This is a genomic window from Microvirga calopogonii (assembly GCF_003347665.1).
In the GTDB taxonomy this organism is placed as follows: domain Bacteria; phylum Pseudomonadota; class Alphaproteobacteria; order Rhizobiales; family Beijerinckiaceae; genus Microvirga; species Microvirga calopogonii.
Window position 1 is genome coordinate 228,140 of record NZ_QDGA01000001.1, and the last position, 110,743, is coordinate 338,882.

116 protein-coding genes, 2 tRNA genes and 1 other RNA gene (2 of these 119 cut by a window edge) are annotated in these 110,743 nt (G+C 64.3%); 63 read left to right on the top strand and 56 right to left on the bottom strand.

Annotation, left to right across the window (positions count from 1 at the left end):
• The 6 genes from DDF70_RS00995 to DDF70_RS01020 form a co-directional block, all read right to left on the bottom strand.
• Positions 1-284, bottom strand: partial view of a peptidoglycan D,D-transpeptidase FtsI family protein gene (locus DDF70_RS00995; RefSeq protein ID WP_425374042.1) — the start only. The gene continues 1,504 nt to the left of window position 1, outside the view; only the first 284 of its 1,788 coding nucleotides appear in the window; its start codon is at positions 282-284; the stop codon falls past the left edge of the window.
• 95 nt (positions 285-379) lie between these two features.
• Positions 380-775, bottom strand: a complete 396-nt coding sequence (ftsL, locus tag DDF70_RS01000; RefSeq protein ID WP_114943000.1) for a cell division protein FtsL — start codon at positions 773-775, stop codon at positions 380-382.
• On the bottom strand, positions 772-1,821 hold the full coding sequence (gene rsmH / locus DDF70_RS01005; RefSeq protein ID WP_114943001.1) for a 16S rRNA (cytosine(1402)-N(4))-methyltransferase RsmH: 1,050 nt from the start codon (positions 1,819-1,821) through the stop codon (positions 772-774). The genes ftsL and rsmH overlap by 4 nt, the downstream gene beginning before the upstream one ends.
• A complete protein-coding gene (gene mraZ / locus DDF70_RS01010; protein ID WP_114943002.1) occupies positions 1,818-2,315 on the bottom strand; it encodes a division/cell wall cluster transcriptional repressor MraZ in 498 nt (165 codons plus the stop codon). Before mraZ ends, rsmH begins: the two co-directional genes overlap by 4 nt.
• A 311-nt stretch (positions 2,316-2,626) precedes the next feature.
• Positions 2,627-3,021: RNase P RNA component class A (gene rnpB, locus DDF70_RS01015), an RNA gene on the bottom strand.
• Positions 3,022-3,067: 46 nt separating this feature from the next.
• Positions 3,068-3,862 (bottom strand): lytic transglycosylase domain-containing protein, encoded by a 795-nt coding sequence (locus DDF70_RS01020; RefSeq protein ID WP_114943003.1) that lies wholly within the window; start codon positions 3,860-3,862, stop codon positions 3,068-3,070.
• A 291-nt stretch (positions 3,863-4,153) separates the two neighbouring features.
• Here DDF70_RS01020 and DDF70_RS37790 point away from each other — a divergent pair, with 291 nt between their 5' ends.
• The 7 genes from DDF70_RS37790 (at position 4,154) to DDF70_RS01055 (ending at position 9,980) form a co-directional block, all read left to right on the top strand.
• Complete coding sequence (locus DDF70_RS37790; protein ID WP_245435315.1) at positions 4,154-4,537, top strand: hypothetical protein; 384 nt, start codon at positions 4,154-4,156, stop codon at positions 4,535-4,537.
• A gap of 102 nt (positions 4,538-4,639) precedes the next feature.
• Entirely contained in the window at positions 4,640-4,915 is a 276-nt protein-coding gene (locus DDF70_RS01030; RefSeq protein WP_114943004.1) for a glycine zipper domain-containing protein, read from the top strand.
• A gap of 87 nt (positions 4,916-5,002) precedes the next feature.
• Positions 5,003-5,728 carry a TerB family tellurite resistance protein gene (locus DDF70_RS01035; RefSeq protein ID WP_114943005.1) on the top strand — a complete coding sequence of 242 codons (726 nt, stop codon included), beginning with the start codon at positions 5,003-5,005 and terminating at the stop codon, positions 5,726-5,728.
• Between the two features lie 4 nt (positions 5,729-5,732).
• The gene (locus tag DDF70_RS01040; RefSeq protein WP_114943006.1) at positions 5,733-6,500 is read left to right on the top strand and encodes an N-acetylmuramoyl-L-alanine amidase; all 768 of its coding nucleotides are present in this window, start codon (positions 5,733-5,735) and stop codon (positions 6,498-6,500) included.
• 80 nt (positions 6,501-6,580) lie between these two features.
• A complete protein-coding gene (locus tag DDF70_RS01045; protein WP_162820171.1) occupies positions 6,581-8,017 on the top strand; it encodes an efflux RND transporter periplasmic adaptor subunit in 1,437 nt (478 codons plus the stop codon).
• An 11-nt stretch (positions 8,018-8,028) separates the two neighbouring features.
• On the top strand, positions 8,029-8,751 hold the full coding sequence (locus DDF70_RS01050) for an ABC transporter ATP-binding protein (RefSeq protein WP_114943008.1): 723 nt from the start codon (positions 8,029-8,031) through the stop codon (positions 8,749-8,751).
• Positions 8,748-9,980 carry an ABC transporter permease gene (locus tag DDF70_RS01055; RefSeq protein WP_114943009.1) on the top strand — a complete coding sequence of 411 codons (1,233 nt, stop codon included), beginning with the start codon at positions 8,748-8,750 and terminating at the stop codon, positions 9,978-9,980. The genes DDF70_RS01050 and DDF70_RS01055 overlap by 4 nt, the downstream gene beginning before the upstream one ends.
• 123 nt (positions 9,981-10,103) lie before the next feature.
• Here DDF70_RS01055 and metH read toward each other — a convergent pair whose 3' ends face one another.
• The 6 genes from metH to ettA form a co-directional block, all read right to left on the bottom strand.
• A complete protein-coding gene (metH, locus tag DDF70_RS01060; RefSeq protein ID WP_114943010.1) occupies positions 10,104-13,859 on the bottom strand; it encodes a methionine synthase in 3,756 nt (1,251 codons plus the stop codon).
• Between the two features lie 101 nt (positions 13,860-13,960).
• Entirely contained in the window at positions 13,961-14,866 is a 906-nt protein-coding gene (metF, locus tag DDF70_RS01065) for a methylenetetrahydrofolate reductase [NAD(P)H] (protein WP_114943011.1), read from the bottom strand.
• The gene (locus tag DDF70_RS01070; protein WP_114943276.1) at positions 14,866-15,879 is read right to left on the bottom strand and encodes an ArsR/SmtB family transcription factor; all 1,014 of its coding nucleotides are present in this window, start codon (positions 15,877-15,879) and stop codon (positions 14,866-14,868) included. Before DDF70_RS01070 ends, metF begins: the two co-directional genes overlap by 1 nt.
• 188 nt (positions 15,880-16,067) lie before the next feature.
• Positions 16,068-17,546 carry an AMP nucleosidase gene (locus tag DDF70_RS01075; RefSeq protein WP_114943012.1) on the bottom strand — a complete coding sequence of 493 codons (1,479 nt, stop codon included), beginning with the start codon at positions 17,544-17,546 and terminating at the stop codon, positions 16,068-16,070.
• A gap of 165 nt (positions 17,547-17,711) precedes the next feature.
• Positions 17,712-18,122, bottom strand: coding sequence for a hypothetical protein (locus DDF70_RS01080; RefSeq protein WP_114943013.1), 411 nt, complete (start codon positions 18,120-18,122; stop codon positions 17,712-17,714).
• Positions 18,123-18,339: 217 nt separating this feature from the next.
• A complete protein-coding gene (gene ettA / locus DDF70_RS01085) occupies positions 18,340-19,992 on the bottom strand; it encodes an energy-dependent translational throttle protein EttA (protein WP_114943014.1) in 1,653 nt (550 codons plus the stop codon).
• Between the two features lie 742 nt (positions 19,993-20,734).
• Here ettA and DDF70_RS01090 point away from each other — a divergent pair.
• From DDF70_RS01090 to DDF70_RS01125, 8 genes are all read left to right on the top strand, one after another.
• A complete protein-coding gene (locus DDF70_RS01090) occupies positions 20,735-21,274 on the top strand; it encodes a hypothetical protein (RefSeq protein ID WP_114943015.1) in 540 nt (179 codons plus the stop codon).
• A gap of 65 nt (positions 21,275-21,339) precedes the next feature.
• Positions 21,340-21,579 (top strand): phosphoribosylformylglycinamidine synthase subunit PurS, encoded by a 240-nt coding sequence (gene purS, locus DDF70_RS01095; RefSeq protein WP_114943016.1) that lies wholly within the window; start codon positions 21,340-21,342, stop codon positions 21,577-21,579.
• 7 nt (positions 21,580-21,586) lie between these two features.
• Entirely contained in the window at positions 21,587-22,285 is a 699-nt protein-coding gene (gene purQ, locus DDF70_RS01100) for a phosphoribosylformylglycinamidine synthase subunit PurQ (RefSeq protein ID WP_114943017.1), read from the top strand.
• Between the two features lie 199 nt (positions 22,286-22,484).
• Complete coding sequence (gene purL / locus DDF70_RS01105; protein WP_114943018.1) at positions 22,485-24,695, top strand: phosphoribosylformylglycinamidine synthase subunit PurL; 2,211 nt, start codon at positions 22,485-22,487, stop codon at positions 24,693-24,695.
• 12 nt (positions 24,696-24,707) lie between these two features.
• Positions 24,708-24,944: a BolA family protein gene (locus DDF70_RS01110; RefSeq protein WP_009763310.1), complete on the top strand. Its 237-nt coding sequence runs from the start codon at positions 24,708-24,710 to the stop codon at positions 24,942-24,944.
• Positions 24,945-24,988: 44 nt separating this feature from the next.
• Positions 24,989-25,324, top strand: coding sequence for a Grx4 family monothiol glutaredoxin (grxD, locus tag DDF70_RS01115; protein ID WP_114943019.1), 336 nt, complete (start codon positions 24,989-24,991; stop codon positions 25,322-25,324).
• 191 nt (positions 25,325-25,515) lie between these two features.
• Positions 25,516-25,833: a hypothetical protein gene (locus DDF70_RS01120; protein WP_245435317.1), complete on the top strand. Its 318-nt coding sequence runs from the start codon at positions 25,516-25,518 to the stop codon at positions 25,831-25,833.
• Between the two features lie 120 nt (positions 25,834-25,953).
• The gene (locus DDF70_RS01125) at positions 25,954-26,691 is read left to right on the top strand and encodes an adenylate/guanylate cyclase domain-containing protein (protein WP_114943020.1); all 738 of its coding nucleotides are present in this window, start codon (positions 25,954-25,956) and stop codon (positions 26,689-26,691) included.
• Between the two features lie 14 nt (positions 26,692-26,705).
• On the opposite strand, the gene tlpA is transcribed toward DDF70_RS01125, so the two are convergent.
• A complete protein-coding gene (gene tlpA, locus DDF70_RS01130) occupies positions 26,706-27,356 on the bottom strand; it encodes a thiol:disulfide interchange protein TlpA (RefSeq protein WP_245435318.1) in 651 nt (216 codons plus the stop codon).
• Positions 27,357-27,570: 214 nt separating this feature from the next.
• Between tlpA and lptM the strand changes: the two genes are divergently transcribed.
• The 10 genes from lptM to DDF70_RS01180 all read left to right on the top strand — a co-directional run bounded on the left by lptM (position 27,571) and on the right by DDF70_RS01180 (position 37,312).
• Positions 27,571-27,819 carry an LPS translocon maturation chaperone LptM gene (gene lptM, locus DDF70_RS01135; protein WP_114943022.1) on the top strand — a complete coding sequence of 83 codons (249 nt, stop codon included), beginning with the start codon at positions 27,571-27,573 and terminating at the stop codon, positions 27,817-27,819.
• An 8-nt stretch (positions 27,820-27,827) separates the two neighbouring features.
• Positions 27,828-29,096, top strand: coding sequence for a diaminopimelate decarboxylase (lysA, locus tag DDF70_RS01140; RefSeq protein WP_114943023.1), 1,269 nt, complete (start codon positions 27,828-27,830; stop codon positions 29,094-29,096).
• 390 nt (positions 29,097-29,486) lie between these two features.
• Positions 29,487-32,090: a TIGR02302 family protein gene (locus DDF70_RS01145; RefSeq protein WP_114943024.1), complete on the top strand. Its 2,604-nt coding sequence runs from the start codon at positions 29,487-29,489 to the stop codon at positions 32,088-32,090.
• A 75-nt stretch (positions 32,091-32,165) separates the two neighbouring features.
• On the top strand, positions 32,166-32,357 hold the full coding sequence (locus DDF70_RS01150; protein ID WP_009763302.1) for a twin transmembrane helix small protein: 192 nt from the start codon (positions 32,166-32,168) through the stop codon (positions 32,355-32,357).
• Positions 32,358-32,511: 154 nt separating this feature from the next.
• Positions 32,512-33,102 carry an acyloxyacyl hydrolase gene (locus tag DDF70_RS01155; RefSeq protein ID WP_114943025.1) on the top strand — a complete coding sequence of 197 codons (591 nt, stop codon included), beginning with the start codon at positions 32,512-32,514 and terminating at the stop codon, positions 33,100-33,102.
• A 25-nt stretch (positions 33,103-33,127) separates the two neighbouring features.
• Positions 33,128-33,703 (top strand): cob(I)yrinic acid a,c-diamide adenosyltransferase, encoded by a 576-nt coding sequence (locus DDF70_RS01160; RefSeq protein WP_114943026.1) that lies wholly within the window; start codon positions 33,128-33,130, stop codon positions 33,701-33,703.
• A gap of 10 nt (positions 33,704-33,713) precedes the next feature.
• Complete coding sequence (locus DDF70_RS01165) at positions 33,714-34,421, top strand: rhomboid family intramembrane serine protease (RefSeq protein WP_114943027.1); 708 nt, start codon at positions 33,714-33,716, stop codon at positions 34,419-34,421.
• A 225-nt stretch (positions 34,422-34,646) separates the two neighbouring features.
• Positions 34,647-35,396 (top strand): electron transfer flavoprotein subunit beta/FixA family protein, encoded by a 750-nt coding sequence (locus DDF70_RS01170; protein WP_114943028.1) that lies wholly within the window; start codon positions 34,647-34,649, stop codon positions 35,394-35,396.
• 15 nt (positions 35,397-35,411) lie between these two features.
• Entirely contained in the window at positions 35,412-36,356 is a 945-nt protein-coding gene (locus DDF70_RS01175; protein WP_114943029.1) for an electron transfer flavoprotein subunit alpha/FixB family protein, read from the top strand.
• Between the two features lie 74 nt (positions 36,357-36,430).
• The gene (locus DDF70_RS01180) at positions 36,431-37,312 is read left to right on the top strand and encodes a 3-hydroxybutyryl-CoA dehydrogenase (protein ID WP_114943278.1); all 882 of its coding nucleotides are present in this window, start codon (positions 36,431-36,433) and stop codon (positions 37,310-37,312) included.
• 97 nt (positions 37,313-37,409) lie between these two features.
• Here the strand turns inward: DDF70_RS01180 and trhA are convergent, their stop codons facing one another.
• The 13 genes from trhA to DDF70_RS01245 all read right to left on the bottom strand — a co-directional run bounded on the left by trhA (position 37,410) and on the right by DDF70_RS01245 (position 47,157).
• Entirely contained in the window at positions 37,410-38,057 is a 648-nt protein-coding gene (trhA, locus tag DDF70_RS01185) for a PAQR family membrane homeostasis protein TrhA (protein ID WP_114943030.1), read from the bottom strand.
• A 166-nt stretch (positions 38,058-38,223) separates the two neighbouring features.
• Entirely contained in the window at positions 38,224-38,406 is a 183-nt protein-coding gene (locus DDF70_RS01190) for a hypothetical protein (protein WP_114943031.1), read from the bottom strand.
• 122 nt (positions 38,407-38,528) lie between these two features.
• On the bottom strand, positions 38,529-38,978 hold the full coding sequence (locus DDF70_RS01195) for a 4-aminobutyrate aminotransferase (RefSeq protein WP_114943032.1): 450 nt from the start codon (positions 38,976-38,978) through the stop codon (positions 38,529-38,531).
• Between the two features lie 71 nt (positions 38,979-39,049).
• Positions 39,050-39,808, bottom strand: a complete 759-nt coding sequence (locus DDF70_RS01200) for a TerC family protein (protein ID WP_114943033.1) — start codon at positions 39,806-39,808, stop codon at positions 39,050-39,052.
• Between the two features lie 226 nt (positions 39,809-40,034).
• On the bottom strand, positions 40,035-41,327 hold the full coding sequence (locus DDF70_RS01205; protein WP_114943034.1) for a hemolysin family protein: 1,293 nt from the start codon (positions 41,325-41,327) through the stop codon (positions 40,035-40,037).
• 72 nt (positions 41,328-41,399) lie between these two features.
• Positions 41,400-42,068, bottom strand: a complete 669-nt coding sequence (locus tag DDF70_RS01210; protein WP_114943035.1) for an exopolysaccharide biosynthesis protein — start codon at positions 42,066-42,068, stop codon at positions 41,400-41,402.
• 288 nt (positions 42,069-42,356) lie between these two features.
• Complete coding sequence (locus DDF70_RS01215; RefSeq protein ID WP_114943036.1) at positions 42,357-42,680, bottom strand: DUF1476 domain-containing protein; 324 nt, start codon at positions 42,678-42,680, stop codon at positions 42,357-42,359.
• A gap of 138 nt (positions 42,681-42,818) precedes the next feature.
• Positions 42,819-43,382 carry a DUF2076 domain-containing protein gene (locus tag DDF70_RS01220; protein WP_114943037.1) on the bottom strand — a complete coding sequence of 188 codons (564 nt, stop codon included), beginning with the start codon at positions 43,380-43,382 and terminating at the stop codon, positions 42,819-42,821.
• 32 nt (positions 43,383-43,414) lie between these two features.
• On the bottom strand, positions 43,415-44,131 hold the full coding sequence (locus tag DDF70_RS01225; RefSeq protein ID WP_114943038.1) for a Bax inhibitor-1/YccA family protein: 717 nt from the start codon (positions 44,129-44,131) through the stop codon (positions 43,415-43,417).
• A gap of 19 nt (positions 44,132-44,150) precedes the next feature.
• Positions 44,151-44,912, bottom strand: a complete 762-nt coding sequence (locus tag DDF70_RS01230; protein WP_114943039.1) for an anti-sigma factor family protein — start codon at positions 44,910-44,912, stop codon at positions 44,151-44,153.
• A complete protein-coding gene (locus DDF70_RS01235; RefSeq protein WP_114943040.1) occupies positions 44,905-45,453 on the bottom strand; it encodes a sigma-70 family RNA polymerase sigma factor in 549 nt (182 codons plus the stop codon). The genes DDF70_RS01230 and DDF70_RS01235 overlap by 8 nt, the downstream gene beginning before the upstream one ends.
• Positions 45,454-45,520: 67 nt before the next feature.
• Complete coding sequence (locus tag DDF70_RS01240; protein ID WP_114943041.1) at positions 45,521-45,922, bottom strand: response regulator; 402 nt, start codon at positions 45,920-45,922, stop codon at positions 45,521-45,523.
• A 197-nt stretch (positions 45,923-46,119) separates the two neighbouring features.
• Positions 46,120-47,157, bottom strand: a complete 1,038-nt coding sequence (locus DDF70_RS01245) for a TIM44-like domain-containing protein (protein ID WP_114943042.1) — start codon at positions 47,155-47,157, stop codon at positions 46,120-46,122.
• A gap of 428 nt (positions 47,158-47,585) precedes the next feature.
• Between DDF70_RS01245 and DDF70_RS01250 the strand changes: the two genes are divergently transcribed.
• Positions 47,586-48,587, top strand: a complete 1,002-nt coding sequence (locus tag DDF70_RS01250; RefSeq protein WP_114943043.1) for a hypothetical protein — start codon at positions 47,586-47,588, stop codon at positions 48,585-48,587.
• Positions 48,588-48,782: 195 nt separating this feature from the next.
• Complete coding sequence (locus tag DDF70_RS36315; RefSeq protein ID WP_162820172.1) at positions 48,783-48,956, top strand: hypothetical protein; 174 nt, start codon at positions 48,783-48,785, stop codon at positions 48,954-48,956.
• Positions 48,957-49,150: 194 nt separating this feature from the next.
• Here DDF70_RS36315 and DDF70_RS36320 read toward each other — a convergent pair whose 3' ends face one another.
• Together DDF70_RS36320 and DDF70_RS01260 are read right to left on the bottom strand one after the other, a co-directional pair.
• The gene (locus DDF70_RS36320; protein WP_162820173.1) at positions 49,151-49,315 is read right to left on the bottom strand and encodes a hypothetical protein; all 165 of its coding nucleotides are present in this window, start codon (positions 49,313-49,315) and stop codon (positions 49,151-49,153) included.
• 581 nt (positions 49,316-49,896) lie between these two features.
• A tRNA-Ser gene (locus tag DDF70_RS01260) sits at positions 49,897-49,986 on the bottom strand.
• Between the two features lie 261 nt (positions 49,987-50,247).
• Between DDF70_RS01260 and rplU the strand changes: the two genes are divergently transcribed.
• The 5 genes from rplU (at position 50,248) to proB (ending at position 54,066) form a co-directional block, all read left to right on the top strand.
• Positions 50,248-50,640, top strand: a complete 393-nt coding sequence (gene rplU, locus DDF70_RS01265) for a 50S ribosomal protein L21 (protein ID WP_009763278.1) — start codon at positions 50,248-50,250, stop codon at positions 50,638-50,640.
• Between the two features lie 34 nt (positions 50,641-50,674).
• Positions 50,675-50,941 carry a 50S ribosomal protein L27 gene (gene rpmA, locus DDF70_RS01270; protein ID WP_009763277.1) on the top strand — a complete coding sequence of 89 codons (267 nt, stop codon included), beginning with the start codon at positions 50,675-50,677 and terminating at the stop codon, positions 50,939-50,941.
• A gap of 178 nt (positions 50,942-51,119) precedes the next feature.
• On the top strand, positions 51,120-51,770 hold the full coding sequence (locus tag DDF70_RS01275; RefSeq protein ID WP_114943045.1) for a GNAT family N-acetyltransferase: 651 nt from the start codon (positions 51,120-51,122) through the stop codon (positions 51,768-51,770).
• Between the two features lie 149 nt (positions 51,771-51,919).
• Entirely contained in the window at positions 51,920-52,954 is a 1,035-nt protein-coding gene (gene obgE / locus DDF70_RS01280; protein WP_114943046.1) for a GTPase ObgE, read from the top strand.
• The gene (gene proB, locus DDF70_RS01285; RefSeq protein WP_114943279.1) at positions 52,951-54,066 is read left to right on the top strand and encodes a glutamate 5-kinase; all 1,116 of its coding nucleotides are present in this window, start codon (positions 52,951-52,953) and stop codon (positions 54,064-54,066) included. The genes obgE and proB overlap by 4 nt, the downstream gene beginning before the upstream one ends.
• Here the strand turns inward: proB and DDF70_RS01290 are convergent.
• Positions 54,036-54,908, bottom strand: coding sequence for a DUF72 domain-containing protein (locus DDF70_RS01290; protein WP_245435319.1), 873 nt, complete (start codon positions 54,906-54,908; stop codon positions 54,036-54,038). The genes proB and DDF70_RS01290 overlap by 31 nt on opposite strands.
• Before the next feature lie 94 nt (positions 54,909-55,002).
• Here DDF70_RS01290 and DDF70_RS01295 point away from each other — a divergent pair, with 94 nt between their 5' ends.
• The 8 genes from DDF70_RS01295 to DDF70_RS36325 all read left to right on the top strand — a co-directional run bounded on the left by DDF70_RS01295 (position 55,003) and on the right by DDF70_RS36325 (position 62,368).
• Positions 55,003-56,244, top strand: a complete 1,242-nt coding sequence (locus DDF70_RS01295; protein ID WP_114943048.1) for a glutamate-5-semialdehyde dehydrogenase — start codon at positions 55,003-55,005, stop codon at positions 56,242-56,244.
• A complete protein-coding gene (locus DDF70_RS01300; RefSeq protein ID WP_114943049.1) occupies positions 56,241-56,897 on the top strand; it encodes a nicotinate-nucleotide adenylyltransferase in 657 nt (218 codons plus the stop codon). Before DDF70_RS01295 ends, DDF70_RS01300 begins: the two co-directional genes overlap by 4 nt.
• A 44-nt stretch (positions 56,898-56,941) precedes the next feature.
• Positions 56,942-57,376: a ribosome silencing factor gene (rsfS, locus tag DDF70_RS01305; RefSeq protein WP_425374038.1), complete on the top strand. Its 435-nt coding sequence runs from the start codon at positions 56,942-56,944 to the stop codon at positions 57,374-57,376.
• A gap of 15 nt (positions 57,377-57,391) precedes the next feature.
• Positions 57,392-57,886 (top strand): 23S rRNA (pseudouridine(1915)-N(3))-methyltransferase RlmH, encoded by a 495-nt coding sequence (gene rlmH, locus DDF70_RS01310; protein WP_114943050.1) that lies wholly within the window; start codon positions 57,392-57,394, stop codon positions 57,884-57,886.
• 3 nt (positions 57,887-57,889) lie between these two features.
• Positions 57,890-59,242, top strand: coding sequence for a murein hydrolase activator EnvC family protein (locus DDF70_RS01315; RefSeq protein WP_114943051.1), 1,353 nt, complete (start codon positions 57,890-57,892; stop codon positions 59,240-59,242).
• Positions 59,242-60,558, top strand: coding sequence for a S41 family peptidase (locus DDF70_RS01320; protein ID WP_114943052.1), 1,317 nt, complete (start codon positions 59,242-59,244; stop codon positions 60,556-60,558). The genes DDF70_RS01315 and DDF70_RS01320 overlap by 1 nt, the downstream gene beginning before the upstream one ends.
• 349 nt (positions 60,559-60,907) lie before the next feature.
• Positions 60,908-61,456: an RNA pyrophosphohydrolase gene (locus tag DDF70_RS01325; protein WP_114943053.1), complete on the top strand. Its 549-nt coding sequence runs from the start codon at positions 60,908-60,910 to the stop codon at positions 61,454-61,456.
• 222 nt (positions 61,457-61,678) lie between these two features.
• A complete protein-coding gene (locus DDF70_RS36325; RefSeq protein ID WP_162820174.1) occupies positions 61,679-62,368 on the top strand; it encodes a DUF1236 domain-containing protein in 690 nt (229 codons plus the stop codon).
• Between the two features lie 144 nt (positions 62,369-62,512).
• Here DDF70_RS36325 and DDF70_RS36330 read toward each other — a convergent pair whose 3' ends face one another.
• Positions 62,513-62,905, bottom strand: coding sequence for a hypothetical protein (locus DDF70_RS36330; protein ID WP_162820175.1), 393 nt, complete (start codon positions 62,903-62,905; stop codon positions 62,513-62,515).
• Positions 62,906-63,018: 113 nt separating this feature from the next.
• Here DDF70_RS36330 and DDF70_RS01345 point away from each other — a divergent pair, with 113 nt between their 5' ends.
• Entirely contained in the window at positions 63,019-63,252 is a 234-nt protein-coding gene (locus DDF70_RS01345; RefSeq protein WP_162820176.1) for a hypothetical protein, read from the top strand.
• A gap of 337 nt (positions 63,253-63,589) precedes the next feature.
• On the opposite strand, the gene DDF70_RS01350 is transcribed toward DDF70_RS01345, so the two are convergent.
• Together DDF70_RS01350 and DDF70_RS01360 are read right to left on the bottom strand one after the other, a co-directional pair.
• Positions 63,590-63,868, bottom strand: a complete 279-nt coding sequence (locus tag DDF70_RS01350; RefSeq protein WP_114943058.1) for a hypothetical protein — start codon at positions 63,866-63,868, stop codon at positions 63,590-63,592.
• Between the two features lie 693 nt (positions 63,869-64,561).
• Positions 64,562-64,646: transfer RNA gene (locus DDF70_RS01360), tRNA-Leu, on the bottom strand.
• Positions 64,647-64,801: 155 nt separating this feature from the next.
• On the opposite strand from DDF70_RS01360, the gene DDF70_RS01365 reads away from it, so the two are divergent.
• Genes DDF70_RS01365 through DDF70_RS01375 form a run of 3 tightly spaced genes read left to right on the top strand, consistent with a single transcriptional unit; the run spans position 64,802 to position 67,008 of the window.
• Positions 64,802-65,383: a YqaA family protein gene (locus tag DDF70_RS01365; protein ID WP_114943060.1), complete on the top strand. Its 582-nt coding sequence runs from the start codon at positions 64,802-64,804 to the stop codon at positions 65,381-65,383.
• 12 nt (positions 65,384-65,395) lie between these two features.
• Positions 65,396-65,896, top strand: a complete 501-nt coding sequence (locus DDF70_RS01370) for a disulfide bond formation protein B (RefSeq protein WP_114943061.1) — start codon at positions 65,396-65,398, stop codon at positions 65,894-65,896.
• A 29-nt stretch (positions 65,897-65,925) separates the two neighbouring features.
• A complete protein-coding gene (locus DDF70_RS01375; RefSeq protein ID WP_114943062.1) occupies positions 65,926-67,008 on the top strand; it encodes a D-TA family PLP-dependent enzyme in 1,083 nt (360 codons plus the stop codon).
• A 15-nt stretch (positions 67,009-67,023) separates the two neighbouring features.
• Here the strand turns inward: DDF70_RS01375 and DDF70_RS01380 are convergent, their stop codons facing one another.
• Positions 67,024-67,593 carry an HNH endonuclease gene (locus tag DDF70_RS01380; RefSeq protein ID WP_162003246.1) on the bottom strand — a complete coding sequence of 190 codons (570 nt, stop codon included), beginning with the start codon at positions 67,591-67,593 and terminating at the stop codon, positions 67,024-67,026.
• Between the two features lie 183 nt (positions 67,594-67,776).
• On the opposite strand from DDF70_RS01380, the gene DDF70_RS01385 reads away from it, so the two are divergent.
• Positions 67,777-68,274 (top strand): DedA family protein, encoded by a 498-nt coding sequence (locus DDF70_RS01385; protein WP_114943281.1) that lies wholly within the window; start codon positions 67,777-67,779, stop codon positions 68,272-68,274.
• A gap of 9 nt (positions 68,275-68,283) precedes the next feature.
• Here DDF70_RS01385 and DDF70_RS36335 read toward each other — a convergent pair whose 3' ends face one another.
• The 5 genes from DDF70_RS36335 to DDF70_RS01405 all read right to left on the bottom strand — a co-directional run bounded on the left by DDF70_RS36335 (position 68,284) and on the right by DDF70_RS01405 (position 74,343).
• Positions 68,284-68,883: a M15 family metallopeptidase gene (locus tag DDF70_RS36335; protein ID WP_162820177.1), complete on the bottom strand. Its 600-nt coding sequence runs from the start codon at positions 68,881-68,883 to the stop codon at positions 68,284-68,286.
• A gap of 128 nt (positions 68,884-69,011) precedes the next feature.
• Complete coding sequence (locus DDF70_RS36340; RefSeq protein WP_162820178.1) at positions 69,012-69,326, bottom strand: hypothetical protein; 315 nt, start codon at positions 69,324-69,326, stop codon at positions 69,012-69,014.
• A 471-nt stretch (positions 69,327-69,797) separates the two neighbouring features.
• Complete coding sequence (locus tag DDF70_RS01395) at positions 69,798-70,697, bottom strand: DMT family transporter (RefSeq protein WP_114943064.1); 900 nt, start codon at positions 70,695-70,697, stop codon at positions 69,798-69,800.
• Between the two features lie 3 nt (positions 70,698-70,700).
• The gene (locus tag DDF70_RS01400) at positions 70,701-73,100 is read right to left on the bottom strand and encodes a PIG-L family deacetylase (protein ID WP_114943065.1); all 2,400 of its coding nucleotides are present in this window, start codon (positions 73,098-73,100) and stop codon (positions 70,701-70,703) included.
• On the bottom strand, positions 73,090-74,343 hold the full coding sequence (locus DDF70_RS01405) for an ROK family transcriptional regulator (RefSeq protein ID WP_114943066.1): 1,254 nt from the start codon (positions 74,341-74,343) through the stop codon (positions 73,090-73,092). Before DDF70_RS01405 ends, DDF70_RS01400 begins: the two co-directional genes overlap by 11 nt.
• Positions 74,344-74,514: 171 nt before the next feature.
• On the opposite strand from DDF70_RS01405, the gene DDF70_RS01410 reads away from it, so the two are divergent.
• The 8 genes from DDF70_RS01410 (at position 74,515) to DDF70_RS01445 (ending at position 82,560) form a co-directional block, all read left to right on the top strand.
• The gene (locus DDF70_RS01410) at positions 74,515-75,768 is read left to right on the top strand and encodes a sugar ABC transporter substrate-binding protein (RefSeq protein WP_114943067.1); all 1,254 of its coding nucleotides are present in this window, start codon (positions 74,515-74,517) and stop codon (positions 75,766-75,768) included.
• Positions 75,769-75,794: 26 nt separating this feature from the next.
• A complete protein-coding gene (locus DDF70_RS01415; RefSeq protein WP_114943068.1) occupies positions 75,795-76,721 on the top strand; it encodes a carbohydrate ABC transporter permease in 927 nt (308 codons plus the stop codon).
• Positions 76,721-77,575 (top strand): carbohydrate ABC transporter permease, encoded by an 855-nt coding sequence (locus DDF70_RS01420; protein ID WP_114943069.1) that lies wholly within the window; start codon positions 76,721-76,723, stop codon positions 77,573-77,575. The genes DDF70_RS01415 and DDF70_RS01420 overlap by 1 nt, the downstream gene beginning before the upstream one ends.
• A gap of 5 nt (positions 77,576-77,580) precedes the next feature.
• A complete protein-coding gene (gene argH, locus DDF70_RS01425) occupies positions 77,581-79,089 on the top strand; it encodes an argininosuccinate lyase (RefSeq protein WP_114943070.1) in 1,509 nt (502 codons plus the stop codon).
• On the top strand, positions 79,089-80,159 hold the full coding sequence (locus tag DDF70_RS01430) for an ABC transporter ATP-binding protein (RefSeq protein ID WP_114943071.1): 1,071 nt from the start codon (positions 79,089-79,091) through the stop codon (positions 80,157-80,159). Before argH ends, DDF70_RS01430 begins: the two co-directional genes overlap by 1 nt.
• Positions 80,156-81,049: a carbohydrate kinase family protein gene (locus DDF70_RS01435; protein ID WP_114943072.1), complete on the top strand. Its 894-nt coding sequence runs from the start codon at positions 80,156-80,158 to the stop codon at positions 81,047-81,049. The genes DDF70_RS01430 and DDF70_RS01435 overlap by 4 nt, the downstream gene beginning before the upstream one ends.
• A gap of 84 nt (positions 81,050-81,133) precedes the next feature.
• Complete coding sequence (locus DDF70_RS01440; RefSeq protein WP_245435321.1) at positions 81,134-81,541, top strand: translation initiation factor 2; 408 nt, start codon at positions 81,134-81,136, stop codon at positions 81,539-81,541.
• A 161-nt stretch (positions 81,542-81,702) separates the two neighbouring features.
• Complete coding sequence (locus tag DDF70_RS01445) at positions 81,703-82,560, top strand: c-type cytochrome (protein ID WP_114943073.1); 858 nt, start codon at positions 81,703-81,705, stop codon at positions 82,558-82,560.
• Positions 82,561-82,581: 21 nt separating this feature from the next.
• Here the strand turns inward: DDF70_RS01445 and DDF70_RS01450 are convergent, their stop codons facing one another.
• From DDF70_RS01450 to DDF70_RS36345, 8 genes are all read right to left on the bottom strand, one after another.
• Complete coding sequence (locus DDF70_RS01450; RefSeq protein WP_245435322.1) at positions 82,582-83,160, bottom strand: c-type cytochrome; 579 nt, start codon at positions 83,158-83,160, stop codon at positions 82,582-82,584.
• A gap of 54 nt (positions 83,161-83,214) precedes the next feature.
• On the bottom strand, positions 83,215-83,565 hold the full coding sequence (locus DDF70_RS01455; RefSeq protein WP_114943074.1) for a hypothetical protein: 351 nt from the start codon (positions 83,563-83,565) through the stop codon (positions 83,215-83,217).
• 4 nt (positions 83,566-83,569) lie between these two features.
• On the bottom strand, positions 83,570-84,205 hold the full coding sequence (locus tag DDF70_RS01460; protein WP_114943075.1) for a cytochrome c oxidase subunit 3: 636 nt from the start codon (positions 84,203-84,205) through the stop codon (positions 83,570-83,572).
• Positions 84,202-86,103: a cytochrome c oxidase subunit I gene (gene ctaD, locus DDF70_RS01465; RefSeq protein ID WP_114943284.1), complete on the bottom strand. Its 1,902-nt coding sequence runs from the start codon at positions 86,101-86,103 to the stop codon at positions 84,202-84,204. The genes DDF70_RS01460 and ctaD overlap by 4 nt, the downstream gene beginning before the upstream one ends.
• A gap of 107 nt (positions 86,104-86,210) precedes the next feature.
• Positions 86,211-87,215, bottom strand: coding sequence for a cytochrome c oxidase subunit II (gene coxB / locus DDF70_RS01470; RefSeq protein WP_114943076.1), 1,005 nt, complete (start codon positions 87,213-87,215; stop codon positions 86,211-86,213).
• Between the two features lie 7 nt (positions 87,216-87,222).
• Positions 87,223-87,801, bottom strand: a complete 579-nt coding sequence (locus DDF70_RS01475; RefSeq protein ID WP_114943077.1) for a c-type cytochrome — start codon at positions 87,799-87,801, stop codon at positions 87,223-87,225.
• Positions 87,782-89,590, bottom strand: coding sequence for a methanol/ethanol family PQQ-dependent dehydrogenase (locus DDF70_RS01480; protein WP_114943078.1), 1,809 nt, complete (start codon positions 89,588-89,590; stop codon positions 87,782-87,784). Before DDF70_RS01480 ends, DDF70_RS01475 begins: the two co-directional genes overlap by 20 nt.
• Positions 89,591-89,694: 104 nt before the next feature.
• Positions 89,695-89,862 (bottom strand): hypothetical protein, encoded by a 168-nt coding sequence (locus tag DDF70_RS36345; RefSeq protein ID WP_162820179.1) that lies wholly within the window; start codon positions 89,860-89,862, stop codon positions 89,695-89,697.
• Between the two features lie 93 nt (positions 89,863-89,955).
• Here DDF70_RS36345 and rocF point away from each other — a divergent pair, with 93 nt between their 5' ends.
• A complete protein-coding gene (gene rocF, locus DDF70_RS01485; RefSeq protein WP_114943079.1) occupies positions 89,956-90,906 on the top strand; it encodes an arginase in 951 nt (316 codons plus the stop codon).
• A 165-nt stretch (positions 90,907-91,071) separates the two neighbouring features.
• Positions 91,072-92,439 carry an NAD(P)/FAD-dependent oxidoreductase gene (locus tag DDF70_RS01490; protein ID WP_114943080.1) on the top strand — a complete coding sequence of 456 codons (1,368 nt, stop codon included), beginning with the start codon at positions 91,072-91,074 and terminating at the stop codon, positions 92,437-92,439.
• A gap of 20 nt (positions 92,440-92,459) precedes the next feature.
• Here the strand turns inward: DDF70_RS01490 and DDF70_RS01495 are convergent, their stop codons facing one another.
• From DDF70_RS01495 to DDF70_RS01505, 3 genes are all read right to left on the bottom strand, one after another.
• Positions 92,460-92,705 (bottom strand): hypothetical protein, encoded by a 246-nt coding sequence (locus DDF70_RS01495; RefSeq protein WP_114943081.1) that lies wholly within the window; start codon positions 92,703-92,705, stop codon positions 92,460-92,462.
• 42 nt (positions 92,706-92,747) lie between these two features.
• On the bottom strand, positions 92,748-93,860 hold the full coding sequence (locus DDF70_RS01500; protein WP_114943082.1) for an NADH:flavin oxidoreductase/NADH oxidase: 1,113 nt from the start codon (positions 93,858-93,860) through the stop codon (positions 92,748-92,750).
• A gap of 71 nt (positions 93,861-93,931) precedes the next feature.
• Entirely contained in the window at positions 93,932-94,657 is a 726-nt protein-coding gene (locus tag DDF70_RS01505) for a Crp/Fnr family transcriptional regulator (RefSeq protein ID WP_245435323.1), read from the bottom strand.
• Positions 94,658-94,898: 241 nt separating this feature from the next.
• Here DDF70_RS01505 and DDF70_RS01515 point away from each other — a divergent pair, with 241 nt between their 5' ends.
• The 4 genes from DDF70_RS01515 to DDF70_RS01530 all read left to right on the top strand — a co-directional run bounded on the left by DDF70_RS01515 (position 94,899) and on the right by DDF70_RS01530 (position 100,977).
• Positions 94,899-95,927, top strand: coding sequence for a chemotaxis protein CheB (locus DDF70_RS01515; RefSeq protein ID WP_114943085.1), 1,029 nt, complete (start codon positions 94,899-94,901; stop codon positions 95,925-95,927).
• 77 nt (positions 95,928-96,004) lie between these two features.
• A complete protein-coding gene (locus DDF70_RS01520; RefSeq protein WP_114943086.1) occupies positions 96,005-99,649 on the top strand; it encodes a CheR family methyltransferase in 3,645 nt (1,214 codons plus the stop codon).
• Positions 99,650-99,738: 89 nt separating this feature from the next.
• Positions 99,739-100,629: a LysR family transcriptional regulator gene (locus DDF70_RS01525; protein ID WP_114943087.1), complete on the top strand. Its 891-nt coding sequence runs from the start codon at positions 99,739-99,741 to the stop codon at positions 100,627-100,629.
• Positions 100,630-100,776: 147 nt separating this feature from the next.
• On the top strand, positions 100,777-100,977 hold the full coding sequence (locus DDF70_RS01530; protein ID WP_114943088.1) for a hypothetical protein: 201 nt from the start codon (positions 100,777-100,779) through the stop codon (positions 100,975-100,977).
• A 108-nt stretch (positions 100,978-101,085) separates the two neighbouring features.
• On the opposite strand, the gene DDF70_RS01535 is transcribed toward DDF70_RS01530, so the two are convergent.
• From DDF70_RS01535 to DDF70_RS01550, 4 genes are all read right to left on the bottom strand, one after another.
• Positions 101,086-101,301, bottom strand: coding sequence for a hypothetical protein (locus tag DDF70_RS01535; protein WP_114943089.1), 216 nt, complete (start codon positions 101,299-101,301; stop codon positions 101,086-101,088).
• A 337-nt stretch (positions 101,302-101,638) separates the two neighbouring features.
• Positions 101,639-102,403 (bottom strand): LuxR C-terminal-related transcriptional regulator, encoded by a 765-nt coding sequence (locus DDF70_RS01540; RefSeq protein ID WP_162820180.1) that lies wholly within the window; start codon positions 102,401-102,403, stop codon positions 101,639-101,641.
• Positions 102,404-102,878: 475 nt separating this feature from the next.
• Positions 102,879-103,169, bottom strand: a complete 291-nt coding sequence (locus DDF70_RS01545) for a hypothetical protein (RefSeq protein WP_114943091.1) — start codon at positions 103,167-103,169, stop codon at positions 102,879-102,881.
• A gap of 357 nt (positions 103,170-103,526) precedes the next feature.
• On the bottom strand, positions 103,527-103,946 hold the full coding sequence (locus DDF70_RS01550; RefSeq protein ID WP_114943092.1) for a DoxX family protein: 420 nt from the start codon (positions 103,944-103,946) through the stop codon (positions 103,527-103,529).
• 396 nt (positions 103,947-104,342) lie between these two features.
• Here DDF70_RS01550 and DDF70_RS01555 point away from each other — a divergent pair, with 396 nt between their 5' ends.
• Complete coding sequence (locus tag DDF70_RS01555) at positions 104,343-105,140, top strand: DUF1194 domain-containing protein (protein WP_170316010.1); 798 nt, start codon at positions 104,343-104,345, stop codon at positions 105,138-105,140.
• A 190-nt stretch (positions 105,141-105,330) separates the two neighbouring features.
• Here the strand turns inward: DDF70_RS01555 and DDF70_RS01560 are convergent, their stop codons facing one another.
• On the bottom strand, positions 105,331-106,317 hold the full coding sequence (locus DDF70_RS01560) for a Bug family tripartite tricarboxylate transporter substrate binding protein (RefSeq protein WP_114943093.1): 987 nt from the start codon (positions 106,315-106,317) through the stop codon (positions 105,331-105,333).
• Positions 106,318-106,519: 202 nt separating this feature from the next.
• Here DDF70_RS01560 and DDF70_RS01565 point away from each other — a divergent pair, with 202 nt between their 5' ends.
• Together DDF70_RS01565 and DDF70_RS01570 are read left to right on the top strand one after the other, a co-directional pair.
• Complete coding sequence (locus tag DDF70_RS01565; protein WP_114943094.1) at positions 106,520-106,777, top strand: hypothetical protein; 258 nt, start codon at positions 106,520-106,522, stop codon at positions 106,775-106,777.
• Positions 106,778-106,999: 222 nt separating this feature from the next.
• The gene (locus tag DDF70_RS01570; RefSeq protein ID WP_114943095.1) at positions 107,000-108,631 is read left to right on the top strand and encodes an alpha-D-glucose phosphate-specific phosphoglucomutase; all 1,632 of its coding nucleotides are present in this window, start codon (positions 107,000-107,002) and stop codon (positions 108,629-108,631) included.
• A 6-nt stretch (positions 108,632-108,637) separates the two neighbouring features.
• Here DDF70_RS01570 and DDF70_RS01575 read toward each other — a convergent pair whose 3' ends face one another.
• The gene (locus DDF70_RS01575; RefSeq protein ID WP_114943096.1) at positions 108,638-109,051 is read right to left on the bottom strand and encodes a VOC family protein; all 414 of its coding nucleotides are present in this window, start codon (positions 109,049-109,051) and stop codon (positions 108,638-108,640) included.
• Between the two features lie 404 nt (positions 109,052-109,455).
• On the opposite strand from DDF70_RS01575, the gene DDF70_RS01580 reads away from it, so the two are divergent.
• Positions 109,456-109,773, top strand: coding sequence for a hypothetical protein (locus tag DDF70_RS01580; RefSeq protein ID WP_425374043.1), 318 nt, complete (start codon positions 109,456-109,458; stop codon positions 109,771-109,773).
• A gap of 70 nt (positions 109,774-109,843) precedes the next feature.
• On the opposite strand, the gene DDF70_RS01585 is transcribed toward DDF70_RS01580, so the two are convergent.
• Positions 109,844-110,743: the 3' portion of a LacI family DNA-binding transcriptional regulator gene (locus tag DDF70_RS01585; RefSeq protein ID WP_114943098.1), read on the bottom strand. The gene runs 159 nt beyond the window's last position; the window shows 900 of its 1,059 coding nt (coding positions 160-1,059); its start codon lies off the right edge, out of view; it ends in the stop codon at positions 109,844-109,846.

A 110,743-nucleotide genomic window follows, 5' to 3' on the forward strand; every position in this document is an offset into this window, starting at 1 on the left:
CGATCGACGATGTCGGGACGCGCTGCGGAGATTTCTGACGAGGCCGCGCGGCGCACTTCGCTGGTATTCTCGCTCGTGACGGCCAGAAAGACGAGGCGTCCGCCGATGAGGCTGAACAGGCCGACGAAGCAGGCGGCCGCGAGGCCGACGCGCGACGTGCTCTTGTCGTGACGCAGACGGAACAGCTCGCGGGCGTGGCCGAGAATGCCGCGCTTCGCGCGCCGCGTCGAAGCGTGAGCGTGGTACTCCGCGTGCGACGGTGCGCCATTTGGAGAATCGAGCATCGGGTCGGTCCCGTAGGTGGCGCCCACTTCCGGGTGCGTCTCGTCGGGAAGGTTCTTACCCTGCCATTCGGTTTGGGGCTCTTGCAACACGAGGCTCACCGTCTAGGGGTTTGGGTCGTCGGGGTGCGGGCGTCCGAATTCTTGTCCTTCGGCGTCGATGTCGGCCCGAGAAGGCCGAGCGCCTCGAGCTTGCGGCCGATCTCATCCTCGCGGGAAGGACGGTTCGGCAGCTCGGATAGGCGCGCGAGCTGCTGGATCTTCAGGGGCTGCAGATCGAGATGCTTGTCGGCCGCTTCCTGAAGGCGGTCGGGGCGATCGAGATATTGCCACTCGGCCTGCAGCACCGCGATGGCCTCGCGTTCGCGCTGGACCTTGGTCTTCAGCTTCGCCACCTGCTCCGCGTAGTAGAGCGTGTCGTACTTGATCGAATAGGCATAACCTGCCGATGCGATGAGAGCGGAAATCGCGATGATATGGAGCAGCCGGATCATCGGCGCCCTCCCCGTTTTTCAGCCGTCTGCGGCAACTCGGCCAGCATGGCGATGGCGCTCAAAGGCTCCTGCGGCGGCGTGTTCGTGCGCGCGCCGGCCCGCAGTTTCGCCGAGCGCGCGCGTGGGTTGCGTGCCATTTCCTGCTCGCTCGGACCGACGGGACCTCTGGTGATGGCATCGAAAGTGGGCTCCGGTGCGGCAGCCGTCGGCAGGTGACGCGAGCCGGTGGCCGCGCGACCGGTGCGGGCCGCGAAGAACTGCTTCACGATGCGGTCTTCCAGCGAATGGAACGTGACCACCACCAGGCGTCCGCCGGGCTTCAGAATGCGCTCGGCCGCATGCAGGGCGCGCACCAGTTCGCCGAGTTCGTCGTTGACGGCGATGCGCAGGCCCTGGAACACGCGCGTGGCCGGATGGATGCCGCCGGGCTCCTGCCGGATCAGCGAGGCCACGAGATCGGCCAGCTGGCGCGTGGTCTCGAACGGCTCACGGCGGCGCATCTCGATGATGGCACGCGCCACCGCGCGGGCACGCCGCTCCTCACCGTAATGGTAGAAGATGTCCGCGAGTTCGGCCTCGGAGGATTCGTTGACGAGATCGGCCGCGCTCGGGCCGCTCTGCTCCATGCGCATGTCGAGCGGGCCCTCGTTGCGGAACGAGAAACCACGCTCGGCTTGGTCGAGCTGCATGGACGACACGCCGATGTCGAGAACGACGCCGTCGACGCTCTCGAAGCCCTGCGCACGCGCGAGATCGTCGAGATCGCCGAAGCGTCCGGGGACGAGCATCAGGCGCTTCTTGAATTTGGCCGCAAGGGAAGCGCCGCCCGCGATCGCATCGGGATCGCGGTCGATGGCAACGACCTTGTTCTGGGGATGTCCGTCGAGGATGGCGCGCGTATAGCCGCCTGCGCCGAATGTGCCGTCGATGAAAGTGCCGCCGCGCTTGACATCGAGAGCCGTGCACACCTCCTCCAGGAGAACGGGAACGTGACGGGACGGTCCGCCAGCGGCTCCGGCTCCTGGGCCGTCGCCGCGTCCCATCATCGCTCCCGTACTCCTGGTGAGGTGTTCTGCACTAACCTTGGCTCCATAACTCGGCTTCCCAATGCTTTCTTCAGGTCTCGGACCTTCGTGCGCGCCTCCTCCAAGTGCGCACGGAAGCGCTCGGGCTCCCAAATCTGGAACTTGTGACCAAGTCCGACGAACGTCACCGTATCGCCGATCCCGGCATGCACTTTTACCGTGTCCGTCAGGATGACACGCCCCTCCGGATCGACCTTCAGAATCTCGCTTGTCCCGAACAAAGCCGTCGACAGCTGATCCCGCTCGTCCGAATAGGGCGACAGCGTCGACAAGAACGCATCGATCTCGTTCAGAAGCGTGTTGCCGCCCGCGTCCAATGCCTGCGCGTCGAGCGCCGGATGAACGTAGAGCCCCTCGAATCCGTCCCTGGCCAGCACGGCCCGGAAGGATGCCGGGATCGAGACGCGACCCTTCGAATCCAACTTGTTGGTGAAATTGGACACGAAGCGGTTCATTGGCCGCAGCTCGCACGCTCCTGATTGTCAGCCCCCAGGCAGATCTCGAGGATCCACCACCCGCAGCCGGTGATGACGCTACTTTCCGAAGCAGAACGTCAGCAATTCTTGAGTGCTTGACGCCCCCTTCGGAAGACACCGTCGACGGGATGGTTTGGGATAACATGGGACAATATGGGCGTCAACGGAACGGGGATGGTGGACACGCCTCGCGGCATGCGTTCCCCATGAGACGCATTTACGGTTAATGAATCGTAAGCGACGCAACGGTTTGCGCCGCTTTGATGCAAATTTCCGGCCTGTGGATAGATGGGGTCAGCCGGCCTGTAAGCCGGGTTCTGTAGGGCCCAAAGTCTAAGACCTTGGACGTGGCGACCATTCCTCTGGGACGATCATTGCTGACCGCCTCAAGCAACCAACCCGGACGACGAGCCTGGAAGCAGGCCTGGCGCGAACGCCTGTCGTCCCTATTCGGTTTTGCTCCTGGTGGGGTTTACCTTGCCGTGCGCATTGCTGCGTCCGCGGTGCGCTCTTACCGCACCCTTTCACCCTTACCCCGGGGTCCGAGAACCTTTGCGGGGCGGTCTGCTCTCTGTGGCACTTTCCCTGGGGTTTCCCCCGCCGGACGTTATCCGGCACCTTGCTTCCATGGAGCCCGGACTTTCCTCCCCGAGCGTGAGCTCGAAGCGGCCGCCCGGCCAGCTGACGATAGGGATGTGGTGCAAAAGACGGCCCCGCGTCAAGGCCGAAGGTTATTCGGCCGCGGCCGTCAACACCTTCACCTTCGCGCAATAGGCGCGCGAGGCGCTTGTCATCGTCGTCGTCCGGTGCCCGAACTGATAGCGCAGGATCGTGCCGCAGGTATCGCCGCCGGCGAGCTTGTAAGCTTTCGCGAGGTACTTCAATCCATAGCGCAGATTGGTTTCCGCATCGAGAAGACCCGCGGCCGGGCCCTGATAGCCGAGGGATTGCGCGGTACGGACATTGATCTGGGTCAGGCCGAGATGCGCGCCGTTGCGTGCGCCCGCATTGTAGCGGCTCTCGAGCCGGACAACGGCATCGGCCAGCTCATAAGGCAAGCCGTTCTCGGATGCATAGCGTGTGATCAAGGGCTTGAGAGCGCTGGCTTTGGCAGCATCGGCACGTCCGGAACGGGAGAGGCCCGACAGGTCGACGGGAAGAGCAGACGTCTCTTCGACGCCGGACTCATCCTCGTCCGCAGGAGCCTTGGCCGCGGCTGCGGCGGGCTCCACGGCGGCCTTCGCGACTTTGGCAGCTTCCTTGGTCTTCCTGTTCTCGCCCTTGGCCGCCTTGCCTGATTTCGCAGCCTTGGCGGCCTCGACCGCCTCCTCTGCGTCGATGGCAGCCTGTTCTTCCTTGAGAGCGGCCTCGGCAGCCTTCTGCTCCTCGATCTGCGCGCGGACGAACTCCTCGGCGTCCTGCGGAGAAACCAGGGTGCTTTCCGCCCGCGCTTGCGACGCAAGGTCAAGCGTAGCCAAGCTTAGGATGACGGCCGCCACCGTTCTCAAATCACGCTGCCAAGTCATATGCAAACTCCAGATGGCATAGGCCGTAGAGCGGCGGTGGGTGGTGGCGAAATAAGGCAAAGTTGTGGCTTGGCAAGTCGCAATCATGTCCGAACAATGCTTAAGATAGACGCTTGAGAGAGCTAAAACCGAGGCTGAATAAGGCAGAAATAGCCTGAGCACAGGGCCGAAAAATTATTCACTTCTCTCGGAGGAATAAAAGGCAATTCGTCCGCCATATGGCAGCTTCACGAATCATCGGTATGAAATTACGTATCGTTATTCTCCGCCCGTAATCCGAAGGGAAATTTGATGAAGTCCATTATCGTCGCGGCTGCCGCAGGTGCGCTCGTGCTTTCATTGACAGCCTGCAACACGCCAGGAGAGCGCGCCCTCGGCGGCGGAGCCATCGGCGGTCTCGCCGGAGCGGCCGTCGGCGGCTTGGCGACCGGCCATGCGAGCGGCGCCCTCGCGGGCGCGGCCATCGGCGCCGCCGGCGGTGCCGTGGTCAGAGCTGCGACGACACCTGAGCCCGAGCCCATATATGTCGAAGAGCCGATGCCTGCCGCTCCCATCCGCAGAGCGGGAAATCCCGGAGGCCAAGGCCGAGTCGATCAGGGCAGCCAGGGTTGGTCGCCCAAGGACTGCAAATACGGAACCATGATGCATCATGGCTCCCTCGTTTGTTCCCCTTGACATCCCATGGAACCGATCGGCTAGGAAACAGTTGGCAGTATAGCTAAGCTGAAGTGCTCAAGCTTTCTCCAATTGTCTGTCGCTGACCAAGAGGACACGTCCATGAAGAAAATCATCACCGCTGTCGCCGCGGGTGCTCTCACCCTCTCGATCGCCGCGTGCAACACCCCGGGCGAGCGCGCAGTCGGCGGTGCCGCAGTGGGCGGCCTTGCCGGTGCGGCCATCGGCGGTGCTGCTACGGGTCGTGGCAGCGGTGCTCTGGCAGGCGCGGCCATCGGCGCTGCCGGTGGTGCCATCGTCGGCGCGGCAACAACTCCTCGTCCGGCTTGTCCTTACGGCACCTATCAGGACGTCTACGGCAACGTTTACTGCCGCTGATCGCGCATCAGAGACCGATTTTAAGGGGCTGGGGCATTCCCGGCCCCTTTCCTTTTGCCCGCACTTGAGATTACGACTGATCACAAGATGATTCAGTCGATTTGGGGTAAGCTGGGTGGCGCCGGCATAGGCCTCGCGTTGGGCGGGCCGATCGGCGCCCTTCTTGGTGGTGTCGCCGGCCACGTTCTCATTGACCGCGAAGGTGCTCCTTTCGGGAAGCCGCCGCGCGACGTGCTCTTCACCATGGGTCTCGTGGCCCTCGCGGCCAAGATGGCGAAGGCCGACGGGGTGGTGGTCGACGTGGAGGTCAGGGCCTTCGAGCAGATCGTCGACGTTCCGGAGAGCGAGCACGACAAGGTGGAGCGCCTGTTCAACCTCGCCATCCAGACTACGGACGGCTTCGAGGCTTATGCCCGCCAGATCGGCGATGCCTTCAAGGATGAGCCTGCCCTGCTCGAGGACGTGCTCGACGGCCTGTTCCACATCGCCAAGGCGGATGAAGCCATCCATGAGGCGGAATATGCCTACCTCAAGGAGGTGGCGACGGTCTTCGCCTTCTCGGATCAGGATTTCGCGCGCATTGCCGCGCGGCACGTGCAGCGTGCCGACGATCCCTACCTCGTCCTTCAGGCGGACCGGAGCATGACCGACGAGGAGTTGAAGCGGCAGTATCGCCGGCTCGTGGCCGAGAACCATCCCGACCGGGAGATCGCCCGTGGCCTGCCGCCCGAGGCCGTGAAGATCGCGACCGAGCGCGTGGCCGCCATCAACGCCGCCTGGGAAATCATTGCGTCCGAGCGGAATCTCAGGTGACGGCATGAGCGCTCTTTCGCCGGAAAGCCCGGTCGCCAGCAAGGTCTTTCCGTCGCCCAACCACGGGGAGCGCAAGGACGCTCAGCGCCCCAGCATGGTCATTCTCCACTACACGGGCATGCCGGATGAAGGCGAGGCCCTGCAGTGGCTGTGCAATCCCGTGTCCCAGGTCTCGGCCCACTATTTCGTGTTCGGCGACGGTCGCGTCCTTCAGCTCGTCCCGGAGATGCGCCGGGCCTGGCACGCGGGCCTCTCCTCTTGGGACGGCGAGATCGACATCAATTCCTGCTCCATCGGCATCGAGATCGCCAATCCAGGCCACCCGGGCGGCCTGCCACCCTTCCCCGATGCGCAGATCGAAAGCGTCGCGGCCCTGGCCAAGGACATCGTGACTCGCTGGCGCATTCCCCAAACCCGGGTGCTCGGCCATTCCGACGTCGCCCCCGGCCGCAAGGTCGATCCGGGCGAGCTTTTCCCCTGGCAACGCCTGCACGAGGCGGGCGTCGGGCATTGGGTTGTTCCGTCCGCGACGAGCGACGGCCGCTTCTTCTCGCGTGGCGACCAGGGCATGCCCATCGAAGCCCTGCAGGCGATGCTCGCCATGTACGGCTACGGGGTGAAGATCAACAGCGTCTTCGACGAGGACACGGAAAAGGTGGTCGCGGCCTTCCAGCGCCACTTCCGGCCCGAGCGCGTCGATGGCGTGGCGGACGCTTCGACCATCATGACCCTGCGCAACCTGATCGCCACGCGGCCGCAGCCCGCCGCATGACAAAGAGTTAACTCGTAACGATCCGGGAAATCGGCCACAATCGGCCCTCATGACATGGAATGTCTTGGAGGGGATTTTCGGTGCGTCGCGTCTGGTTGTGGTTGATCGGCATCGTGCTCGTGGCAGGAGCCCTCGGTTTCGTGCTGTGGAAGCCCACGGGGAGCAGCGCATCCGATCAGCCCTACCGCCTCGGCGTGGTGGATCGCGGCCCCATCACGGCGAGCGTCCGCGCCACCGGCACGCTCAACCCCGTCACGACCGTGCTCGTCGGCTCCCAGCTCTCGGGTCAGGTGGTCGAGATCCTGGCCGACTACAACACGCCCGTGAAGGAAGGCCAGGTGGTCGCCCGCCTCTATGCGGAGCAGATCAAGTCGCGCCGTGACGCGGCCCTGGCGGATCTGGCCCAGGCAAGGGCAGACCTCGACACCAAGCGCGCTCAGATCGACAAGGCCAAGTCCGCCCTGCAGCGCTCGGAGGCGCAGGCGAACGATCTCGGCGCGCAGCGCGACCGGGCGCGCGCCCAGCTCACCGAAGCCCAACGCAATCTCGACCGGCAGCGGGAGCTGACCACCCGCTCGGTGGGAACCCAGACGGCCCTCGAGCAGGCCGGAACGCAGCTCGACGTGCAGAAGGCGAACCTCGCCTCGGCCGAGGCGCAGATCGCGTCGAACAAGGCGGAGACGGAGGGGCTCAAGGCGGATCTTGCGCTGGCCGAAGCGAACCTGAAATCCGCCGAGGCGATGATCCTGCAAAAGCAGGCGAAGCTGAAGGACATCGAGATCGATCTCGCCCGGACAGACATCAAATCCCCGGTCGACGGCGTCGTGGTGCAGCGTGACATCGAACTCGGCCAGACCGTCGCGGCCTCGCTCTCCGCGCCGACCCTGTTCACCATCGCGCAGGACCTGAGGGAGATCGACATCTACGCCAATATCGACGAGGCGGATGTGGGGCGCCTGAAGGATGGGCAGAAGGTGACCTTCACCGTCAACGCCTATCCGAACCGCACTTTTGAGGGCACCGTGCGCATGGTGCGCCTGTCCGCCCAGACGGTGCAGAACGTGGTGACTTACACGGCCGTCATCGGCGTGAAGAACCGCGATCAGGCCCTACTTCCCGGCATGACGGCGAACGTCCAGATCGTCACGGACGAGCGCGACGACGTGCTGCGCGTTCCGAATGCGGCCCTGCGCTATCGGCCCCCGGTTGCCGTCGTATCGGGCGGGCCGGCGAACGCCGCGCAGGACGGCCAGCCACGGCGGCGCGGGCGCGCCAAGGATGCGGAGATGCAGGCCGACGAAGGCACGAGCGGGCGCATCTACCGCGTCGGACAGGACGGCAATCCGCAGGCCGTGCATGTGCGTCTCGGCGCGACCGACGGGGTCTATACGGAGATCCTGCGCGGCGACGTGCAGGAAGGCGCGGCGATCATCGTCGGAGCCCAACGCGCAGGCGCGGGCGACGATGCGGGCGCTTCGACAACTGGCCGCCGTCCACGCCCGCCGCGCATGTTCTAAAGGAGCACGCCGTGGCTCTCATCGAAACGCACGAACTCAGGCGGATCTACGATCTCGATGCAGGCCGCGTCGTCGCTCTCGACGGCGTTTCGCTCGCCATCGAGAAGGGCGATTTCGTCGCCGTGATGGGTCCGTCCGGCTCCGGCAAGTCCACGTTCATGAATCTCGTCGGCTGCCTCGACAGGCCGACCAGCGGCCAGTACCGGCTGGCGGGGACGGCGGTCGAAAGTCTCGATTCGGATGGCCTGGCGCGGCTGCGCAACCGGGAGATCGGCTTCGTGTTCCAGCAGTTCAACCTGCTGCCGCGCGTGGATGCGCTCGGCAATGTGGAGCTGCCCATGGTCTATGCGGGTTTCGACCGCAGGACGCGTCGCGAACGCGCCCTGCATGCGCTTGGGCGCGTCGGGCTCGCCGAGCGCGCGCATCACCGGCCGATGCAGTTGTCGGGCGGGCAGCAGCAGCGCGTCGCGATTGCGCGCGCGCTCGTCAACAGCCCGAGCCTGCTGCTCGCGGACGAGCCCACCGGGGCGCTGGACAGCCGCACGGCGAACGAGATCATGGCCTTGTTCCAGGAACTCAACCGCGAGGGCGTCACCATCGTGCTCGTCACCCACGATGCGGAGGTGGGCCGACATGCGCACCGCCTCGTCCGCTTCCGGGACGGCCATGTGATCGAGGATCACCGCCAGATCCCTGTGGATGCGCGGGTGCTTGCCCGGGAGGCCGCGGAATGAGGCTGATCGAAGCGATCCGTTCCGCGCTCTCGGCCATCATGGCCAACGCCCTGCGCAGCCTTCTGACGATGCTCGGCATCGTCATCGGCGTCGCGGCCGTCATCGCCATGGTGGCGATCGGATCGGGCGCGCGCAATCTCGTCGACAGCCAGATCCGCTCGCTCGGCGCGAACCTCGCGATCGTCACGCCCGGCAACGTGACCCAGGGCGGCGCGCGGCTCGGCGCCGGCGCGGCTTCCTCGCTCACGGACGAGGACGCACGCGCCATCCGGCGCGAGGTCGACGGCGTGGTGGCGGCGGCGCCCTTCGTGCAGGGCGGCACGCAGGTCGTGGCCGGTGGCAGCAACTGGGGCACACGCATCTACGGCGTCGATCTCGACTGGTTCTCGGCCCGCGAATGGGATGTCGCCACCGGCCGCACCTTCGATCCGGAAGAGGTCAGGCGCGGCGACATCGTCATCCTTCTCGGCCAGACGGTCGCGCGCAATCTCTTCGGCGAGGACGATCCCATCGGCCAGACCGTACGCGTGCGCAATGTGCCCTTCCGCGTGATCGGCGTCATGGCATCGAAAGGACAATCGGCATTCGGGCAGGATCAGGACGACGTGGTCTTCGTGCCTCTCGATGCGGGTCGCCGCCGCGTGATCGGCCGCAACTACGCCAAGGATGGATCCGTCGGCTCGATCTTCGTGAAATTCGCCGACGAGAACGACATCGAACCGGGCATCGCCAACATGACGGAGCTGCTGCGCCAGCGCCATCGCATCATGGGCGAACAGGAGGACGATTTCTCCATCCGCAACCTGACCGAGATCGCCAACACCGCGTCCGCCTCGGCCAACACCCTGTCCATGCTGCTCGCCGCCGTCGCCGCCGTGTCGCTTCTGGTCGGCGGCATCGGCATCATGAACATCATGCTGGTCTCTGTCACGGAGCGCACCCGCGAGATCGGCCTGCGCCTCGCCGTCGGCGCGCGTCCGCGCGACATCCTGAGCCAGTTCCTGATCGAGGCGACGACGCTCTCGACCATCGGCGGGGCGCTCGGCATCGGCCTCGGCGCAGGCGCCGCCTACCTCGTGGCGCAGCTCGCCGGCTGGCCCTCGCTCGTATCGACGAACGCCATCATCATCGCGGTCGGCTTCTCGGCGCTCGTCGGCATCTTCTTCGGATTCTACCCGGCGCAGCGCGCGGCGAAACTCGATCCGATCGAGGCGTTGCGGCGGGAGTGACACCCCCTTGTCATTCCCGGCCGGAGCGCAGCGGAGGGGAAGGGAATCCATAGCGCTGAGCGTGTAGGTGGATCCCCTTCCCTCGCCTACGGCTCGCCGGGGATGACACCGGAGAGCGATGTCCTACTCCGCCGCCATCACGCGATAACTCGCCGGATCGTAGTTGAGGATCGGGGCGAGCCAGCGCTCGACCTCCGCGACGCTCATGTCCTTGCGCGCGGCATAATCCTCGACCTGATCGCGCTCGACCTTGGCGACGCCGAAGTAATAGGCGTCCGGATGCGACAGGTAGAGTCCCGATACGGAGGAACCCGGCCACATGGCGTAGGACTCGGTGAGCGTCACGCCGATGCTGCGCTCGGCGTTGAGCAGGCTGAACAGGGTCGCCTTTTCCGTGTGGTCGGGCTGTGCGGGATAGCCCGGAGCCGGGCGGATGCCCTGGTATTCCTCGCCGATCAGTCCCTCGTTGCTGAGGTTCTCGTCGGACGCATAGCCCCAGAACTCCTTGCGCACGCGCTCGTGCATCCGCTCGGCAAAGGCTTCCGCCAAGCGGTCGGCCAGCGCCTTCACCATGATCGAGCGGTAATCGTCGTTGGCGCGCTCGAAGCGTTCCGCGATGCGTACTTCCTCGATGCCGGAGGTCACCACGAAGGCGCCGATCCAATCGGGCTTTCCGCTCTCGGCGGGAGCGATGAAATCGGACAGGCAGAGATTGGGCTTGCCGTCGCGCTTGGAGAGCTGCTGACGCAGGCCGTGGAAGGTCGCAAGCTGCTCCGTGCGGCTCTCGCCGGTATAAAGGCGAATGTCGTCACCGACCGCGTTGGCGGGCCAGAATCCGATCACCGCCTTCGGGTTCAACCAGCGCTCCTCCACGAGCTGCTTGAGCATGCCTTGAGCATCATCCCAGAGCTGCCGCGCGGCCTCCCCCTGCTTCTCGTCTTCGAGGATGGCCGGGAAGCGCCCCTTCAGCTCCCAGGTCTGGAAGAACGGCGTCCAGTCGATATAGGGCACGAGCTCCCCCACATCGTAGCTGCGGAACACGCGCGCGCCGGTGAAGCTGGGCTTGGGCGGCTGGTAGGACGACCAGTCGGGCGTGAACCTGTTGGCCCGCGCCTTGTCGATGGACAGGCGCTGCTTGTCGGCCTCGGATCGCGCATGGGCGTCAGCCACCTTGCGGTATTCGGAGCGCAGCGTCTCCACATAGCCGTCCTTCATGTCGGGCGACAGAAGCGACGACACGACGCCGACGGCGCGGCTCGCATCCGTCACGTAGACGGCCTGGCCCTTGTTGTAGTTCGGGTGGATCTTCACCGCCGTGTGCACGCGGCTCGTGGTCGCGCCCCCGATGAGGAGCGGAATGTCGAAACCTTCGCGCTCCATCTCGCTCGCCACGTTCACCATCTCGTCGAGGGACGGCGTGATGAGGCCCGAGAGGCCGATCACGTCCACGTTCTCCTTGCGCGCGGTCTCCAGGATCTTCTGGGCCGGTACCATGACGCCGAGGTCGATGACCTCATAGTTGTTGCAGGCGAGAACCACGCCGACGATGTTCTTGCCGATGTCGTGCACGTCGCCCTTCACGGTCGCCATAAGCACCTTGCCGGCGGCGGAGCGCCCGGTGTCGCCGGTGGCTTCCTTCTCGGCCTCCATGAACGGCATGAGATAGGCGACCGCCTGCTTCATGACGCGGGCGGATTTCACCACCTGCGGCAGGAACATCTTTCCAGCGCCGAAGAGATCGCCCACCACGTTCATGCCGGCCATGAGCGGCCCCTCGATCACGTGCAGCGGACGCTCGGCCGCCTGCCGGGCCTCTTCCGTGTCCTGCTCGATGAACTCGGTGATGCCGTTGACGAGCGCATGCTCGATGCGCTTGCCCACGGGCCAGGAGCGCCATTCGAGATCGGCAGCCTTCACAGCTCCCGATCCATCGCCCTTGAATCGCGGCGCCGCCTCCAGCAGCCGTTCCGTCGCATCGGGGCGGCGGTTGAGGACCACGTCCTCGCACAGTTCGCGCAGCTCGGGGTCGATCTCGTCGTAAACGGCCAGCTGACCGGCATTCACGATGCCCATGTCCATGCCGACCTTGATCGCATGGAACAGGAACACGGAATGCATGGCCTCGCGCACCGGCTCGTTGCCGCGGAACGAGAAGGACAGGTTCGACACGCCGCCCGAGATGTGGGCGTGCGGCAGCGTCTCGCGGATGATCCGCGTCGCCTCGATGAAAGCGACCCCGTAGCCGTTATGCTCCTCGATGCCGGTGGCGACCGCGAAGACATTGGGATCGAAGATGATGTCTTCCGGCGGGAACCCGACCTGCTCGGTCAGGATCCTGTAGGCCCGCGTGCAGATCTCGACTTTTCGCTCCAACGTATCGGCCTGGCCCTGCTCGTCGAAGGCCATCACGACGACGGCAGCACCATAGGAACGACAGATCTTCGCGTGCTCGATGAAAGACTCCTCACCCTCCTTCATGGAGATCGAGTTCACGATGGCCTTGCCCTGGATGCACTTGAGGCCGGCTTCGATCACGTGGAACTTGGACGAGTCGACCATCACCGGAACGCGGGCGATATCCGGTTCCGCCGCGACGAGGTTGAGGAACTCCACCATGGCCTTCTCGGAATCGAGCAGGCCCTCGTCCATGTTGACGTCGATGATCTGCGCGCCGTTCGCCACCTGGTCGCGTGCCACGTCGAGGGCGGCCGCGTAGTCGCCATTGGTGACGAGCTTGCGGAACTTGGCCGATCCCGTGACGTTCGTGCGCTCGCCCACGTTCACGAAAGGAATGTCGGAGGTGAGGACGAACGGCTCGAGGCCCGACAGACGCATGAGCGGCTGCATCTTCGGCACGGAGCGCGGCGCCTTGCCGGCGACGGCCTCCGCAATGGCGCGGATATGATCCGGCGTCGTTCCGCAGCAGCCGCCGACCACGTTGACGAGGCCGGCATCGGCGAATTCCGCGATCATCCGCGCCGTGGCCGCCGGGCTTTCGTCATAGAGGCCGAACTCGTTCGGCAGTCCCGCATTCGGATAAGCGCAGACCAGAGTGTCGGCAACCTTGCCGATCTCCTGGATATGCGCGCGCATCTCGCGCGCGCCGAGCGCGCAGTTGAGGCCGATGGAGAACGGGTCGGCATGGCGCACCGAATGCCAGAACGCCGTCGGCGTCTGGCCCGACAGGGTGCGGCCGGAGAGATCCGTGATGGTTCCCGAGATCATGACCGGGAGCTTCACGCCCTTCTCGGCGAAGACCTGGTGCGTCGCCACGATGGCGGCCTTGGCGTTGAGCGTATCGAAGATCGTCTCGATGAGGATGATCTCGGCCCCGCCGTCGACGAGTCCCCTCACCTGCTCGGCGTAAGCGTCGCGCACCTGATCAAAGGTCACTGCGCGGTAGCCGGGATTGTTCACGTCCGGCGAGATCGAGAGCGTCCGGTTCGTCGGACCGATGGCACCGGCCACGAAGCGGCGGCGGCCGTCTTCCTTCTCGGCCATCAGCGCGGCCTCGCGGGCGATCCGCGAGCCCTCGAAGTTCAGCTCGTAGACGATCTCCTCCATGCCGTAATCGGCCTGGGCGATGGAGGTGCCCGAGAAGGTGTTCGTCTCCACGATGTCCGCGCCCGCGCGGAAGTAATCGAGGTGCACGTTGCGCACCGCGTCGGGCTGCGTGAGGATGAGCAGATCGTTGTTGCCCCTGACGTCCTGCTTCCAGTCCCTGAACCGCTCACCCCGGAAATCCTCTTCAGAGAAGCGCGAGCGCTGCAGCTCGGTTCCCATCGCGCCGTCGAGCACGAGAATCCGCTTCGAGGCCGCTTCGCGGAGCGCCTTGATCACATCGGCACCATTGGCCGGGCGAGGATGATACGCAGTCATTCGATCGGTTCTCTTTTCACCCCGGTCGGATTTGCGCCGGCCGATGAAATTCGTTCAACGTTGCAAAAGTGAATGCCCGGCTTGGCCGGGCATCGGGAAACTCAAGCCGCGGCCTTCACGCTCTGATCGCGCAGGCCGAGCAGATGGCAGATGGCATAGACCAGATCGGCGCGGTTCATGGTGTAGAAGTGAAACTCGTTCACACCGCGATCGAGCAGATCGAAGACCTGCTCGGCGGCGACGGCGGCGGCGATGAGCTTTCGCGTCTCCACATCGTTCTCGAGCCCCTCGAAGCGCGCGGCGAGCCAGCCCGGAACGCTGGCGCCGGTCTTCGAGGCGAAGTTGGCGGTCTGCTTGAAGTTCTGCACGGGCACGATGCCGGGCACGATCGGGATGTCGATGCCGCGCGCGCGGACACGGTCGAGATACCGGAAGTACAGGTCGTTATCGAAGAAGAACTGAGTGATGGCACGGTCTGCGCCGCAATCGACCTTGCTCTTCAAGGCATCGATATCGGCATCGAGCGAAGCGGCTTCGGGATGTTTCTCCGGATAGGCGGAAACGGAGACTTCGAAATCGCCGATGGCCTTGATGCCGGCGACGAGATCGCAAGCCTGCTGGTACCCGCCGGAATGCGGCTCATAGGCCGTTCCGATGCCGCCGACGGGATCGCCGCGCAGGGCCACGATGTGGCGCACGCCCGCATCCCAATAGGAGCGGACGACGTCATTCACCTCGTCCTTCGTCGCGGCCACGCAGGTGAGATGCGCGGCGGGCTTGAGAGGCGTTTCCTTCAGGATGCGCGATACCGTGGCATGGGTGCGCTCGCGCGTGGAGCCGCCCGCGCCATAGGTGACGGAGACGAAATGCGGATTGAGGGGAGCCAGGCGTTGGATCGACGCCCAGAGCGTCGTTTCCATGTCCGGCGTCTTCGGCGGGAAGAACTCGAACGAGACCTTGATCGGAGAGGGATTCTGCCGGCTGGGGCGAAGGGCGAGCGGTGACATCAGGCGACCTCTCTGTCGGGTTCACTCAAGGGCCAATCCGTCACCACGCGGCGGTCCTGGCCAAGCCATAAGGATACGGTCAACTGCTCGTCGCCTTTCGTCGGCGGAGCGATCTCCCGGTTGAGGGTGCAGTCGAGTCCCGCCTCGTCGAGCCATCCGGCGACCTGGGTGGGAGCGAAGCCGAGGCGGCGATGCGCCTGGGCCTCGCGGAGGAATTCGAGGTTATGCGGCGCGAAATCGACCACGAGGATCCGCCCACCCGGCGCCACGAGGCGCGCTGCCTCGCGGATGGCCCGTGCCGGGTCGTCCAGGTAATGCAGCACCTGATGGATCACCACCAGGTCGAAGGTGTCGCGCGGGAACGGGGGCGCATAGATGTCGCCCTGGCGCAACTCGATGCCCCGCAAACCCGCATTCTCGAGATTGGCCCGCGCCACGGAGAGCATGGCGTGGCTGGCATCGAGCCCGACCGTGCGGCTCGCACGGGGCGCCAACAGCTGCAACATCCGGCCGGTGCCGGTGCCGAGATCGACGAGATTGCGGATCCTGGCCGGGCCCAGTGCCTCCAGAACCGCCGCCTCGACCACCGTTTCAGGAGCGTGGAGAGAGCGGATGCGGTCCCAATCCGGCGCCAGCCGGGAGAAGAAGGCCTGAGCGGCCTGCGAGCGCTGGGCGCGCACGGCCTCCAGGCGGGTGCGGTCCTCCAGCAGCTGCGGATCGGACCGGTCGAGGCTCTCCAGGGTCGGGCGGATGATCCGGAGGGCAACGCCCCGGTCGGTGAGCCGGAAGAAGGCCCAGGCCCCCTCCCGGTGCCGCTCCACGAGCCCAGCCTCGACGAGAAGCTTCAGGTGACGGGAGATTCGCGGCTGGGACTGCCCGAGGATATCCGTGAGGTCCGAAACGGAGAGCTCACCTTCCGTCAGCAAAGCGAGGATCCGCAGGCGCGTCTCCTCGGCGGCTGCCCTAAGGACATCCAGGGTCAGGTCCAGCGATGGGGACGGAGTGTCCGGCACGGCCAAAACTCGCTCTTACATATAAAGATATATTTATGTGTATTTTGAAGAGAGAGCAAGCGAATGTATTGGCTGAACCTTCCCTGCTGTCAGGGCGCTTCTCGAAGGCTCGATGGGCGCGACCATGACAGGAGGGATGTTATCAGAGAGTGTGGTAGCCGCTGCCGATCGGCTACCACCATGACAACCTACCGGAACGGCGGCTCGTCGAAGCTGCGCAGCTTGCGTGAATGCAGGGACGATCTCTGGCCTTTGAGGATGTCGAGGGCCGCGAGACCGATCATGAGATGCTCGCTGACGGCCCGCTCGTAGAAGGCGTTGGCCGCCCCCGGCAGCTTGATCTCCCCATGCAGCGGCTTGTCCGAGACGCACAGGAGGGTGCCGTAAGGAACGCGGAGCCGGTAGCCTTGGGCCGCGATGGTGCCGCTCTCCATATCCACCGCAATGGCGCGGGACAGGTTGATCTGGCGCCGCTCCTGGCTCCAGCGCAGCTCCCAGTTCCGGTCGTCGTAGGTCACGACCGTACCCGTGCGCAGGCGCCGCTTCAGCTCCTCGCCCCGTTCGCCGGTGACCTGTACCGCCGCGTCCTGGAGGGCGACCTGGATCTCGGCGAGAGCCGGGATCGGGATCTCCGGCGGCACGGCGCTGTCGAGGATGTGGTCGCGCCGGAGATAGCCGTGAGCCAGCACGTAATCGCCGATGGATTGCGATTGGCGCAGGCCGCCGCAATGCCCGACCATGAGCCAGCAATGGGGCCGCAGCACCGCCAGATGATCGGTGATGTTCTTCGCATTCGACGGACCAACGCCGATATTGACGAGCGTCACCCCCTGCCCGTCCTTGCGCATGAGGTGATAGGCCGGCATCTGGAACCGGTGCCAGGGCGATGAGCCGATCAGCTCCTCGACCACGGCCTCGTCCAGCCCCCGCTCGATGGTGATGCCGCCGGGGAGCACGAGCCTGGTATAGGGCCCCTCCTCGTCCGCCATCTCCTTCACGGCCCAGCGGATGAACTGGTCCACATAGCGGTGATAGTTGGTCAACAGGATCCAGGGCTGGACGCAGCGCCAGTCGCTGCCCGTGTAATGCACGAGGCGGCGGAGGGAGTAATCGATCCGGGCGGCATCGAAGAGCGCCAAGGGCCGGGGCTCGTTCTCATGGAAAACCCAAGTGCCATCGGCGATCTCGTCGCCGACCTTGGCGAGAAGGGGTGTCGGAAAATGCTGGGCGAGCTCGGACGCGGAATGGGCTCCGCGGCCCAGCTCGTCCCCACGCTCGAAGACATAGGGATAGGGAATTTCCTGGTCGCTGACGCCGACCTCTATCGTGGCTCCGTAATCGCGGACCAGATAGTTCAGCTGCTCCAGCAAGTAGTTCCGGAAGAAGGCCGGCTGCGTGATCGTGGTGGCATAGACGCCCGGCCCCTGGAACTTGGCATAGGCGCGCTGCTTGACCGGCGGCAGGGATGTCGACCGGTAATCCAGCCGTAATTCCGGATACCGGAAGCGGGACCGCTCGAAGGGCGTGGGTGCCGTGCCCGTCGAAAAGAAATGATCGAGAGCCTTGCGCTGCGCCTCGATGGCGCTGTCATGGAGCGCGATGAGCCGCTCGACGGCTTCTTCAGGTGTGGCAACGGATTGGAAGGTCGAAATGTGATCGGCGGGCACGTGGACTCTCTTCTTATGTCTCGCGCCTCAAGGGTCATACACCGTTTCGGGGCAGAACCCAACCGGGTTGGCGGAAGTTCGCTGCGAGGAGCCAAAATCCTTAAGCCAAGCGTCTCGCTGTGCGCATGACGGAGAGGAGGGCCGGCGGGGCCCTCCTCGCTGACATTACTCGCAGACTTGATCCCGGCGGATGACGACCCTGCCCCATTCATCCACGAAGCGGCGGCGGACCGTGTAGCAGGGCGGCGCCTCGTAGGCCGGCGCACCGTAATAGGTGGGACCGGCCGGATAGCTTGGGTATCCATAGGCGGGGCGTGAAGCCAATGCGCCGAGCGCCAAGCCGCCGACCACACCAGCAGCCACAGCGCCACCGGCGTCGTAGTCGCGATGACGATAGGGACGGTACCCGTAACCATAACCGTAGTTCGGACGAACGACTCCGTAGGGCGTGGCATAGGATCCGTCACGCCACCGACCCGTGCTTTCACCTGCCTGCGCAGGAGCGAATATCGCCATGGCACCGCTCATCGTCAGAGCGGCGCAGCCAGCAGCCAGAATAACCTTTAACCGAGACATCTTAGCCTCCTCACGGGAACGCGCTTTGGACGCCAAAGCTGAAACATTCGCTTCGTTCCCAACCTTTGAATCAAGAATAGATGTCCGTGCCTGAACTCAGGATGAAAGCTTCAAGCAAGGAGTTCGTGGCCGAGAGGCACTGCAATACAAAAAGAACCCGGGCGGGCAGATGCCCGATCCCACGTTCCACATGCTTATAAAGAAATGCCGCCGGGCCTTACCGCGAGAACTTCTTGTACTTGATCCGGTGCGGGATCGTGGAATCCGTGCCGAGGCGGCGCTTCTTGTCCTCCTCGTAATCGGCGAAGTTGCCCTCGAACCATTCCACGTGGCTGTCACCCTCGAAGGCGAGGATGTGGGTGGCGATGCGGTCGAGGAACCAGCGATCGTGCGAGATGATCACGGCGCAGCCCGCGTAATCCTCCAGCGCCTCTTCGAGCGCGCGAAGCGTGTCCACGTCGAGGTCGTTGGTCGGCTCGTCGAGGAGCAGCACGTTGGAGCCCGACTTCAGAATCTTGGCGAGGTGCACGCGGTTGCGCTCGCCGCCCGAGAGCACGCCGACCTTCTTCTGCTGGTCGGAACCCTTGAAGTTGAAGGCGCCGCAATAGGCGCGGGCATTGATCTCGCGCTTGCCGAGATAGAGCACCTCGTTGCCGCCGGAGATCTCCTCGTAGAGGGTCTTGTTGGCGTCGAGCGAGTCGCGGCTCTGGTCGACATAGCCGAGCTTCACGCTTTCGCCGATCTTGATCGAACCCTCGTCCGGCTGCTCCTGACCGGTGATCATGCGGAAGAGCGTGGTCTTGCCGGCGCCGTTCGGGCCGATGACGCCGACGATGCCGCCCGGCGGCAGCTTGAAGGACAGCCCGTCGATGAGCAGCTTGTCGCCGAAGGCCTTCTTGAGGTTGTCGAACTCGATGACGTTGTTGCCCAGGCGCTCGGCGATTGGGATGATGATCTGGGCCGTCGTCGGGCCCTTCTCGTTGGCCTTGGCCACGAGGTCCTCATAGCGCTGGATACGCGCCTTCGACTTGGCCTGACGGGCCTTCGGCGAGGCCGCAACCCATTCCCGCTCGCGCTCGATGGTGCGCTGGTGAGCCGCTTCCTCACGACCCTCCTGCTCGAGACGCTTCTGCTTCTGCTCCAGCCAGGAGGAGTAGTTGCCTTCGTAAGGAATGCCCCGGCCGCGGTCGAGCTCGAGAATCCAGCCCGTCACGTTGTCGAGGAAGTAGCGGTCGTGGGTGACGATCAGGATCGCGCCCGGATAACTGCGCAGGTGCCCTTCGAGCCAGGCGGTCGTTTCGGCGTCCAGGTGGTTGGTCGGCTCGTCAAGGAGCAGGAGTTCCGGCTGTTCCAGGAGCAGCTTGCACAGGGCCACGCGGCGGCGCTCGCCGCCCGAGAGCTTGTCCACCGACCAGTCGTCCGGCGGACAGCGCAGGGCGTCCATGGCCTGGTCGACCTGGGAATCGAGATCCCAGAGGCCCTTGGCCTCGATCTCGTCCTGGAGACGGGTCATCTCGTCCGCCGTCTCCTCGGAATAATTCATGGCGAGCTCGTTGTAGCGGTCGAGGATAGCCTTCTTGGCGGCCACGCCTTCCATGACGTTCTCGCGGACGTTCTTCGACGGGTCCAGCTGGGGCTCCTGCGGCAGGTAGCCGACCCGCGCCCCCTCGGCGACCCAGGCCTCTCCGTTCCAGTCGGTGTCGGTTCCGGCCATGATGCGCAGCAGGGTCGACTTGCCGGCGCCGTTGACGCCGAGCACGCCGATCTTGGCATCCGGGTAGAAGGAGAGATGAACGTTGTCCAAGACCTTCTTGCCGCCCGAATAGGTCTTGGAGAGGCCACGCATGTGGTAGATGAACTGTCGGGACACGGGAAAAGCCCTGCTTGATGATCGGTTGAATGGGATTGGCTGTCAGTTATCAGGGGCGGCCTGCCGGGGCAAGGCGGAGGAGTGTCGCCAGCAGAGTTCCGGAAAGCCAGCACCTGCGGGCCCGCAGCTTGCGCTGCGAGCCTTGTCGGTGGTCGAGGGTGGCGCGAGTGGCAGCCCGGCTCGCTACTGTGTTGGATGGAAGAGCCGGACGGCCGCTTCGCGCACGGTTCTTTTAGGCGTTTAGACTTGGCAGCCCGCAGGCACCAAGGGCCTCCGGCCACAGGGTTGCGAGGCCTGCGACCGGACCGTTCCCCACCCCACACTGGCTGACGCCTCGCGAGCGCGCCCTTCGTCAGGTGAGGATAGGCAACACTATAGCCAAGGTTGCAGCCCCTGTCAAGAACAAAGTGAGAACATAACGTTCGCTTCGCCGCCTGCTCCACGTCATCACCTCCCCGGACTTGATCCGGGGACCCGTGCCGGTGATCCCGACCCGAAGAGCGCGGCGCTTCACCGTATCGGNGCCGCCTGCTCCACGTCATCACCGGCCTCGTGCCGGTGATCCCGATGGGTTGAGGCGCCGCGCCCCACAGAAGCGGGATGGCCGGGACAAGCCCGGCCATGACGGCGGAGGGTGGCAGGGCCTGAAGGTCATCTTCGGGAGAGCACGAAGCGCTAAGGACACGGAGATTCCCCCTTCTGCCCATTTCCCTCTCGGCCTGTTTCGCGCATAGATAGGGCCATGCCGCTCCGCCTGTTGCGTTCCAGCCTCCTCATCCTGATCTTCGGCCTGGCCGTCGCGAGCTGCGGCTACATCCCCCGTCAGGTTGCGGGCCTCCCCTCGGGTCCGCCCTGGGATGCTCTCCCCTTACGGAAATGGTTGGCAGAGGACCGGGCCGAGCCCGTCGCACTGGCCTTCTGCGCTCCGCCCGAATGCAGTCCAGGACTTGCCGTGAGCGTCATTCGCCTGACCGGCAAGGATGCGGATATCACGGATGCCATCTTGGGGGACCCGGAGCGTCTGGCCCGGGCGCTGCGCTCGCCTGCTGGCCGGGAGAAGCCGGTCAAAACCCGGATCAGCGTCGAGCGCCTCAGGGACACCCCCTATCGCGGCTTCGCCATCGATCTCGCCCCATTGGACGGCAGCAAGCGTCCGGCCTATGGCGCCGCCTTCGGAAAGCGCGACAGCGAGGCTCTCTCGGTTGTCCTCGTCATCGGCGAGAGCCCGGATTCTGTGCTCGAAACGGCCAAGGAGGTCGCTGCCCGCGAATTAGGCTCCTGAGCCCGTTGTCTCTTGCGGCTAAATTCTTTATGGCCTTGGCCAAATCTCAACAGCCCGAGGCCCCCATGAAAGCCCGTGTCACCGTGACCCTCAAGAACGGCGTTCTCGATCCCCAAGGCAAGGCCATCGAAGGTGCCCTCAAGTCCCTTGGGGTCGAGGGCATCGACGGCGTGCGCCAGGGCAAGGTCTTCGACATCGAGCTCGGAACCGCCGACAGGGCCCAGGCCGAAGCCCAGCTCAAGGCCGCCTGCGAGAAGCTTCTCGCGAATACGGTCATTGAAAACTATCGCGTCGAAATCGCGTGAGGCTTCCATGAAATCTGCCGTCATCGTCTTCCCCGGCTCCAATCGCGAAGGCGATGTGCTGCGGGCGCTCAAATCCGCCGGATCCCAGGTGGAGAAGGTCTGGCACGCCGAGACCGAGCTGCCGAAGGGCACGGATCTCGTGGTCCTGCCGGGCGGCTTCTCCTACGGCGATTATCTGCGCTGCGGCGCGATTGCCGGCCGCGCGACCGTCATGGATGCGGTACGCGCCCATGCAGCGCGGGGGGGCCTTGTGCTCGGCATCTGCAACGGCTTTCAGATCCTTTGCGAATCCGGGCTTCTTCCCGGGATCCTGATGCGCAATGCCAACCTGAAGTTCATCTGCCACCGGCAGTTCCTGCGTGTCGAGCGCAACGACACCGCCTTCACCCGGGCCTATGCCAAGGGTCAGGCCATCGACGTCTGCGTGGCGCATGGCGAGGGTAACTACACGGCCGACGAGGAAACCCTGAAGCGTCTCGAAGGCGACGGTCTGGTGGCCTTCCGCTATTCCGACGCGCAGGGCCACATCACGCAGGACGCCAACCGCAACGGCTCCATGAATTCGATTGCGGGCATCTACTCGCCCAAGCTCAACGTGCTCGGCATGATGCCCCATCCCGAGAACCTGATCGAAGACCTCGTGGGCGGCACGGATGGGCGTGGCCTGTTCGAGAGCCTCGTGTCGAGCTTTCCGAAAGCGGCCTGATCCAAGAAGCGGGGACGAGACGCCCCCGCAGCCCTCATTCTGAGGAGCGAAGCGTCTCGAAGGACGAGGGCGTCTCCAGCGCTCTCTGGACCCGGTGTCCTCGTCCTTCGAGACGGGCCTAGCGGCCCTCCTCAGGATGAGGACATCTGATTGTCCCTCCCTCCTCCCAACCGGAAGAGGGTAACACTGCGAGACCCCGATGATCCGCAACGACGTCGCCATCACCCCGGAGCTGGTCAAGGAGCACGGGCTGAAGCCGGACGAATACGAGCGCTTCGTGAACCTGATCGGCCGCGAGCCGACCATCACCGAGCTCGGCATCGTGTCGGCCATGTGGAACGAGCATTGCTCGTACAAGTCCTCCCGTATCCACCTGCGCGGCCTGCCCACCAAGGCACCCTGGGTCATCCAGGGGCCGGGCGAGAACGCGGGCGTGATCGATATCGGCGATGGTCTGGCCTGCATCTTCAAGATGGAAAGCCATAACCACCCGTCGTTCATCGAGCCCTACCAGGGTGCGGCGACGGGGGTCGGCGGCATCCTGCGCGACGTGTTCACCATGGGCGCGCGCCCCATCGCGTCGCTGAACTTCCTGCGCTTCGGCGAGCCGGATCACCCGAAGACCCCTCACCTCGTCTCGGGCGTGGTGGCGGGCATCGGCGGCTACGGCAATTCCTTCGGTGTGCCGACGGTCGGCGGCAGCGTCGGCTTCGACAAGCGCTACAACGGCAACATCCTGGTCAACGCCATGGCGGTAGGTCTCGCCCGCACGGACGAGATCTTCTACGCGAAGGCCACCGGCGTCGGGAACCCGATCGTCTATCTCGGCTCCAAGACCGGCCGCGACGGCATCCACGGCGCCACCATGGCGTCGGCCGAGTTCGACGATGCGTCCGAGGAGAAGCGCCCCACCGTGCAGGTGGGCGACCCCTTCGCCGAAAAGCTCCTGCTCGAAGCCTGCCTCGAACTCATGAAGTCCGGCGCGGTGATCGCCATTCAGGACATGGGTGCGGCCGGCCTCACCAGCTCCGCGGTCGAGATGGGCGCGAAGGGCAATCTCGGCATCGAGCTCTACCTCGACAAGGTGCCCTGCCGCGAAGAGGGCATGACCGCCTACGAGATGATGCTGTCCGAGAGCCAGGAGCGCATGCTCATGGTGCTCAAGCCCGGCATGGAGAAGGAGGCCGAGGCCATCTTCCACAAGTGGGGCCTGGACTTCGCCGTGATCGGCAAGACCACCGATACGCTCCGCTTCGTCATCAAGCACCAGGGCGAGGTCAAGGCCGACCTTCCCATCAAGGAGCTGGGTGACGAGGCTCCGCTTTATGATCGTCCCTGGGTGGAGAGCCCCAAGCAGCCGGTGATCGCGCCCGACAGCGTGAAGGCCCCGATGTCGGAGGCCGAGGCGCTGCTCAAGCTCGTCGGCTCGCCGGACCAGAGCTCGAAGCGCTGGGTCTGGGAGCAGTACGACCACCTCATCCTCGGCAACACGGTCCAGACGCCCGGCGGCGATGCCGCCATCGTGCGCATCGAGGACGGCCCGAAGGGTCTGGCGCTCACCACCGACGTGACGCCGCGCTATTGCGAGGCCGATCCTTTCGAGGGCGGCAAGCAGGCGGTGGCGGAAGCCTGGCGCAACATCACGGCGGTCGGCGGCCTGCCGCTGGCGCTGACCGACAACCTCAACTTCGCCAGCCCGGAGCGGCCCGAATCCATGGGCCAGTTCGTCGGCTGCGTCCGGGGCATCGGCGAGGCCTGTAAGGCGCTCGACTTCCCGGTCGTGTCCGGCAACGTCTCGCTCTACAACGAGACCAACGGCCAGGGCATCCTGCCGACACCCGCCATCGGCGGCGTCGGCCTCCTCGACGACGTGACGGTCAATGCCTCCATCGCGTTCAAGCAGGAGGGCGAGGCCATCATCCTCATCGGTGCGACCCAAGGTTGGCTCGGCCAGTCGATTTACCTGCGCGACGTCTGCGGCCGGGAGGAAGGCGCGCCGCCGCCGGTGGACCTCGCCCAGGAGAAGCGCAACGGCGATTTCGTGCGCCAGCTCGTCCGCTCCGGCCAAGTCAAGACCGTCCACGACCTCTCGGACGGCGGCATTGCGCTGGCTCTCGCCGAAATGGCCATGGCCGGCCAAATGGGCGCCGAGATCACGGCTGTTCCCGAGGGCCTGCCCCTCCACGCCTTCCTCTTCGGCGAGGATCAGGCCCGCTACCTCATCGCCGTCGACGAGGACGTGGCGGCCGACATCCTCTACGAGGCCGGCGCCGGCGGCATTCCGGCCGTGACCCTGGGCATCACCGGGGGCGATGCGTTGATTCTGCCCGGCCGGCAGGCCATATCCGTGAAGCAATTGAAGGCAGCGCACGAAGCCTGGCTGCCGGAATACATGACCGGCAAGTCTTAAGGAGTTTGATCCATGCCGATGGATTCCCGTGAAATCGAAAGCATGATCAAGGCCGCGCTGCCCGACGCGGTGGTCGAGATCAAGGATCTGGCCGGCGACGGCGATCATTATGCCGCCACCGTCACCTCCTCGGCCTTCAAGGGGAAGTCGCGGGTCCAGCAGCACCAGATGGTCTATGCAGCGCTGCAAGGACGCATGGGAGGCGTGCTTCATGCCCTTGCATTGACGACCGTTGCACCCGACAATTGAGACGTGAAACCCGGCGCCTTGACCGCTGAGGAACAGGAGACATCATGGCTGACGCCAACCAGATCATCGACAACGAAGTGAAGTCCAACGACGTCGTGCTGTTCATGAAGGGCACGCCGCAATTCCCCATGTGCGGGTTCTCGGGCCAGGTCGTCCAGATCCTCAACTACCTCGGCGTGCCCTACAAGGGCGTCAACGTCCTCGAGGACGAGACCATCCGCCAGGGCATCAAGGATTATTCCAACTGGCCGACCATTCCGCAGCTCTACGTGAAGGGCGAGTTCGTCGGCGGCTGCGACATCACCCGCGAGATGTTCCAGGCCGGCGAGTTGCAGCAGCTCTTCGTCGACAAGGGCATCCAGGTTCAGCAGAGCGCCTGAGGCAATCGCTCTTCCTGAAGAGATCGAGGCGGGGCATGGCCCCGCCTTTTTTGCGTTTGCGGCCCGTCGAAACGGGCGTGATATGTCGCATTCCTCAAACGGCTCAGTTTTCGGCACAATGGTTTGTGCTGAACACAACAGAAGAGCCGCTCGACACAGAATAAGAAGGAGCGGCGAGAAGGGGCTTTTCCATGTTCGAACCCGAGACGAATGTCGTCGCCTTCAAGCCGCGCAAGGCCGTGGCTCATCACCCCAGGAGCCTGATGGAGCGCATCTATGCCGCCGGCTCGCTCTCCGTCCGGGCGGATGACCGGGCCACGAAGGCGGCGGCCGTCATGCTGCAGGCTCTGGGATTCCTGGTCATCGAGGAAATCCTGGCCGACGGCACCCCGCGTCGTCTCCAGCGTGGGGAGGCCCGCCAAGCCATGGACCGCCCCTGGCGCCTCTCAAAGCCGGCCTTTTCCGGCGAAATCGGCATTCCCGACGTCAGCGGGGCCTTTCCGGCCTGACCCTGGGTCAGCCCAGTTGGCCGCTTCCATGGGCGGTGATACCCTGTATGGCGCGATGCGCGGCGGGATCGCTATCCGTCTGCCGGGTCGGATCCGCTCGCGATCTTGAAGGGCTCACCCATGGCGCCCGTCCATTCCAGGATCTGCAAGGGTTGCTGGCAGCAGCTGCATATTCCCGTACCTCTCCGCGGGCCGGTTTCCGTGCCTTTTCGCATCTTCGGCATTCGCCCGAGCCGGATGAATCCGAATACCTGCACGGTCTGCGAGCTCATGTTCACGCGGATCATGAAAGCCCGCAACATCCCCGTCGACGTCTCCGTCCTTTTCGCGGACCTCAGGGGCTATACGGCCCTGTCGCAGTCGCTGCCGCCCGACGCGGTCTCATCCCTGCTCGATGCCTTCTACGACGAATGTGCGGAGGCGATCTGGGAATATGACGGCCTGCTGAACAAGACCATCGGCGACTCCGTCATGGCGCTCTTCAACTTCCCCATCCAGCAGCGGAACCATGCCGAGCAGGCGGTCCGGGCCGGGCGCGAGATCCTGCGCCGCTGCGAGGTCCGCCGCAAGACTTTGCTCTCGGACCATGCGGCCCTCGGCGACACCGATCTCGGCGTCGGGATCGGCATCGACTCGGGCGTGGTGAGCTTCGGGGAATTCGGCCGGTCGCATCGCGATCTGACCGCGATCGGCCCCGTGGTGAATACGGCCGCCCGCGCCCAGGCTGCGGCTGCGACGGGCGAAATCCTGGTAACCCGTGCCGTTTTCGACAGGGCCGGGCGCGACATGGTCAAAGGCGAGGGACGGGAATATCGCCTGAAAGGCTTCGAGGCTCCCGTCCAGCTTTACGCAGCCTGAACCCGAGCCGCCGATCAGGAGCGGTTCAGGGCAGCCTTCATGAACGTGACGGCGTCGGGCGAAGCCCACTCGGCCGGCCCCTTCAGCAAGGCGATCTCGCAACCCGCGGCATCGACCACGAAGGTGGTCGGCAGGCCGACCACATGGCCGGATTTCTGCAGCACCTGCAGCAGCTTGCCCTCCGGGTCGGCGTGATAGGCCAGGTTCCTGATGCCGTTCTCCTGCAGCCAGGCCTTCGGCTTCTCGCGGTTGCGCGTATCGACGTTGATGGCGACGACCTGGAAATCGGAGCCGCCCAGCTCCGTCTGGAGCTTGTCGAGAGCGGGCATTTCCTGTCGGCAGGGCACGCACCAGGTCGCCCAGAGGTTGACCAGGATCATCTTGCCCTTGAAGTCCGACAGGCTCATGGGCTGGCCCTCGGGGCCGTTGAAGGCGATCACGGGCGGCGGCTTCGGCGCTTGGCTGACCCCGACGGCCGCCACCTCACCCTTGGCAAGCGGCTTCAGACGCTCGACGGTCGGCTTCGACGCGCGGCATTCGGCAACGCCGGCCGCCATGGGATCATGGGGCGCAAAGCCGTACCAGGCCGCGCCGGCCGCTCCGATCACCGCCAGGGCGCCCAGACCGACGAGCCAGCTTTTCCGGGAATTCACTGCATTCGACATGGCCCGTGATGTGGCGCTTTTTGGCGCAAGCCTCAAGCCCTCACGTCCAAAACACGACCGTTCGCCCATCACGAAAGCGTTGAGGTCACAGGCTGTTTTCTTCCACGCCGAAAGCATCGTGCGGAAAACCGGATCCACTTTTCCGCACGATGCGCTTGCCTCTCGCATCTGAAATCGCTTCCCGCTATGGTGCGGCCACGTTTCGGAGCTTGTAATGTCGTCCAGCCTGACTTTTCCCCGCGCGGTTGTGGTTGCGGGCCTTCTCGTTCTCGGTTTGACCGCCTGCGGCCGACGCGGCGCCCTCGAGCCGCCGCCGGATGCCTCGGCACAGGCTGCCGAGACCCAGACGCAGGTGCCGACGAGCGATGCCACCCTGCCCTCCCCGGTCGGCACGCCCCGCTCCAGGGCCAACCAGGGCTACACGATTCCGAACAAGCCCTTTATCCTCGACCCGCTGCTTTAGGCTTTTCGATGCACCATTTTGCCTATCGTGACGGCGTCCTCCATGCGGAGGGTGTCGATCTGCGCCGCCTCGCGGACGAGGTCGGAACCCCGTTCTATTGCTATTCCTCGGCCACCCTGGAGCGGCACTACAGGGTCTTCGCCGAAGCCTTCGCCGATACGGACGCTCTCGTCTGCTATGCCATGAAGGCCAATTCCAACCAGGCCGTGCTCCGAACGCTCGGCCGCCTCGGCGCGGGCATGGACATCGTGTCCGAGGGTGAGCTGCGCCGCGCGCTGGCGGCCGGCGTGCCCGGCGAACGGATCGTGTTCTCGGGCGTCGGCAAGACCCGGTCCGAGATGGCCTTCGCCCTCGAGAGCGGCATTCTCTGCTTCAACGTGGAATCGGAGCCGGAGCTCGAGGCGCTGTCCGAAGTGGCGGTCTCCAAGGGTGTTCGCGCGCCCGTGTCGATCCGCATCAACCCGGATGTGGACGCCAAGACCCACGCGAAGATTTCGACCGGCAAGTCCGAGAACAAGTTCGGCATCCCCATCGCCCGGGCCCGAGAGGTCTATGCCCGGGCGGCGGCACTCAAGGGAATCGCGGTCACCGGCGTCGACATGCATATCGGCAGCCAGATCACGGATCTGGCCCCTTACGACAATGCGACCGCCCTTCTGGCCGAACTCGCCCGCGATCTGATGGCCGACGGGCACAAGCTGCACCACATCGATCTCGGCGGCGGCCTCGGCATTCCCTATCGCGAGAACAACGAGCCGCCGCCCGACCCGCAGGCCTATGCGGCGATCATCAAGCGCCACACCAAGGATCTCGGCCTCAAGCTCGTCTTCGAGATGGGCCGCATGATCGCCGGCAATGCGGGCGTCCTCATCGCCCGGGTCATCTACGTCAAGCAGGGCGCCGACAAGCCCTTCGTGATCGTCGATGCCGCCATGAACGACCTCATCCGCCCGACGCTCTACGAAGCCCATCACGACATCAAGCCGGTCGCCGAGGCCACGCCCGACACGCCGCGCATCGTCGCCGACGTGGTCGGCCCCGTCTGCGAGACCGGCGACTATCTCGCCCTCTCCCGCGACATGCCGGAGGTGAAGGCCGGCGACCTCATCGCCATCATGACCGCCGGCGCCTATGGGGCGGTCCAGGCCAGCACCTACAACACCCGGCGTCTCGTGCCCGAGGTGCTCGTCCGCGGCGAGGACCACGCGGTGGTGCGCCCGCGCCCGACCTACGAAGAGCTGATCGGTCTCGACCGGGTTCCGGACTGGCTGGCCTGACAAGCGCCGGCGGGCTGTGTGAACGATTGCGTTCGAAGGTTTGGCGCAGGTTCACCTCTCCCTGAGGGAGAGGTCGCGCCTTAAGGCGCGGGTGAGGGGTTAGTGTCATCTCCGCATAACGCTCTCCCCCTCACCCTCGCTACGCTCGACCTCTCCCCACCGGGGAGAGGCGGACTGGCGGAGCCGATCTCGGGAACACCCGAGATCCGGGGAGAGGTGAGGTTGCGGCAAGGTTCGCCTCGAACAATGCGCCGCCTGAAAGATTGGGGTTTGACCGGTCACCTCTTCTTGAAGCGTTGCGCGCAATTGACCGCTGGTCATCCGGGTCGCGCGTGCTAGCTTTTCCAGCGGGGGTTCACTGCACATCGCGTGCAGCGGGAGATGTTTGGCATGAGCGAAGGCCCGAACCCGTCGCCAGGACGTAGCCACCCGAACCAGCGGTTCGGGCGTCTGGTCGCTCATGCGCGCTGGTCCCTCTGGTGGGAGGAGGCCTGGCCCCGGCTCTGGCTGCCTTTCGCCATCGTGCTGCTGTTCTTCACCCTGTCCTGGCTCGGCCTCTGGCTCGATATGCCGCCCCTGTGGCGCTCCATCGGCTTGGGGCTCTTCGCGGCAGCCTTGCTCCTGTCGCTCTGGCCGCTCTTTCGCCTGCGCATGCCCAGCCGGACGCGCGCGCTCGACCGGCTCGACCGGGATACGGGTCTGAGCCACGGCCCGGCCCGCGTCCTCGACGATACGCTGGCCCTCGGCTCGGCGGATCCCGGCACCAAGGCGCTCTGGGCTCTCCATCGCAAGCGCGCGGAGGACGCCGTCAGCCACATGCGCGTCGGCCTGCCTCAGCCCGATATGGCAAAGCGCGACCGTTATGCCTTGCGGGCCGCAGGGCTTCTGGCCCTGGTGGCGAGCGCCTTCGTGGCAGGACCGGAGATCGGTTCGCGGCTCGCCGCAGCCTTCGACTGGCGTAAGATCGAGACCGCCTCCCCGTCCTTCCGCATCGATGGATGGATCGATCCGCCCCTTTATACCCGCACGCCGCCGCTGATGATCGACCTGGCGCGGGGACAGAACCTGCGCGCCCCGATCCATTCAACCGTGGTGATCCGGATCGCCGGCGAGGGCAGTGCGGAGGTCACGCCGGGCAAGGGCCTGACGCCCCTCCCGGCCAAGGCCAATCAGCGCGCCGACATGCGCGAAGAGCGCTATGTCCTGGACGGATCGAGCGAGCTGACGGTCAGCACGGGCTTCGCGCACAGTGTGACGCTGACCATCGAGGCCATTCCCGATAGCCTGCCCGAGATCGCCTTCACCATGCCGCCCGAGGTCAACGCGCGTGGCACCTTCACCCTGAGCTACAAGGGTAAGGACGATTACGGCATCGCCTCGCTCGACGGCATCGTGGAGAAGGCCGACAACAGCAAGGGTCGCTCCCTCGTTCCCGCACCCCAGCTCACCCTGGCCCTGCCCAGCCATGAGGAGAACGCTCCGGACACCAAGTCGCCGGTCGACCTCACGAACCACGCCTGGGCCGGCGCGCCGGTGACGATCCAGCTCAAGGCCAAGGATGAAGCCGGTCAGGAATCCCTGAGTGAGAAGATCACCTTCACCCTGCCGCAGCGCCCCTTCACCAATCCGCTCGCAAAGGCATTGGTCGAGCAGCGGCGCAATCTCGTGCTCGCGCCCGATGACCGCAAGCGCGTGCAGGTGGCGCTCGACGCGCTGCTGATCGCTCCGGAGGAATACACACCGCAATGGGGCGTGTTCATGGGCCTGCGGACCGGCGCCGAGCGCCTGCGCGTCGCCAAGACCGACCAGCAGCTGCTCGATGTGGCCGAGTGGCTCTGGGCCATGGCGCTCCAGATCGAGGACGGCAACCTCTCCGATGCTGAGCGCGACCTGCGCGCCGCCCAGGAGCGCCTGAAGGAGGCCATGGACCGGGGCGCTCCGGACGAGGAGATCCGCCGGCTCACGGACGAGCTGCGGCAGGCCATGGACAAGTTCCTGCGCGAGTTCGCCCAGCGCATGCAGCAGAATCAGCAATCGCAGGATCAGAACCAGCGCACGCCGCCGGACCGCATGATCTCTCAGGACGACCTCAACCGCATGCTGCGCCAGATGGAGGACGCCATGCGCCGGGGCGACGTGGCCGAGGCCCAGCGTCTCCTCGAACAATTGCGCAATATCCTCGAGAACCTGCAGACGGCGCAGCCCAACAGCCGCATGACCGATCCCCTCGGGCGCGAGATGAATCAGGCCATGCAGGATATGGAGGACATGGCGCGCGAGCAGCAGAACCTGCGCGACGAGACTTTCCGCGACGGCCAGAACCGGCGCATGCAGCAGGGTGATCGCCCCCGCCAGGGGCAGCGTCAGGGCCAGCGGCAGCAGGGACAGCGCCAACAGGGTCAGCAAGGCCAGAAAGGTCAGCAGGGCGAGGATCAGGATCAGGCCGATAACGGTCAGGGTGGACAGGATCAGGATCCCCTGGGCCTGCGGCAACGACAGCAGGCTCTGCGGGAAAGGCTGGAAGAGCTGCAGCGCCGCATGCAGGGCATGGGCATGCAGAACGAGCAGGGCCTGGGCGATGCCGAGCAGGCCATGCGCGAGGCTGAGGGCGCTCTGGGGCAAGGGCAGGATGGCCCGGCCGTCGATGCCCAGGGCCGGGCGCTGGAGAATCTCCGGCGTGGCATGCAGGGCATGGCCCAGCAGATGCAACAGATGCAGCAGGGAGACGGCCAGGGCAACGAACAGGCCGGCGACCAGCCCGGCCAGGGCAACCCGCAAGGCAACCAGCAGGCGGGACAGCGCGACACCGATCCTCTCGGACGACCCACGCGAAACCGGGATTATTCCGACGGACGTGTCGACGTGCCCAGCGTCAACCAGTCCCCGGCCCAACGGGCGCAACGGATCTTGGAAGAATTGCGGCGCAAGCTGGGCGACCCGAGCCGTCCCCAGGAAGAGCTCGATTATTTCGAACGGCTTCTGCGGCGGAACTGACATTCGGGCAATCGGCCCTCTTGCCTCGCCTCCGGGTTCGGGCCACGGTCGCCCGAACTTCTCGATGGAATCACAATGACGAGTTTTGTCGATTTGCTTGTGCCGATTGCAGTGGTGGCCGTCGCCTTCGTGCTGCTCCTGGGCCTGATCAACATGCTGCGCGGCGGCAATGCCAATCGGTCGCAGCACCTCATGCGCCTGCGCGTCCTGCTTCAGTTCGTGGCGATCATCGTGATCATGGGCGTGATCTGGTGGCGTGCGGCCTGACGTTGGGAGAGGCATGGAAAACCGCGTCCATTGTCCACATGATGGCTCTGCCGTCTCGGTATTGACACTTTTTCGCCACGGTTTGTATTAAGAGAACGTTAGCCATAACGGCATAGCCTGATGGCCTAGATTTTATTGATTTACGGATCTCTTAATGCGCATCAGCCCAGCCATAGGCTTGAGCCTTCTCGTCCTGTTTTCGGGGACGTCGGGCGTCCTAGGCTCCGAATTCAAGCGGCAAACGAGTTCATCCCAGGCCTCAGCCCAGCCGAGCCTGCTGTCGGAGTTCCGTTTCGGATTCTCCGCGCAGGATCCGTGGGGACCGGAAGGACAAGACGGCTCCGCCAATCTCACCGGCGAAATCCTTTTTGCTAAGCCGTTTACAGCTTCGGACCTGTTCACCAGCTATTTCATCCCCCGGCCGCATGTGGGCGGCAGCCTGAATTTCGATGGCCGGACGAGCTTCGCCTATGCGGGTTTGTCCTGGACCGTCGACGTCACGCCTGACATCTTCGTCGAGGGCAGCGTCGGCGGCGCCTTTCACAACGGCAAGGATCATCCTCTGGCTCATCGCCAGGAACTCGGGTGTTCGCCTCTCTTCCGCGAATCGGGCTCCGTGGGTGTGCGGCTCTCGGCGAACTGGAGCGTGATGGCGACCGTGGAGCATCTCTCCAATGGCGGCACCTGTTCGGATGAGAATAGAGGCTTGACGAATGTCGGCGCGCGGGTTGGGTATTCATTTTAACTGAATCCCAACCTTCGGGCTCTGCATGGTCGTCCTCAACCGCATCTACACCCGCACCGGCGACAACGGCACCACGGCCCTGGCCGCCGGCGGGCGCCGCCCGAAATTCGATCTGCGCATCGAAGCCTATGGCACGGTCGACGAGACCAATGCCTGCATCGGCTTGGTCCGTCTCCATACGGCGGGCCACGAGATCGACGCGATGCTCGGCCGCATTCAGAACGATCTCTTCGATCTCGGCGCCGATCTCGCCACCGTCGAAACGGGCAAGCCCCTTCCGTATGAGCCTCTGCGCATCACGCAGGCGCAGGTTGATCGGCTCGAACAGGAGATCGACCGGCTCAACGCGGAGCTGTCGGTTCTGCGTTCCTTCGTTCTCCCAGGCGGTACGCCCGCCGCAGCGGCCCTCCATCTCGCCCGCACGGTCAGCCGTCGCGCGGAGCGCCTCGTGGTGGAGCTCATGGAGAAGCCGGACGAGACGGTGTCTCCGGAAACGGTGAAATACCTGAACCGCCTGTCGGACTTTCTTTTCGTCGCGTCCCGTTACGTCAATGACAAGGGCGCACTCGACGTACTCTGGGTGCCCGGACAAAACCGTTAGGAGCGGCTCCATGTTTCTGCCGCTTCACGATGGCGTCCCGCTCAGGAACATGAAGACGCCGCTCGCGACGCGGTTTCTGATCGGCGTCTGCGTGCTCGCCTATCTGTTCACCTTCTACGGCCCTCTCGGCGAGGATGCGGTGGTCGGCGGCCTGGGATTCATCCCGTCGGTCCTGTTCGGAACCGAAGTGTTGCCGGAAGGCTATCCCTTCGTCCCGGCCGAGCTGACGCTTGCCACCAACATCTTCCTGCATGGCTCCCTGTTCCACCTGATCGGCAACATGCTGTTCCTCTGGGTGTTCGGCGACAACGTGGAGGACGCGATGGGGCATCTGCGCTTCATCGCCTTCTTCCTGCTCTGCGGGATGGCCGCGAGCCTGGCCCACGCCTTCATCACCACCGAGCCGCACCGCCCCTTGATCGGGGCCTCGGGCGGCGTATCGGGCGTGGTGGCCGCCTATCTGATCCTCTATCCGCGCGTGAAGATCTGGGGCCTGTTCCTGAAGGGCATTCCCCTGCACCTTCCTGCCTATTGGACCATCGGCCTCTGGTTCGCCCTCCAGCTCGCCTCGGCCTTTCTCGGCGGAGACGAGAGCGTGGGCTGGTTCGCCCATCTTGGCGGCTTCATCGTGGGGGCAGCTCTGATCCCCTTCATGCGCCGCCGGTACGATCCCGTGCTCGCCCGCGCCCAGGCTCAGGAAATGCAGGCGCCGCGCTGACGACCGGAACGACCACCGATGGAGCAAGCGCGTCGGGCGTCCCCGAAAAGTGGTTTCCACTTTTAGGCCTGATGGATTCCTCAAAGGCCGGAGCATCAGGTGACTCCCAAAAGTGGTTTCCACTTTTAGGCCTGATGCTCTAGGTTCCGATCCGCCTTTTTCCTATATGTCCGGAGGGCCGGTTTTCGGCCATATCCGGATCCGACCTTTGGTGAGGACAAACGAATGAAGCTTCTTGTCTGCGTGAAGCGGGTGGTGGACTACAATGTAAAAATCCGGGTGAAGCCGGACGGGTCGGGCGTGGAACTGGCCAACATCAAGATGTCCATGAACCCCTTCGACGAGATCGCCGTCGAGGAAGCGGTTCGCCTGAAGGAGCAGGGCAAGGCCACCGAGATCGTCGCCGTCTCCATCGGCCCGCAGCAGGCCGGCGAGACCATCCGCACGGCGCTCGCCATGGGGGCCGACCGCGGTATCCTGGTCAAGACCGACGCCACCGTCGAGCCGCTGGCCGTCGCCAAGATCCTGGCCAAGGTGGTAGAGCAGGAGAAGCCCGACCTGATCATCATGGGCAAGCAGGCCATCGACGACGATTCGAACCAGACCGGCCAGATGCTCGCCGCCCTGCTCGGCTGGCCGCAGGGCACCTTCGCATTCAAGGTCAATTTGGGCGAGGGCTCCATCGACGTGACCCGCGAGGTTGACGGCGGCCTGCAGACGGTGGGCCTCAAGCTGCCGGCCATTGTCACCACGGACCTGCGCCTCAACGAGCCGCGCTATGCAAGCCTGCCCAACATCATGAAGGCCAAGAAGAAGCCCCTCGACGAGACCTCGCCTGAGACGCTCGGCGTCGATGTCGCCCCGCGCCTGAAGGTCGTGAAGACCGCCGAGCCCGGTGGCCGCAAGGCGGGCGTGAAGGTCGGCTCCGTGGCCGAACTGGTCCAGAAGCTCAAAGTCGAAGCCGGCGTGCTCTAAGGGAGAACAAGAACAATGACCACGTTGCTGATCGCCGAGCACGACAACGCTCACCTGAAGGATGCCACCCACAAGGCGCTCTCGGCCGCCAAGGCCCTTGGGGCTGCAGTGCATGTGCTGGTCGCCGGTTCGAACGCCCGCGCGGCGGCTGAGGCCGCCTCCAAGCTCGAAGGCGTGGAGAAGGTTCTGCTGGCCGATAGCCCGGCTTACGAGCACCAGCTTGCCGAGCCGACCGCCGCGCTGATCGTGTCGCTCGCGGGGGCCTACGATGCCCTGGTGGCGCCCGCCACCAGCAAGGGCAAGAACGTGATGCCGCGGGTGGCAGCTCTCCTCGACGTGATGCAGGTGTCCGACATCACCAAGGTGGTGTCGCCCGACACCTTCGAGCGGCCGATCTATGCCGGCAACGCCATCCAGACCGTGCAGGCCACCGATGCCAAGAAGGTGATCACCGTACGCACCGCCGCCTTCCCGGCGGCCGGTGAAGGTGGCTCGGCCGCCATCGAGACGGTGAACGCCGCCGAGGATCCTCAGCTGTCGTCGTTCAAGGGCGAGGAGATCGCCCAGACCGACCGGCCCGAGCTGACCTCGGCCAAGATCATCATCTCGGGCGGAAGATCCCTCGGTTCAGCCGAGAACTTCACCACCTATATCGAGCCCATCGCCGACAAGCTCGGGGCCGCCATGGGCGCCTCGCGCGCGGCGGTGGATGCGGGCTATGCGCCCAACGACTGGCAGGTGGGCCAGACCGGCAAGGTGGTGGCGCCGGATCTCTACATCGCTGTGGGGATTTCAGGGGCCATTCAGCATCTGGCCGGCATGAAGGATTCCAAGGTGATCGTGGCGATCAACAAGGACGAGGAGGCCCCGATCTTCCAGGTGGCCGATTACGGCCTCGTTGGCGACCTCTTCCAGATCCTGCCTGAACTGAAGGAGGAGTTGACCAAAGCGGGTCAATAAGGTCAGGAATAGTGACGGACCGGGCGGCCCTCCGCCCGGCCGCATATGGCGATTGGATGCAGGCAGCAGGTCAGATGGGCATAGAGATCAAAACGGTTGGCGTTGTCGGCGCGGGACAGATGGGCAGCGGCATCGCCCATGTCTGCTCGCTCGCGGGGTTGAACGTCCGGCTCAACGATCTCTCGGAAGATCGGATCAATGCGGGGCTTGCCACGATCAACGGCAACATGGCACGCCAGGTCTCCAAGGGCGTCATCACGGATGCCGACCGGCAGGCCGCGCTCGAGCGGATCAAACCCGCACGCACCTACGACGATCTGTCCGTCTGCGATATCGTCATCGAGGCGGCGACCGAGAACGAGGAGGTGAAGCGCAAGATCTTCACCAATCTCAGCCCGTCCCTGCGCCCCGACGCGCTGCTCGCCACCAATACCTCGTCGATCTCGATCACGCGCCTTGCAGCCGCGACCGACCGACCGGAGCGCTTCATCGGCATTCACTTCATGAACCCCGTGCCGGTGATGCAGCTCGTCGAGCTCATCCGCGGGATCGCCACCGAGGATCACACTTACGAATCGGCGAAGGAATTCATCGCCAAGCTCGGCAAGACCTCGACCGTCTCCGAAGATTTCCCGGCCTTCATCGTCAACCGCATCCTGCTGCCGATGATCAACGAGGCGATCTACACCCTCTATGAGGGCGTGGGCTCGGTCGAGGCCATCGACACGGCCATGCGGCTCGGCGCGAACCATCCCATGGGCCCGCTCCAGCTGGCGGATTTCATTGGCCTGGACACCTGCCTGTCGATCATGCAGGTGCTGCACGAAGGTCTGGCCGATTCCAAGTACCGCCCTTGCCCGCTCCTGGTGAAATACGTGGAAGCCGGCTGGCTCGGCCGGAAGACCAAGCGCGGATTCTACGATTATCGCGGCGAGAAGCCGGTTCCGACCCGCTGAAGGCACCGCCCCAGCGCTTGAGGGCGAAGGATCCGCCCTCTCCGCGCCTGCGGCTCACATGGCCATCCCCTATGGCAAGCGCGCCCTGTCGCGGGCATCACCCGCGCGTCAGCACCATGCAATCCAGCACCGCCCCGTAATGGCAGGCTGCCGCGCCAAGCACGAAGGCGTGCCAGATCGCATTCTGAAAGCGCAGGCTTTCCCACACGTGAAAGACCACGCCCGCCGTGTAGAGGACGCCGCCGGCGGCCAGGAGCCAAAGGGTCGAGCCGGACAGGGCGCCGAGCACGGCCTCGTACGCCATGACGCCACTCCAGCCGATGAGCAGGTAGAGAAGGATCGCAAGCCGATCGAACCGGCCCGGCAGGCACAGCTTCAGAGTCATCCCGGCTATCGAACCCGCCCAGATGCCGACCAGCAGGACGACGGCCGCGACCTCGTTTCTCATCTGCGTGATGAACGGCGTGTAGGTTCCGGCGATCAGGAGATAAATGGCGGAATGGTCGAACCGCCGCAGGACCCATTTGACCGGAGAGACCGGCCAGAGATTGTACACCGCCGAGATGACGAGCACCGCCAGCAGACCGCAGGCATAGATCGCCACTGAGGTCAGCTCCCAAGCGCCCACCGTAGGTGCGGCGAGGACAAGTAGGGTGATCACCCCGACGAGACCGCCGATGACGCCCAGGCCATGCACGATCCCATCCGCCAGGATCTCTTGCCTGTCGTAGTCCCACTTGATCATTGTCTTTCCCAGGTCACTGCAAGCGCACCGACTGCCTGTACGGCGGTCCCCTGCACAGGCACGGCAGGCTTGGCTGCATGGGGAACCCGCTATCGTGCGGTGGGTTCCAGCTGCATCATGGAAGGGACGCGGGCTATCAGAGCAGAGACTCAGGGCGTTTCTTGCTCTAACCAGAGCTAGGCTTGTCCGAGCGCGACCCGGCTGTCTCGGCAAGGCAGACCAGAACGAAAACTGCCACGACCGTGACCAGCTCGACGGTCTGGGTCGCCCATTCAGGCGCGCCGTTCGGCAGCAATCCGAGTGTCAGGCCTGAGAGAAGGGCTGCGGCGAGAGCGGTCCAGATCAGCATGGCGATCCTCTTTCGTCAGCGGATGCCGCTGTTTAGTCCAAGGTGTCTGAACAGTGCCTGTACGAGCCTCTCAGGCTTTCGCGAGCCGGTCGGCGGTGTCGGGTGCTATCCCAGCTTCCGCGTCACAGTTCAGTGTCGGCGCTTGGGTTGGGCTTGGCGTCTGCAGGCGCCGCTTCTTTCACCGTGATCCTGACGGTGTGGCTCTCCACCTTGCCGCTGGCCGACTTGACCTCATAGCTGACCTCGTCGGCTCCCGTGTAGGCGGGGTTGGACTTGTAGAAGATCCCCTGGGCTGTTGCCTCCAGCTTCGGGCAACGGGAGATCCGTCCGGCTTTGAGCTTCCCGCTGCGCACGTTCAGCTCGCCATGCTTGGGCGGGGTCACCACCCGGACCGTCGGCAGCGGCCCCGACGTGCAGTCCTTTTGCACGTTGCCGTAAACCCCCAAGCGATGGGATTTGCCGGCAACCGCGTCCGCGCTGCGGTAAGCGCTGTTGGTCTGAGCCAGGGCGGCTCCGGGCAGGATAAGAACGCCAGCGAGGATGAAGAGAGCGGAGCGTTTCAGGCGAACCATTTATGGCCTCCTTTCAGGAAAATTGAAGCTGACGGGAGGCTGCGACAGGCGCGGCCTCCCTGCGCGAGGTCTCAGTGTTTCGGTTCGGCAGCAGATCCAGCGGACTTGCGGCGGACGGCCCGCCTGGAGAGCATGTTGAGTCCCTCGATCAGAGCCGAGAAGGCCATGGCGGCGTAGATATAGCCCTTCGGCACGTGCGCCCCGAAGCCCTCCGCGATCAGCGTCATGCCGATCATCAGCAGGAAACCCAGGGCCAGCATCACCACTGTCGGGTTGTTGTGGATGAACTGGGCCAGAGGGTTTGCGGCCAGAAGCATCACGGTCACGGCGACCACCACGGCGATCACCATGATCATGACCACGTCGGTCATGCCGACCGCCGTGATGATGCTGTCGAGGGAGAAGACGAGGTCGAGCAGCAGGATCTGCGTGATCGCGGCGCCGAACGTCATGGTGGCTTTCGCGGTGTCGAACACGTCGTCGGACGGCGTCGGGTCCACGTTGTGATGGATCTCCTTCGTCGCCTTCCAGACCAGGAAGAGACCGCCGCCGATCAGGATCAGATCCCGCCAGGAGAAGGCATGCCCGAACAGCGTGAAGATCGGCTCCGTCAGGGTCACGATGATAGCGATGGTGCCGAGCAGCCCCAGGCGCAGGATCAGCGCCAGGCCGATGCCGATGCGCCGCGCCCTCGAGCGCTGATGCTCCGGCAGCTTGTTCGTGAGGATCGAGATGAAGATCAGGTTGTCGATGCCGAGCACCACCTCCATCACGACCAGAGTCGCAAGAGCCACGAGGGCGGTAGGATCGGAAATCCAGGAGAAGTCCATTCGGGAATCCTATGGTCAGGGGTCCAGGGGGATCGGCCCGGAAGCGGAACCGTTCGTTGGTTTTCCGGATGACAAAACCGAAAATGAGATCATTGCCGTCGCAACCGCTGCGGATCTCGAGGTGCTCGGCGACATGTTTCGGGCAGAAGGTGTCGCCCTCCAGTTCGCAGGCTGCCGGGCTGCAGGATCAAGGCGGCGATAAGGTGGGCAGAGCGTCTGTCCATGCTCAGGCCGCCTCGCGATGCTCGATCCTGGTTGCCAGCACTTTGTCGATGCGCCGGCCATCGAGGTCGACCACCTCGAAGCGCCAGCCCATTGTTTCGACCGTCTCACCCGTCTCCGGCATGTGCTGCAGCTCGCCGATCACCAGACCGGCCACGGTCTCGTAGTCGCGCCGCCCGGGCAGCGATATCCCGAGCTGATCGGCCATCTCGTCGGCGGGCATCCAGCCGGCCAGGAGCCACGAGCCGTCCTCCCGCTGCACGGCTTCAGGCTCCTCCTCGTGCTCGTCGGACCGGAAGGCCCCCGCAATGGCATCCAGGATGTCGGCCGGCGTCACCACGCCGTCGAAGTGGCCGTATTCGTCATGGACAAGCGCCATCGGGACCTCGGCCTCCCGCAGCACCTCAAGAGCATCGAGGGCATCGAGGGTATCGGGGATGATCGGCGCCTTGCGGATGTGAGTGCGGATGTCGAGCGGCTCGTCGCGCAGCGTGGCGGCCAGAAGCTCCCGGGCCTGCACGACGCCGAGCATGTGGTCGGGGTGGTCCTCCGCTACGGGGAGGCGGGAATGAGGCGTGTTGATCAGACAATCCCGGATGCTCTCCTGCGAAGCATTGATGTTGATCCAGTCCACGTCGGTCCTTGGTGTCATCACCCCGCGCACGGCACGGTCACCCAGACGCAGGACGCCGGCGATCATCCGGCGCTCGCCGGTCTCGATCACGCCCGCCGTTTCCGCTTCGGCGACGATCGTCTTGATCTCCTCTTCGGTGACGGCGCTCTCGGATTCCGTGCTTTGCCCCATGAGACGGAAGATCAGCTTCGTGGAGGCGTCGAGCAGCCAGACGACCGGTGCCGCGATCCGGGAGATCAGCGCCATCAGGGGCGCGACCATGCAGGCGATCCCTTCCGGGTTCTTGAGCGCCAGGTGCTTGGGCACGAGCTCGCCGACCACAACGGAGAGATAGGTGATGGAGCCGATCACGATGCCGTAGCCCAGAGGTTCTGCGGCGGCATCAGGCACTCCGTTCCTTTCGAGGATGTCGGTGAGCATGGCACCAAGCGCCGCGCCCGAGAACGCGCCGGCCAGCACGCCGACCAGGGTGATGCCGATCTGAACGGTCGAGAGGAAACGGCCGGGCTCTTCCGCCAGTCTCAGGGCAGTACCGGCCCCGGCACGGCCGCTATCCGCCATCATCTTCAGGCGGGCTTTTCGAGCCGACACGATGGCCAGTTCGGACAGGGCGAAGAGGCCATTGAGCCCAATGAGAAGAAGGGCGATGCCGAGTTCAAGCACGGTGTGTCAGGTGCCCTGGGCACCCCTCCAGGATTGTCGATAGTTCGCTTGCGGACATTGGATCGTCGGTTCTCATCCAAAGATGACCCACAATTGATCGAGAAAGGCGTTGATGCCGGCGAAGATCGCCGAGGAGATCGCCGTCAGGATCAGCAGGCTGCCGATCGCAGCGAGCCAGCCCACGAGCGTGGCCAATCCATCCCGCTCAACAATGCCGAGCGCGAAGGCTGAAATGGCAAAGGCCGGGGGAATGTTCCCGAACGGGATCGGCAGGAAGAGGATGATCGCCAGCAGCAGGCAGGTGGCGCCCACGATCCGCTCCGGGACGGGATGAAGCAGCATGCCGAGCCGGGGCCGCAGGAAGCGTTCCGCCCGGTGCAGAATGGGAGTGAGCTTTGCCGTCAGGAGCGTGAAGAAGTCACGGGAAATGGAGCGCTCGCAAATAAAGCGGGGCATCCAAAGAGTCGGACGCCCGAGCATCAGCTGGGCCGTCACGAAGAGCAGCGGCGCTCCCAGTACGGCCGACATGCCGGGCGGCAGCGGCAGCACGTTGGGGGCTGCGAACAGAAGCATCAGGGCTCCGAAGGCCCGGTCGCCGAAGGCATCCAGCACGTCGCCAATGCTGATGGTCGCCGCCGGTCGGCTGGCGAGATCGCTCAGAACCTCGGAAAACCGTTGTCGGGGCTCCACATCGTCGTCCGGTGACACGACGGTGGAGAGACTACTCGAAGGGTCGGGCATGGGCCTGTCTATAGTGGCTCGCTCGGAACAAGGCGAGTGGGGTGGTCAAGAATTTGTCGGCGGTCCTGAAAGCAACAGGTTCAAGGGCCTCGCCAGCGCCGTTGGGCCGATGCTCCGCTCTTTCGATGAGCACATCGTTCGGGGCGGACCCAGTGGGCCGCGCTAGCGAAAACCGGATCCACTTTTCCGCACGATGTGCTAGCGTGGAACCCCGGCCCAAAGGATTGAAGCTGCGTGTAAAAGCCCTCGCGGTTGTTGAGATGTCGAGGCAATTTACGGCAAGACGAGCTACCGGCCTGCTTTGATCTGCTCGACGGCCTCGTTCATGAGGCCGGCCAGGACACCCGCCAGCTCGGCATCACTAGCCGTCTTTCCTGCCGCCTCGAAATCCTGGCGAACCTTGCGGATGACGTCCCCGTCGCCGGCCTCTTGGAAATCGGCAAGGATGACCGCTTTCGAATAGTCCTCGGCATCCGAGCCGGACTTGCCGAGCTGATGCGCCGCCCAGAGGCCGAAAAGCTTGTTGCGGCGGGCCGTTGCCTTGAAGCGCAGCTCCTCGTCGTGGGCGAACTTCTTTTCGAACGCATCTCTGCGATCATCGAAACTGGCCATACTTGTTGTCCCTTCAGGTCCGTGACTAACGTGGCATCGACGCACCCGCGGCCGGCGGCACAAGCCGCCAGGCCGCGGGTGCTTGTCTCTTCGGAAACATCTTTGCGGAGGATGTCCAGGACGGCTCCGGCTGCGGGATCAGACGTCTTCCTCGAAGCCGAAATCGTCTCCGGCATCGCCGAAGTCCTCGGCGGCGGCCTGCTGCGGCTCAGCCTGACCGGCCTCCGCCGCGTTGGCCTCGCCGCCGGAGAAGGCGCCCGCGATCATGTTGCCCAGCAGAACGCCGCCGGCGACACCCATGGCGGTCTGGGCCGCGCCAGCCAGGAATCCGCCGCCTCCGCGGGGAGCCATGCCAGCCATGCCGGGTGCCATGTGAGGTGGCATGCCGTGTTGCGGCTGGTAAGGCTGCTGTGGCTGAGGACGAGGCTGACCGCCGCCGAAAAGTCCGGAGAGGAAGCCGCCTCCGCCTGCCGGGCGGTTGGCGAGTTCCTGCTCCAGCTGCTGGATGCGGCCTTGCGCGGCGCTCAAAGCCTGCTCCTGCACCACGATGGTCTGGGCCATGAAGTAGGGCGCATTCGGCTGCTGGTTGATCTGCGAGCGGATGAAATCCGCCGCCTGAGCGTCCGGAGGCGTGGCCTGGCGCTCGACCTGGGCGATCTTGCCGAAGAGCTGTTCGATGGCCTGACGGTCCTGATGGTCCATGAAAATCGATCCTTTCTGGCAATGGACGGTGGTTACTCTTCCCGCTGCCCGGTGAGGCTCAGCAGCAGCTGGAACAGGTTGATGAAGTTCAGGTAGAGCGAGAGCGCGCCGAACACGGCCATCTTGTTGTTGGCCTCGTGCCCGAACCCTTCGGCGTATTGCTCCTTGATCGATTGCGTGTCGTAGGCGGTGAGCCCGGTGAACACGAGCACGCCGATGATCGAGATCGCGAATTGCAGTGCGCTGGAGCCGACGAAGATGTTCACCAGCGACGCGATGATGATGCCGATCAGGCCCATGACGAGGAACGAGCCGAACTTCGAGAGATCGCGCTTGGTGGTGTAGCCGTAGAGGCTGGTGGCGCCGAACATGGCGGCCGTGATGAAGAAGGTGCGGGCGATGCTCGTGCCGGTGAACACCAGGAACACGGAGGCGAGCGACAGCCCCATCACGGCCGAGAAGGCGAAGAAGGCGGTGCGCGCGGACGCCGCCGTCATCCGCTCCATGCGGAAGGAGAAAATGAAGATGAAGGCCAGCGGCGCCAGCATCACCACCCACTTCAGCGGTGTCTGGAACAGCGGCACGTAAAGGGCCGGGGTCGAGGCGACGAAGAAGGCCACGAGCCCTGTGACCACGAGGCCAAGCCCCATGGTGTTGTAGACCCGCAGCATGTGCTGGCGCAGGCCCTCGTCGAAGACGGCGCCGCTGGCGCGCGCCGTGGTCGTTTGCCAAGCGTAGGGTGTATTCACGTTATTCCTCCTGTTGGGGTCACTGAAGCTTGCGGGCGAGCCGGGCGGCGGCCCGTTCGAGGACCTTGTCGCTGCCGGTTCCGGTCAGCGCATAGGCGAGCTGGCCTGTCTGCCAGTAGACGGTCGTCGCTTCATCGAAGCGGGCGACCGTCGGGTCGATGACGTCGAAGACCGGCACATGGGCGGCGAACAGCGACACGCGGCCGAGATCGTCGGCATCGACGGCGATCTCGACGCTGTGGCCGTCACGGGACGGGAAGACTTGCGCATCCCGAACCTTCCAGTCGTCAGGCAAGGGCGGCAGCCGAACGCCGGTTCCGGCCAAGAGCTCGGCCGGATCGTATCCGGCAGCCTCGGTCTGCGAGGCCATGCGGGCGCGCACCAGAGCCGTCTCATGCGAATGCAGGGCATCCTCGACGAAGGCGGGCGGCTTGGGTGAGGCCGCGCTGTCGGTAACGCCCAAGCCAACCTGCCCGTGAGCGAGCCAGCCAAACCCGATGAGCGCCGCGACGGCGGCGATCCGTCGTAGCTTCAACCCGAATTCCCGCCAGGCGAGAACGCGCTCAAGCCGAGTGGCCGCTCCAAGCGTCGCCTCCGGCGGACGCGGCAGGGGTGCCGAGTGGATCAGTCGGAGGGTATCGCGATCCTTGAGATCGGCCATGACACGCACGGCCGCTTCCGGATCGCGCGCGAGATATTCCTCCACCTCGATCCGCCGGGCCGGGGCAAGCTGCTCATCGACGTAAGCCAGAAGGTCCGCTTCGGTGACGGGGTCAGACATCGGGTCCTCCTACAATGCGCAGACTTGGCCGACCGCCTTGCGCCGGCCGAGACACGTCGTTTCCGGCCTCGAAGCCCCGCAAGGCGGCGCGGGCGCGGCCCAGGCGGGACATGAGGGTCCCCACCGGGATCTTCAGCGCATCGGCGGCCTCCTGATAAGCGAGGCCCTCGATGGCCACGAGGTGCAGGACGGCGCGCTGCTCGTCCGGCAGGCTCATGAAGGCGGCCTGGACCTGCTTCAGCCGCACCCGGCTTTCCTGTTCGGGCGGGGCTTCGCTGTCGACGAAGGAGGCAGCCTGCTCCAGGCGGCGAGCCTCCGCCATTTGACGGCGCCGGTGATCGATGAAGGTGTTGTGAAGAATCGAGAGCAGCCAGCCGCGCAGGTTCCCTCCCGAGCGAAAGGAGCCGTTCCGCTCGTAGGCGCGGACAAGGGTGTCCTGCACCAGATCCTCGGCCTGAGCCTCGTCGCGAGTCAGGGATCGGGCATAGCGCCGCAAGGGGCCGAGCAGGCCAATGACGTCCATGCGCTTCGTGTCGTTCATGCAAGGTATACGGAGCCGTTTGCGGGTTTAATCCCCGTGCTGTTCGGATTTCTCGGTGCTGTCTCGGTCATGTCAGGTGCCGCTTGGCGCGCGCGGCGATGACGCCGGTCTCGAAGACGCGGACGAGCCGATCCATGGCGAAGGGCTTGCGCAGGAAAATGCCGTGCCGCAGCCGACCCGGCAGGGTCGTTTGCACGGCCGAGGCATAGACAGCCGGCTTGTCGGGCCAGATGAAGCTGAAAGTGGTGCCGACCTCCCAGCCGTCGACTTGGCCTGGGAGCTCGATGGTGCAGTAGAGGCCGTCGAAGTCGGCCGCTGCGATTAGATCGAGGGCATCTTCGCCGGACGATGCCAGAACGGCCTCATAGCCGGCCTGTCTGAGGGCGCGGGCAATCAGCGCGCCAACTTTGGCATCGTCCTCGACGACGAGAACTGAGGGGCCGGACAGCTCGGGAAAAGTGGAATCCATGATCGGATCCTCCAGTTGCGGTCGCGCTCGTTGGCGCAAGGGCAAGAGAAGGAGTCCGACATCGCGAGCGGCGACCCGCTCGCCAGAGGGGCCCGGACCCTAAGGCAACGCTGATGTAGGCAGGGCATGCTACGCCCGCAAGAGGGGCGGCATCGGGTGCCGCCCCTCTTGCGCGGAAAGCAGCAAACCGCAACGAGCTATGCAACCTGCTGGATCGCCGAGAGCTTCCAGGGTCCGGCACTGTCGCGGCGGAAGGTCCAGACCTCCGTGACCTCCTCGGTCTTCTCCGGTGCGCCGGCAACGGCGTTGCCGCTCACCCGCTCGATGACCTGTTCGGTAATGGCATAGCGCATCGCGACAGTGGCGTACTCGGTTGGACCCTCACGCCACGCCTCGGCGAGATCACCCTGCAGGAGCTTCACGTCAGAAACAGCCTCACGCACTCCCTTGCGAGCGTTGTCGTTCAGCTCTTCCTGGAAGTAGCCGGCCATCTCCGGCGTGGCGAGCGCCCACAAAGCCGGAATGTCTTCGCGCCCATAGGCCGTCTGGATGTCGCCGAGGGCCCGCTCGAAGGCCGCATAATCGTCCGGCCCGATGACGATCTCCTGACCGCTCGGCCGTGAAGCCGGGCGGGTGCCAGCCGCTGCCGCCGCACCGATGCCGCCAGAGGCGGCCCGTCCACCTGGCGAGACCATGCCGCCAAGGGTCGAACGCTGCATCGGGGCGCCTGCATTCGCCCCTGCCAGTGCCGGCTGCTGCCGCCGACGGAGGAGCCGGACGACCAGATAGACGAGACCACCGATGAGCGCGATCTGCATCAGAAAGCCCAGGATCGACGTCAGCGATCCAAGCCCTCCGAACAGGCCTGCACCGAACAGCGCGCCCAGCAAGCCTGCCCCCAACAGACCGGCGAAGAACCCGCCGCCGAAGCGGCTCCGTGCCGGTTGGGATGCCTGGGTCGACGGAGACGCTGGCCGGGGCTGGACCTGACTCGGGGTCGTCTGCGAGCGCTGGAGCGGCTGTGCGGTCGAGGGAGCCGTCTGGGTGGCGGGGGGAGCGTCGAAGGTGCGTGATCCACGTGAGCCCACGCTGCCTTTGCTCCGGGCCTCGGCCACGCCGCTCATCGCGACGACAAGCACGCCCGCCAGGGCGAAAGCGACGCGTCCTCGGCGCGAGAAGCTCGCCGCCTTGCGTAGGGGCTGACCGCTCGCCTGATCGGTCGAAGAATGTGGCATCGAATGTTCTTTCCTGAGATCCGTGTCGGGTGGGCTGCACTACTCTTCCCGCTGAATCTCCGGACCTTCATGACCGAAGGCGGAGGAGCAGCAGTGAAACGGCGTAGGCTTGCCGATGGCCCGTTCCAGCCGCCTGCACATCGAACCCCTGCTGATGGCAGACGACGACCTCGGCACGGCCTCTGGAATGTTCCACGTCCGGTATACGAAGCTGGACCAGGCCTTAATCCTGCCCATGGCGAGAATTCGCTTCAGGCCGTCCTGAGCACGGTCGCGCCTGCCCGCGAGGAATGGACGATCTTCGTTTCAGGCAATAAGGACGGTGACGGCCGATGCTCTGATTGGAGTGGTTCGCGCCGCACTCTTATGATTCATCTGCCCGACCAGCACCTATGCCAAGCATCACCTCATCTAAATTCAGCGCTGAAATGGCTCCTTGGCGGCGATTTACGATCACGCTCCTGGGCACGGCCGTACTCCTCCTGACAGGCTTCGTCGCCCTCGCCTATTTGGTTGATCCCTACGACACCGGCCGGTCGCCTCTCGTCACAAAGCCCGGCGTGCGTCCCCAGGGGCCCCGAACAGCCAACGCCAGCCGTGGGCGGGACCAGGCATTCAATGCCATGATCGTGGGAAATTCCCACATCCAGCTCATCGCCCCCGAACGTCTGAAGAAATTGACCGGGTTCGATTTCGTCCAGCTGGCAACACCCGCATCCGGGGCGAAGGAACATCTGAGCCTGATCGACTGGTTTCTGCGGCACCGAAAGGAGACGCCGAAGGCGATCGTGGTCAGCATCGACGATTTCTGGTGCACATCCGATCCGGATCTGCCCAACGATAAGCCTTTTCCTTTCTGGCTCTACAGCGCCGATCCTTGGGAATATGTCAGAGGGCTCGTGCGCTTCAACGTGCTGGAAGAGACGTCGCGGCGTATCGGTTATCTCTTCGGAGCCGCAGCCGAGCGAGCCCGGCCGGACGGGTACTGGGATTATGAGCCCGAATACATTGGGCTGGGCTATACGACGGATCCGGCCGTTCGCCAGCGCCTGGAGCAGAAGCCTTATGCCAATGCCCTACGTTACGACCACGACCCCAAGCCCGCTGAGAGGCAATTCCCTGCGGTCGCCAGGCTAAGGGAGCTCGCGGCCAGACTTCCTGAGGAAACTGCTCTGCTTCTGGTCATGCCACCGGTCTACAGCAACACCCTCCCACCTCATGGCACCGAGCAGGCTTTCCTGTTGCACGCCTGCAAGGCAGCAGCGATGGGGGTTCAAGAAGCCCATGCCAGGACAGCCGTGGTCGACTGGCTCGTCGATAGGCCCGAAATCCATGCGCCAGAGCTGTTTTTCGATGTGTCCCACTATCGGCAACCCATCGCCAAGGCCATTGAGGCGGATATCGCCGAGGCGCTTCGGCAGGTTCGCTAAAGGCACATCCCTCCCCCTCCTCTCCCGATCAGTGTGGAGAGACAGAGTGGACGGCAAGGCTTCCTGGGGCCGAGGAACTTTCCCGAACCATGGCCGTTCTGCTCGTTCGTCGGGGGCACCGCCCTGCCAGGGAAGCGGACCCCGTCTTTTGTTCCCCATCCGCGGAGTTGATAGGGCTTCATCCAGGGGAGTGCCATGCGGTTCGAAGGGCGCGAACAGGACGAATTGCAGTGGAGGTTAGAGGAGACCAACGCCCAACTGGCTCGGCACAAGAGGATGAGCCGCCTCGCCTTGCTACTCGTCGCGCTCCTGAATGTAATGATTCTCGCCGCGGTGGTTCACCAGCTCCTCACCTTCGAGGCGCCCTAACAGGCTCTCTCAAGGTATCGTTCGATCGACACCCGTCCCATACAGGAGCTATCAGGAAGCGCTGCGGTAAGTTTAGCCTGAAACGGCCAAGGTCGAATGTCCATCGCGAGCGTCTTCCATACGGAACGTTACACGGATCGCGCACGGAGTTCGCCCGCGCAAGGACGCAACCAGTTTCGGATCGCCTTGCCGCCTTATGGGATCGGGTTGACCGGTCCGTAGCCCCAGACCATGAACACCATGGAGAGAATTCCGCTCAGGAGCAGAGCGCCAAGGACAATGGCGCCGAATGGGATGTGCCTGGACTTCCAGGCAAGACGCACGGCTTCCTTGTGGTCGAACGCGGGACGGGCAGCCATCGGCGCCTCCCCTTGTTGAACACCAGCAATATACCTGATTCGAGCCCTGATGTTTGTAACATAGGCTGGATTGGGCTGCAGATCCCAGGGCTCACCGGCCGAACGAGTGGTCAACCCTCATACCGTGACCGAACGAGGGGTTGAGCCTGATTGACGAGCCAGCGCGGGCGCATGCTGACAACCCAATACCTCGCTGAGGCCTTGGCGCTCGATAGGCTCGTATCACACTCCGTGGTCTTGGGGGCACGAGATCGGTCGTAGTGGAAGAGATCGTCCTCGGCACGATGACGGATCGTTCCGACTGTTGTGTTCTGCAGGCTCATGAGCGTCGCCCCTAATCTCTGGGTCAGAGAACTCTGGGTAGAAGCCACGAGTTCCATGCATCACGAGTTCAACGCATATTGTTCTGACTTGGGCGGATACGATGGGCGGGCCTGAGGCGGAGCAGGAAAACGCATCGCTGAATTGCTATGGCACGATGGTTCGATAGCCAAGCCAGCTGCAAAGGTAGGAAATGGGGTGGGGAAGCCCGAAGCGCCTGCCATATTCAGCAGCAGCTTCTATAGGCTAGGCGCAAATAATGGCGGAGAGGGGGAGATTCGAACTCCCGATACGGTTGCCCGTATGCCGCATTTCGAGTGCGGTGCATTCAACCACTCTGCCACCTCTCCGGGGTGCGAAGGCCGTCGGCCCGCTGGTTGAGGCGGGGTGGATATCATGGGCTTGGCGGGTCTTCAAGCACCAAAAGCAAGGTTTTTGATTGACAAATGCGAGGACCGCCCGTAGTTAGGCGTCCTCTATGAACGGGCACGAGTGCCTGCTCATATCCATGCGGCAGCACACGCTGCCGTGAACCGAAGCCGGAAACTGCCAAAAAGCCAATCCGGTGGGGCTTTCCCCGCTGAGACTTGGGTTTGAACACGAGGATCAAGATGTTCGCAGTGATCAAGACCGGCGGCAAGCAGTATCGCGTTGCCGCCAACGACGTCATCACCGTCGCCACGCTCGCAGGCGAGCCTGGCACCGCCGTCACCTTCGACCAGGTTCTCATGGTCACGAACGACGGCTCGACCCAGGTGGGCGCCCCCCTCGTCGAGGGCGTGACCGTGGCGGGCGAGGTGGTGGAACACACCCGCGGCGAGAAGGTCATTTCCTTCAAGAAGCGCCGTCGCCAGAATTCGCGCCGCAAGCGCGGGCATCGCCAGGACTACACCGTGGTGCGGATCACCGAGATCCTCGCCGGTGGCGCGAAGCCCAAGAAGGCTGCGGCCAAGAAGACCACCAAGGCTGCGGCTGACGAAGCTGCGCCGGCCACCGCTGAATAAGCGCAGGCATCACACAGGAACACGGGAGTAACCCATGGCTCACAAAAAAGCAGGCGGTTCGTCTCGCAACGGTCGCGACTCCGAAGGCCGTCGTCTGGGCGTCAAGAAGTTCGGCGATCAGCAGGTCGTCGCCGGCAACATCATTATTCGTCAGCGCGGCACGAAATGGCATGCCGGCGCCAATGTCGGCATGGGCAAAGACCACACCCTCTTTGCCACGGCCAATGGCCGAGTCCGATTCCTTACGCGTCAGGGCCGAGCTTTCGTATCGGTCGTACCGGCCCAAGAGGCCGCAGAATAAACGGCAAGAGCGAAACGAAGGAGCTCCTGCCGGCATCACACCGACCCGGCGGGTAAGAGCTCCAAAAAGGCCCTAAAAAGCCAAGCTCCGATCCGAAATCGACAGGGGAGGTGGGATGTCCACCTCCCCTTCGTCATTTCCCGGGCCCAAGGAGGGCCCAACGGATCGGAGCAAGACGATGTTTCCCGACCTCACCCGTGACGATGTTTTCCGCCTCGAGACCCGCCGCCTGTGGCTGCGCTGGGCCCGTCTCGCGGATACGCAAGCCATCGTACGCCTTGCCGGTGAGAAATCGGTCGCGGAGATGACGGCTCGAATTCCGCATCCGTATCACCCGGACGATGCCGAGCGATTTATCTTCATGTCCCGGCGGTCCAATGCGGACGGTCAGGGTCTGCAGCTCGCCATCACGCCCAAGGGTAAGCCCAACAGCCTCATCGGCATGGTCGGCATCGGGCCGAGCCCGGAAACGGGCAAGCCCGACCTGGGCTACTGGCTCGGCACGCCATACTGGGGCAAGGGCTATGCCACCGAGGCCGCGCGCGCGCTGATCGACGCCTTCTTCGCCTATGGCGAGGAGGACGAAGTCACCGCCTGCGCACGGGTGATCAACCCGGGCTCCCGGCGGGTTCTGGAGAAGTGCGGCTTCGCCTACCAGGGCGCTGGACTCTCGGAATTGCCGGCCCGTTGCGGCCTCTATCCGGTGGACCACTTCCGGCTCGACCGGCGCACCTGGGAGAGCCTGAAGTCCTGGGGTCAGACCGGCCTCGTTCGCGAGCCCCTCTCGATCGAGGTCGAGGTGGACCGGGGGATGTCCCTCGCGAGCTGAAAAAACCGGGAAGCGCTTCCGCGATTGCGGGAGCGCTTCCGGCTTGTTTGCGTTGCTCCCGCGCCATCACATGGACGGGAGCATTTTTTAACCGCAGGGCCGGATCGGCTTTTGCGAAAAATGCTCCAGTCCCGTAAAGGATGCGGGTTATGAAATTTCTCGACCAAGCCAAGATCTATATTCGCTCAGGCAATGGCGGCGGTGGCGCCGTGTCGTTTCGCCGTGAAAAGTTCATCGAGTTCGGCGGGCCGGACGGCGGCGACGGCGGCCGCGGCGGCGACGTGTGGGCGGAATGCGTCGAGGGGCTTAACACCCTGATCGATTATCGCTACCAGCAGCATTTCAAGGCCAAGACCGGCGGCCACGGCATGGGCAAGAACCGTGCCGGCGCGAAGGGAGCCGACGCCGTCCTCAAGGTACCGGCCGGCACCGAAATCCTTGAAGAAGACGGCGAAACGGTCATCGCCGACATGACCCATGTGGGCCAGAAGGTGCTGCTGGCCAAAGGCGGCAATGGCGGCTTCGGCAACGCCTATTTCACCACCTCGACCAACCGTGCCCCGCGCCGGGCCAATCCGGGCCAGGAGGGCGAGGAGCGTACGCTCATCCTGCGGCTCAAGCTGATCGCCGATGCCGGTCTCGTCGGGCTTCCCAATGCAGGCAAGTCCACCTTCCTGGCGACGACCACTGCGGCGAAGCCCAAGATCGCCGATTATCCCTTCACCACGCTCCATCCGGGTCTCGGGGTCGTGCGCGCCTATGGCCGTGAATTCGTGCTGGCCGACATTCCCGGATTGATCGAAGGTGCCTCCGAGGGCGTTGGTCTCGGCGACAAATTTCTGAGCCACGTGGAACGCTGCCGGGTGCTGCTGCACCTCGTGGAAGGCACGAGCGAGGATGCGGGCGAGGCCTATAAGACTGTCCGTCATGAGATCGAGGCTTATGGCCATGGGCTTTCCGACAAGCCCGAGATCGTCGCTCTCTCCAAGGCCGATGCCCTCGACGAGGACACCCTCAAGGAGCAGCTGAAGAAGCTTAAAAAAGCCTCCAAGCAGACGCCTTACGTGATCTCATCCGCGTCGGGCCAGGGCGTGCAGGAGGTGCTCCAGGCTCTCCTCACCGTGATCGATCAGGCCAAGGCCGAGGAAGAGCCTGTCCAGCCCCAGGGAGAGTGGCATCCGTGAGCCCTGACCTTCGCCAATTCCGCCGGGTGGTCCTGAAGGTCGGATCCTCGCTGCTGGTCGACCGGGCCCGGGGCCGGCTGAACCATGCCTGGCTCGCGGCGCTGGCCGAGGACATCGCCGATCTGCATGCGAAGGGCGCCGACGTTCTCGTGGTATCCTCCGGGGCCATCGCCATGGGGCGCACGGTCCTGGGACTTCCCTCCGGACCGCTGCGGCTCGAGGAAAGCCAGGCCGCCGCCGCCGTAGGCCAGATCGCGCTCGCGCGCACCTGGTCGGAGGTGCTGGCGCATCACGGCATCACGGCGGGGCAGATCCTGGTGACGCTCGCGGATACCGAACAGCGCCGCCGATATCTCAATGCCCGCGCAACGACCCTGAAGCTGCTCGAGATGCGGGCCGTGCCGGTGATCAACGAGAACGACACGGTCGCGACTTCCGAAATCCGCTACGGCGACAACGACCGCCTGGCCGCCCGCGTCGCCACCATGATCGGCGCGGACCTTCTGGTCCTTTTCTCCGATATCGACGGGCTCTACACGGCGCCGCCTGCGGCCGACCCGAATGCCGAGCATATCCCGGTGGTCGAGCGCATCACGCCCGCCATCGAGGCCATGGCCGGCGGGGCCGCCTCCGAACTCTCGCGGGGCGGCATGCGCACCAAGGTCGAGGCGGGCAAGATCGCCACTGCCGGCGGCACGCACATGATCATCGCGGACGGGCGCACGAAGAACCCCCTCAAGCGCGTGGCCGAGGGCGGCCGCTGCACCTGGTTTCTCACCCCGTCCAATCCCGCCACCGCACGCAAGACCTGGATCGCCGGCGCCTTGGAGCCGCGCGGCACGCTTTACGTGGACGAGGGTGCTGCCCGCGCGCTCCAGGGCGGCGCGAGCCTGCTGCCGGTGGGCGTGCGCCGGATCGAGGGGACCTTCCGTCGCGGTGACGCAGTGACGATCCACAGCGAAAGCCGTGTGCTCGGCCGAGGCCTCGTGGCCTACGATGCGGAGGATGCGGCGCGCATCATCGGCCGCCCCAGCCGTGAGATCGAGGGGATCCTCGGCTATCCGGGCCGGACCGAGATGGTTCACCGGGACGACATGGCTTTGAGCGACTGATCGTCGTTCATGAGCCGCAACAGCGTCTGGGCATCGCCGGGTGCGGCGCTTTTGATGTCGTTGTCGAAATAGGCATAGACGCTCAGCCCGCTCTTTCGCCAATCGGCGATTCGGTGCGCCCAATCCCGCAAGGTCTCGGCAGAGTAGCTGCCCGCATAGCGCCCGTTGGTGCCATGCGCCCGCACATAGACGAAATCCGCCGTCGCTTCCCAGGGCGCCGGTGCATCCGCGTGATCGGAAATGCAGAGTGCCGCGTTGTGATCCCGCAGGATGCGGAAGGCGGCTTCCTCGTACCAGCTCGGATGGCGGAACTCGAAGGCGCAGCGCCGGCCCTGCGGCACCAGGGAGAGACAGCGCGCCACCCGCTCCCGTGTCTCGTCTTCAGCCTTGAAGGTGGGCGGCAGCTGGAACAGGACCGGGCCGAACTTGTCGCCGAGAGCGTTCATCCGGCCGAAGACGAGATCCACGCTCTCCTCGATTTCCTTGAGCCGCTTCATATGGGTGATGAAGCGCGAAGCCTTCCAGGCGAAGAGAAAACCTTTCGGCGATGAATCGCGCCATGCCTTCACGGCGTGCTCGGTCGGGAGCCGGTAGAAGGAATTGTTGATCTCCGCCGTGTCGAAGCGCTGGATGTAGTAGAACAGGAAGTCCTTGATCTTTAAGCGCTGCGGGTAGAAAGGTCCGTGCCAGGACCTGTAGTGCCAGCCCGAGGTTCCGATCCTGACCTCGGTCCTCATCGTGGTCGTTGAGATGGAGCGGCTTGGCTCCGAGGCTGTCGGGCGTGCTATGGATTCGGGACGATTGATTTCCCCTGAAGCTGTCAGGGGCTGGGACTTGGACATGGATGATACTCGAGCCTTGAGCGCACAATCGCTCGCGCAACACCTCAACGCGTCAGGTGCGGCTTCGGTTGGAAATCCGGACGTCCCGGCTCTCATGGCCGATCTCGGACGCCGCGCCCGTGCGGCCTCCCGGCGCGTGGCGCTTGCAAGCGACGAGAACAAGAATGCAGCCCTGCGCGCCATGGCGGCCTGCATCCGCTCCCGCGCGGATGCGATCCTTGCCGCCAATGCCGCGGATCTGGCCGACGCCAAGGCCAAGGGGCAGACCTCAGCCTTTATCGACCGCCTGATCCTCAACCCGGAGCGCCTCGAAGCGATTGCGCAGGCCGTCGAGAGCATCGCGGAGCTGCCCGATCCGGTCGGACGCGTCCTCGCCCGGTTCGAGCGCCCCAATGGCCTGGAGATCGAGCGCGTGGCGACGCCGCTGGGCGTGATCGGCGTGATCTTCGAGAGCCGTCCGAATGTCACGGCGGATGCCGGTGCGCTTTGCCTCAAGGCGGGGAATGCCGCGATTCTGCGGGCCGGTTCGGAGAGCTTCCGCACCTCGCTGGCCATAGCGGAAGCGATGGGCGATGGCCTGGAACAAACGGGTCTGCCTGCCGATGCGATCCGCCTCGTGCCGACCCGGGACCGATCCGCCGTCGGGGCCATGCTGTCGGGCCTCGACGGCAATCTCGACGTGATCGTGCCCCGCGGCGGCAAGAGCCTCGTGGCGCGCGTGCAGGACGAAGCGCGGGTCCCGGTCTTTGCCCATCTCGAAGGGCTCAACCATGTCTACGTGCATGGCGCAGCCGACCTGGAGATGGCCAAGACCATCGTTCTGAACGCCAAGATGCGCCGCACCGGCGTCTGCGGCTCCGCCGAGACGCTTCTGGTCGACAGGGCCTGCGCCGGCACGCATCTCGAGCCTCTTGTCGCGATGCTGCTCGACGCGGGCTGCGCCGTGCGCGGCGACGAAGCCGTCCAGGCGGCTGATTCGCGCGTCACGCCGGCCAGCGAAGAGGATTGGCGTACCGAGTATCTCGACGCCATCATCTCGGCCCGGGTCGTCGACGGTCTCGATGCCGCGCTCGCGCATATCGAAACCTACGGCTCCCATCACACCGATTCGATCGTCACGAACGATGAGGCGGCCGCCGAGCGTTTCCTGGCCGAGGTGGATTCCGCCATCGTGCTCCACAACGCCTCGACGCAGTTCGCCGATGGCGGCGAGTTCGGGTTCGGCGCCGAGATCGGCATCGCCACGGGACGCATGCACGCTCGCGGCCCGGTCGGGGTGGAGCAGCTGACATCGTTCAAGTACCGCATTCGCGGCACGGGCCAGACGCGCCCGTGAAGCTGAGCCCGTCCCGTTTCCGGATCAGGCCCTCGGGCCTGCCTCGTCTGCCGCGGGCGGCTCCCGGCATGCGGATCGGATTGTACGGCGGGTCGTTCAACCCGGCCCATGCCGGGCACCGCCATGTGAGCCGCATGGCCCTGAAGCGGCTCGGGCTCGACCGAGTCTGGTGGATCGTCACGCCGGGCAATCCCCTGAAGGACACGGGCGAGCTGGCGACGACCGCCATGCGCGTCGAGGAGGCCCGGCGGGTCTCAGACGATCCCCGCATCGACGTGACCGCCTTCGAGGAGGACATCGGGGCCCGTTATACGGTGGATACCCTGGCCTATCTCAAGCGGCGCTATCCGGGCGTCCGCTTCGTGTGGATCATGGGCGCGGACAATCTGGCGAGCTTCCATCGCTGGCGCGGCTGGCAGCGCATTGCCCGGATGATGCCCATGGCCGTGATCGACCGGCCCGGCTGGACCCTGAAGGCCACCCATTCCCGAAGCGCCTCGGCCCTGTCTTCCAGCAGGATCAGCGAGGCCGACGCCCCTGCCCTGCCGGGGCTTGCCCCGCCGGCCTGGGTGTTCCTGCACGGGCCACGCTCGCACCTGTCGTCCACCCAGCTGCGCCAATCGAGACGAACTTCTCCCACAGGGAGACGTTGAAAAATGGGGCCTCCCCGCATTATCTTAAGGGTCGGCACCATTGAGTGCTGTTGAGAAAGGGTCTGAACCTGAACCGCCTAACCTCCGTCGAAGCGGACAAGAATCCGCTTCCGCCTCTCTCCGGAGCGAATGCTCCGCAGGATGAGGACATCCGGGCCGCTGCCCTGGCCTCCCTCGAGGACATGAAGGCCGAGAACACGGTCGAGATCGACCTGGCCGGAAAAACCTCGCTCGCCGACACCATGATCGTGACATCGGGCCGTTCCGACCGCCATGTGGGTGCGATCGCCGAACGCGTGATCAAGGACCTCAAGGACAAGGGGTTCGGAAACGCGCGCGTCGAAGGCCTGCCGGCCTGCGACTGGGTGCTGATCGATGCCGGCGACGTGCTCATCCACGTTTTCCGTCCCGAGGTTCGTGGCTTCTACAACCTCGAGAAGATGTGGGGCGCCGACCGTCCGCAGGACCGCGTCAGCTAACCTAAGGTCAGGATCGTGCGACTGAGCTTGCTGGCCGTGGGCCGTCTCAAGAGCGGCCCCGAGCGGGAGCTCGTCGAACGCTACAAGCAGCGGGTCGAAGGCATGGGCCGTGCCTTGGGCCTTGCGGGGTTCGACATCGTCGAACTGCCCGAGAGCCGGGCGCGGCGCGAGGACGACCGGCGCGCGGAAGAGGCTGCGGCGCTCCTCGAGCGGGCCGGGTCGTCCGTGCTGATCGTTTTCAACGAGCGCGGCAAGAGCCCTTCCAGCGAAGCTTTTTCCGAGAAAATCAGGCAATGGCGCGACGAGGGCCGCCCTGGCGTGGCTTGCGTGATCGGCGGGCCCGACGGGCTCGATCCCGCGCTGCGCCAGCGCGCCGACCTCGTCGTTTCCTTCGGGGCGCTCACTATGCCGCACCAGATCGTGCGGGCGCTCGTTGCCGAGCAGCTCTATAGGGCCCTGACAATCATAGCCGGACACCCTTATCATCGCGCCGGCCACGATGATTCCTGACGGATGAAGCGCTTCAAATCCTTATTTTTCCGCAGAGCCTTAGGCTTTGCCGCCTGTATGGTTGCTGCCAGCCTGAGTCCTGCCGGGGCCCAGCAGCCTCCTGCTGCGCCTGCAACGCAGGTCACGCCCGGCGGAGCCACCGAGGAAAAGGCGAGGCGCGAGCAGGATCTGAAGGTTCTGGAAGAGGCCATCACGGCCAATGCTGAAGCCCGCAAGCGCCTCGACGCCGAGATCAATTCCATCAAGGCCGACCGGGCGAAGCTCAATGGCGCCCTGATCGAGACGGCCGACCGTGTGCGCGGCACCGAGGACCGGATCCGCGAACTGGAGCAGAGGCTCCAGACCCTCGGCTCCAGCGAAGCGGCCATTCGCCGCTCCCTGCAGAGCCGGCGCGGCGTCATCATCGAGGTCTTCGCCGCCCTCCAGCGCATGGGCCGTCGCCCTCCCCCGGCCGTCCTTGTCCGGCCCGAGGACATGCTGGAGGCCGTCCGCGCCTCGATCATGCTGGGCGCGGTCCTGCCGGAGCTGCGTCAGGAGGCCGAGGTCCTGGCCGGCGATCTCGCCGAACTCGTGCGCCTCAAGGAGGCCATCACCAAGGATCGGACGACCCTCAACGGAGAGCTGACGGCTCTCAACCGGGAGCAGGAGCGCCTCGCCGCTCTCATGGAGGCCCGGCAGAGCCGCATCGCGGAAGTCGAGCGCAATGCCGGCGCGGAGCGGCAAAAGGCCGAGGATCTCGCCCAGCGGGCCGGGACCCTCAAGGAACTGATCGACCGCATGGAGGCGGAAATCGCCGGGGCCCAGCGCGCCGCCGAGGAGGCCCGCAAGGCCGCCGAGGCGCAGGAGCGCGAAACCCGGGAGAAATTCGCCCAGCTGGCTTTCCGGGATCCGGCCCGGCTCGCTCCGAAAATCCCGTTCTCCGAGGCCCGCGGCCTGCTGCCCCGCCCCGTCAGCGGCGACACAACCCTGGATTTCGGCGCGCCCGACGGCTATGGCGGAACGACGCGTGGCATTTCGATCACGACACGGCCCAAGGCAAGTGTGGTATCACCGGCGGATGGATGGGTATCCTTCGCCGGACCGTTCCGATCCTATGGTCGACTCTTGATCATCAATGCCGGTGGGGGATACTATGTTCTTCTGGCCGGTATGGACCATATCAACGTCGATGTCGGGCAGTTCGTGCTCGCAGGCGAACCCGTTGCAACCATGGGGGAGGCTCCTCTCATGAGTTTGATCGGCGCCGCCATAGAAAAGAACAATCCCGTCCTCTATGTTGAGTTCAGGAAAGACGGCGGTTCAATTGACCCAGGTCCCTGGTGGGCAAAATCGCAAAGCGAAAAGGTTCGCGGATAATGCGCAAACTATCCCTTTTGATTCTCGGTGCGGCGATCGGCGCCGGCGGCGCGACCATGGTGTCGCAGACGAGCCTCCTGTCCGGCATGAGCGCGGTTGCCGCCTCGGCTGACACGTACCGCCAGCTGAGCCTTTTCGGTGACGTGTTCGAGAAGGTCCGTACCGACTACGTCGAGAAGCCGGAAGAGTCCAAGCTCGTCGAGGCCGCCATCAACGGCATGCTGACCTCGCTCGACCCGCATTCGAGCTACATGGACGCCAAGAGCTTCCGCGACATGCAGGTGCAGACCCGCGGCGAGTTCGGCGGCCTCGGCATCGAGGTCACCATGGAAGACGGCCTCGTCAAGGTCGTGACGCCGATCGACGAGACGCCCGCCTCCCGGGCCGGCATCCTGGCCAACGACGTCATCACCCACATCAACGACGAGCCCGTCCAGGGTCTCAACCTGAACCAGGCCGTCGACAAGATGCGCGGCCCGGTCAACTCGTCGGTCACCCTCAAGATCCAGCGCAAGGAATCCAAGGATCCGGTGGTGGTGAAGCTGACCCGCGAGACCATCAAGGTGCGTCCGGTGCGTGCCCGCGCCGAGGGCGACATCGGCGTCCTGCGCGTGACCCAGTTCAACGAGCAGACCTATGAGGGCCTGCGCTCCGGCATCGAGAAGCTCACCAGCGACATCGGCGCCGACAAGGTGGCGGGCTTCGTCGTCGACCTGCGCAACAACCCGGGCGGCCTGCTCGACCAAGCCATCATGGTCTCCGATGCCTTCCTCGAGCGTGGCGAGATCGTCTCGACCCGCAGCCGCAACGCGGAGGATACGCAGCGCTTCAGCGCCAAGGCGGGCGACCTGACCAAAGGCAAGCCCCTGGTTGTCCTCGTGAACGGCGGTTCCGCCTCGGCATCCGAGATCGTGGCCGGCGCCCTGCAGGACCACAAGCGCGCGACGGTTCTCGGCACCCGCTCCTTCGGCAAGGGATCCGTGCAGACCATCATCCCGCTCGGCGGCAATGGGGCCGTGCGCCTGACCACGGCGCGCTACTACACCCCGTCCGGCCGTTCGATCCAGGCCAAGGGCATCGATCCGGACATCGAGGTGCTGCAGGACGTGCCCGACGAGCTGAAGGGCAAGGACGAGACCAAGGGCGAGGCCGGTCTGCGCGGCCACCTGCAGAATGGCGGCGAGAAGGAAGAGCGCGGCGGATCCTCCGCTTACGTTCCGCCGGATCCCACCAAGGACAAGCAGCTTCTCGCTGCCTATGACCTGCTGCATGGCGTGCGCAAGGGTGCAGCCAACACGACCACGACACCCAACTGATCGACACTCGTTCTTTCGTTCGAGAAACAATGATGCAAAAGGGCCTGGCGGACCGCACCGTCAGGCCCTTTTCGCGTTCATGCACCGGCGACAGGGGCGAGAAGCTTGTGCAAGGCCCCGCGAAGCGGCACTCTTCCGACACATCGTGCGGAGCCGAAGGAAGCGCCCGTGGAAAGTGGATCCGCCCTTCCGCCTTCGACGTTGAGCCGCATAAGGGTTGAGCATCGATCCATCCCGAAAGTGGATTCCCCTTTCGGGTCCGAGGCTCTAGCCTGCTGTGGAGCCATGCACCGGCACTCTTCGAGAACCGGCTGCCGGATGTTTCCGCCATTGAAGGGGTAAGAGTCGTATGAGGAGCGCAAGAGGATCACAGGCCAGAAAGGATCTGCCCTACCGCTCCTGTGTCGGCGTGATGCTGATCAACAAGGATGGCTTGGTTTTCATCGGCCGACGTCGTTCGGAAGCAGATGCGACCTCCGACGGATATTCCTGGCAAATGCCGCAGGGCGGCATCGACCCCGGCGAGGAGCCTTACGAAGCCGCCTTGCGGGAACTGTATGAGGAAACCAGCGTCAGCTCGGTGAGCCTTCTGGCGGAAGCGCCGGACTGGTATGCCTATGATCTCCCGTCCATGGTCGCGGGCCGCGCCTGGCGCGGTCGCTATCGCGGGCAGAACCAGAAATGGTTTGCCTTCCGCTTCGAAGGCGACGAGAGCGAGATCAATATTCATCAACCCGGCGGCGGTGGCCACAGGCCCGAATTCGATGAATGGCGCTGGGAGTCCATGCACCGTCTCCCTGAATTGATCATCCCCTTCAAGCGGCCTGTTTACGAGAAGGTCGTGGAAGCATTCGCGCCGTTCTCGTCGCAACATCTTCAAGCCTCGGACCAGACCTGATCAGTCTTATATAAGCACAGTTTCCCACAGCTTAAGCTTCGGGCAGCCGTGTTTATCCAAGCAGTCATCGCAGGCAGTTTTTACAGCACGACCCATTCATGAAGATGAACGGGAGATGTACGCTTTTCTGCTTTGAAAAGTGAACGGAACACAGCTGAAAACATCTCGTTGACACGCATCGCGAAGGGCTCGCTTGAGCCCTCTGATCATGGGAGATCTTCGATGCGTAAAACTTTGATGGCGACTGTTGCGGTGGCGGCTCTTTCCTTGAGCGTGGCGGCCATGGCGCAGACCAGCGGCGGTTCGAGCGGAGGCGCTTCCGGCCGTGCGGCGGGTGGAACCTCAGGCGGCTCGACGATTATGACGCCCGGCGGTTCGTCGGGCGGTAGCGCGGGCGGCGCTTCATCCGGTACGTCGAGTGGAACGACATCGGGTTCCGCATCCGGCGGCGCGAACGCTCCTTCCGGTAATGCCGGCAGCGCGGCGGACAGCACTTCCTCCGGCACCTCTGGCGGAGCACGCAGCACGACTTCCGGCAATGCGTCGGGTGGGACGAACGGCGCCAAGAGCACGACCGGCAGTGCAACCGGCCAGGCAGGCGGCGGCGCACATACGACCGGCAGCACATCCTCGTCGAGCCCCACGAACGTCACCGTGACATCCGAGCAGCGCACGCAGATCTCGCAGTCGTTCAGCAGCGTGCATGTTCAGCCGCTCACGGACGTGAATTTCAGCGTCAGCGTCGGCTCGACCATTCCGACCTCCGTAACGACCCTGTACGACTGCCCGGACAATGTCGAGCGCATCCTGACCGGCCTTCCCGAGTGTAAGTACGTGGTCGTGAAGGATCAGATCGTGATCGTCGAACCGCGCACCCGGCGGATCGTGACGGTGATCGAGCATCGGGGCTGACCGGATCGCATCCCTGCAAAGCTGTCCTTAAAAGAGCGAGGCCCGCGGTCACACGGCCGCGGACCTTGCGTGTCCGGGGCAATCAGGTGTGACGCTGCGATTAGGGAATGCCAATGTCACTCTGTGCAATGTGCTAAACGCCTCTTACGCTGCGTAGGAAACGATGCAGGTCTGCGCACCGCGCGTCTTCGGCTTGCGGTGTTCGTCAAGCAGTTCCAGCGCCACGCGGGCATAACGACGGAACTCGTCCTTGATGATGTCGGGCTCGCGATCCCATGCCGGCGCATCATCTTCGGAATCATAGAGCGCACGCGCAACGAATTCGATTTCGGCTTCCATCACAAGCCCCTCCTCGCGGCTTTTAAGACGATCAACGATGTCTGCCGAAAATTCCCCAATAGCGCCGGTTCGCGCCGCCCCGATGTTTGAAATCCGCATCTCTCTTCGGCTTCGGCCATTTGTTCGAAAGGGAATGTCGTCTGCAAGTTTGAAGAGGGGGTAACCCGAAAGCGACAGAAGCAGCGGGAAGCGGAGCATCCGGAACGTGTGCAAGCGCCGGTTGTTTGCTTCATGATGCCTTCAGATTATGGCCAGCTGTGCGGATCACGCGCATGGTCGGCTTATCATTCGTGACGCTCGGAGGTTCTCCCATGGCGAGAAAGCCTGAGGACGTAAAACCGCAAGATGGAGCGACACCAGCGCACTTGAGCGACAATGATGTGCCGCTCGAGCAGATGCCGGAGGCCAATGCGCAGATCGGAGCCACGCGAGCCGGAACGGATGCCCCAGCCCATGAGAAAGTGCATCCGAAAGTCCATAAAAGCCAGGACGAGGAGCCGGTTCAGGACACAACCGATCAACCTGTCGTGGAAGACGAGCCCTAGCCCTGATGGCTCGCGAGAGGCGCGGTCAATTTCGTCATCTCTTCGGAAGCTGGGTGGCCAGCGGCGCGAGATCCGGGTTCACGGTGTCTGAAGAACCGGGATGCCCCTTGGCCGCCACCCTGGGGATCACACTGGCGCATCAGACCTGAAAGCAGACCCACTTTGAAGATCCGTCCGATGCCCCACTCCTGGAAGCGCGCATCATTGATCCGGACCTTCAGGGCCGCACGATGGGCTAGAGCATCGGACGTGAAATCGAGCTCACGCCCGATGGTTTAAGCTTTGGCTTAACGCATCATTTCACCCAAAACCGGTGCCCACTTTTGCGTTCGATGCTTTAGAAGATGTCCCATTGCGGTGATGTTCCGGCCACAAGCTCGTAAAGCCCCTCGATCACTTCCCCGTGGGCTTGGAGCCGTTGCTCGGTCGTTGTGGCCTGCTGGAGGTCATAGTCATGGTTATAGAATAGCTTATCAAAGGCATCGACCGGAGTGGGATCAGCGGAAGTTCCCGTGATCTTCCCGTCCTCAACGCCTGCCGAATAATCGAGGCCACCGTAGAGGCCGTAATAGATTCCGTGAGTGCCGAAATGAAAGTATTGCAGATCAGGAAGCATGATCGTTCCTCGCTTGGTTCTCCTTGAGAAAACCTCATGCTTGCCCCGTTTTGTGTCGATTGAGGGGCTACAGGCAACCTAGCCATAGGGGAATGGTCGATCGCGCAGAGCCCTTCCGGGCGGCATAGGGAGTTCCTTGAAGGTCTCGCCCATAACGGCACTTCTGATCGTTTCTCGGCTCACGCCATAGTCCTTCGAGAGCTTGCCCCATTCGCATTCTCCAGACGTAAACCTCAGGCGAGCTTCAAGAACTTGCTCAGTTGTAAGCTTTCGGTTTCGGGGTGCCACGACGAACCTCCATAAGAACATAGAGTGAACATCTCATGGGATCCAAGGATTCGTCGATAGGCTGTAGGGCAGCCTGTGGAGAGCGTGGACAGGAACAGATGGGCGAGCCCAATGTGACCGGGAGGGCTTACGCAGCCTGACGTTTCCGGTGGCTCGTCAGTCCCTGCGAGAACCCTGATTTCTCGTGCTGATCCTCCGGGAGCTTGTCACCATCGCGCCGTAGGTCTTCAGAATGCGCCGCAATAGAATTAAGCTCCATTCCTCAGGAGTGAATGGCGGACAGTCACAGTCAGAAATCCAGTGTCGGGCAAAAGAAAACTCACGGCATATCACCTCATGTATCACCATGAGCGCCGTGCGATGGGCCCTAAGTCACTGGAAATAACGGCAAAACCAAGATGAACTTGGTGCCCCTGGCCGGGATCGAACCAGCACTCCTTGCGGAACTCGATTTTGAGTCGAGCGCGTCTACCAATTCCGCCACAGGGGCAAGGACCCGCGACGTACCATGGGCGGCGAAGGTTGGTCAATGCGCGAGATGTGAAGGGAAGCCGCAAGGCTTAGCCCTCGCAATTCCGGGCGCCTTGTGCTCAAAGAGGCGCGGGGCAAAGGGCCCCGATCCGGATCTGAACCTGTCGGAATCCCATGCTGAGACGCCTCTACGACTGGACCCTGTCCCTCGCGGCCCGACCTTCGGCCCCCTATGCGCTGGCGCTGGTGTCCTTCTCGGAAAGCTCGTTCTTTCCGGTTCCCCCGGATGTGATGCTCGTCCCCATGATGCTGGCCCGGCCCGACAAGGCCTGGTCGTATGCCCTGATCTGCACTGTCGCGTCCGTTCTGGGCGGCATCCTGGGATACTTCATCGGGTTGGGGCTCTACGATTCGATCGGGGCGTGGCTGTTCCAGCTCTACGGCCTCACCGAGGGAGCGGAGACGTTCCGGCACGCCTATGCCGAATACGGTCATTGGGTGATCCTGCTGAAGGGCCTGACGCCCATCCCCTATAAGCTCGTGACCATCACCTCGGGCTTTGCGGGCTACCACCTGGGTTGGTTCATCCTGCTGTCGATCCTGACCCGCGGCGCCCGCTTCTTCATCGTCGCCCTCCTGATGAGCAAGTTCGGACCCAAGATCAAATCGATCATCGACAACCATTTCAACCTGGTGGCGGCCCTGGCCATCGCGGCCTTCGTCGGCGGCTTCGTCGCCTTCCGCTACCTTTTCTAGAGGGAGGATCCGATGCGGATCAGCCTCACCATGCGGCAGGCCGCTCTCGCGGTGGCCTTGGGGGCGGCAGCCGCTGTCGGCGGAGCGCTCATCTTCGAGCACGTCTTCGGCTATGTGCCGTGCAAGCTCTGCCTGATCCAGCGCAATCCCTATTACATCGCGATCCCGCTGGGCCTCGTGGCCGCGTTCCTGCCGCCCCGCTATGCCCGCGCCGGGCTTTGGCTCCTGGCGCTGATCTTCGTCGTCAGCGCAGGGCTGGGGGCCTATCATTCCGGGGTCGAGTGGGGCTTCTTCGTCGGGCCCAGCGATTGCGGCGGCGGATCCGGCGCGGCCGCGGGCAACGTCGGCGATTTCATGAGCCAATTGCAGAACACCCGGGTCGTCAGCTGCACGCAAGCGGCCTGGCGCTTCCTCGGCCTGTCGCTGGCGGGATGGAACGTGGTGATTTCCCTGGCATTGGCCGCCTTCGCGGCAATCGCCGCGGCCCGCAAGGGTTTTCATATCGGCCGGTGAGGCCTTACCCGTAACGTCGGAGACATTTCATGAGCATTCAGGCTCTCAAGGACGAAGTCGCGCGGCAGTTCGGGACGCCCGCCGTGGTGATCGACCTCGACGTGGTGGAGCGCAACATTGCCCGGCTCCAGGCCCTGTGCGATGCGGCGGGCGTCGCCAACCGCCCGCACATCAAGACGCACAAGAGCCCGGTCATCGCCGCCATGCAGCGCGATGCAGGCGCGCGGGGCATCACCTGCCAGAAGCTCGGCGAGGCCGAGATCATGGCCGGGAACGGCCATGACGACATCCTGATCTCCTACAACATCCTGGGCGAGGAGAAGCTGAACCGGCTCGGCCGTCTGCTGTCTCACGCGAAGGTCACCGTGGCGGCCGACAACCCGGTCGTCGTGGCCGGCCTGCCGCAGGCGGCCGCCATCGCCGGGCGCGATCTCGACGTGGTCGTGGAATGCGATACCGGCCGCAAGCGGGCGGGCGTGGAGACGGTCGCGGAGGCGGTCGCGCTCGCCAGGGATATCGCATCCCGCCCGGGTCTCTCGTTTGCCGGCTTCATGCTGTACCCGCCGGAGAACGCAATGGCCGAAACGCAAGCCTTCCTCGACGCGGCCACGGCCGGTGTGCGGGAGCTTGGTCTCGAGCCGCGCATCGTCTCGTCCGGGGGTACGCCCAATCTCGTCAATCTCGGCAAGATCAAGGGCGTGACCGAACACCGGGCCGGGACGTCCGTGTTCAATGACCGGATGATGCTGGCGGCCGGCGTCGCCCAGCTGGAGGATTGCGCCCTCACCGTCTACGCGACGGTGGTCAGCCGCGCCGGTCCCGAGCGGGGCATTGTCGATTCCGGCTCGAAGACCCTGACCAGCGATACGGGCGGCCTCGAAGGCCATGGCCTCATCCTCGAGCACCCGCAGGCCAAGATCGCCCGCTTTGCGGAGGAGCACGGCTTTCTCGATCTCTCCGCCTGTAACGACCGTCCCAGCATCGGCGATGTGGTGCGCATCGTGCCGAACCACGTCTGCGTCGTGGTGAACATGGTGGACCGGCTGGTCACCGTGCGTGGAGACAGGATCGTGGGCGAACTGCCCGTCGCGGCCCGTGGGCGGCTGACCTGAGCAGGAAGAAGGGGTTCAGGGCTCCAGTTCGCTGTCCCAGTAGAGATAGTCCATCCAGCTGTCGTGAAGATAATTCGGCGGGAAGAGGCGACCGTTGGAGTGGAGATCGTGGACGGTGGGGGCGAAGGGGCTCTGCCGGGGCCACATTTCCACCTCGCGGGGCAGCTTGTCCCCTTTGCGGAGGTTGCAGGGCGCGCAGGCGGCGACGACGTTTTCCCAAGTGGTTTGCCCGCCCTTGGACCGGGGGATCACGTGATCGAAGGTAAGGTCCTCGCGGTCTCCGCAATATTGGCAGCTGAAGCGGTCGCGCAGGAAGACGTTGAAGCGGGTGAAGGCTGGGTGACGTGACGGTTTGACGTAGGTTTTGAGCGAAATGACCGAGGGGAGACGGATCTCGAAGGTCGGACTTCGCACGACCTTGTCGTATTCGGACACGATGTTGACCCTGTCCAGGAACACCGCCTTGATCGCATCCTGCCAACACCAGATGGACAGCGGGTAGTAACTCAATGGCCGGTAATCGGCATTGAGAACGAGGGCCGGGCAGGCCTCCGGTCGCACAACAGGCTGGACGTGTATCGTCACCTCACCTCCTCTTCAACTTAAGAGAAGCGTCGTTTCCCGTTGGATTAGACTATAGGCAATATGACACTGTTGTGAAGATCCGGGTCCAGACGTTTGTGACGCACCCACAGGAAGTGCGGCAGGGCAAATCTGGGCTTTGTCCCAGGAGCTTGGGTGTCTGCGATGAACCTTCTCCACCAAGGATTGGCCTGGATCGAGCCCGCCATCGTCACCTATGGCGTTCTGGCCCTGCTCGTCATTCTCTACTTCGAATCGTTCGGGGTTCCCCTGCCCGGGGAGAGCGCTCTCATCGCCGCCTCCCTCCTGGCCGCCCGCGGCGATCTCGTGATCGGCCATGTCTTTCTGGCAGCCTGGCTCGGGGCCGTGCTCGGTGACAGCACCGGCTATCTGATCGGGCGGCTCGGGGGGCGGCCGCTCCTGAACAGGTTCGGCTATCTGGTGAAGCTCACGCCGGACCGCTTGGCCCGGCTCGAGAAAACGGTGGAGACCAAGGGGTTCTTCATGGTCCTCACGGCACGCTTCATCGTCGTGCTGCGGCAGCTCAACGGCCTCATCGCCGGGTCGGCGGGCATGCCCTGGCCTCACTTCGTCGCGGCGAATGCTCTCGGGGCCATGCTGTGGGCGGGTTTGTGGAGCTTCGGACCCTATTTCTTCACGGATGCCTTCAAGCGGCTGGTCTGAGCGTCTCGATCAAGGAATCGCGAGTTCGAAATGCGACCGGTCGGCATTCCTGAAACTCTGGAAATGACCTCCCCAGCGGATGGGTACGCCAAGCTCCAGGGCGGCCCTCTTCATCGCATCGGCAATCCGGTTCTGGGCTGCCCGGTCGAAGATCACCCTCCCCTCCCGATCGAGCGGCCACAAATCGACGGCATTCCCGGAACGGTGCATGCTGTCCTGCGTCCGGGACCAGCCCCAGGCCACGGCCATCCGTTGGAGCTTCCCGTCGCGTTTGCCGGAACCGATCACGAAACGCTGGCCCGGGTTATCGTCCTGCGCCTTCCGGACCACCTTCGCGAGAGCAGGATTGAGCGCACCGAGATTCGCCTCGTGGGACCTGACCGGATCCGGGTTCCACGCGCGAAACATGACGAGTTGATCTCGTCCGAGATCGTCCCTGGCCGGGATTTTCGCGTAGACGCCGCCCGGACCATAGAGAGAAGAGTTGGTTACGTTGGGAAGTCCTTGCGGATCACCGGCGACTTCGGACTGCGCCGAGGCGTTCGGGCTAAAACCGCAAACTGCAAGGCCGAAGACAACGAGGCAAACGGCAGACGCTTTCTGAATCATGGTGCCGGAACCATCGCAACTGGATAGTTCCAAATCAAGGCGTCGCCCGCGGAAGCATCTGCTCCTCGAAGAGCGCATCGTGCGGAGCCGAAATTCGGTTCCGCACGATGCGCTTCGCAGGTCGATGCTCAATCCGTGAAGCGGACATTCTTGTCCTTGCAGACATCGAACTCGGAAAGATCGGCGGTCGATTCGTCCTCGAAGGTCGCTGCGACGGTGACGGTGCATCCGGACATCTTCGGCAGCTTCAAAGTGGTCTTGGCCTTCGGTGCGAGCGGCTTCGCGAGCCTGACGGTCTTCCCGCCGGCCTCGACGGTGACGTCGGTCACCGCGACCTCGCGGGCATTGGTGACGAGGACGGCCGAGGCCGGCTTCGCCGGCGCGGCCATGGCGCTTGTGGCCGTCAGCAGGAGTGCCGTGGCGGCGATGATGCGGAAAGTCATGACTATTCCCCTCTGTACCGTTTGAGATTCGGTAAATGCACAGAGACGGTCCGAGCCGTCGCTCCGAAACCGTCGCGATGCTGATTGACTGACGCTTGAGCATCGTACGGGCCGAGAGGGCCGCACGATGCTTTCATCTATCTTTCATCTATAGAGACGCATCGGACGTGAAATGTGCCCCATTCTGGGATTGATCCGCAGCTCCCTCTCTTGGCTGGTACATCGTTCGACGCGGACCCGGAGGGCCGCACGACGCCCATGTCGATCTTCGCCGACATGTCCAATGGTTGCACGGAGCGTTCATCAAAGAAAGAGCGCCAGTTGCCTGTGGCGCTCGAGGGAGGCCGCCTTTCACGGCCAGTTCCAGAGGAAACAACGACCGTGCCGTATCGGCACATGAAGAGGCTGCGCCTGAGAGGTTAACAGACCGTTACCGGGATGCGTGAAGTTGGACAGGCGATTGCTTTTCGCTCAGGCCCTGCTTCTGGCTTTCAGCCAGCGTTCCGCAGGGGTCGCCAGCACCGTGGTGAGAACCACGATGGCGGCGCCGATGCACAGGGACAGGGACGGGATCTCGCCGAAATAGAGCCAGCCCGCGAATCCCGAGAACAGGATCGACAGGTAACCGATGGGCGCGAGGAGGCGTGCCTCCTGCTTCTGGTAGGCCTGCAGCCAGCAATATTGGCCGAGCTGCGCCAGGACGCCGACAAGGATGATGTTGGGTGCCTCGCTCCACGGAATCGGCACCCAGACGAGAGCGGCCGGGATGGATGTCAGGAGCGTCAGGCCGACCGTGTAGAAGAGCATCAGGACGACGGTGTTCTCGCCGGCAAGGCGCCGTGTCTGCACGACCGCGAGGGTGCCGAAGAATACGGATCCGAAAGCCGCCACCAGCCCCATGTTCCAGGGAATCGCGTCCGGCTGCACCATGATGACGACGCCGACGAAGCCGAGCGCCGTGAACGCATAACGAATCCCGCTCACGCGCTCACCCAGCATCATGGCGGCCATCACCAGCAGGAGGAGCGGCCGGGTGAACCCGATGGCCGTGACCAGCGCCAGGGGCAGCGCCGCGAAGGCCGCGAAATTGAGGGTGAGCGCCGCCGAGTTGAAGGCCACACGAGTCAGGTGGCCGCGGATGTTCGTCAGATCCGCCAGCTTCCGGCGGTGATGCCATACCAGCGGCGCCACCGAGATGAACCCGACCAGCGACCGCAGGAAGACGAGCTGAATCGCCGGATAGGTCTCGCCCTCGGCCTTGACGAGGGCCTGCATGGTCGTGACCAAGGCCATGTCGAGCAGGAGCCATCCCGCGCTGATCCAGAGAGGAACAGGAGGCGCGCCCGATCGGCTGTCCGGCTCGGCTGCCATGTTCTACCAGGCGGGCTGAACGAGGTTTGCCAGGAGGCGGAAGGCACCGGGAACGAGCTTGTCCAGCTGATGATGCAGTACGAGCGCCACATGCGTGTGCCGTCCTCGACCGATGCGGCCTGATATCAGCGCCCCCTTGAGCGGGTTCTCGCCCGGATCGTTGAGGGACAGAAGCTCCTCGTAGGCCGGATCGTAATCGGCCGCGAAATAAAGCCCCCGCTCCTTGTCCCAGCCCTGCCAGTCGCTCGCATCGATTCTGTTCGGCGCATTCAGCAGGGGACTGTCCGGCTTCAGGACTTTCACCGGGGCGGCAGGATCGGTCACGCGCCACCGGAGCGACGGCGAGCCGATGACAAGGCGGCGGGGCGGCGTGCGATCCGGGTCCCAGCCATCGGTCGGACGGTGGTAGAGCGTCACCAGATGGCCGCCTTCCTCCACGAACCGATGCAGCCGTTCGGTCGCGGCCTGAAGGTCGCGTCTCAGGCCGAAGGCGAAGATGCCGATCACGATGGTGGTGAAGGTCGCAAGCGCGCCGTCCTTGAGATCAGCCTCGGCAAGATCCGTCACGTCTAAGCCGAGGCGGCGCATATGCGTGCCGACATTGTCGCTTCCGCCGCCGACATAGCCGATGCGGGCCCCTTCCGGCAGGGCCACGTCGAGCGTCAGGACCTTGAACTCCGCCGGAGCCACGAACGAGACCGGCCGGACGTGAGGATAGGCGATGGTCTGCACCGAGCTTGCCGGCCTGCCTTCCACGATCGGGATGAGGCGCGAGACACCGGGCTGCGGCCGGTGTGGCGGATCGATCATCCAGTCGCCCTCCTGTTGCCGGACGCTCCAGCCCTGCGGCACCTGCCAGTCCGTCGGCTTCGCCCCGATGGCCCTGACCCGGATGCCGGAGGCCGGTTCATTCATCCTCAGGACCGCGAAGGTCGGATCGACGGAAAGGGATTGCTGCGGCCGGTTGGTGAAAGGCTCCTCGGGATCGAGATCGATCGCGACGCAGCGGTCGTGCAGCGTGCCGGTGATTCGGATGCCGGCCGCGCCGTTTCCACCCATGGGATCGAAGGCTTCCGGATAATTGCCCGTGTGAGGAGCCGTTTCAGGAATGGTGATCGCATAGCGGACATGCCCCGGTTCACGGGACGCCTCTGCTGCCTTGATACCATCGGGAAGCCGGGGTGCCATCGTCAGATCGGCGATGCCGGGAGCATCGACGGCGACATGCAGGGCCATCTCGGCTCCTGGGTGGCCCGCTCCCTGGAAGATCGCCCGTGCCGTCTTCGCATGGGCCTCGAAGAGCGCGGCATCGATCTCCCGGAGCTTGCGGTCGAGGCGATGGCCTACTTGGTCGAGGACAGGCCGGTCCATGTCCTTCCTCGCGTCCTCGATCAGCCGCGCCGCAGCGCCGAGGGACTCGCTGACAGTCCTTCGATCAGGGAAGGCCGCCACCGCGGCATCGATACGCTCCTGTGCCTCTCGCAGAGCGGAGCCGGCCGCTTCCGTCACGCCCGCCAAGGCGGCGAGCTCGCCGAGCCCTGCAGGAAGATGATCGCGAATATCCTGCTCTGGCCCCGGAGCAGCGCCGGCCCGGAGCTTCAGATGGAGGCTCCACTGATCGACCGGATTGTCCCGCCATACGCCCATTCCCTGAGACGCGTGCGCTGCGCGGGACCATTCGCCGAGCTGCCGATAGGCCAAACCCGTGACCGCATCGCCACCGGAGATCTGAACGCCGAGCGTTGCGGGCGGCGGCGGCACTTCGTCGTCATAGGCATAGCCCGCCCCCGACCATGCCGGGAGATAGAACTTGGAAACCTGCCAGGGCGCGAGGCCTTGTTTTGCATGGTCCGGAAAGGCTGCAGGATCGGCTGCCAGGGCCAGGGCCGTTTCGGCCGCGCGGGTCATTGCACGGTGATGGCCATGCTGCCCGGGCACGTCGAGGAACGTGGGAATCACGATGTCGGGCCGGTACCGGCGATAGGCCCGGACGAGCCGCTCGACGATCCGCTCCTCGCCCCAGCGACGAAGGGTGTCGTCGCCGTTCTTGGAGAACCCGAAATCGTGAACCGGATCGTCCGGTCCATGACCGAGCCATGCCACGTCGGCATCGATGCGGCGGGCGCTTTCCTCCATCTCGGCGGTCCTGAGCACCCCGAGGGCGCCGCCCCGCTCCGGTCCGAGGGCATTCTGCCCGCCCTCGCCCCGGGTCGAGCACGCGACCACGATCCGCATGCCGTAGGCGAAGCGCAGGGCAGCCAGCAGGCCGTTGTGCTCGTCGTCCGGATGCGCGCCCGTGTTCATCACCGTCAGCACGGACGGGAGCCGGCTCAGGGCACGGTGCAGGCGGACGAGGGCCGGCTGATGAATGGCACGGGCGAGACGGCTATGGTCATCCGGCAAGGGAGGTCTCCTCGTTCGATTGTTCACGTTCGGCCGCGTGGGCCGTATCGAGACGCGGTGTCATCGTCTCCAGGAGGGGCAATGCGGCGGCGCCCAGCGCCGCCGTCAGGCCGCCGGTCCGCCCGTGAATCAGGCGGGCCTCGCTCCGGTTCCTGCGCCGAGCGACGGACAAGGGAAGCGGCTGCATGGCCTGGACGAGGTCCTCCAGCAGGCCGGGCGGGAGCACGCCGCCGAGCACGATGGCTTCCGGATCGAAAAGGTTTTCGAGCATCGCCACCTGGGGAGCCAGATACCCGGCGGCTTCGTCGATCCACTTCAGAACGACAGGATGCTTCTCGCGGTGGAGACGTTCGAGGTCCGCGTAGTCGATTTCATGGATTCCGGCCGCTGCCAGTTGCTGCGCGAGGGAATGGAAGGAGGCATAGGCCTCGAGGCAGCCATGCTGCCCGCACGAGCAGAGACGTCCGCCCTTCGCCACCAGCACATGCCCGATCTCGCCCGCGTTGCCGTTGGCCCCGCGATAAGGTCGACCGTCGATCATGATGCCTAAGCCGAGGCCCTGCCCGAAATAGATCAGGCAGAAGTTCTTCAGGTTCCTGGCGACGCCGTGAAGACGCTCGCCGACGGCGGCCGCGGTGGCGTCGTTCTCCAGGGTCACGGGTGCGCCCAGCATGCCGCCGATGCGAGCGACCGCATCGAAGTCCAACCATCCGGACAAAGTCGTCGGCCCGACGGACGTCATGCCCTCGACGTTGAAGGGACCCGGCATCACGACTCCGACGCCCAGGAGCTGCGGAACGGGAGGGTCCAGCTGCGCCTGCGCTGCCTCGATCTCGGCCTTGATGACGGGAAGCACGGTCTCGGGATCGTTCTGCGGAAGCGGCACGCTCCGCTGGGCGCGGATGCGGCCGCCGATATCCACCAGGAGCGTCGAGATGTGGTCGGCCGCGATCTCGATCCCGGCGGTCATCCCGCCGTTCGGGTTGACGGCAAACTGGATTGGCGGCAGGCCGCGCCCGGCCCTGAGGCGTCCGGTCCTGATCAGCAGCCCGTCGGCGACGAGATCCTCGACGATGTTCGAGACCGCCTGGGTGCTCAGATGCGCGTGGCGCGAAATTTCCATCCGCCCGACCGGCCCCAGTTGGCGCACCACATCGAGCACCACCCGCCGGTTGTGGGAGCGGTTCCGCTCCGGATTGCTTCCGATCGTCGACGGCGTCCCGGCTTTGGCTTTTCTCGGCATCTCCACCACTCCGTGAGACAAACGATGAACCGGAGCAATGAATAACTCAAGTGAATTATCTTATTGACAGGTGGATGACTCTAGAAGAGCCTTGGGCTTGGAACGGCCCTTCCGAAGGCCGCCACACCAGAGAGATGTCGGCGCCTCGCGCCGGCAAAAATGGAGAGGGATATGCGTTTTCGTCACATGCTCGCGAGCGTCGCCTTAGGCGCTATCACCCTGGCCGCCACCGGCGCGAAGGCCGTGGAGATCGAATACTGGCAATATGTCTTCGACACGCGGGTCAAGGCGATGACCCAGCTGATCACGAAGTTCCAGGAAGCCAATCCCGACATCAAGGTCAAGCAGACCACCTTCCCCTATGCCGACTACCAGACGAAGGTCGCCGCCGCGATCCTTGCCGGCCAGGGCCCCGACGTGGTGCAGCTCTTCTACGGTTGGACGGACAACTTCATCTCCGGCAAGATGATCCAGCCCCTGCGGGCAGAGGCTTTTCCGGCGGCGGACATCGAACGCGATTTCTTCCCGATCGTGAGCGCCATGAAGCGCGGCAACGATTATTACGGCCTGCCGACCGCCGTGCGTTCCCTGGCGCTCTTCTACAACAAGAAGGCCTTCAAGGATGCAGGCCTCGATCCCAACAACCCGCCCAAGAACCTCGATGAGCTCGTCGCCGCAGCCGAGAAGACCACCAAGCGCGACGGCAGCGGCAACATCGTCTCCGCTGGCATGACGCTCGACATGGGCGGGCAGGATCACCAATGGTGGCGCGAAGTCCTGATCCGTCAGTTCGGCGGCGTTCCCTACACGGACAGCGACACCAAGGTCGCCTATAACGACGAGGCAGGCCTGAAGGCGCTCACCTTCTATACCGACCTGCAGAAGAAGCATAAGGTCGGCCAAGCCGGCTTCATGGACGAAGGCCAGGCGGCCTTCCGCGCGGGTCTCGCGGCCATGACCATCGACGGCACGTTCCGCCTCGGATCATTCAACACGATCAAGGGCTTCGAGTGGGGCGTGACCGAGCTTCCCGCCAACGCTCAGGGCGTGCGCAGCAACTATGCCAGCTATTTCGCCAACGCGATCACCACGAAGGCGGAAGGCGAGAAGCTCGCGGCGGCCGAGAAGTTCCTGAAATACGTCTCCTCGCCGGAAGCCATGAAGATCTGGATGGACGTCGTCGGTGAACTGCCGGCGCGCCGGGCTGCGGCCCTCACGCCGGAGAACATCGCGCATCCGGTCTATGGTCCGTTCCTCAAGGGCCTGGAATATGCCCACACGACCCTGTTCAAGGATGAGGCCGCTCAGCGGCAGGTCGCCATCGACATGGCGAACCGCGTCCTGATCGGCAACGAGGATCCGAAGACCTCGCTCGCCAAGGCGGCCGAAGCCGAGCAGGCGATCATCGATCGCGCCAAGCGCTGACACGTCGAGACCGCGAGGAACCTTTCATGTCCGTCGTCGCACATCGGGAGGCCGCCCCGGGCGGCCTCTGGTCGAGGATGAGCCTTGGCCAGAAGCAGCTGATATGGGCGTGGGGCTTCCTCGCGGTTCCCCTTCTCTTCTACGTCGTCATCCGTTTCTGGCCGACCTTCCAGGCCTTCTACCTGTCAGTGACGGACTGGAGCATCACGCGGCCCGCCTCCTTCGTAGGCCTTGAGAACTACAAGAGGCTCCTCGCGGACCCGCTCTTCTGGCAGGTGTTCCGCAACACCTTCCTGTACCTGATCATCGGCACGCCGATCAGCCTCCTGATCTCCTTCGTCGTGGCCTATTACCTCGACCGGGTGCGGTTCATGCACTCGTTCATCCGTGCCTTGTATTTCCTGCCCTTTCTCACGACGGCCGCCGCGATGGCATGGGTCTGGCGCTGGTTCTACCAGCCTGTCCCCATCGGGGTGATCAACGACGTTCTCGCGAGCTTCGGCATTCCGCAGCAGCCGTTCCTGCGCTCCACCACGCAAGCGCTTCCTGCCGTTCTCGCGCCGGCCATCTGGGCGGGCCTCGGCTTCCAGATCATCATCTTCCTCGCCGGGTTGCGCGCCATTCCCGTGACCTATTACGAAGCCGCGCGCATCGACGGACTGTCGGAAGGGGCGATCCTGCGCAAGATCACGATTCCCCTGCTGAAGCCGACGCTGGTCTTCCTGGTGGTGTTCTCGTCCATCGGCTTCCTGCGCATCTTCGATCAGGTCTACAACATCAACACGAACGATCCCGGCGGCCCGCTGAACTCGACCAAGCCGCTCGTGCTGATGATCTACCAGACGGCCTTCAGCTCCTACGAGATGGGATACGCGGCGGCACAAACGGTCGTTCTGTTCCTGATCCTGCTCGTGATCTCCCTCGTTCAACTGCGCATCATGAGAGACCGCTGATGACCCAAGCCGCATCGTCCCACGGGTCTCTGCCCATGCCCCGGATCAGGCCCGGCCGGATCGTCGCCTGGACGCTCCTGTTCATCGGCGGCGTCATCATGGTGACGCCCCTCCTCTTCATGCTCTCGACATCCCTCAAGGACGCCTCGCAGGTCTACGACCTGCGCGTCGTTCCAGCCGCGCCGACCCTCGACAACTACGTCGAGATCCTGGGCGACGGGCGCTTCACGCGCTGGTTCGTCAATTCGATGATCGTGGCCGTGATCGTCACGCTCTCGAACGTGTTCTTCGACAGCCTCGTCGGCTACACGCTCGCCAAGTTCCGGTTCCGGGGCCGGTACATCGTTTTCATCGCCATCCTGTCCACGCTGATGATCCCGACCGAGATGCTGGTGCTGCCCTGGTACCTCATGGCAAGCCAGTTCGGATGGCTGGACAGCTATTGGGGCATCATGTTCCCGGGCATGATGACCGCCTTCGGCACCTTCCTGATGAAGCAGTTCTTCGAGGGCGTGCCGGACGATTTCCTGGAAGCGGCGCGGATCGACGGCCTGAACGAATTCACGATCTGGTGGAAGATCGCCATGCCGCTCGTGACCCCTGCCCTGTCGGCACTCGCGATTTTCACCTTCCTCGGCAACTGGACCGCCTTCTTCTGGCCTCTCATCGTGACCACGAGCGCGGAGCTCTACACGCTGCCGGTCGGGCTCTCCAGTTTCGCCGTCGAGCAATCCATCCAGTGGGAAAAGATCATGACGGGCGCGAGCATCGCGACCCTTCCCACCCTGGTCATCTTCCTGTTCCTCCAACGCTACATCGTCCGAGGCGTGATGCTGGCCGGACTTAAAGGCTGAAGCCGATGAATGCAGGCACCTTCAACGACACGTCCACCTTCCCGGATCCGGTCTACAAGGAGACGGTTCTGCGTCCCCTGTTCGACGGCGCGAAGGATCATCACGTCGAGGGCTTCCGTCTCATCGACCGGGCGCATCTCGTCATGCTCCACGAGACCGGGATCCTGACGATCGAGCAGGCACGTCCCATTGCCCAGGCCCTTGAGGACATCGACCGTGATGTCGATGTGAGCACCCTGACCTATACGGGCGAGGTCGAGGACTTCTTCTTCCTCATCGAGAAGCAGCTTCGCGCCCGCCTCGGGCCCGACCTCGCCGGGCGCCTGCACACGGCGCGCTCGCGCAACGACATCGACCACACCCTGTTCAAGATCGGCCTCAAGCACCGCATCGACCCGCTGCTGGACCGCCTGGTGCATCTGGCCGAGACTCTCGCATCCGTGGCGGAACGGGAGAGCAAGACGCTGATCGTTGCCTACACTCACGGGCAGCCGGCGCAGCCGACTGTGTTCGGCCATTACCTGTCCGCCGTTCTCGAGACCCTGCTGCGCGACATCGCGCGCTTGGAGGCGGCCCGGGACATCGTCGACCGGAGCCCGATGGGTGCCGCCGCCATCACCACGAGCGGATTCCCCATCGACCGCGAGCTGATGGCCCATCTGCTCGGCTTCAGCCGCCCTCTGCAGAACTCCTATGGCTGCATCGCGTCCATCGACTACATCACGTCCACCTATTCGGCCATCGAGCTGATCTTCCTGCATCTCGGCCGCTTCATCCAGGATCTGCAGTTCTGGACGAGCTTCGAGGTCGGGCAGGTCTACGTTCCCAACGCCTTCGTGCAGATCTCGTCGATCATGCCGCAGAAGCGCAATCCCGTGCCGATCGAGCACATGCGCCACCTCTCGTCCCAGACCGTCGGCCGGGCGCAGGCGATGCTCACGATCATGCACAACACGCCGTTCACCGACATGAACGACAGCGAAGGCGAGAGCCAGGGCTTCGGCTACGGCGCTTTCGAGAGCGGCGGACGTGTCCTCGACCTCCTCGCCGCGCTGGTTCCATCGCTGCGGATCGACGCCGAACGAGTTCGCCAGAACATCCGCCGCAGCTGCATCACCGTGACGGAACTCGCCGACAGCCTCGTGCGCCTGGAAGGGCTGTCCTTCCGCGAGGCGCATGAGATCGCGGCTGAAGTCGCCCGCGCGGTCGTTGCCATCGGCGGAGACATCGCGGCCGACGGATACGAGGCCTTCCGCAAAGCCTTCCAGCGTTGCGCTGGCCGCGAGACGAGCGTCGAGCCGGACCGGTTCGCCGAAATCGTCTCGGCGGAAAACTTCGTTGCGGTGCGCGACCGGTTCGGGGGACCCGCACCGAGTGCGCTGGCTCAGGCGATTGCCGGATACAATCAGGAAATCGCAGGCTTCCGCACACGGATGCAGGACGCGAAGAGCCGCGCCCACGCCGCCGCCCAGGACCTTCAATCCCGTTTCAACGCACTTCTTGGAGCCCGCTGATGGCGACCATCGAAATCGATCGCCTCGTCAAGAGATACGGGCAGACGGCCGTCGTCCACGGCATCGACCTCGCGATTCAGGACGGGGAATTCGTCGTGCTGGTCGGACCTTCCGGATGCGGCAAGTCCACGACGCTGCGGATGATCGCGGGCCTCGAGGAGATCAGCGGCGGCGAGATCAGGATCGACGGGCGCGTCGTCAACGACCTCCAGCCGAAGGACCGGAACATCGCCATGGTGTTCCAGAACTACGCCATCTATCCGCATGTGACCGTTGCCGACAACATCGCCTTCGGTCTCTACCGCTCGAAGCTCTCGAAGAGCGAGAAGCGCGCGCGGGTGGAACAGGTTGCTCAGACCCTCGGCCTCTCGCATCTGCTGGAGCGCCGTCCGTCGGCGCTGTCGGGCGGCCAGCGCCAGCGCGTCGCCATCGGGCGGGCCATGGTCCGGGATCCAGCGGCATTCCTGTTCGACGAACCTCTGTCGAACCTCGATGCTCAGCTGCGCACCCAGATGCGCATCGAAATCAAGCGGCTGCATCACCGGCTCGGCACCACATCCGTCTTCGTGACCCACGATCAGGTGGAAGCCATGACCATGGCGGACAGGATCGTCGTCATGCGCGACGGCAGGATCCTGCAGGTGGGCTCGCCTCTCGAACTGTACGAAAAGCCCGTCGACGTGTTCACGGCGCGCTTCATCGGCAGCCCGACGATGAACCTGCTTCCGGCCACGCTGAAGGAAGGTCACGCGAACCTGTCGGTGGGGGGCTCCGTCAAAGTTCCGTCCGTCTCGGCGACATCGCCCGAGATCCTGGTCGGCGTTCGCCCGCAGGACCTGACACCCGCAACATTCGGCGTGCCGGGCCTCGCCGTATCGGGCACTGTCGTGGTCGTGGAAACCCTGGGCTCCGAGACCCTCGTCCACATCGAGAAAGGAAACCAGACTATCATCGGCTCCGCGCCGGGACGCCAGATCCCGAAGATCGGCGAGCAGCTGACGCTTCATGCTCCGACCGAGAGGCTTTACTACTTCGACAAGGCGACCGAGAAGGCACTGGCCGCCCAATGACCGGAAGAGCCTCTGAGCAAACCAAGGTCCTGTGTCTTGGCCGGATCTATTGCGACATCATCTTCACGGGCCTGCACGACATGCCGGTGCTCGGACGCGAACGCTTCGCGCAGGACGTGACGGTCGTCGCAGGCGGCGGTGCCTACATCACGGCGGCCCATCTTGCCTCTCTCGGGCGTCCGTCGGCCCTGCTCACGCGCCTTGGAACGGATCCACTCTCGCGAAGCCTCGATCCGGAACTCGAAGGAAGCGGAATCGACCTGGCGTTCATCGAGCGGTCCCGTGACGCCGGTCCCCAGCCGACCGTAGCCCTGGTGAAAGACGGCGAGCGGGCTTTCGTGTCCCGGCGCGCCGGAACCTCCCGGCCGGCCTCCCTGGAGAAGGCGCTCGCATCCCCCGGCATCGCCCATCTCCACATCGCTGAATTCGCCACCCTGAAGGACAATCCCAATGTGATCGCCATGGCGAAAGAGCGCGGCCTGACAGTCTCACTCGATCCGAGCTGGGACGACCAGCTCATCCGTCAGGATGTCGGGTTCTTCGAGACCTGCGCCGGCGTCGATGTCTTCCTCCCGAATGTCGAGGAGGGAGAAGCGCTCACCGGTGAAACATCGACCGATGCGATCCTTTCCGTTCTGCAGAAGCATTTTCCCCTGGTCGTGCTGAAGCGCGGCGAACACGGCGCCGTGGCACGCCAAGGCTCTACCCGGGTTTCGGCAGAGGCGCTGCCCGTCACCGTGATCGATACAACGGGAGCGGGCGACGCTTTCAATGCGGGCTTCCTGCATTCCTGGCTTGGCACGGCCGAGGTCGAAGGAAGCCTGGAGGCGGGCATCAAGGCCGGCGCCCTCTCCGTCCAATCTCCGGGTGGAGCCCCGCGCCGATCGTAAGACACAGTCTGGCAGGCTGAGCCGTATGCGCTATCTGCTGTCGGGACCGGGCTATCGTGCCCCTCCCTGCGGCAAGGACAATCCATGCGGATGCGAATTCTCAGTTGCGCAATCGGCAGCCTTCTCTCCCTGACGGCCTGCAATACGGTGACGCGGGGGACCATGGAGGAGGTGACCATCAGCGCCAGCCCGGCCTCCGCCCGGATCCGCACGTCCCTGGGGCATAGCTGCCCCCGGTCACCCTGCGTGGTGAAGGTCGACCGAAAGGCGGAGTTCACGGCCTATGCCGAGGCTCGCGGGTACCAGCCCGGCTCACTAGAGGTAAAGTCCATTCTCACGGACAAGGCGGCTCCCGGCGTGATCGGCAACGCGGTGCTTCCCGGCGGCTCGGTTGGTCTGGTGCTGGATGCCGCGAACGGCGCCATGCTCGATCATACGCCCAATCCGGCCCACATCGAACTCGTGCCGCTCGGCCGGGCCAGAGGCCGCTGACCGGAGCGGAACTTAGCACTGCCAAGCTGGTTGACCGCGTATCATGCTTGTACGCCCGCTCCGCTCTGCGGGGACGCCACGAGCGTCGATCCATGCGCAGCTCTCAGGCATCGCTTGCCTGAAGCAGGCGGCGTTTCGGAAAGGTCGGTAGGTAAAGTTCGATGCCACGTTCTCTTCCTCGCCTGATCTTCTGGGGAGCCCTTATCCTGATGTTGGCGGCGGGCGGCGTGCTGGCCTACATCTCTTCCGGCATCTACGACATCGCCGCCACCAAGCAGCACATAGCCCCTGTTTACTGGGCCCTCACGACGGCGCGGCGTCAGTCGATCCGGGCCCGTATCATCGGAGAGACGCCACCGGCCGACCTGTCGGACGCGAGCGTCGCGGCGGCCGGCCTTCCGCTGTACGACCAGCATTGCAGGCAATGCCATGGCGCGCCCGGCCTTCCGCCGGACGCCATCGGCCTCGGCATGATGCCGGCACCGCCCAACTTCGCCCAGATGGGGCGAGACCTGTCGGCGCCGGAGATCCACTGGGCCATCTCGAACGGAATCAAGCTGACCGGAATGCCCGCATGGAAGTTTCGCCTGACCGAGAGCGAGCGCTGGGCCCTCACTGCGTTCGTGAAAAACTCCCTGTCCATGACGCCGGCCGAATACCGGGCGCGACGGGAGCAACCGGCGGGCGAGAGCGAGGAACAGCCCAAGCCGCGCAAGCCTGAGGCTCCTTGGGAGCCGAAGGATGCGGCGCAGCGGGGCCGCGTGGCGATCCTTCAATACGCGTGTGAGACCTGCCATGTCATTCCCGGGATCAGGGGACCCGATGCGCATGTGGGCCCGCCGCTGGCCGGCATTGCGGGTCAGGTCTACATCGCAGGCGTCCTGCGGAACACGCCGGACCACATGATCAAATGGCTGCGCGATCCGCAGCAGGTCGACCCGCTCTCCGCCATGCCCAATCTGGGCGTCTCGGAGAACGATGCCCGCGATATCGCGACTTATCTCTACGCGCTGCGCTGACGGGATGAATTTCGCACAACCTTATGGCCGCAACGTATAGAGATAGGCTGCGACGTGCCGCGCCTCGTCCCGCGAGATGCCCGTGACGGGCATGGCCGAACGAGGATCGATGGAGCGTGGGTTCTCGATCCACCGGATGAGGTTGTCGGGCGAGTTCGGAACAACGCCGCCGACATAGATCCGCGCCGCATAGGCCTGGAGGGTCGGGCCGACTCTACCTTGAGCGCCCGAAACACCCGGAATGACGTGGCAGCCGGCGCAGCCATAACGCTGCGTGAGGCGAAGCCCGAGATCCGGATCGCCACCGGTGAGCGCCATGGCGCGGGCGCGGGCATTGCGGTCGGATTTCACCCGATATCCCGCATAGACGCCGCCTCCGATCAGCAGAAGCAGGATGAGGGCACACGAGCCCCAGAGGAGCAGGGAGCGGGTTCGCCTGTCCATTCGCATGCGGTGCGGACGCGCCTCGGGGCCGACGGGAGTATGTTGCCCCTCCCCGGAGTACGACGCGGAACCCATGCGACGGACGCTGAGCACGATTCCTGCCAGCCGGATGGCGACCGGGATGGCCAGCAACGCCAGAGGCCTAGCGCGCCGCATGAGCGTGTCTCTCCCTCTGTTGCCAAGGACGTGCAAAGGGATTCGCCGGGGCTTTCATCGCTCGCATCCCTGAAAGACGAGCCCGGCAACGCCGTGCAGGAGAATGATGACGGTAAACAGAAGTGCCATGGACACTCCGATGAGCGCCACGAAGCGATGCGGGCGGCCCGCTCCCGTCGTATCCGTCCGAGGCGTCACTGCAGCGGCGGCGTAGCCGCGCCATGACAGGAAGCCGCCGAACAGGCTCAGAATCGCCATGGCGAGGGCGAAGACGGGAATGAGCGGCACCTGATGCGCACAGACCCATGGCACGGCCGCGTAGCCGAACTGCGTGTTGATGATCCACGCGAGCGGTCCGATATAGATGCCGGCCGATGGAACGCCTCTGGACAGCCATGCCGTCATGATCTCACCACCATCTCGGAAACCAATAGAGGATTACATAGATCGGCAGCCACGAGGCGACGACGAAATACCAGTAGAAGGCGTTGTCGCCCACGTCCGAGAAGCGCTTGCCATGGCCGTGACCGGTGAACATCAGCACCGTGAGAACGATGGTGTCGCCCAGATCCGTGAGAAGATGCAGCGTATGCAGGCCGAGAAGGAGCCACACCACGGACCCATAGGCATTCTGGTCCCAGCGCACGTGGAGCGTACCGAACTCGAACACGCGGATGACCAGCAGGACGACGCCGAAGAGGCTCATGATCACGAGATTGCGGCGGGTTTTCGCGAGATCCTCCCGCTCCCCGTCCCTCTTGGCGAGTTGATTGGGCCATATGCTGGCGAGCAGCACGACGCTGAAGAGACCCGACCAGAGGAGGTCGGGCGGCGGCGCGCTCAGCGGCCAGTTGCCATTGATGAAGACGAGATAGAAATACATGGCCGCCGCGATGGCGAAACCCATGCCCTCGGCGACCGCGAACCCCACCGTTCCCCACCAGATCGGGCTGCGGGCGCCATAGGCGTAACCCGGCATGTGCCTGGCGCTCATCACGACCCGGTGCGGCAGCATGGTGTTGTCGGGCTGAGGACCCAGGGTCATTTTTCGTCCTCCGTGTTCGGCTTCGGCCAGAACCAGCCCATGAGAGCCAGCGTCAGCGGCACGCTGCCCCACACCAGGGCCCAGGGCGTGAACATGGAGCCGACGAACAGGATCGTCGTCGCGATCGCCGCCAGGAAAGGCCAGATCGAAGGCTCCGGCGTGGTCTCGCGCAGATCCGCACGGCCGTCCGTGACCGTCGTGACGATCTGCTCCCGGTTCTCGACGCTCAGGCCCGCGACCACCGGCAGGCTGTCACGGTGAGCCCACAGGGGCTCGCGGTTCGTCACAACGGGGATGCGGTCGAAATTCTGCGGGCGGGGTGGAGACGCGGCCGCCCATTCGAGGGTACCGGCATCCCAGGGATTGGGGCCGGCGACAGTGCCGCGACGCGCGCTCGACACGATGTTGTAGAGGAAGAGCACGAAGCTTGCGAAGAACAGGAACGCCCCGAGGGATGTGAAGAGGTTCAGGTTCCCCCAGCCCATCTCCGGCAGATAGGTATAGACCCGGCGCGGCATGCCCATCAGGCCCAGGATGTGCATGGGGAAGAAGGTCGCGTTGAACCCGATGAAGGCCAGCCAGAAATGCCACTTCCCCAGCCGCTCGCTCATCATGCGGCCGGTGAATTTCGGGAACCAGTAATACACCGCGCCGATCAGCGGAAACACGTTGCCGCCGATGAGCACGTAGTGGAAGTGAGCGACGACGAAGAAGGTGTCGTGGACCTGGGTATCGAGCGGCACGGACGCGAGCATGATCCCCGACAATCCGCCGGCCACGAAGATGAAGAAGAAGCCCATGACGAAGAGAAGCGGCGCGCGGAAAACCGGCCGTCCGTCCCACAGGGTTCCGATCCAACAAAAGATCTGGATGCCATTCGGAATGGCGATGAGCATGCTCGACGCGGTGAAGAAGCTGGCGCCGAGCTGGGGGAGGCCGGTGGTGAACATGTGGTGTACCCACAGTCCGAAGGACAGAAACCCGGTTGCGATGAGCGACAGCACGAGGGCGATGTAACCGAAGGCCTGGCGCCGCGAGAACGTGACCACGATGGCGGACACCCAACCCGTCGCGGGCAGGAAGATGATGTAGACTTCCGGATGGCCGAAGAACCAGAACAGGTGCTGGTAGAGCAGCGCATCGCCGCCTTCCGCCGGGTTGAAGAAATGCGTGCCGACGAGCCGGTCCATCATCAGCGTTGCGGAGGCCGTGACGACGGCCGGCAGCGCGAAGATGATAACGAAGGAATTGATGAGTTCCGCCCAGACGAAGAGCGGAATGCGATCAAGCGTCATGCCGGGCGCGCGGAACTTGAAGACCGTCACGATGACGGAGATCGCGACGGCAATGCCCGACACTTCCGTGAAGGTGATCATCTGGGCCCAGAAATCCGCCCGCTTGCCGGGAGAGAATTCCGGGCCGGAGAGCGGAACGTAGGCGAACCATCCCACATCCGGACCGATGTTGAGGATGAAGGCCACCCAGATCATCAGCCCGCCGATGACGTAGACGTAATAGGCATAGGCGTTGAGGCGGGGGAAGGCGATGTTGCGGGTGCCCACCATGAGCGGCACCAGATAGACCGCGAAGGCCTCTCCGATCGGCACGCCGAAGAGGAACATCATCGTGGTGCCGTGCATGGTGAAGAGCTGGTTGTAGAAATCAGGCCCCATCAGCCTGTTCTCCGGCACGGCCAACTGCATGCGCATGAGGATGGCGGACAACCCGCCCAGGAACAGGAACAGGATGGCCGTGGCGATGAAGCGGCGGCCGATGACCTTGTGATCCACCGTCGACAGGGCGCCGATGATTCCCTTGTCCGTACCCCAGGTCTTGGCGAGGCGAGCGGTCAGCTCCGGGCCGTCCACCTGATCGTCGCGCAATTCGTCGGGGCTTATCGGCGCATCGGCCTCGCTTCGCACGCCCGGAAGTCCGCCCCGCTCGCCCGTGGCGAGACGCGAGATTTCGGGAACGGCGTCGAGATCGCCCGGTGTGATCGCCCGCGTCACTTCAGCCCCTCCAGATAATCTGCGAGAGGCTGGACCTCATCGGGTTCGAGTTTGACCGCCGGCATGTTCACTCCCGGCTTGATGCCGTGTGGATCGAGGATCCAGGCGGCGAGATTGCCCCGCGTCGTCTCCAGGGTTCCGGCCGCGATGTATCGGCGGCTTCCCACATGGGTGAGGTCGGGCGCGACCTTGCCGCCGGCATCCGTGCCGCGCACCTGATGGCACATGACGCAGGGCTTGGAGAGAAAGATCTCCATGCCCCGCTGACGATGGGAATCGCCAGGCGGCAGCGCAGACGAGATCTGTTGATCGCGCCAGCGCTCGAAGTCTTCCTTCGCCTCCGCGACGACGAGCATGCCCATATGGGCATGCTGCAGACCGCAGAACTCCGCGCATTGTCCGCGATAGAGGCCAGGCCGATCGGCCTGTATCTGGATCTGGTTCTGCCGACCCGGGATCAGATCCATCTTGCCCGTCAGACTGGGAACCCAGAACGAGTGGATCACATCGCCGGCTTCGAGCTTGATGAGCACCGGCGCTCCGACCGGGATGTGGATCTCGTTCGCCGTGGTGAAGACGCGGCTCGGCTGAGAATCCTCGTACGTGACTTCCCACCACCATTGCTGTCCGTTGATCAGCAGCGTCAGGGCTCCATCCTTGTGGGCGAACAGCACTTTCTGGGCCGCGTAGCTCAGACCGGTCAGGGACATGACCGTCACGAGCGTCAGACCGACGGCAATGGAAGTCGTGACGGTCATCCGTCGTTCGGTTTCCGGTTCGGTCGCCAGCGGATCCGCGTCGGCAGGTCGCCTCCTGCGCAGCGACAGGAGAAGGGCGATCATGGTGAGGATCCACACCACGCCGAGAACGGCGAAGAAAATCCAGAACATGTCGGCAAGCGTTCGTGCCGCCGGACCCTGCGCATCGAGCGCCGATTGCCAGCCCTTGCAGCCTCCGAGAGGCAGGACGGCAAGCGGGAGGAATGAACCGACCCTTCTCATCTGCGCCTCATTGCGGCATCTGAGCGGATGGCGGCGTCTGTCCACCGTCGATCACTTGGCCGGGCGGCCTGCGCTGTTCGGCCGGTCCCGGACTCATGTCGTCCTTGCGGCCAGGCGCTGCCGCCTTCGGCACGTTGCGGCCCATGGAACGCACATAGGCGGCGATCTCCCAGATCTGCTCGTCCGGCACCTTGCCGCGAAACGACGGCATGCCGTTCGGACGGCCCTCGCGAATGGACTGGACGATATTCTCGATCTGCCCACCGTAGGTCCACAGATCATCCATCAGCGGCGGCCCGGAACCGCCGCCGCCGTTGCCGTGGCAGCCGTTGCAGTTGAACCAGCCGTAGAGTCGCTGGCCCTGTGCAATGTGATAAGCGTTCTCCTCGTATTTCGCACCCGTGCCGGAACGCTGTTCGACGGGACCGCTCGGCCCCGGCGACAATGGCACAAGGGAGACCTGTTCCGCCGTCTCGTCCGCCATGGACTTGGAACGGAATTCCCGCTCCTCGCGCTGGCAGGCTGCGAGCGCGAAAACCGTCAGAAGGATCGACGCCGCAATCGCCTTAAGGGAGCTTGAACACATGCAGCGTTCCTCCCTTGGCCGTGACGTTCTTCAGGTCGCGCATGGCATTGACGAAGCCGAGGGCGGCGGTCCCGTCGCGCGGGTCGAGATCGCCCGACACGATCGAGCCTGCCCATCCGCCGACGCCTGACAGGATCGCCACATACTGCCTGCCGTCGGGGCCGCGATAGGTGGTCGGCTGCCCGACGATTCCGGAGGACGTCCTGAACTGCCACAGCACTTCGCCGGTGCGCGCGTGCACGGCCTTGAACCAGCCGTCCATGGTGCCGTAGAACACCACATCGCCTGCCGTGGCGAGCGCGCCGCCCCAGAGAGGGAAGTGCTCGTTGATGGTCCAGAGCTCCCTGCCCTCTCGAATGTCCCAGGCGGCGAACTCGCCCATGTGGCCGCCGGGCCCCGGAAACATGCGGATTTCAGCGCCGACATAGGGTGTTCCGGCGATGTAGTTCGGCTCGGTGCTCTCCCAGTCCATGCACAGGTTCACATGCGGGATGTAGAGGAGCCCCGTCTTTGGAGAGAACGCACCAGGATTCCAGTTCTTCGCACCCGACGCTGCCGGGCAGATGTCGCGAACGACGCGATTGTTCACCGGATCCTTTTCGGCATTGTACTGGATGCGCCCCGTCGCAAGATCGACGCCCGTCGCGGCCGTGAGGGCGTGGAACGGCTTTGCCGACAGCAATTCTCCGTTGGTGCGGTCGATGACGTAAACGAAGCCGGTCTGTCCCGGATGCACCAGCACCTTCCGGGGCTTTCCCTCCCACTCCATGTCGAGCAGGATCGTCTCGTTGTTCCCGTCCCGGGCGTGAAGATCATGGGGCGCGATCTGATAGAACCAGCGCGCCTCGCCCGTATCGGCGTCGCGCGCGAAGATGCCCGATGTCCATTTGTTGTCGCCGGGACGCGAGTTCGGATTCCAGGGCCCGGGGCTCCCTGTGCCATGGTAGACGAGGTTCAGGTCGGGATCGTAGGAGAGCCAGCCCCAGACGGTTCCACCGCCCTGCTGCCAGCCATCCGCCGGCCATGTGGTGACGCCGAGATCCTTGCCTTTGTCGCTGTCGTAAAATGGTTTGAAGTTCGGGCCGATCTTCACGTCCTGATCGGGCCCCGTGCTGTAGGCCTTCCAGACGCTCTTGCCGGAATTGACATCGAACGCCTCGATCCAGCCGCGAACGCCGAACTGGCCTCCGGAGATGCCGACGATCACCTTGTCCTTCACGACGAGGGGCGCCATCGTCATGGTCTCGCCTCGGCTGATGTCGCCGAGCGTTGTCTTCCAGACCTCCTCGCCGGTCTCGGCATTCACCGCGACCACATGGGCGTCCAACGTCGTGAAGACGATGCGCCCATTCGCGAAGGCGGGGCCGCGATTGACCACGTCGCAACAGGCGACACCCTGCGCGGCGGAAGCAGGCTTCGGATTGTACTGCCACTTCAACGGCGCGCCGGGCTGGGTCAGATCCAGGGCGTAGAGGATGTTGGGATAGGGCGAGAGCACATACATCGTGCCGCCAACCACCAGCGGAGCGGCCTCCTGCCCCTTGTTGACCCCGGTCGAGAAGGTGAAGGCGACCTGAAGGTTCTTCACGTTCTCCGTGTTGATCTCGGACAGGTCGCTGAAGCGCGTGGAAGCGGTGTTCTTCTGCGGCATCGTCCATTGTCCGTCCTCAGGCACCGCAGCGAAGGAGGGGACGGCAGGCGGAGGCGAGGCGGTCTGGGCCGATACCAGGGAGATAGGCGGAAGGACCAGCGGAATAGCCAGAACGAGGGCAAGACGAGCTCCACCCAAAGTGGTCCTCCGGAACGCCTGGACTCACCGCCTCGGTGGCGGCTCGACTCTAACCGTTCAGCTTCACCGAGGTTCCCGAAAATGTGATCGTCCTGTCGGGAACCTCAGCGCCAGACCTGCGAGACCGGGATGCCGTATTCGTTGGAGGCATGAACGAGAACGAGAGCGGCGATGGCAGCCAGGAGCCCGATCAGGAAGAGGGTGACCAGGAAACCCCGGTCGCGGAAAATGAGGAAGTCCTTGCGTAACGAACTGGCGCGGGGCTCTGCCATAGTCGGTTCCGGAGCGATTCATGCTATGGAGGCAACCGCAAAGCGGACATCGTGTTCCGCGCGTCGGTCCGACCGAAGCTCGAGGAGAACAGAATGACATCGAAGCCGTGCATCGTTCTGGGCGTGCCGGTTCAGGAGGGCGCCGGCCGGCTCGGCTGCGACATGGGCCCGAGCGCCTTCCGGACCGCCGGCCTCCTCACCGAGCTGCAGAACCTTGGCTATCAGGTGGAGGACCGGGGTAACATCGCGCCCAAGCCGCTCCGGGACCTGCGGCACCCGAACGCCGCCGTCAAGGCGCTGCCGGAGACCGTCGCCTGGACTGAGGCCATCGCGGAGGCGGCCTATCGGGCCAGCGGCGACGGAATGCCGATTTTCGCTGGCGGCGACCACAGCCTCTCTGCAGGCTCGATGACCGGGCTCGCCCGCCGGGCGGCGGAGGAAGGCCGCGAGTTCTTCGTCCTGTGGCTCGATTCGCACCCGGATTTCCATACCCTCGCCACGACCACGAGCGGCAACCTGCACGGGGTGCCGATGGCCTATGCCACGGGCCGTGAGGGTTTCGACGGCTATTTCCCGCCGCTCGCCGCTCCCATCAAGCCGCAGAACGTCTGCATGATGGGCATCCGCAGCGTCGATCCCGCAGAGCGCTCCGCCTTGCAGGGCGCGGGCGTGACGGTCCACGACATGCGGTCCATCGACGAGAACGGCGTCGTGTCGCTCCTCGATGCCTTCCTGAAGCGCGTGGCGGCGGCGGACGGCCTGCTCCACGTGAGCCTCGACGTGGACTTCCTAGACCCCGTGATCGCACCCGGCGTCGGCACCACGGTTCCGGGCGGCGCGACCTTCCGGGAGGCGCACCTCATCATGGAGATCCTGCACGACAGCGGCCTCGTGAGCAGCCTCGATCTCGTCGAGCTCAACCCGTTCCTCGACGAACGCGGCCGCACGGCCCTGCTCATGGTCGATCTCGTCGCGAGCCTGATGGGACGGCGCGTCCTCGACCGGCCGACCCAGAGCTATCGCTATACGCCCAAGTTCGGCTGAGGGGGGATCGCGGCTCAGGCCCGCCCGGGAGGCATGCGGGCAATGCCGTGTGATGGCTCTGAATCGGCTTTCGCGCGGAACATCGGCCGCGCGGCACCGATTTAGCCTGCGTGAGGGCGCTGACGCGCAGCAAGCCATTCCCATGCAAGAACAGCGAGGGCCGTGATGACCGCTCGAACACCCAAGGTTGTGATCGTCGGAGCGGGGTTCGGCGGGCTGACGGCGGCCCAGTTCCTGGCGCGGGCTCCGGTCGATGTAACGATCATCGACCGGCACAATTTCCACTACTTCCAGCCCCTGCTCTATCAGGTCGCCACGGCGGCCCTGTCCCCGGCCGATATCGCATGGCCGATCCGCAGCATCCTGAGGCGCCAGAAGAATGCCACGGTGCTCCTGGCGGATGTCACCGGCATCGACGCGCAGGCGCGGATCGTCCGGGCGGGATCGTTGAGCGTGCCGTACGACTACCTTGTCCTCGCAACCGGCGCCACGCATTCCTATTTCGGCCATCCGGAATGGGCCTCCGTCGCGCCGGGGCTGAAGCAGATCGAGGATGCGACGGTCATCCGCCGAAAGATTCTTCTCGCTTTCGAGCACGCAGAACTGACCGACGACACCGAAGAACAGCGCCGTCTGCTCACCTTCGTGGTCGTGGGCGGCGGCCCCACCGGGGTCGAGATGGCCGGAGCCATCGCGGAAGTGGCGCATCATGCCCTGCCGTCCGAGTTTCGGAGGATCGACCCCCATTCCGCCCGGGTGATCCTGATCGAGGCAGGACCGCGCCTGCTGCCCGCCTTTCCCGAGGATCTCGCGGCCTATGCGCAGAAATCTCTGGAGCGGATGGGCGTGGAGGTCAGGACCCATGCCCGGGTGACGGATTGCACCGAATCCGGTGTCGACCTGGAGGAGACCCGGATCGCGGCCGGAACGGTCATATGGGCCGCCGGTGTCGTGGCCTCTCCGGCGGCCGAGTGGCTCGGGGCGGAGCATGATCGCGCCGGGCGGGTCAAGGTCGAGGCCGATCTGAGGGTTCCCGGCAGGCCCGAGATCTTCGTGATCGGCGACACCGCATCCGCAGTCGCTTCAGATGGAAAGGCCGTGCCCGGCATCGCCCCGGCAGCCAAGCAGATGGGCCGCTACGTGGCCAATGTGATCGCCGCTAAAGCCGGGAACAGGACTGCGCCCGGACCGTTCCAGTACCGGCATCAGGGCGACCTCGCCACCATCGGGCGCAAGGCTGCCGTCGTGAAGCTCGATTCCATTCATCTCACGGGCTTCATCGGCTGGCTGTTCTGGGGCATCGCGCATGTCTACTTCCTGATCGGCCTGCGCAACCGCGCCGTCGTGGCGTTCACCTGGCTGTGGAACTACCTGACCTATCAACGGGGAGCACGCCTCATCACAGAAGGGCCGGCCGCACAGATCCAGGCACGGGACGAGAAAGCCCGTCCGCTGTCCTCTTCGGTGGAAGTAAGCCACGCGCCTGAGCGCAATCAGCCGCGCTCAGGCCCGAGTCGACTGGCGTTGAAGTAACGGAAGGCATTGGCTAGGCGTCATCCGCCGCTTTCGCGGTAGGCTCCGCGATGGATCGCGTCGAAGCCGCGATCCGTCAGCTCGATCGTTCTGGCATCGGGCACGGCGACATACCCGAGATGGGCCAGTTCGGACACGGCCACCGCCACCGCGGGATCCGTTCCGAAATGCGCATCGAGCGTGGCCATGGTGAGGCGCGCTCCCGGCCTGCGGTGCGTCTCTCGGATGTAATCGAGAATGTCGCATGCGGTCTCGCTCAGCTCCATTTGCATGTCCCTTGAGGCGTTGAACTCCCCTCGCCCTGCCGATCAGTCATCCGCCCGGATCTTGAAAAGATCCGGGTGTTGTCGCGGTTGAGAGCGGAAGTACTGTGGCGGCGCCTTGACGGCGGCGCCGAAATGCGCGGCGGCGTGCCAGGGCCAGCGGGGGTCGTAGAGAGCCGCGCGGGCAATGGCGATCAGGTCGGCGTCGCCCGTGGTGAGAATGGACTCCGCCTGCACGTAATCCGTGATGAGGCCCACGGCGATGACGGGCATCCCAACGGATTTCAGCGCGCGGGCGAGCGGCACCTGATAGCTCGGTCCCACGGGGATATTCTGGGCCGGTGTCAGCCCGCCGCTCGAGACATGGATCGCACTGCATCCGCGTGCCTTGAGGGCTCGCGCGAATTCCTCCGTCTCTTCGATCGTCCAACCGCCCTCGGCCCAATCCGTGCCCGAGACGCGCACCGTCACCGGGCGTTCGGCCGGGAACGCGGCGCGAACGGCATCGAAGACCTCGAGCGGGAAGCGCATCCGGTTTTCGAGAGAGCCGCCATATCGGTCGTCGCGCTGGTTGGACAGCGGGGACAGGAACTGGTGCAGCAGGTAGCCGTGAGCCACGTGGATCTGCACGGCCGCGAGGCCGAGACGTCCGGCGCGGCGCGCCGCATCGGCGAAGGCGTTGCGTACCCGCGCGAGGCCGTCCTCGTCGAGCGCCTTGGGCGGTACCTCGCCGGCCCCGTGCGGGATCGCGGAAGGGGCCTCCGTCTGCCAGCCATTGGCATCGTCGGGTGAAATCTGCCTGCCGCCTTTCCAGGGAACCTCCGTGGACGCCTTGCGCCCGGCATGGCCCAGCTGGATCGCGATCGGCATGTCGGACCAGCGGCGGATGCCGTCCAGGACGCGGCGCATGGCTGCTTCGCATTCATCCGAGTAGAGGCCCACATCCCCGTAGGTGATCCGTCCTTCGGGCACGACCGCCGTGGCCTCGATGGTCAGGAGCGCAGCGCCCGAGAGCGCGAGCTGGCCCAAATGGATCAGGTGCCAGTCGTTCATGCAACCGTTCTCGGCCGAGTACTGGCACATGGGCGCGATGACGATCCGGTTGGCGAGTTCGAGGTCTCCGACCCGGAAGGGCGTAAACAGCTTCGCGTGCGACATGGACTGCCTCTTCGGTTGCAGATGGATATCGTCGTCAGGAATTCAGCGGCTCTGAAATACCCGTCCGGATTTCATCGCCTGAGGTGAAGATAGGCGGGATCGAAGTCGCCTGCCACTTGAAGGGCTTCCCAATCCGGAATGTGGAGCGAGCCCCCGCGCAGGACGATCACCCCCTCGCCTCTCAGATCCTGGAGGACGCGGTTGACGTGGACGGTCGAGAGGCCCAGCGCATCGCCGAGTTCGTTCTGGGTCAGCGGCAGTTCGTAACCGCTCTCGCTGGCGAGGCCGACCGCCTTCATGCGCACCTGAAGCTCGCAGAGGAGATGGGCGATGCGCTGATAGGCCGAGCGGCGCCCCAGGCCGATCATCCATTCACGGAAGATGGCCGCATCGATGAGGGTGTCTCGCCAGAGGGCGGCTGCGAGATTGGGGTATCGCCCGAGAAGATCGCGCAGGTTCTCGTGCGGGATCAGGGCGATGCTGCTCGTCGAGAGCGTGCCGACGCTGTGGTCCATCACATGCAGATGAAGGCTCTGCAGGTCGGGAATGTCGCCCGGAATATAGAAGCCCATGATCTGCCGTCTGCCGTCGGAGAGGATTTTGTACCGGCAGACCAGGCCGCTCAGGACCAGACAGCATTCGGAAGGTTTGTCCCTGTCACGGACGATGTCGCAGTTCGCCTCCATGACCTTGATGCGCATCGGCAGATCGACAAGCGCCTGCTTCTCCTCATCGGAGAGGCTGAAGATGCTGTCGAGCTTCCACAGCAGAGGACTGGTGCTGGCCTGTCTGTGCATGGCGACGCTCATCATAGCACCTCCAACCCCGTCGGCAGAGTACGATAGCGCAGCCTTTGGCCGATAATGGTTACGCTCGCGATGCCCGCATGAAGGCATCTCTGTTCATCGATTTTATCAATGCAGGCACGGACCTCTCCGTTGCGCGCCCCCCGGGAAAAATCTGCATAGGGCTCGGTTTCAAGGAACAGGCGGTCACAGAATGTCTTTCTCATGTAGGGTGCAACTTGAGGTCCACTTCATGAGCAATCATGACATCATCGTCATCGGCGGATCCTCCGGAGCAACCGCCCCTCTCAAGATCATCCTGGGCGCCCTTCCGTCGGACCTGCCGGCTGCCGTGTTCATCGTTCTGCACATTCCTGCCCGGAGCATCGGCATCCTGTCGAGCGTGGCCGCCGCAGCCGGCCCCCTGCCCGTGCACGCGGCCGCTGACGGCATGCCGATCAAGCCGGGCAACGTGTACCTGGCCGTCCCGGACCACCATCTCATTCTGGCCGACGGGCACATCAAGCTGGGCCGTGGTCCCCGGGAGAACATGGCCCGACCTGCGATCGACCCCCTGTTCCGGTCTGCCGCTGCGGCATTCGGGCCACGCGTGATCGGGGTCATCCTGAGCGGCCTGCTCAATGACGGTGCGTCGGGCATCGAGGCCGTGAAGCGCTGCGGCGGGATCGCCATCGTGCAGGACCCGGCCGAAGCCATCGCCGACGAGATGCCGAGGAGCGCCCTGCAGGCGGCCGATGTCGATATCGCGGCACCGAGCCTGCGGATCGGCGACGTGCTGTCCGATCTCGTGCGCGAACCGGCGGGGCCCGTTGTTGCGATCCCGCCCGACATACGCCTGGAGGTCGATATCGCGGCGGGTGAGCGGGTCAACAGCGAGATCATCGGCCAATTTGCCGACCCGGTGGCGCTCACCTGCCCCCATTGCAGCGGCGTCCTTTCCAAGGTCCGCAACGGCAAGCCGCTTCGCTTCCGCTGCCAGGTCGGGCATGCCGTCACGGCCGATCTCGTGGCAAAGGAGCAGGAAAACGCCGTGGACGAAGCGCTGCGGATCGCCCTGCGCATCATCGAGGAACGGGCCGAGCTGGTCTCCCGCATGGCCGAGGACGGGCGCCGGAGCGGCCGGAAAGCCGTCGCCGAGATGTATGATGAAAGAGCCCATGAATACCGCCAATATGCCGACACTCTGCGACGGGCCGTCCTGCGGTCCATGGCGCCCCTTGCCTCTCGCATGGACGAAGGCGGGCAGGAGAACGACGGATAGGCCATGGGCCATGAACTTTGAGAGGTGGTGCTATTCTCCGTAGTATGGCAAACCCCTCCTGAGCTGGAACCTTCATCGTGGCCGCCAAGAAGAACGAGACGAAATCCGCTGGAACTGCCCAGGACACCGAGACCGGGCTCAGAGGCGCTCCCTTCATCGTCGCTACGGGAGCCTCGGGCGCGGAAAGCCAGTCTCTGGAGCGCTTCCTGGCCGAGCTGACGATGGGCGACGAGATGGCGGTCGTCCTCGCCTTCCAGCACCGGGAGGCTCTGGACGACGGGCGGTTCACGGCGATGCTGTCGGAGCATGGGCGGCCCCTCACCCTGGCCGCTCACGGCGCCCTTGTCGAACCCGGCAGGATCTACTGGTCGGCCTCCAACACGATCCTCACCATCGAGGACGGGCGCTTTCAGATCCGCGACGCCCAGGAACCTCCGGGTGAGCGGGGCACCATCGACAGTTTCCTCATCTCGGTGGCCCAGGACAGGGAAGAGAAAGCCATCGGCATCGTCTTCTCCGGCACGAATGGCGACGGGACGCTCGGCATCACGGCTCTCAAGGAGGCCGGTGGCCTGACGCTCGCGGAAGAAAGCCCGGAGCTTTCGGTCGAAGGGATCGTCCCTAACCATAGTCCCGTCGCCGTCGCGGATTTCGTCCTGCCTCCGGAGGAACTGGCAAAACGCGTGCAGCTCCATGTGAGCCACTCCGCCCGGTACGACGAGGCGGTCCATCTCGAAGCAGAGGCCGCCGAAGTCTCCGGAGCCCTGGCGGGCATCGCCACGATCCTGCGCAACAATACCGGCCATGATTTTCACGGCTATAAGACGAACACTTTCCTCCGGCGTGTCCAGCGCCGCATGCAGGTGGTCCAGGCGGAAACCATCGACGCCTATATGGAGGTGCTGCGGACGCAGGCCGAGGAATCGCAGAACCTGTTCAACGATCTCCTGATCGGAGTCACGCAGTTCTTCCGCGACCGGCGCGAGTTCGAGCTCCTGGAAACCCAGGTGATCCCCCGGCTCTTCGAGGGCAAGAGCCGCAACGACCAGATCCGGATCTGGGTGCTCGGCTGCTCTACCGGAGAAGAGGCCTATTCCATCGGCATTCTCCTGCGCGAATACATGGCGGGGCTCGACGCGGTGCCGCATGTCCAGATCTTCGCGAGCGACATCGACGGCCGCGCCCTCGCGGCGGCGCGCGTGGGCCGCTATACGGAGGCCATCACCAAGGATGTGCCGCCGGAGCGGCTGGCCCGCTGGTTCGTCAAGGAGGGCAACACCTATTGCGTGGTGAAGGAACTGCGGGAGATGTGCATCTTCTCGCAGCACAGCGTCATCAAGGACGCGCCCTTCTCGCGGCTTGACATGATCTCCTGCCGCAACCTGCTGATCTATCTCAACGCGGACCTTCAGGACCGGGTGATCCCCCTGTTCCATTTCGCCTTGCGTCCGGGCGGCTACCTGTTCCTGGGCAATTCGGAGAACATCTCACGCCACGCCAGGCTCTTTTCTCCGGTGGATCGCGGGTATCGCATCTTCCAGCGCCTGGAGACGACCGCGCGGGTTCTGCCGGACTTTCCGTTTACGGCAGTCGACCGCAAGCTCCCGGAGGGAAGCCCGTCGCTCCTGCGACCACGCCGGATCGAGGCCAGTATCGCACGGCAGGCCGAGGCCATCGCGGAGCGCCACGCACCGGCCTATGTGGTGACGGACGAAAATTTCGACGTCATGCACTTCTCGGGCCGGACGGGACGCTTCATCGAGCCTGCCGGCGGAACGGCAACCCTCAACCTGCTGAACCTCGTGCACAACGACCTGCGCCTCGATCTGCGGGCAGCGCTCAACAAGGCCACGGAAGAGCACCAGGTCGTTCAGGTCGACGGGCTCCGGATGGGAACGAACGGCAAGCGCCTCATCGTCGACATCGTCGTCGAACCCGTGCGGGATCAGCCCAACGGGGCCACGGGCTTCGTGGTCGTCTTCAAGGACCGTCCCGCGCCCCCCGAGGAGGAGGCCGACACCCTGGCCGTCGGCTCCTTCCTGCGTGACGAGCATGTTCAACGCCTCGAAACGGACCTGCGCGTCACGCGCGAGAGGCTCCAGGCCACCATCGAGGAACTCGAAAGCACGAACGAGGAGCTGAAGTCCTCGAACGAGGAATACCAATCGCTCAACGAGGAACTCCAATCGGCCAACGAGGAGCTCGAGACTTCCAAGGAGGAGCTGCAATCCGTCAACGAGGAGCTGACCACCGTCAATGGAGAGCTCGCGCACCGGGTACAGGAGCTCGGCCGCTCCAACAGCGACCTGAAGAACCTCCTGGAAAGCACGCAGATCGCGACGATCTTCCTCGACAACGACATGCGCGTCATGAACTACACGCCGGCCGTCACCGAGATCTTCCATCTTGTCGAGACCGATGTCGGACGGCCGATCGGGCACATCAAATCGCGCATCACCTATGACGAACTCCAGGAGGATGCCCGGCGCGTGATCCGAACGCTCGGCAGCGTCGACCGCGAGATCGAGAATCCCGCGATGGGCACCCGCTACATGGTGCGCGTGCTTCCCTACCGCAGCATCGACAACTACATCGGCGGCGCGGTCGTCACCTTCATGGACGTCACCCCGCTGACCCGCGCGCAGCAGGCTCTGCGCGAGAGCGAAGAGCGCTTCCGCGCCATGGCCGAGCAGGCGGAGGTCGGCATCGCCATGACGGATCGCGAGGGGCGCGTCATCTACGTCAACGACCGCTATTGCGCGATCCTGGGCCTCTCCCGCGAGCAGATCATCGGTCACGCCCTCCAGGAACTCAGCCCTTCCGAAGAAAGAGACCAGGGCGGCTCCCCGCTCGAGCGCGCTCTCTCCAGCGGCGAGTCGTCCGTGAGCGAGAGGCGCCATCACCGCCCGGACGGCTCAGTCGTCTGGGTGCGGAACAACGTCAACGCCCGACGCGATGCAACCGGAACCGTGGTCGGCAGCCTCATCGTCGCCATCGACCTGACCGAGCGCGTCCGCGCGGAGGAGGCGTTGCGCGAGAGCGAACAGCATACGAAGCTCCTGCTCGCCGAGCTGCAGCACCGCGTTCGCAATACCCTGGCCGTCGTCCGCTCGATCACGCGGCGGACGGCCGCGAACAGCGACACGGTCGACGATTATGCCATGCACCTCGAAGGGCGGATCGAGGCTTTCGCCCGCACCCAGACCATGGCGACGCGCTCGGCGAGTTCCGTCATCGATCTCGAAGAGCTGGTGAGGGACGAACTGCTGGCTCATGCCGTGAGAGACGACGAGAAGGCCTATGTCGAGGGGCCGCCCATTCGCCTGCGGACAGTGGTTGCGGACAAGCTGGGACTGGCGATCCATGAGCTCGCCACCAACGCGGTCAAGTACGGCGCCCTCGCGGAGAACAGCGGCCATATCGACGTGACCTGGAGCATCGGGGCCATCGACGGCGAGCGCAGACTCAAGCTGGAATGGCGGGAGACAGGGGTTCACATTGCGAGCGCGGCCCCGCGCCGACGCGGATTCGGCACCGAGCTGATCGAACGCACCCTTCCTTACGAGATCGATGCGAAGACGGCGCTGGAATTCACGCCCGGCGGCATTCGCTGCGTGATCGAGTTTCCGCTCAACCAGCGGACCGCTCTCCTGGGACGCATCCAACCCCAGGACCAATCCGACGAGGATGACCAACCGAGCGAGCGCCGCTCTCCCTCCTGAAGATTGGGCTTGACCTGAACGGCCGCCGTGTTCTCCATTTGGCCGGCGAAAGCCGACGCACGCCCGCCATCCAGCTTTGAGGATCCGCATTGGACTGGGACAAGATCAGACTGTTCTACGAAGTCGTCAACGCCGGGAATTTCACCCGCGCTGGCGAGAAGCTCGGCGTCAACCAGTCGTCCATCAGCCGGCAGATCAGCGCCCTCGAGCACGAACTGAAGGTCCCGCTCTTCCACCGCCATCCCCGTGGCCTGGTGCTGACGGAGCACGGCGATGTGCTCTTCAGGGCCGCGCAGGACATCCGCCTGCGCCTGGAGGAAACGCGCCAGCGCCTAACCGAGACCAGCGAGCGGCCCGCGGGCGAGCTCCGGGTGACGGCGACGGTCGGAATCGGCGGCATCTGGCTCGCCCGGCGCATCACCGAGTTCATCGATCTCTATCCCGAGGTACGCATCCAGCTGATCCTCACCAACGACGAGCTGGATCTTGCGATGAGGGAAGCGGACATCGCCATCCGCCTGCGCCTGCCGGCCCAGCCCGACCTGATCCAGCGCCGCCTCTTCACGATCCAGTATCACGCCTACGCGGCGCATACCTATATCGAGCGCTGCGGGGAGCCCGAGAGCATCGCGGATCTCGACAATCACTCGATCCTCTGCCTGGGCGGGGAGCAGCCGTCCTTCATTCTCGATCTGCATCGCCTGACCACTCTTGGGCGCAACCCTAAGGATCCTCGTCCGAGCCGGTTCGTGGTCAACGATTCTCTGGCCCTGCGGCAGGCCATCGAGAACGGGGCCGGGATCGGCATGGCGCCGGACTATGCGATGAGCACCAATCCACGGGTCAAGCAGGTCCTGCGCGACGAGGAGATGCCGACCCTCGACAGTTATCTCGTCTATCCGGAAGAGATGCGCTCCGTGGCGCGCGTCCAGGTCTTCCGCGACTTCCTCGTCTCCAAGGCGCAACGCTGGGACTTCTGAAGCGAGCCGATCGCCCCTTCTCTGGGCTGGCGCATCGTTCCTCGCGAAAACCGGGTCCACTTTTCCGCGCGATGCTCTAACCTCATTTTTTCCACGATTCTTAGGCTACGTAACGTTTTCCCGAAAACCCTTCAGGGCATCACCCCAATGTCACGGTCCGTTCTCGCTGTTTTATCCATTGCCGTCGGCCTCCCGTTCCTGATCCTGCTCGCTCTCGTGTCGTCGGCGTCGGGGGTCAGCTCAAGCGTGTTCACGAGCGCCGTCGGCCTCGTGATCATGTCGGTGTTCCTGATGCTGGTGGTTTATGAGATCAAGCGGATCGTGGATCTGCCGCCGGACGCGCACTGAGATCCTGTATCGGATCGAGCATCGTGACCCCGACGCTCTTTACCCTTGGCCGGTGCACCGTTCCGTGCTGAACGGTGCACCGGGATCTTCTCTCTCAGGAGAGGTGATTCAAGCCGCGGCCCGCGACCGGTTCGGATGCTCTTCGGCCGTCGCCTGTTCCAGGGCCATCAGCAGAACACCGATGTCTTCATTCAGAAGATTGATGGCGTTGCGCGCGTATTCGCGAAAATCTTGCTTAATGGCCTCAGCCTCGGCATCCCAAAGGCAATCTTCATACTCGGCATCGTAAAATGCGCGAGCAACCAGCTCCACTTGATAATCCATTGATGCCCCGCTTCACCGTTCAGGTTATTTTGTTTTCGCATGAGACCCGCGGCGCGAATACACACTGACTTTTATGATTTCACTCATCCGCCGCCAGGACAGTAGTAGGCTTACAATCCGCTTCGACTGATCCGCAACTCGCCACATGAGCTACCCCCAAAGGGTTAGAGCATTTCTCGGCGAAGTGGATCCGGCTCGAGGGCCAAAAATGCGGCCCATCGACGACGAAAGCTCATACCACGCAAGTGCAAACAGCTCTAGGCCGCACATCGGCGGCCTGTCACGATGATCGTGTCGCAGGATTTTGCCAAAAAGATCCTGGAGCCGGTACGGTGTCTCACTCTCCTGCGGCCAGAGCCTGAACATTATCCTGTGCGAAGTCGAGATGCCCGGTCGCCCAGATCGCCGCCTGGGTCCTGTTGGTGGCCTTCACCTTCCGCAGGATCGCCTTGATATGCACCTTCACGGTGGCTTCCGCCACGCCGAGCTCGCGGGCGATCACCTTGTTCGAAGCGCCCCGCGTGAGATGCCGGAGGATCTGGGCTTCCCGCTCGGACAGCTTGTTGAGAAGCCCTGCGGGATTGGTGCCCGGCGCGAAGGCGCCGTCATGGGAGAAATGCGCGCGGCTCTGCCGGGCCTGCTCCAGGAGCGCGAGCCCGATCGAGGCCGGGATGTAGGTCTCGCCGAGCATGACGATTTCGAGTGCCTTGACCAGCGCGTGCCGATCCATGCTCGTCGGGCAGAACCCGTCCGTGCCGGCACCGAAGAGTTGAACAGCCGTATCGGGATCCACGGTGTCGGCCAGAACGACCACGCGGGAAAACGAGTGCTGCGTCTTGAGCGCCTCCACCATGGCGGCGAGCTCCTCCGTCGAGCGGCTCTCGCAGATGATGAAAAGCACGGGCACCGTGTCGTCGAACGCGGGCAGGTTCGATGGGTCCTCACACGTCTCCGTCGCCAAGGTGAAGCGTGTCCCGGAGAGGATGTGGCCGATACCGGTGCGCAGCAGGAGATTCTGACACATCAGGACCGTGGCGACGGTCTGAAAAGGATCCTGAGCAGCAGCGAGAATCTGCTCCCTGTAGACAACGTCGTGTCTCATGTGCTGTGCCCCCATTAAGTCCAGCGATATCTAGAGCAGGATCGTGACGCCATCCGTATGCAACACGAGGCGGAAAGCCTTGGTCGAAGGGCGCCGGATCCAGAAAGCCGATCCGTGATCGGATCAAGCGTGGCGACAACTATCCCTACAGGCATTAGTTCCTTGATACCACGACCCCCGAAGGGGTAACTCTCCCTCCTTCAGGGATCCCGAAAGAGAGTGCGGTTCCATCCGCTCCATCGACGAGCATGCAGACTTCTTCAGTGCCGGAAGCGCGACAAGCAGGTGTCGCTCCTCGCGTCACAGGCGCTTGAATCCAGCGTTTGATCGCGCCTGGAAAACAGAAGTGTTGTCGACGCAACCTACGGCTTTCTTCCGCGAGAGTGCATCGACACTCACGTAACCGACTCTTGCGAGGGCGCGTTCGACGCTAGAGACAAAAGCCCATTCGCTTGACGCCGACGGGCCTCCGCGATCATTCCGGTTGAGCGTGATCTTCCAGAGCCTGAATGAGCTCCATGCACTTCGCGGCAACGACGGCCGATACCTTCGGATCACCATGGTAGTGGCGCATGGCGACGGCATTCGCCTGTTCGAACAGGTCGGTCAGGTTTCCGGAGATGAAGGGACGGGAACTCGGAAACTCGAAGCCTTTGGGCTCGGGGCGGGATTTCGATTTCGAAGGGCGCTTCGGCTCGAACAGCGTCAGCACTTCGCATTGGTCGGCAATCTTCTTGAGATCCTTGAACGCGATGATCTCCGCCATGTCCTACTCCACGCAACACATTGTGCCCCGCTTTATCCTCTTCCGACGCAAAGGTCATGGGGCCTGCATCGAAAACGAGCGGTTCCTGAAAAGCGTTCCAGAGAATAATCATGAGCGCGGAGAATGTGACCCGTCTCTTTCGGGTTAAGTCGGTGTGGTGCGGCGCCTGATCTCGGAATTGCTGTTCATCGATAGCTTATGAGCACAGGATTGTATGCTCATGGAATTGGAGGACCCCGCCTCGTCATGGCCGACCCCGGATCAAGTCCGGGGAGGTGATGACGTTGGAGCGTGTCATTCCTGCGAGGATACGCTGCGGAGCAGATGGAAAGCGTCTCAGATGCGCTGAACGACGAATCACCGCTCCCAGGAATGTCGCGGCCCTGCCGGCTGTCTTGCTCCGTCAACGCTCCAGGCACCGGGACCGGTGAAGACGAAGAGCAGGAACACAAAACAAAAGAGCACTGCCGCATCGCCGCCATTGAGCGCCGGATAAGGGCTCTGCGGGGCATGGAACATCCAATAGGCCACGGCCATCTCGCCGGCGAGCAGAAAGGCGACGGGCCGGGTGAACAGGCCGATCAGGATCAGAAAGCCGCCCACAAGCTCGAGGACGGCACCGATCCCGAACAGCGAGAGGAGCGGCGGCGTGCCGCCCTGGGGAGGCGCCGGGAAGCCGAACAGCTTCTGCGTCCCGTGCTCCATGAAGACCAGGGCCGTGACGATCCTGAGGACAGCCAGGGCATGGGGTGACCAACGGTCGAGGGTGGCGGACATGCGAATGGGAACCTTCTGCTGTCAATTGGAACACCGAGGCAAGCCCGGGTCTCTGCCGACCGGTTTATAAGGCGGGCGGGACAGACGGCCACCGTCTCCCTGTCCGATTGCCCTCCCTGGACCTGATGGGACTTCAGTCTTTCAGGGACTTGCCCAGTCGGCCATGCAGGTTCCTCACGTTAAATTGAGACAACCGGCCCCGCGCTCGAGACGATCCAACCTTGCCCGGCGGGAGATTCATGCCAGCTTCTCCCGACAGTCCGTCTCATCCGCCCTCCCCTCATCCCGAGGAGCCGCGAAGCGGCGCCTCGAAGGAGCTTCCAGAGAGCATCGGAGCGCCATCGTCCCGAGGACCAGAGGTATATGGGCCGGACGTCGAGAGGAACGGAGGTCGGTATGGGTTTCAGGCGTCTCAGCATGATCGCGGCTCTCATGGTGGCATCGCTCTGGCTGCCGGGCTCCGCCGCGAAAGCGGAAACGGAAGTGGACGTCGCGCTCGTCCTCGCGGTCGATGTGTCCCGCTCCATGGACCCGGACGAGCAGGAGCTGCAGCGCCAAGGCTTCATCGAGGCTTTCCGCTCGCCCCAGGTGCACGATGCCATCAAGAACGGCATGGTGGGCCGGATCATCGTGACCTATTTCGAGTGGTCGGGCGTCGATTACCAGCAGGTCATCGTGCCCTGGACCATCATCGACGGCCCCGACGCGGCCTTGAAGTTCGCGGACAGCCTGCACGACAATCCGATCGGCCGCGTGCGGCGGACGTCGATCTCGGGCGCCATCGACTTCGGCACGAAGCTTTTGGATCAGACCGGCGTCGAGCCCATCCGCCGCGTGATCGACATCTCGGGCGATGGCCCTAACAGCAGCGGACGGGGTGTCGTCGCGGCCCGCGACGAGGCCATCGCGAAGGGCATCACCATCAATGGGCTTCCCATCATGCTCAAGCGTCCGACCGGCTTCGGCGATATGGAGAACCTCGACCTCTACTACAAAACCTGCGTCATCGGCGGAGACGGAGCGTTCCTCGTCCCCGTGCGGGAGCGTCACCAATTTGCCGATGCGATCCGCACGAAGATCATCCGCGAAATTGCTGCGCTCCCAAGCCCATCGCTGATCCAGAAGATCCAGGCGAGCTCTCCCATCACCTGCCAGGAGGGCGAGCGCGGGATGTATCGCTGGGACCGGAACTGACGTCGCAGGTCGGAGCATCCACCCACCACGTCTTCACCGGCCTCGTGCCGGTGATCTCGATCGGAAAGGCGCAGCGCTTCAAGGAAGCGGGATGGCCGGGACTGATCCCCGGATCAAGTCCGGGGACGGCCATGGCGTCGGAGGACCGATCAACACCCGTTAAGAGCAACGAGCGGGTCTTCGGCCAGGCTCATTCCAGCGTGATATTGGCCGTCCTGATCACCTTCTCCCATTTCGTGCCTTCGTCCTGCATGTAGGTGGCCATCTCGGACGGAGAGCTCTGGAGCACGTCGATGCCGGCACCGACCAGCTTGTCGCGGATCTCCGCATTGCCGATCACACGGCGATAGGTGTCGTTGAGCTTGGCGACGATTTCGGACGGCGTGCCCGCCGGCGCGACAAAACCCTGCCAGGCCCAGGCCTCGAACTCCGGTTGATCGGCCGCCACGGGCGGCACGCCGGGCAGGCCTGCGAATTCCTTCGGCGATGCGACCGCGATCGCCTTGATCGGGCCGGAGAGCTGCGAGCGCGCGGTGGCGAAATCGATGAACATCATGTCCACCTGCCCGGCCACCAGATCCTGCACGGCGGGCGCGGCGCCCCGGTACGGCACATGGGTGAGCTTGATCCCGGCCCCTTGACCGAGCAGCTCCGTGGCGAGGTGGAACGGACTGCCCAGTCCCGGCGTCGCGTAGTTGATGCGGCCGGGATTCTTCTTCGCCTCGGCCACGAGTTCCTGGACCGATTTCACCGGCAACTTGTTCGTGTTGACGAGAAGCACCAGGGCAAAGCGCCCGGTCAGGGAAATCGGGGTGAAATCCTTGTAGGGATCGAAGGACAGCTTCCGGTAAAGGGTGCGGTTCGTCGAGAAGGTCGCGGTGTCGCCCAGGAGCAGCGTGTAACCGTCGGGCTCAGCGCGCGCCACCGTGTCGGCCCCGATATTGGTGCCGGCGCCGGGCTTGTTCTCGATAACGAATTGCTGGCCGAGCTGCTCGCCCATGGCGCCGAAGACGAGGCGGGCGAAGAAATCCGTTCCGCCGCCGGCAGCATAGGGCACGATCACCCGCACCGGCCTTGTGGGGTAAGCGGATTGCGCGAAGCTCGGCCAGGACGCCAGGGTCGCGGCGGCGGATCCGGCGGCCAGGGTCTTGATGAGGTTGCGGCGGGTCGGATTCATGGCGTTCTCCCGAGGGCCTGTCCCATTTCAGGGTTCATTCGTCCGGCGGGAGATAGCGTGGCCCTTCAGGGCCACCAAGGCCGACCTAAGTTGAGGCTGGAACGAGACCGGTCCAGTTTTTTACCGTCCCGCCTGAACATGGCGGCACCGCCTGCATTCTCCTCTTGAACACGCAAAGCTTCCCGAAGACAGGAGATAACCTATGGGCGTGAAAAAAGAAGAAGACGAACTCGTCGATGCCGGCTCGGAATATTCCTTCCCGGCCAGTGATCCCCCCTCCTATATGGGTGGGTCGGCCGTCGCCGGACCTCCCCCGCAGAGGGAGCCGGCGCGGGAACCCGTGAACACGGCCGTGTCCAATCCGGAGGAGGTCAAGCCAGTCTGTGACGCTCCCGAGGGTACGGATCCTGCCCAGGCCGGCAAGGCACCCAAGCAACCGTCCGGCGGCAACAATCCCTGACGTTACCCCCTAGCCGATCTCCGGCATGTTCCTGTTGACAGGACGTGCCGGAGATTGCGGTAAATTCTTCCAATCGATTGCGAGTGCTTTCATCCTGCCTTCATCTTGGCAGTGGCATCTGCCCTGATTGACCCTAAAATGGTCCGTGATCCCCTTTGGGATCGGCAAAGGATTTCGAGAACTGGCCCTATCAGGGCCACCTCAAGGAAGTGATCTGCACCGATGGTGACCACCCGCATTCCGACGACACCGTTTTCCGACCAGCGTCCCGGCACGTCCGGCCTGCGCAAGAAGGTCACTGTCTTCCAGCAGCCCCGGTATGTGGAGAACTTCATCCAGTCGATCTTCGACACCGTCGAGAACAAGGACGGTTCGACGCTGGTCATCGGCGGCGACGGGCGCTTCTTCAACGAATCCGTCGTTCAGACAGCGATCAAGATGGCGGCGGCGAACGGCTTCGGCCGCGTTCTCGTCGGACAGAAGGGCCTGTTGTCGACACCGGCCGCCTCCTGCGTGATCCGCAAGCACAAGGCCATCGGCGGACTCGTGCTCTCGGCCAGCCACAATCCGGGCGGGCCGGATGGCGATTTCGGCATCAAGTTCAACATGTCCCACGGCGGACCCGCGCCGGAATCCTTCACGGAGGCCGTGTTCCGCAAGGCGAGCGCAATCACCGAATACAGCATTGTCGACACGCCCGACATTGACCTCGGCACGATCGGACAGAGCAAGGTCGCCGCCATGACGGTCGACGTGATCGATCCGGTCGCCGATTACGCGGAGCTGATGGAGCGGCTGATCGATTTCGAGACCATCGCCGAGCTGTTCCGCTCAGGCTTTCGCATGCGCTTCGATGCGCTCAGCGCCATCACGGGTCCCTATGCGAAAGCCATTCTCGAAGGCCGCCTCGGCGCACCGGCCGGCACGGTGGTGAACGGGGAGCCGAAGCCCGATTTCGGCGGCCACCATCCCGATCCGAATCCGGTCCACGCCCATGACCTCATGGAGCTAATGTACGGGCCGGATGCCCCCGATTTCGGCGCGGCCTCGGACGGCGACGGCGACCGCAACATGATCGTGGCGAAGGGCCTCTTCGTGACCCCGAGCGACAGCCTCGCCATCCTCACGAGCCATGCCCATCTGGCTCCCGGCTATGCCAACGGCCTTGCCGGCGTGGCCCGCTCCATGCCGACGAGCCGCGCGGCCGACCGGGTCGCCGCGAAGCTCGGCATCAACTGCTTCGAGACGCCGACAGGTTGGAAGTTCTTCGCCAATCTTCTGGATGCGGGCCTCATCACCCTGTGCGGCGAGGAGAGCGCGGGCACGGGCTCGAACCACATCCGCGAGAAGGATGGCCTCTGGGCCGTGCTGCTCTGGCTCAACATCCTGGCCGTCACCCGGAAGCCGGCGGACCAGATCGTGCGCGAGCACTGGGCCACGTTCGGGCGCGACTACTACACGCGCCACGATTACGAGGAGCTTGAGACGGCACCGGCCAACGCGCTGATGGATGCCTTGAGGGCGAAGCTGCCCACCCTGCCCGGTCAGCGCTTCGGCGGCCTCACGGTCCAATCCTGCGATGACTTCGCCTATACGGACCCGGTCGACAAGTCGGTGACGCCGAAGCAGGGCATCCGCATTCTCTTCGCGGAGGATGCCCGCGCCGTGTTCCGCCTGTCGGGCACCGGCACCTCGGGTGCGACCCTGCGCGTCTATCTCGAGCGCTTCGAGCCGAATGCCGACCGGCACGACCTGTCGACGGCCGAGGTTCTGGCCCCCGTCGTTCAGGCAGCCAACGACATCGCCGAGATCGCGACCCGCACCGGCCGCAACGAGCCGAGCGTCGTGACCTGAGGCAGGTTAATAGGTCTCCCAGAGGCCCGGCGTCGCCAGTTCCAGAAGATGGCCGTCGGGATCCCGGAAATAGACGCTGGTCCCGCCACGGGACCAGGTCGTCCTGCTCTCGATGGGTATGCCGCGCTCCTGGAGCCGGCTTTCCCATGCCGCCAGATCATCGGCTGAAACCGCGAAGCCGATATGCAGCGGCCCCTGCCCGTCATGACCTGGGATCGTCCCGCCAGGCGTGGGCATGTCCTCCCTCGACGCACCGCGCAGGAAGAGCAGCAGCACGCTCTTGCCGCCCACATCGAAGGCGCACATGCGCTGGTTGCCGAAAAGCACCCTCAGGTCGAGGGATTCCTCATAGAAGGCTCGGGCGCGGGACAGGTCGTCGACATAGAGGGCCGTCTCAAGAACAGCATTCAGCTTGGGCATCTTGGACCTTCCGAAATCACATTTGCCTGCATTTTGACCTCAGCGATCCCATCCAAGTCCAATTATCCCTGAAAACAGTGCGTTTGAGGGCGGCGAAAAATTGGGCAACGATGCTGACCTTTTGGTCTTGAAACCGGCCTGCCGAGCTCTTACTTCTTGCAGTGCAACACGGCGATTGGCGTCGCAGCGTTGCTGCCCTTCTTGGGCGTTTCCTCCCTAAACTTCGGGCCGTTGGCAACAACGGCCTTTTTTCTTGCCTGGAACCCGCGACCGCGGCCCCGAGAGGCACAGGAACATCCCGAAATCCCAATGGTTTCCCCTCCAACGGAGCCCGGGAGAGTACGATGTCCACCCGTTCAGACAATCATCATGCCGACATTCCTCCGACGCGCACGGTCAAGCCGATGGACGCGCCGCCCCTGACCGAGGGTTCGACCACGGCGCAGCTGAAAGGGGACATCGACAGCGGCCGTACGGGGGACAAGACCCAGGTGTTCGATCCCGGCCTCTCCCCGCTCGGTACCGACGACGAGGCGGCCGGCACGCCGCCGACGCCGGAGCAGGTCGATCGCGCCCGTCATCAGGAATCGTCCGCGCGCTGGAAGGAAGGCGCCGACAAGGACAGCTATGCCCATCAGGATTCCCGGAAAGCCCTTTATGCCTTCGTCGGGTTCATCGGTCTCGTGCTCGTGCTGTTCGTGGGTGCCGTCTCGATCTTCTGACCGGCTGCTCTCTTGCTAGAAAAGCGCGTCGTTCTTCGCGAAAAACCGGATCCACTTTTCGCACGATGCGCTAAAGCGGCGCCACGCTGTCCCGGATTACCAGTTCCGTCTCCAACCGGATCCGCTTGGGCGACGGCCGCCCTTGCAGCAGATCGATCAGGGCCGATGCCGCAGCCTGCCCCAGTTCCCGCCGCGGCTGACGGATCGTGGTCAGCGACGGTTCGGCCACGGCGGCGAATTCGATATCGTCGAACCCGGCCACGGAAATGTCCTCGGGAACGCGAAGCCCGGCGGAAAAGAGGGTGCGCATCAAACCGATGGCCATCTCGTCGCTGGTGCAGAACACGGCCGTGGGGCGGTCCGCGCGCGCCACGATATCCTGTCCTGCCATCACCCCCGTCTCGATGGTGTAATCCCCCGGAATGACGAGACCCGGATCGAACGGGAGACCGGAGGCCGTCAGGCCGTCCTTGAAGCCCAGGAAGCGTTCGCGCTCGAGAATGTTGCTGGCAGGCCCGCTCACATAGGCAATCTTGCGATGGCCCATGGAGGCCAGATGCTGGGTCATCCGGGACGCCGCAGCGCGGTTGTCGATCTCGATCTGCGGAATGTCGGCACCGGGAATGCTCTCGCACAGCGCCACGAGCGGGATCGTGATCCGGGCCGGATGTCCCTCCCCTTCGCGGGTCTGCCCGAACAGATGGCCGTTCAGGAGAATGGCGCCATCCACACGGCCCGCCGCAGTGAAGGCGGCGAAATGCGCCTCCTTCTCGGGAGAGCCGTCGAGATCGCTGATGATCATGCCGTATCCGGCCTCGAAAAGGGTCTCCTCGATGCCGCGCAGGATCTTGGAGAAGAACGTGTTGGCAAGGTCCGGCAGAACGACCAGGACCATGTAGGTCTTCTGCGAGCGCAAGGTGCGCGCGGCGGGATTGGGCACGTAGCCCGTCTTGGCGATGGCCTCCAGCAC

What these genes read in the sequence shown, in the direction of transcription:
- DDF70_RS01275 (WP_114943045.1), top strand. Translation starts at nt 51,120, where the DNA reads ATGTTTCCCGACCTCACCCGTGACGATGTTTTCCGCCTCGAGACCCGC.
- ftsL (WP_114943000.1), bottom strand. Translation starts at nt 775, where the DNA reads ATGATCCGGCTGCTCCATATCATCGCGATTTCCGCTCTCATCGCATCG.
- DDF70_RS01475 (WP_114943077.1), bottom strand. Translation starts at nt 87,801, where the DNA reads ATGTGTTCAAGCTCCCTTAAGGCGATTGCGGCGTCGATCCTTCTGACG.
- DDF70_RS01250 (WP_114943043.1), top strand. Translation starts at nt 47,586, where the DNA reads ATGGCTCCTTGGCGGCGATTTACGATCACGCTCCTGGGCACGGCCGTA.
- DDF70_RS01350 (WP_114943058.1), bottom strand. Translation starts at nt 63,868, where the DNA reads ATGCTTCCTGATCTGCAATACTTTCATTTCGGCACTCACGGAATCTAT.
- DDF70_RS01055 (WP_114943009.1), top strand. Translation starts at nt 8,748, where the DNA reads ATGAGGCTGATCGAAGCGATCCGTTCCGCGCTCTCGGCCATCATGGCC.
- DDF70_RS01325 (WP_114943053.1), top strand. Translation starts at nt 60,908, where the DNA reads ATGAGGAGCGCAAGAGGATCACAGGCCAGAAAGGATCTGCCCTACCGC.
- DDF70_RS01505 (WP_245435323.1), bottom strand. Translation starts at nt 94,657, where the DNA reads ATGCACAGACAGGCCAGCACCAGTCCTCTGCTGTGGAAGCTCGACAGC.
- lptM (WP_114943022.1), top strand. Translation starts at nt 27,571, where the DNA reads ATGTCGTCCAGCCTGACTTTTCCCCGCGCGGTTGTGGTTGCGGGCCTT.
- rsmH (WP_114943001.1), bottom strand. Translation starts at nt 1,821, where the DNA reads ATGATGGGACGCGGCGACGGCCCAGGAGCCGGAGCCGCTGGCGGACCG.
- DDF70_RS01215 (WP_114943036.1), bottom strand. Translation starts at nt 42,680, where the DNA reads ATGGCCAGTTTCGATGATCGCAGAGATGCGTTCGAAAAGAAGTTCGCC.
- DDF70_RS01555 (WP_170316010.1), top strand. Translation starts at nt 104,343, where the DNA reads ATGGGTTTCAGGCGTCTCAGCATGATCGCGGCTCTCATGGTGGCATCG.
- DDF70_RS01220 (WP_114943037.1), bottom strand. Translation starts at nt 43,382, where the DNA reads ATGGACCATCAGGACCGTCAGGCCATCGAACAGCTCTTCGGCAAGATC.
- DDF70_RS01035 (WP_114943005.1), top strand. Translation starts at nt 5,003, where the DNA reads ATGATTCAGTCGATTTGGGGTAAGCTGGGTGGCGCCGGCATAGGCCTC.
- DDF70_RS01430 (WP_114943071.1), top strand. Translation starts at nt 79,089, where the DNA reads ATGGCGACCATCGAAATCGATCGCCTCGTCAAGAGATACGGGCAGACG.
- DDF70_RS01160 (WP_114943026.1), top strand. Translation starts at nt 33,128, where the DNA reads ATGGTCGTCCTCAACCGCATCTACACCCGCACCGGCGACAACGGCACC.
- DDF70_RS01545 (WP_114943091.1), bottom strand. Translation starts at nt 103,169, where the DNA reads ATGGCGGAGATCATCGCGTTCAAGGATCTCAAGAAGATTGCCGACCAA.
- DDF70_RS36345 (WP_162820179.1), bottom strand. Translation starts at nt 89,862, where the DNA reads ATGGCAGAGCCCCGCGCCAGTTCGTTACGCAAGGACTTCCTCATTTTC.
- obgE (WP_114943046.1), top strand. Translation starts at nt 51,920, where the DNA reads ATGAAATTTCTCGACCAAGCCAAGATCTATATTCGCTCAGGCAATGGC.
- DDF70_RS01440 (WP_245435321.1), top strand. Translation starts at nt 81,134, where the DNA reads ATGCGGATGCGAATTCTCAGTTGCGCAATCGGCAGCCTTCTCTCCCTG.
- DDF70_RS01175 (WP_114943029.1), top strand. Translation starts at nt 35,412, where the DNA reads ATGACCACGTTGCTGATCGCCGAGCACGACAACGCTCACCTGAAGGAT.
- DDF70_RS01415 (WP_114943068.1), top strand. Translation starts at nt 75,795, where the DNA reads ATGTCCGTCGTCGCACATCGGGAGGCCGCCCCGGGCGGCCTCTGGTCG.
- mraZ (WP_114943002.1), bottom strand. Translation starts at nt 2,315, where the DNA reads ATGAACCGCTTCGTGTCCAATTTCACCAACAAGTTGGATTCGAAGGGT.
- DDF70_RS01445 (WP_114943073.1), top strand. Translation starts at nt 81,703, where the DNA reads ATGCCACGTTCTCTTCCTCGCCTGATCTTCTGGGGAGCCCTTATCCTG.
- DDF70_RS01500 (WP_114943082.1), bottom strand. Translation starts at nt 93,860, where the DNA reads ATGTCGCACGCGAAGCTGTTTACGCCCTTCCGGGTCGGAGACCTCGAA.
- DDF70_RS36335 (WP_162820177.1), bottom strand. Translation starts at nt 68,883, where the DNA reads ATGATTCAGAAAGCGTCTGCCGTTTGCCTCGTTGTCTTCGGCCTTGCA.
- DDF70_RS01110 (WP_009763310.1), top strand. Translation starts at nt 24,708, where the DNA reads ATGCCGATGGATTCCCGTGAAATCGAAAGCATGATCAAGGCCGCGCTG.
- DDF70_RS01495 (WP_114943081.1), bottom strand. Translation starts at nt 92,705, where the DNA reads ATGGAGCTGAGCGAGACCGCATGCGACATTCTCGATTACATCCGAGAG.
- DDF70_RS36330 (WP_162820175.1), bottom strand. Translation starts at nt 62,905, where the DNA reads ATGCTCCGCTTCCCGCTGCTTCTGTCGCTTTCGGGTTACCCCCTCTTC.
- DDF70_RS01450 (WP_245435322.1), bottom strand. Translation starts at nt 83,160, where the DNA reads ATGCGGCGCGCTAGGCCTCTGGCGTTGCTGGCCATCCCGGTCGCCATC.
- DDF70_RS01150 (WP_009763302.1), top strand. Translation starts at nt 32,166, where the DNA reads ATGACGAGTTTTGTCGATTTGCTTGTGCCGATTGCAGTGGTGGCCGTC.
- DDF70_RS01190 (WP_114943031.1), bottom strand. Translation starts at nt 38,406, where the DNA reads ATGCTGATCTGGACCGCTCTCGCCGCAGCCCTTCTCTCAGGCCTGACA.
- DDF70_RS01565 (WP_114943094.1), top strand. Translation starts at nt 106,520, where the DNA reads ATGGGCGTGAAAAAAGAAGAAGACGAACTCGTCGATGCCGGCTCGGAA.
- argH (WP_114943070.1), top strand. Translation starts at nt 77,581, where the DNA reads ATGAATGCAGGCACCTTCAACGACACGTCCACCTTCCCGGATCCGGTC.
- DDF70_RS01575 (WP_114943096.1), bottom strand. Translation starts at nt 109,051, where the DNA reads ATGCCCAAGCTGAATGCTGTTCTTGAGACGGCCCTCTATGTCGACGAC.
- DDF70_RS01200 (WP_114943033.1), bottom strand. Translation starts at nt 39,808, where the DNA reads ATGGACTTCTCCTGGATTTCCGATCCTACCGCCCTCGTGGCTCTTGCG.
- DDF70_RS01245 (WP_114943042.1), bottom strand. Translation starts at nt 47,157, where the DNA reads ATGCCACATTCTTCGACCGATCAGGCGAGCGGTCAGCCCCTACGCAAG.
- DDF70_RS01320 (WP_114943052.1), top strand. Translation starts at nt 59,242, where the DNA reads ATGCGCAAACTATCCCTTTTGATTCTCGGTGCGGCGATCGGCGCCGGC.
- DDF70_RS01455 (WP_114943074.1), bottom strand. Translation starts at nt 83,565, where the DNA reads ATGACGGCATGGCTGTCCAGAGGCGTTCCATCGGCCGGCATCTATATC.
- DDF70_RS01180 (WP_114943278.1), top strand. Translation starts at nt 36,431, where the DNA reads ATGGGCATAGAGATCAAAACGGTTGGCGTTGTCGGCGCGGGACAGATG.
- DDF70_RS01550 (WP_114943092.1), bottom strand. Translation starts at nt 103,946, where the DNA reads ATGTCCGCCACCCTCGACCGTTGGTCACCCCATGCCCTGGCTGTCCTC.
- DDF70_RS01365 (WP_114943060.1), top strand. Translation starts at nt 64,802, where the DNA reads ATGCTGAGACGCCTCTACGACTGGACCCTGTCCCTCGCGGCCCGACCT.
- DDF70_RS01540 (WP_162820180.1), bottom strand. Translation starts at nt 102,403, where the DNA reads ATGAGACACGACGTTGTCTACAGGGAGCAGATTCTCGCTGCTGCTCAG.
- DDF70_RS01170 (WP_114943028.1), top strand. Translation starts at nt 34,647, where the DNA reads ATGAAGCTTCTTGTCTGCGTGAAGCGGGTGGTGGACTACAATGTAAAA.
- DDF70_RS01420 (WP_114943069.1), top strand. Translation starts at nt 76,721, where the DNA reads ATGACCCAAGCCGCATCGTCCCACGGGTCTCTGCCCATGCCCCGGATC.
- DDF70_RS01040 (WP_114943006.1), top strand. Translation starts at nt 5,733, where the DNA reads ATGAGCGCTCTTTCGCCGGAAAGCCCGGTCGCCAGCAAGGTCTTTCCG.
- DDF70_RS01580 (WP_425374043.1), top strand. Translation starts at nt 109,456, where the DNA reads ATGGACGCGCCGCCCCTGACCGAGGGTTCGACCACGGCGCAGCTGAAA.
- DDF70_RS01165 (WP_114943027.1), top strand. Translation starts at nt 33,714, where the DNA reads ATGTTTCTGCCGCTTCACGATGGCGTCCCGCTCAGGAACATGAAGACG.
- DDF70_RS01410 (WP_114943067.1), top strand. Translation starts at nt 74,515, where the DNA reads ATGCGTTTTCGTCACATGCTCGCGAGCGTCGCCTTAGGCGCTATCACC.
- DDF70_RS01290 (WP_245435319.1), bottom strand. Translation starts at nt 54,908, where the DNA reads ATGTCCAAGTCCCAGCCCCTGACAGCTTCAGGGGAAATCAATCGTCCC.
- lysA (WP_114943023.1), top strand. Translation starts at nt 27,828, where the DNA reads ATGCACCATTTTGCCTATCGTGACGGCGTCCTCCATGCGGAGGGTGTC.
- DDF70_RS36325 (WP_162820174.1), top strand. Translation starts at nt 61,679, where the DNA reads ATGCGTAAAACTTTGATGGCGACTGTTGCGGTGGCGGCTCTTTCCTTG.
- DDF70_RS37790 (WP_245435315.1), top strand. Translation starts at nt 4,154, where the DNA reads ATGAAGTCCATTATCGTCGCGGCTGCCGCAGGTGCGCTCGTGCTTTCA.
- DDF70_RS01080 (WP_114943013.1), bottom strand. Translation starts at nt 18,122, where the DNA reads ATGTCTCGGTTAAAGGTTATTCTGGCTGCTGGCTGCGCCGCTCTGACG.
- DDF70_RS01490 (WP_114943080.1), top strand. Translation starts at nt 91,072, where the DNA reads ATGACCGCTCGAACACCCAAGGTTGTGATCGTCGGAGCGGGGTTCGGC.
- DDF70_RS01145 (WP_114943024.1), top strand. Translation starts at nt 29,487, where the DNA reads ATGAGCGAAGGCCCGAACCCGTCGCCAGGACGTAGCCACCCGAACCAG.
- DDF70_RS36340 (WP_162820178.1), bottom strand. Translation starts at nt 69,326, where the DNA reads ATGACTTTCCGCATCATCGCCGCCACGGCACTCCTGCTGACGGCCACA.
- metF (WP_114943011.1), bottom strand. Translation starts at nt 14,866, where the DNA reads ATGTCACCGCTCGCCCTTCGCCCCAGCCGGCAGAATCCCTCTCCGATC.
- coxB (WP_114943076.1), bottom strand. Translation starts at nt 87,215, where the DNA reads ATGAGAAGGGTCGGTTCATTCCTCCCGCTTGCCGTCCTGCCTCTCGGA.
- metH (WP_114943010.1), bottom strand. Translation starts at nt 13,859, where the DNA reads ATGACTGCGTATCATCCTCGCCCGGCCAATGGTGCCGATGTGATCAAG.
- DDF70_RS01460 (WP_114943075.1), bottom strand. Translation starts at nt 84,205, where the DNA reads ATGACCCTGGGTCCTCAGCCCGACAACACCATGCTGCCGCACCGGGTC.
- purQ (WP_114943017.1), top strand. Translation starts at nt 21,587, where the DNA reads ATGAAATCTGCCGTCATCGTCTTCCCCGGCTCCAATCGCGAAGGCGAT.
- DDF70_RS36315 (WP_162820172.1), top strand. Translation starts at nt 48,783, where the DNA reads ATGCGGTTCGAAGGGCGCGAACAGGACGAATTGCAGTGGAGGTTAGAG.
- grxD (WP_114943019.1), top strand. Translation starts at nt 24,989, where the DNA reads ATGGCTGACGCCAACCAGATCATCGACAACGAAGTGAAGTCCAACGAC.
- rocF (WP_114943079.1), top strand. Translation starts at nt 89,956, where the DNA reads ATGACATCGAAGCCGTGCATCGTTCTGGGCGTGCCGGTTCAGGAGGGC.
- DDF70_RS01240 (WP_114943041.1), bottom strand. Translation starts at nt 45,922, where the DNA reads ATGGATTCCACTTTTCCCGAGCTGTCCGGCCCCTCAGTTCTCGTCGTC.
- DDF70_RS01295 (WP_114943048.1), top strand. Translation starts at nt 55,003, where the DNA reads ATGGCCGATCTCGGACGCCGCGCCCGTGCGGCCTCCCGGCGCGTGGCG.
- DDF70_RS36320 (WP_162820173.1), bottom strand. Translation starts at nt 49,315, where the DNA reads ATGGCTGCCCGTCCCGCGTTCGACCACAAGGAAGCCGTGCGTCTTGCC.
- DDF70_RS01345 (WP_162820176.1), top strand. Translation starts at nt 63,019, where the DNA reads ATGGCGAGAAAGCCTGAGGACGTAAAACCGCAAGATGGAGCGACACCA.
- DDF70_RS01315 (WP_114943051.1), top strand. Translation starts at nt 57,890, where the DNA reads ATGAAGCGCTTCAAATCCTTATTTTTCCGCAGAGCCTTAGGCTTTGCC.
- rpmA (WP_009763277.1), top strand. Translation starts at nt 50,675, where the DNA reads ATGGCTCACAAAAAAGCAGGCGGTTCGTCTCGCAACGGTCGCGACTCC.
- tlpA (WP_245435318.1), bottom strand. Translation starts at nt 27,356, where the DNA reads ATGTCGAATGCAGTGAATTCCCGGAAAAGCTGGCTCGTCGGTCTGGGC.
- rplU (WP_009763278.1), top strand. Translation starts at nt 50,248, where the DNA reads ATGTTCGCAGTGATCAAGACCGGCGGCAAGCAGTATCGCGTTGCCGCC.
- DDF70_RS01370 (WP_114943061.1), top strand. Translation starts at nt 65,396, where the DNA reads ATGCGGATCAGCCTCACCATGCGGCAGGCCGCTCTCGCGGTGGCCTTG.
- DDF70_RS01210 (WP_114943035.1), bottom strand. Translation starts at nt 42,068, where the DNA reads ATGCCCGACCCTTCGAGTAGTCTCTCCACCGTCGTGTCACCGGACGAC.
- DDF70_RS01090 (WP_114943015.1), top strand. Translation starts at nt 20,735, where the DNA reads ATGCCGCTCCGCCTGTTGCGTTCCAGCCTCCTCATCCTGATCTTCGGC.
- DDF70_RS01375 (WP_114943062.1), top strand. Translation starts at nt 65,926, where the DNA reads ATGAGCATTCAGGCTCTCAAGGACGAAGTCGCGCGGCAGTTCGGGACG.
- purS (WP_114943016.1), top strand. Translation starts at nt 21,340, where the DNA reads ATGAAAGCCCGTGTCACCGTGACCCTCAAGAACGGCGTTCTCGATCCC.
- DDF70_RS01515 (WP_114943085.1), top strand. Translation starts at nt 94,899, where the DNA reads ATGAGCAATCATGACATCATCGTCATCGGCGGATCCTCCGGAGCAACC.
- DDF70_RS01395 (WP_114943064.1), bottom strand. Translation starts at nt 70,697, where the DNA reads ATGGCAGCCGAGCCGGACAGCCGATCGGGCGCGCCTCCTGTTCCTCTC.
- DDF70_RS01020 (WP_114943003.1), bottom strand. Translation starts at nt 3,862, where the DNA reads ATGACTTGGCAGCGTGATTTGAGAACGGTGGCGGCCGTCATCCTAAGC.
- DDF70_RS01530 (WP_114943088.1), top strand. Translation starts at nt 100,777, where the DNA reads ATGTCACGGTCCGTTCTCGCTGTTTTATCCATTGCCGTCGGCCTCCCG.
- DDF70_RS01435 (WP_114943072.1), top strand. Translation starts at nt 80,156, where the DNA reads ATGACCGGAAGAGCCTCTGAGCAAACCAAGGTCCTGTGTCTTGGCCGG.
- DDF70_RS01030 (WP_114943004.1), top strand. Translation starts at nt 4,640, where the DNA reads ATGAAGAAAATCATCACCGCTGTCGCCGCGGGTGCTCTCACCCTCTCG.
- DDF70_RS01560 (WP_114943093.1), bottom strand. Translation starts at nt 106,317, where the DNA reads ATGAATCCGACCCGCCGCAACCTCATCAAGACCCTGGCCGCCGGATCC.
- trhA (WP_114943030.1), bottom strand. Translation starts at nt 38,057, where the DNA reads ATGATCAAGTGGGACTACGACAGGCAAGAGATCCTGGCGGATGGGATC.
- DDF70_RS01230 (WP_114943039.1), bottom strand. Translation starts at nt 44,912, where the DNA reads ATGTCTGACCCCGTCACCGAAGCGGACCTTCTGGCTTACGTCGATGAG.
- DDF70_RS01155 (WP_114943025.1), top strand. Translation starts at nt 32,512, where the DNA reads ATGCGCATCAGCCCAGCCATAGGCTTGAGCCTTCTCGTCCTGTTTTCG.
- purL (WP_114943018.1), top strand. Translation starts at nt 22,485, where the DNA reads ATGATCCGCAACGACGTCGCCATCACCCCGGAGCTGGTCAAGGAGCAC.
- DDF70_RS01125 (WP_114943020.1), top strand. Translation starts at nt 25,954, where the DNA reads ATGGCGCCCGTCCATTCCAGGATCTGCAAGGGTTGCTGGCAGCAGCTG.
- DDF70_RS01235 (WP_114943040.1), bottom strand. Translation starts at nt 45,453, where the DNA reads ATGAACGACACGAAGCGCATGGACGTCATTGGCCTGCTCGGCCCCTTG.
- DDF70_RS01120 (WP_245435317.1), top strand. Translation starts at nt 25,516, where the DNA reads ATGTTCGAACCCGAGACGAATGTCGTCGCCTTCAAGCCGCGCAAGGCC.
- DDF70_RS01195 (WP_114943032.1), bottom strand. Translation starts at nt 38,978, where the DNA reads ATGGTTCGCCTGAAACGCTCCGCTCTCTTCATCCTCGCTGGCGTTCTT.
- DDF70_RS01405 (WP_114943066.1), bottom strand. Translation starts at nt 74,343, where the DNA reads ATGCCGAGAAAAGCCAAAGCCGGGACGCCGTCGACGATCGGAAGCAAT.
- DDF70_RS01570 (WP_114943095.1), top strand. Translation starts at nt 107,000, where the DNA reads ATGGTGACCACCCGCATTCCGACGACACCGTTTTCCGACCAGCGTCCC.
- DDF70_RS01535 (WP_114943089.1), bottom strand. Translation starts at nt 101,301, where the DNA reads ATGGATTATCAAGTGGAGCTGGTTGCTCGCGCATTTTACGATGCCGAG.